This window comes from Saccharothrix espanaensis DSM 44229 (genome assembly GCF_000328705.1).
GTDB lineage: Bacteria > Actinomycetota > Actinomycetes > Mycobacteriales > Pseudonocardiaceae > Actinosynnema > Actinosynnema espanaense.
In genome coordinates, this window is sequence record NC_019673.1 from 1,761,917 (window position 1) to 1,874,170 (window position 112,254).

116 protein-coding genes and 1 rRNA gene (1 of these 117 running past the window's edge) are annotated in these 112,254 nt (G+C 72.1%); 67 read left to right on the forward strand and 50 right to left on the reverse strand.

The features are described 5' to 3' along the window. The first annotated feature begins 49 nt into the window (after window positions 1-49). On the forward strand, window positions 50-1,375 hold the full coding sequence (locus BN6_RS08355; protein WP_015099139.1) for a DUF349 domain-containing protein: 1,326 nt from the start codon (window positions 50-52) through the stop codon (window positions 1,373-1,375). Window positions 1,376-1,430: 55 nt separating this feature from the next. On the opposite strand, the gene BN6_RS08360 is transcribed toward BN6_RS08355, so the two are convergent. Together BN6_RS08360 and miaB are read right to left on the reverse strand one after the other, a co-directional pair. After that, on the reverse strand, window positions 1,431-1,907 hold the full coding sequence (locus tag BN6_RS08360; RefSeq protein ID WP_015099140.1) for an Rv2732c family membrane protein: 477 nt from the start codon (window positions 1,905-1,907) through the stop codon (window positions 1,431-1,433). Next, entirely contained in the window at window positions 1,904-3,388 is a 1,485-nt protein-coding gene (miaB, locus tag BN6_RS08365; protein ID WP_015099141.1) for a tRNA (N6-isopentenyl adenosine(37)-C2)-methylthiotransferase MiaB, read from the reverse strand. Before miaB ends, BN6_RS08360 begins: the two co-directional genes overlap by 4 nt. Before the next feature lie 262 nt (window positions 3,389-3,650). On the opposite strand from miaB, the gene BN6_RS08370 reads away from it, so the two are divergent. Next, window positions 3,651-4,610 (forward strand): TAXI family TRAP transporter solute-binding subunit, encoded by a 960-nt coding sequence (locus BN6_RS08370; protein WP_231905144.1) that lies wholly within the window; start codon window positions 3,651-3,653, stop codon window positions 4,608-4,610. Here BN6_RS08370 and BN6_RS08375 read toward each other — a convergent pair. Both BN6_RS08375 and BN6_RS08380 read right to left on the reverse strand, forming a co-directional pair. Beyond that, window positions 4,607-5,989: a sensor histidine kinase gene (locus BN6_RS08375; RefSeq protein ID WP_015099143.1), complete on the reverse strand. Its 1,383-nt coding sequence runs from the start codon at window positions 5,987-5,989 to the stop codon at window positions 4,607-4,609. The two genes, BN6_RS08370 and BN6_RS08375, sit on opposite strands and share 4 nt — an antisense overlap. Beyond that, complete coding sequence (locus tag BN6_RS08380; RefSeq protein ID WP_015099144.1) at window positions 5,990-6,667, reverse strand: response regulator transcription factor; 678 nt, start codon at window positions 6,665-6,667, stop codon at window positions 5,990-5,992. Between the two features lie 160 nt (window positions 6,668-6,827). On the opposite strand from BN6_RS08380, the gene BN6_RS08385 reads away from it, so the two are divergent. From BN6_RS08385 to BN6_RS08420, 8 genes are all read left to right on the forward strand, one after another. Next, the gene (locus tag BN6_RS08385; protein WP_173430517.1) at window positions 6,828-7,556 is read left to right on the forward strand and encodes an amino acid ABC transporter ATP-binding protein; all 729 of its coding nucleotides are present in this window, start codon (window positions 6,828-6,830) and stop codon (window positions 7,554-7,556) included. A 64-nt stretch (window positions 7,557-7,620) separates the two neighbouring features. After that, window positions 7,621-8,508 carry a glutamate ABC transporter substrate-binding protein gene (locus tag BN6_RS08390; protein WP_015099146.1) on the forward strand — a complete coding sequence of 296 codons (888 nt, stop codon included), beginning with the start codon at window positions 7,621-7,623 and terminating at the stop codon, window positions 8,506-8,508. A gap of 93 nt (window positions 8,509-8,601) precedes the next feature. Beyond that, on the forward strand, window positions 8,602-9,249 hold the full coding sequence (locus BN6_RS08395; protein ID WP_015099147.1) for an amino acid ABC transporter permease: 648 nt from the start codon (window positions 8,602-8,604) through the stop codon (window positions 9,247-9,249). Beyond that, window positions 9,246-10,103, forward strand: coding sequence for an amino acid ABC transporter permease (locus BN6_RS08400; protein ID WP_015099148.1), 858 nt, complete (start codon window positions 9,246-9,248; stop codon window positions 10,101-10,103). Before BN6_RS08395 ends, BN6_RS08400 begins: the two co-directional genes overlap by 4 nt. Window positions 10,104-10,184: 81 nt before the next feature. After that, a complete protein-coding gene (locus BN6_RS08405; RefSeq protein WP_015099149.1) occupies window positions 10,185-10,913 on the forward strand; it encodes an EcsC family protein in 729 nt (242 codons plus the stop codon). Between the two features lie 67 nt (window positions 10,914-10,980). After that, window positions 10,981-12,165 (forward strand): MFS transporter, encoded by a 1,185-nt coding sequence (locus BN6_RS08410; protein ID WP_015099150.1) that lies wholly within the window; start codon window positions 10,981-10,983, stop codon window positions 12,163-12,165. 451 nt (window positions 12,166-12,616) lie between these two features. Continuing rightward, on the forward strand, window positions 12,617-12,874 hold the full coding sequence (locus BN6_RS08415) for a hypothetical protein (protein ID WP_041312295.1): 258 nt from the start codon (window positions 12,617-12,619) through the stop codon (window positions 12,872-12,874). Window positions 12,875-13,213: 339 nt separating this feature from the next. After that, a complete protein-coding gene (locus tag BN6_RS08420; RefSeq protein ID WP_015099152.1) occupies window positions 13,214-13,642 on the forward strand; it encodes a CBS domain-containing protein in 429 nt (142 codons plus the stop codon). A gap of 34 nt (window positions 13,643-13,676) precedes the next feature. Here the strand turns inward: BN6_RS08420 and BN6_RS08425 are convergent, their stop codons facing one another. After that, window positions 13,677-14,204 (reverse strand): CGNR zinc finger domain-containing protein, encoded by a 528-nt coding sequence (locus BN6_RS08425; RefSeq protein ID WP_015099153.1) that lies wholly within the window; start codon window positions 14,202-14,204, stop codon window positions 13,677-13,679. Window positions 14,205-14,302: 98 nt separating this feature from the next. Here BN6_RS08425 and BN6_RS08430 point away from each other — a divergent pair, with 98 nt between their 5' ends. Continuing rightward, complete coding sequence (locus tag BN6_RS08430) at window positions 14,303-14,965, forward strand: maleylpyruvate isomerase family mycothiol-dependent enzyme (protein ID WP_063641888.1); 663 nt, start codon at window positions 14,303-14,305, stop codon at window positions 14,963-14,965. Here BN6_RS08430 and BN6_RS08435 read toward each other — a convergent pair. The 4 genes from BN6_RS08435 to BN6_RS08450 form a co-directional block, all read right to left on the reverse strand. After that, window positions 14,949-15,743, reverse strand: a complete 795-nt coding sequence (locus BN6_RS08435; RefSeq protein ID WP_015099155.1) for an arylamine N-acetyltransferase family protein — start codon at window positions 15,741-15,743, stop codon at window positions 14,949-14,951. The genes BN6_RS08430 and BN6_RS08435 overlap by 17 nt on opposite strands. Before the next feature lie 92 nt (window positions 15,744-15,835). Continuing rightward, complete coding sequence (locus BN6_RS43355; RefSeq protein WP_158509352.1) at window positions 15,836-16,231, reverse strand: SRPBCC domain-containing protein; 396 nt, start codon at window positions 16,229-16,231, stop codon at window positions 15,836-15,838. Window positions 16,232-16,292: 61 nt separating this feature from the next. Beyond that, a complete protein-coding gene (locus BN6_RS42910) occupies window positions 16,293-16,505 on the reverse strand; it encodes an ArsR/SmtB family transcription factor (RefSeq protein WP_158509353.1) in 213 nt (70 codons plus the stop codon). Between the two features lie 208 nt (window positions 16,506-16,713). Next, window positions 16,714-17,907 carry an MFS transporter gene (locus tag BN6_RS08450; protein WP_041316331.1) on the reverse strand — a complete coding sequence of 398 codons (1,194 nt, stop codon included), beginning with the start codon at window positions 17,905-17,907 and terminating at the stop codon, window positions 16,714-16,716. Window positions 17,908-18,168: 261 nt separating this feature from the next. Between BN6_RS08450 and BN6_RS08455 the strand changes: the two genes are divergently transcribed. The 3 genes from BN6_RS08455 to BN6_RS08465 are packed head-to-tail and all read left to right on the forward strand — an operon-like array spanning window position 18,169 to window position 20,434. After that, window positions 18,169-18,870: a heparin lyase I family protein gene (locus BN6_RS08455; protein WP_148302776.1), complete on the forward strand. Its 702-nt coding sequence runs from the start codon at window positions 18,169-18,171 to the stop codon at window positions 18,868-18,870. Continuing rightward, window positions 18,870-19,805, forward strand: a complete 936-nt coding sequence (locus BN6_RS08460; RefSeq protein WP_015099159.1) for a DUF3500 domain-containing protein — start codon at window positions 18,870-18,872, stop codon at window positions 19,803-19,805. The genes BN6_RS08455 and BN6_RS08460 overlap by 1 nt, the downstream gene beginning before the upstream one ends. Continuing rightward, the gene (locus BN6_RS08465; RefSeq protein ID WP_015099160.1) at window positions 19,802-20,434 is read left to right on the forward strand and encodes an endonuclease V; all 633 of its coding nucleotides are present in this window, start codon (window positions 19,802-19,804) and stop codon (window positions 20,432-20,434) included. Before BN6_RS08460 ends, BN6_RS08465 begins: the two co-directional genes overlap by 4 nt. Here the strand turns inward: BN6_RS08465 and BN6_RS08470 are convergent. Next, window positions 20,422-21,693, reverse strand: a complete 1,272-nt coding sequence (locus BN6_RS08470) for a family 4 glycosyl hydrolase (protein WP_015099161.1) — start codon at window positions 21,691-21,693, stop codon at window positions 20,422-20,424. The genes BN6_RS08465 and BN6_RS08470 overlap by 13 nt on opposite strands. Then, entirely contained in the window at window positions 21,690-22,556 is an 867-nt protein-coding gene (locus tag BN6_RS08475; RefSeq protein ID WP_015099162.1) for a LysR family transcriptional regulator, read from the reverse strand. Before BN6_RS08475 ends, BN6_RS08470 begins: the two co-directional genes overlap by 4 nt. A 71-nt stretch (window positions 22,557-22,627) precedes the next feature. On the opposite strand from BN6_RS08475, the gene BN6_RS08480 reads away from it, so the two are divergent. The 5 genes from BN6_RS08480 (at window position 22,628) to BN6_RS08500 (ending at window position 28,811) form a co-directional block, all read left to right on the forward strand. After that, window positions 22,628-23,560 carry an alpha/beta hydrolase gene (locus BN6_RS08480; protein ID WP_041312301.1) on the forward strand — a complete coding sequence of 311 codons (933 nt, stop codon included), beginning with the start codon at window positions 22,628-22,630 and terminating at the stop codon, window positions 23,558-23,560. Next, entirely contained in the window at window positions 23,560-24,771 is a 1,212-nt protein-coding gene (locus BN6_RS08485; protein WP_015099164.1) for an MFS transporter, read from the forward strand. The genes BN6_RS08480 and BN6_RS08485 overlap by 1 nt, the downstream gene beginning before the upstream one ends. A 98-nt stretch (window positions 24,772-24,869) precedes the next feature. Then, on the forward strand, window positions 24,870-26,717 hold the full coding sequence (locus BN6_RS08490; RefSeq protein WP_015099165.1) for a Xaa-Pro dipeptidyl-peptidase: 1,848 nt from the start codon (window positions 24,870-24,872) through the stop codon (window positions 26,715-26,717). Between the two features lie 94 nt (window positions 26,718-26,811). Continuing rightward, window positions 26,812-27,567: a M23 family metallopeptidase gene (locus BN6_RS08495; protein WP_015099166.1), complete on the forward strand. Its 756-nt coding sequence runs from the start codon at window positions 26,812-26,814 to the stop codon at window positions 27,565-27,567. A 164-nt stretch (window positions 27,568-27,731) separates the two neighbouring features. Next, window positions 27,732-28,811: a DUF4192 domain-containing protein gene (locus tag BN6_RS08500; RefSeq protein WP_041312305.1), complete on the forward strand. Its 1,080-nt coding sequence runs from the start codon at window positions 27,732-27,734 to the stop codon at window positions 28,809-28,811. Window positions 28,812-29,170: 359 nt separating this feature from the next. On the opposite strand, the gene BN6_RS08505 is transcribed toward BN6_RS08500, so the two are convergent. The 5 genes from BN6_RS08505 to BN6_RS08525 all read right to left on the reverse strand — a co-directional run bounded on the left by BN6_RS08505 (window position 29,171) and on the right by BN6_RS08525 (window position 34,643). Beyond that, a complete protein-coding gene (locus tag BN6_RS08505; protein WP_015099168.1) occupies window positions 29,171-29,638 on the reverse strand; it encodes a hypothetical protein in 468 nt (155 codons plus the stop codon). Between the two features lie 139 nt (window positions 29,639-29,777). Then, entirely contained in the window at window positions 29,778-31,805 is a 2,028-nt protein-coding gene (locus BN6_RS08510; protein ID WP_015099169.1) for a S9 family peptidase, read from the reverse strand. Then, the gene (gene galE / locus BN6_RS08515; protein ID WP_015099170.1) at window positions 31,805-32,770 is read right to left on the reverse strand and encodes a UDP-glucose 4-epimerase GalE; all 966 of its coding nucleotides are present in this window, start codon (window positions 32,768-32,770) and stop codon (window positions 31,805-31,807) included. The genes BN6_RS08510 and galE overlap by 1 nt, the downstream gene beginning before the upstream one ends. A 26-nt stretch (window positions 32,771-32,796) precedes the next feature. Beyond that, on the reverse strand, window positions 32,797-33,954 hold the full coding sequence (gene galK, locus BN6_RS08520; RefSeq protein WP_015099171.1) for a galactokinase: 1,158 nt from the start codon (window positions 33,952-33,954) through the stop codon (window positions 32,797-32,799). Then, complete coding sequence (locus BN6_RS08525; protein WP_041312308.1) at window positions 33,951-34,643, reverse strand: metal-dependent transcriptional regulator; 693 nt, start codon at window positions 34,641-34,643, stop codon at window positions 33,951-33,953. The genes galK and BN6_RS08525 overlap by 4 nt, the downstream gene beginning before the upstream one ends. Before the next feature lie 61 nt (window positions 34,644-34,704). Between BN6_RS08525 and BN6_RS08530 the strand changes: the two genes are divergently transcribed. Then, window positions 34,705-35,553, forward strand: a complete 849-nt coding sequence (locus BN6_RS08530; protein WP_015099173.1) for a sulfurtransferase — start codon at window positions 34,705-34,707, stop codon at window positions 35,551-35,553. A gap of 90 nt (window positions 35,554-35,643) precedes the next feature. Here BN6_RS08530 and BN6_RS46530 read toward each other — a convergent pair whose 3' ends face one another. Further along, complete coding sequence (locus tag BN6_RS46530; protein ID WP_015099174.1) at window positions 35,644-36,261, reverse strand: DUF3558 domain-containing protein; 618 nt, start codon at window positions 36,259-36,261, stop codon at window positions 35,644-35,646. Between the two features lie 492 nt (window positions 36,262-36,753). On the opposite strand from BN6_RS46530, the gene BN6_RS08540 reads away from it, so the two are divergent. The 11 genes from BN6_RS08540 to BN6_RS08590 all read left to right on the forward strand — a co-directional run bounded on the left by BN6_RS08540 (window position 36,754) and on the right by BN6_RS08590 (window position 48,488). Then, entirely contained in the window at window positions 36,754-37,941 is a 1,188-nt protein-coding gene (locus tag BN6_RS08540; RefSeq protein ID WP_041312311.1) for an acetoin utilization protein AcuC, read from the forward strand. A 2-nt stretch (window positions 37,942-37,943) separates the two neighbouring features. Continuing rightward, window positions 37,944-40,601: a bifunctional acetate--CoA ligase family protein/GNAT family N-acetyltransferase gene (locus tag BN6_RS08545; RefSeq protein ID WP_015099176.1), complete on the forward strand. Its 2,658-nt coding sequence runs from the start codon at window positions 37,944-37,946 to the stop codon at window positions 40,599-40,601. Window positions 40,602-40,748: 147 nt separating this feature from the next. Next, complete coding sequence (locus BN6_RS08550; protein WP_015099177.1) at window positions 40,749-41,570, forward strand: glutamate ABC transporter substrate-binding protein; 822 nt, start codon at window positions 40,749-40,751, stop codon at window positions 41,568-41,570. A 58-nt stretch (window positions 41,571-41,628) separates the two neighbouring features. Further along, window positions 41,629-42,405, forward strand: a complete 777-nt coding sequence (locus BN6_RS08555; RefSeq protein ID WP_015099178.1) for a GntR family transcriptional regulator — start codon at window positions 41,629-41,631, stop codon at window positions 42,403-42,405. Window positions 42,406-42,548: 143 nt separating this feature from the next. Next, a complete protein-coding gene (locus BN6_RS08560) occupies window positions 42,549-43,667 on the forward strand; it encodes a TIGR03364 family FAD-dependent oxidoreductase (RefSeq protein ID WP_015099179.1) in 1,119 nt (372 codons plus the stop codon). Further along, on the forward strand, window positions 43,664-44,311 hold the full coding sequence (locus BN6_RS08565) for a phosphonatase-like hydrolase (protein WP_015099180.1): 648 nt from the start codon (window positions 43,664-43,666) through the stop codon (window positions 44,309-44,311). The genes BN6_RS08560 and BN6_RS08565 overlap by 4 nt, the downstream gene beginning before the upstream one ends. Before the next feature lie 5 nt (window positions 44,312-44,316). Further along, complete coding sequence (locus tag BN6_RS08570; RefSeq protein WP_015099181.1) at window positions 44,317-45,321, forward strand: 2-aminoethylphosphonate ABC transporter substrate-binding protein; 1,005 nt, start codon at window positions 44,317-44,319, stop codon at window positions 45,319-45,321. Continuing rightward, a complete protein-coding gene (locus tag BN6_RS08575; protein ID WP_015099182.1) occupies window positions 45,318-46,421 on the forward strand; it encodes an ABC transporter ATP-binding protein in 1,104 nt (367 codons plus the stop codon). Before BN6_RS08570 ends, BN6_RS08575 begins: the two co-directional genes overlap by 4 nt. Beyond that, entirely contained in the window at window positions 46,421-47,239 is an 819-nt protein-coding gene (locus BN6_RS08580; RefSeq protein WP_015099183.1) for a 2-aminoethylphosphonate ABC transporter permease subunit, read from the forward strand. The genes BN6_RS08575 and BN6_RS08580 overlap by 1 nt, the downstream gene beginning before the upstream one ends. Then, window positions 47,217-48,014 carry an ABC transporter permease gene (locus BN6_RS08585; protein WP_015099184.1) on the forward strand — a complete coding sequence of 266 codons (798 nt, stop codon included), beginning with the start codon at window positions 47,217-47,219 and terminating at the stop codon, window positions 48,012-48,014. Before BN6_RS08580 ends, BN6_RS08585 begins: the two co-directional genes overlap by 23 nt. A gap of 147 nt (window positions 48,015-48,161) precedes the next feature. Then, window positions 48,162-48,488: a hypothetical protein gene (locus BN6_RS08590; protein ID WP_015099185.1), complete on the forward strand. Its 327-nt coding sequence runs from the start codon at window positions 48,162-48,164 to the stop codon at window positions 48,486-48,488. 100 nt (window positions 48,489-48,588) lie between these two features. On the opposite strand, the gene BN6_RS46535 is transcribed toward BN6_RS08590, so the two are convergent. The 5 genes from BN6_RS46535 to BN6_RS08615 form a co-directional block, all read right to left on the reverse strand. Continuing rightward, window positions 48,589-49,203, reverse strand: a complete 615-nt coding sequence (locus BN6_RS46535) for a hypothetical protein (protein ID WP_015099186.1) — start codon at window positions 49,201-49,203, stop codon at window positions 48,589-48,591. After that, window positions 49,203-49,778, reverse strand: a complete 576-nt coding sequence (locus BN6_RS08600) for a hypothetical protein (RefSeq protein ID WP_015099187.1) — start codon at window positions 49,776-49,778, stop codon at window positions 49,203-49,205. The genes BN6_RS46535 and BN6_RS08600 overlap by 1 nt, the downstream gene beginning before the upstream one ends. Window positions 49,779-49,895: 117 nt before the next feature. Continuing rightward, window positions 49,896-51,050 carry an RtcB family protein gene (locus BN6_RS08605; RefSeq protein WP_015099188.1) on the reverse strand — a complete coding sequence of 385 codons (1,155 nt, stop codon included), beginning with the start codon at window positions 51,048-51,050 and terminating at the stop codon, window positions 49,896-49,898. A 126-nt stretch (window positions 51,051-51,176) separates the two neighbouring features. Next, complete coding sequence (locus tag BN6_RS08610; protein WP_015099189.1) at window positions 51,177-51,980, reverse strand: ABC transporter permease; 804 nt, start codon at window positions 51,978-51,980, stop codon at window positions 51,177-51,179. Further along, window positions 51,977-52,942, reverse strand: a complete 966-nt coding sequence (locus BN6_RS08615) for a daunorubicin resistance protein DrrA family ABC transporter ATP-binding protein (protein ID WP_041312315.1) — start codon at window positions 52,940-52,942, stop codon at window positions 51,977-51,979. The genes BN6_RS08610 and BN6_RS08615 overlap by 4 nt, the downstream gene beginning before the upstream one ends. A gap of 176 nt (window positions 52,943-53,118) precedes the next feature. Between BN6_RS08615 and BN6_RS08620 the strand changes: the two genes are divergently transcribed. Together BN6_RS08620 and BN6_RS08625 are read left to right on the forward strand one after the other, a co-directional pair. Next, the gene (locus BN6_RS08620) at window positions 53,119-53,538 is read left to right on the forward strand and encodes a GNAT family N-acetyltransferase (protein ID WP_041312318.1); all 420 of its coding nucleotides are present in this window, start codon (window positions 53,119-53,121) and stop codon (window positions 53,536-53,538) included. Window positions 53,539-53,678: 140 nt separating this feature from the next. Further along, window positions 53,679-54,239: a hypothetical protein gene (locus BN6_RS08625; RefSeq protein WP_041312320.1), complete on the forward strand. Its 561-nt coding sequence runs from the start codon at window positions 53,679-53,681 to the stop codon at window positions 54,237-54,239. Here BN6_RS08625 and BN6_RS47645 read toward each other — a convergent pair. The 3 genes from BN6_RS47645 to BN6_RS47655 all read right to left on the reverse strand — a co-directional run bounded on the left by BN6_RS47645 (window position 54,214) and on the right by BN6_RS47655 (window position 55,143). Continuing rightward, window positions 54,214-54,360: a hypothetical protein gene (locus tag BN6_RS47645; protein WP_197540246.1), complete on the reverse strand. Its 147-nt coding sequence runs from the start codon at window positions 54,358-54,360 to the stop codon at window positions 54,214-54,216. The two genes, BN6_RS08625 and BN6_RS47645, sit on opposite strands and share 26 nt — an antisense overlap. A gap of 38 nt (window positions 54,361-54,398) precedes the next feature. Beyond that, window positions 54,399-54,818, reverse strand: coding sequence for a hypothetical protein (locus BN6_RS47650; protein ID WP_197540247.1), 420 nt, complete (start codon window positions 54,816-54,818; stop codon window positions 54,399-54,401). A gap of 103 nt (window positions 54,819-54,921) precedes the next feature. Further along, window positions 54,922-55,143 carry an AAA family ATPase gene (locus tag BN6_RS47655; RefSeq protein ID WP_015099195.1) on the reverse strand — a complete coding sequence of 74 codons (222 nt, stop codon included), beginning with the start codon at window positions 55,141-55,143 and terminating at the stop codon, window positions 54,922-54,924. Window positions 55,144-55,373: 230 nt separating this feature from the next. Between BN6_RS47655 and BN6_RS08640 the strand changes: the two genes are divergently transcribed. Together BN6_RS08640 and BN6_RS43370 are read left to right on the forward strand one after the other, a co-directional pair. Then, complete coding sequence (locus tag BN6_RS08640; protein WP_015099196.1) at window positions 55,374-56,228, forward strand: helix-turn-helix domain-containing protein; 855 nt, start codon at window positions 55,374-55,376, stop codon at window positions 56,226-56,228. Continuing rightward, on the forward strand, window positions 56,225-56,401 hold the full coding sequence (locus tag BN6_RS43370; protein WP_015099197.1) for a DUF397 domain-containing protein: 177 nt from the start codon (window positions 56,225-56,227) through the stop codon (window positions 56,399-56,401). The genes BN6_RS08640 and BN6_RS43370 overlap by 4 nt, the downstream gene beginning before the upstream one ends. Here the strand turns inward: BN6_RS43370 and BN6_RS08645 are convergent. Continuing rightward, window positions 56,379-57,509 carry an ATP-binding protein gene (locus BN6_RS08645; RefSeq protein WP_015099198.1) on the reverse strand — a complete coding sequence of 377 codons (1,131 nt, stop codon included), beginning with the start codon at window positions 57,507-57,509 and terminating at the stop codon, window positions 56,379-56,381. The two genes, BN6_RS43370 and BN6_RS08645, sit on opposite strands and share 23 nt — an antisense overlap. Further along, the gene (locus BN6_RS08650) at window positions 57,506-58,159 is read right to left on the reverse strand and encodes a response regulator transcription factor (RefSeq protein ID WP_173430485.1); all 654 of its coding nucleotides are present in this window, start codon (window positions 58,157-58,159) and stop codon (window positions 57,506-57,508) included. The genes BN6_RS08645 and BN6_RS08650 overlap by 4 nt, the downstream gene beginning before the upstream one ends. Window positions 58,160-58,268: 109 nt before the next feature. Between BN6_RS08650 and BN6_RS08655 the strand changes: the two genes are divergently transcribed. From BN6_RS08655 to BN6_RS08675, 6 genes are all read left to right on the forward strand, one after another. Continuing rightward, window positions 58,269-58,727, forward strand: coding sequence for a hypothetical protein (locus BN6_RS08655; protein WP_015099200.1), 459 nt, complete (start codon window positions 58,269-58,271; stop codon window positions 58,725-58,727). Further along, window positions 58,724-59,785 carry a peptidoglycan-binding domain-containing protein gene (locus tag BN6_RS08660; RefSeq protein WP_015099201.1) on the forward strand — a complete coding sequence of 354 codons (1,062 nt, stop codon included), beginning with the start codon at window positions 58,724-58,726 and terminating at the stop codon, window positions 59,783-59,785. Before BN6_RS08655 ends, BN6_RS08660 begins: the two co-directional genes overlap by 4 nt. Continuing rightward, window positions 59,782-60,444 (forward strand): ABC transporter ATP-binding protein, encoded by a 663-nt coding sequence (locus tag BN6_RS08665; protein ID WP_015099202.1) that lies wholly within the window; start codon window positions 59,782-59,784, stop codon window positions 60,442-60,444. Before BN6_RS08660 ends, BN6_RS08665 begins: the two co-directional genes overlap by 4 nt. Then, complete coding sequence (locus tag BN6_RS08670) at window positions 60,437-61,627, forward strand: ABC transporter permease (protein WP_015099203.1); 1,191 nt, start codon at window positions 60,437-60,439, stop codon at window positions 61,625-61,627. Before BN6_RS08665 ends, BN6_RS08670 begins: the two co-directional genes overlap by 8 nt. A 97-nt stretch (window positions 61,628-61,724) precedes the next feature. Beyond that, a complete protein-coding gene (locus BN6_RS49490; protein WP_269454327.1) occupies window positions 61,725-61,853 on the forward strand; it encodes a hypothetical protein in 129 nt (42 codons plus the stop codon). 13 nt (window positions 61,854-61,866) lie between these two features. Further along, a complete protein-coding gene (locus BN6_RS08675) occupies window positions 61,867-62,835 on the forward strand; it encodes a TerC family protein (protein WP_041316346.1) in 969 nt (322 codons plus the stop codon). A 7-nt stretch (window positions 62,836-62,842) separates the two neighbouring features. Here BN6_RS08675 and BN6_RS08680 read toward each other — a convergent pair whose 3' ends face one another. Continuing rightward, window positions 62,843-63,937 (reverse strand): GntR family transcriptional regulator, encoded by a 1,095-nt coding sequence (locus BN6_RS08680; protein ID WP_015099205.1) that lies wholly within the window; start codon window positions 63,935-63,937, stop codon window positions 62,843-62,845. 116 nt (window positions 63,938-64,053) lie between these two features. Continuing rightward, entirely contained in the window at window positions 64,054-64,836 is a 783-nt protein-coding gene (locus BN6_RS08685; protein ID WP_015099206.1) for an IclR family transcriptional regulator, read from the reverse strand. A gap of 276 nt (window positions 64,837-65,112) precedes the next feature. Between BN6_RS08685 and BN6_RS08690 the strand changes: the two genes are divergently transcribed. From BN6_RS08690 to BN6_RS08700, 3 genes are all read left to right on the forward strand, one after another. Continuing rightward, the gene (locus tag BN6_RS08690) at window positions 65,113-65,598 is read left to right on the forward strand and encodes a hypothetical protein (protein WP_015099207.1); all 486 of its coding nucleotides are present in this window, start codon (window positions 65,113-65,115) and stop codon (window positions 65,596-65,598) included. 86 nt (window positions 65,599-65,684) lie between these two features. Beyond that, window positions 65,685-66,203: a hypothetical protein gene (locus BN6_RS41685; RefSeq protein WP_015099208.1), complete on the forward strand. Its 519-nt coding sequence runs from the start codon at window positions 65,685-65,687 to the stop codon at window positions 66,201-66,203. A gap of 42 nt (window positions 66,204-66,245) precedes the next feature. Continuing rightward, complete coding sequence (locus tag BN6_RS08700) at window positions 66,246-67,133, forward strand: hypothetical protein (RefSeq protein ID WP_015099209.1); 888 nt, start codon at window positions 66,246-66,248, stop codon at window positions 67,131-67,133. 50 nt (window positions 67,134-67,183) lie between these two features. Here BN6_RS08700 and BN6_RS08705 read toward each other — a convergent pair whose 3' ends face one another. The 5 genes from BN6_RS08705 to BN6_RS08725 form a co-directional block, all read right to left on the reverse strand. Continuing rightward, window positions 67,184-68,851 carry a fumarate hydratase gene (locus BN6_RS08705; RefSeq protein ID WP_015099210.1) on the reverse strand — a complete coding sequence of 556 codons (1,668 nt, stop codon included), beginning with the start codon at window positions 68,849-68,851 and terminating at the stop codon, window positions 67,184-67,186. 512 nt (window positions 68,852-69,363) lie between these two features. After that, window positions 69,364-70,356, reverse strand: coding sequence for a sigma-70 family RNA polymerase sigma factor (locus BN6_RS08710; RefSeq protein ID WP_015099211.1), 993 nt, complete (start codon window positions 70,354-70,356; stop codon window positions 69,364-69,366). Between the two features lie 195 nt (window positions 70,357-70,551). Next, window positions 70,552-70,977, reverse strand: coding sequence for a D-aminoacyl-tRNA deacylase (dtd, locus tag BN6_RS08715; protein ID WP_015099212.1), 426 nt, complete (start codon window positions 70,975-70,977; stop codon window positions 70,552-70,554). 34 nt (window positions 70,978-71,011) lie between these two features. Next, a complete protein-coding gene (locus tag BN6_RS08720) occupies window positions 71,012-72,496 on the reverse strand; it encodes a DUF7782 domain-containing protein (protein ID WP_015099213.1) in 1,485 nt (494 codons plus the stop codon). A 102-nt stretch (window positions 72,497-72,598) separates the two neighbouring features. Beyond that, on the reverse strand, window positions 72,599-74,107 hold the full coding sequence (locus BN6_RS08725; RefSeq protein WP_041312324.1) for a PucR family transcriptional regulator: 1,509 nt from the start codon (window positions 74,105-74,107) through the stop codon (window positions 72,599-72,601). 157 nt (window positions 74,108-74,264) lie between these two features. Here BN6_RS08725 and BN6_RS08730 point away from each other — a divergent pair, with 157 nt between their 5' ends. Then, the gene (locus BN6_RS08730; protein WP_015099215.1) at window positions 74,265-74,579 is read left to right on the forward strand and encodes a DUF3099 domain-containing protein; all 315 of its coding nucleotides are present in this window, start codon (window positions 74,265-74,267) and stop codon (window positions 74,577-74,579) included. On the opposite strand, the gene BN6_RS08735 is transcribed toward BN6_RS08730, so the two are convergent. Both BN6_RS08735 and BN6_RS08740 read right to left on the reverse strand, forming a co-directional pair. Next, entirely contained in the window at window positions 74,576-75,538 is a 963-nt protein-coding gene (locus BN6_RS08735) for a carbohydrate kinase family protein (protein ID WP_015099216.1), read from the reverse strand. The two genes, BN6_RS08730 and BN6_RS08735, sit on opposite strands and share 4 nt — an antisense overlap. Continuing rightward, the gene (locus tag BN6_RS08740; RefSeq protein WP_015099217.1) at window positions 75,535-76,440 is read right to left on the reverse strand and encodes a pseudouridine-5'-phosphate glycosidase; all 906 of its coding nucleotides are present in this window, start codon (window positions 76,438-76,440) and stop codon (window positions 75,535-75,537) included. The genes BN6_RS08735 and BN6_RS08740 overlap by 4 nt, the downstream gene beginning before the upstream one ends. A gap of 31 nt (window positions 76,441-76,471) precedes the next feature. Between BN6_RS08740 and BN6_RS08745 the strand changes: the two genes are divergently transcribed. Further along, window positions 76,472-76,723 carry a DUF3039 domain-containing protein gene (locus BN6_RS08745; protein WP_015099218.1) on the forward strand — a complete coding sequence of 84 codons (252 nt, stop codon included), beginning with the start codon at window positions 76,472-76,474 and terminating at the stop codon, window positions 76,721-76,723. 66 nt (window positions 76,724-76,789) lie between these two features. On the opposite strand, the gene BN6_RS08750 is transcribed toward BN6_RS08745, so the two are convergent. Continuing rightward, window positions 76,790-77,980: an erythromycin esterase family protein gene (locus tag BN6_RS08750; RefSeq protein ID WP_015099219.1), complete on the reverse strand. Its 1,191-nt coding sequence runs from the start codon at window positions 77,978-77,980 to the stop codon at window positions 76,790-76,792. Between the two features lie 123 nt (window positions 77,981-78,103). Here BN6_RS08750 and BN6_RS08755 point away from each other — a divergent pair, with 123 nt between their 5' ends. Beyond that, entirely contained in the window at window positions 78,104-78,790 is a 687-nt protein-coding gene (locus BN6_RS08755; protein ID WP_015099220.1) for a MerR family transcriptional regulator, read from the forward strand. 4 nt (window positions 78,791-78,794) lie between these two features. Here the strand turns inward: BN6_RS08755 and BN6_RS08760 are convergent, their stop codons facing one another. Then, the gene (locus BN6_RS08760) at window positions 78,795-79,850 is read right to left on the reverse strand and encodes a YihY/virulence factor BrkB family protein (RefSeq protein WP_148302778.1); all 1,056 of its coding nucleotides are present in this window, start codon (window positions 79,848-79,850) and stop codon (window positions 78,795-78,797) included. Window positions 79,851-80,135: 285 nt separating this feature from the next. Between BN6_RS08760 and BN6_RS08765 the strand changes: the two genes are divergently transcribed. From BN6_RS08765 to BN6_RS08785, 5 genes are all read left to right on the forward strand, one after another. Continuing rightward, entirely contained in the window at window positions 80,136-81,923 is a 1,788-nt protein-coding gene (locus BN6_RS08765; RefSeq protein ID WP_015099222.1) for a DEAD/DEAH box helicase, read from the forward strand. 250 nt (window positions 81,924-82,173) lie between these two features. Beyond that, window positions 82,174-83,310 (forward strand): sugar ABC transporter substrate-binding protein, encoded by a 1,137-nt coding sequence (locus BN6_RS08770; RefSeq protein ID WP_015099223.1) that lies wholly within the window; start codon window positions 82,174-82,176, stop codon window positions 83,308-83,310. A gap of 106 nt (window positions 83,311-83,416) precedes the next feature. After that, window positions 83,417-84,187 carry an ATP-binding cassette domain-containing protein gene (locus tag BN6_RS08775; protein ID WP_015099224.1) on the forward strand — a complete coding sequence of 257 codons (771 nt, stop codon included), beginning with the start codon at window positions 83,417-83,419 and terminating at the stop codon, window positions 84,185-84,187. A gap of 11 nt (window positions 84,188-84,198) precedes the next feature. Further along, window positions 84,199-85,632: a sugar ABC transporter permease gene (locus BN6_RS08780; protein ID WP_015099225.1), complete on the forward strand. Its 1,434-nt coding sequence runs from the start codon at window positions 84,199-84,201 to the stop codon at window positions 85,630-85,632. Between the two features lies 1 nt (window position 85,633). Then, window positions 85,634-86,806 carry an ROK family transcriptional regulator gene (locus BN6_RS08785; protein ID WP_015099226.1) on the forward strand — a complete coding sequence of 391 codons (1,173 nt, stop codon included), beginning with the start codon at window positions 85,634-85,636 and terminating at the stop codon, window positions 86,804-86,806. Between the two features lie 187 nt (window positions 86,807-86,993). On the opposite strand, the gene BN6_RS08790 is transcribed toward BN6_RS08785, so the two are convergent. From BN6_RS08790 to ppgK, 3 genes are all read right to left on the reverse strand, one after another. Beyond that, entirely contained in the window at window positions 86,994-87,173 is a 180-nt protein-coding gene (locus BN6_RS08790) for a DUF7455 domain-containing protein (protein ID WP_041316358.1), read from the reverse strand. A gap of 762 nt (window positions 87,174-87,935) precedes the next feature. Further along, window positions 87,936-89,243: an RNA polymerase sigma factor gene (locus tag BN6_RS08795; protein WP_015099227.1), complete on the reverse strand. Its 1,308-nt coding sequence runs from the start codon at window positions 89,241-89,243 to the stop codon at window positions 87,936-87,938. A 240-nt stretch (window positions 89,244-89,483) separates the two neighbouring features. Then, window positions 89,484-90,245, reverse strand: coding sequence for a polyphosphate--glucose phosphotransferase (gene ppgK, locus BN6_RS08800; RefSeq protein ID WP_015099228.1), 762 nt, complete (start codon window positions 90,243-90,245; stop codon window positions 89,484-89,486). A gap of 94 nt (window positions 90,246-90,339) precedes the next feature. Between ppgK and BN6_RS08805 the strand changes: the two genes are divergently transcribed. Continuing rightward, window positions 90,340-91,137, forward strand: coding sequence for an inositol monophosphatase family protein (locus tag BN6_RS08805; protein ID WP_015099229.1), 798 nt, complete (start codon window positions 90,340-90,342; stop codon window positions 91,135-91,137). Window positions 91,138-91,313: 176 nt separating this feature from the next. Here the strand turns inward: BN6_RS08805 and cei are convergent, their stop codons facing one another. After that, the gene (gene cei / locus BN6_RS08810; RefSeq protein WP_015099230.1) at window positions 91,314-92,033 is read right to left on the reverse strand and encodes an envelope integrity protein Cei; all 720 of its coding nucleotides are present in this window, start codon (window positions 92,031-92,033) and stop codon (window positions 91,314-91,316) included. Window positions 92,034-92,461: 428 nt separating this feature from the next. Here cei and BN6_RS08815 point away from each other — a divergent pair, with 428 nt between their 5' ends. After that, entirely contained in the window at window positions 92,462-92,761 is a 300-nt protein-coding gene (locus BN6_RS08815; protein ID WP_015099231.1) for a DUF4193 domain-containing protein, read from the forward strand. A 276-nt stretch (window positions 92,762-93,037) separates the two neighbouring features. Here BN6_RS08815 and BN6_RS08820 read toward each other — a convergent pair whose 3' ends face one another. Beyond that, a complete protein-coding gene (locus BN6_RS08820) occupies window positions 93,038-93,604 on the reverse strand; it encodes a DUF3093 domain-containing protein (protein WP_331712634.1) in 567 nt (188 codons plus the stop codon). A 24-nt stretch (window positions 93,605-93,628) separates the two neighbouring features. Between BN6_RS08820 and dut the strand changes: the two genes are divergently transcribed. Further along, window positions 93,629-94,096 carry a dUTP diphosphatase gene (gene dut / locus BN6_RS08825; RefSeq protein WP_015099233.1) on the forward strand — a complete coding sequence of 156 codons (468 nt, stop codon included), beginning with the start codon at window positions 93,629-93,631 and terminating at the stop codon, window positions 94,094-94,096. Window positions 94,097-94,101: 5 nt separating this feature from the next. Next, window positions 94,102-94,731 (forward strand): DUF3710 domain-containing protein, encoded by a 630-nt coding sequence (locus BN6_RS08830; protein WP_015099234.1) that lies wholly within the window; start codon window positions 94,102-94,104, stop codon window positions 94,729-94,731. 105 nt (window positions 94,732-94,836) lie between these two features. Here BN6_RS08830 and BN6_RS08835 read toward each other — a convergent pair whose 3' ends face one another. Then, on the reverse strand, window positions 94,837-95,550 hold the full coding sequence (locus BN6_RS08835) for an alpha/beta fold hydrolase (protein WP_015099235.1): 714 nt from the start codon (window positions 95,548-95,550) through the stop codon (window positions 94,837-94,839). Window positions 95,551-95,657: 107 nt separating this feature from the next. Here BN6_RS08835 and BN6_RS08840 point away from each other — a divergent pair, with 107 nt between their 5' ends. Both BN6_RS08840 and BN6_RS08845 read left to right on the forward strand, forming a co-directional pair. After that, entirely contained in the window at window positions 95,658-96,035 is a 378-nt protein-coding gene (locus BN6_RS08840) for an OB-fold nucleic acid binding domain-containing protein (protein ID WP_015099236.1), read from the forward strand. After that, on the forward strand, window positions 96,032-96,727 hold the full coding sequence (locus tag BN6_RS08845) for a DUF3159 domain-containing protein (RefSeq protein ID WP_015099237.1): 696 nt from the start codon (window positions 96,032-96,034) through the stop codon (window positions 96,725-96,727). Before BN6_RS08840 ends, BN6_RS08845 begins: the two co-directional genes overlap by 4 nt. Before the next feature lie 55 nt (window positions 96,728-96,782). Here BN6_RS08845 and BN6_RS08850 read toward each other — a convergent pair whose 3' ends face one another. Then, window positions 96,783-97,367, reverse strand: a complete 585-nt coding sequence (locus tag BN6_RS08850; RefSeq protein ID WP_015099238.1) for a TetR/AcrR family transcriptional regulator — start codon at window positions 97,365-97,367, stop codon at window positions 96,783-96,785. Next, window positions 97,357-98,550 (reverse strand): MFS transporter, encoded by a 1,194-nt coding sequence (locus BN6_RS08855; RefSeq protein ID WP_015099239.1) that lies wholly within the window; start codon window positions 98,548-98,550, stop codon window positions 97,357-97,359. The genes BN6_RS08850 and BN6_RS08855 overlap by 11 nt, the downstream gene beginning before the upstream one ends. Before the next feature lie 244 nt (window positions 98,551-98,794). On the opposite strand from BN6_RS08855, the gene BN6_RS08860 reads away from it, so the two are divergent. Next, window positions 98,795-99,163: a hypothetical protein gene (locus tag BN6_RS08860; protein WP_015099240.1), complete on the forward strand. Its 369-nt coding sequence runs from the start codon at window positions 98,795-98,797 to the stop codon at window positions 99,161-99,163. Here BN6_RS08860 and BN6_RS08865 read toward each other — a convergent pair. Then, on the reverse strand, window positions 99,144-99,332 hold the full coding sequence (locus BN6_RS08865) for a DUF397 domain-containing protein (RefSeq protein WP_015099241.1): 189 nt from the start codon (window positions 99,330-99,332) through the stop codon (window positions 99,144-99,146). The two genes, BN6_RS08860 and BN6_RS08865, sit on opposite strands and share 20 nt — an antisense overlap. After that, on the reverse strand, window positions 99,329-100,168 hold the full coding sequence (locus BN6_RS08870; RefSeq protein ID WP_231905149.1) for a helix-turn-helix domain-containing protein: 840 nt from the start codon (window positions 100,166-100,168) through the stop codon (window positions 99,329-99,331). Before BN6_RS08870 ends, BN6_RS08865 begins: the two co-directional genes overlap by 4 nt. Before the next feature lie 129 nt (window positions 100,169-100,297). Between BN6_RS08870 and BN6_RS08875 the strand changes: the two genes are divergently transcribed. After that, window positions 100,298-100,504 (forward strand): hypothetical protein, encoded by a 207-nt coding sequence (locus BN6_RS08875; RefSeq protein WP_015099243.1) that lies wholly within the window; start codon window positions 100,298-100,300, stop codon window positions 100,502-100,504. On the opposite strand, the gene BN6_RS08880 is transcribed toward BN6_RS08875, so the two are convergent. Continuing rightward, entirely contained in the window at window positions 100,501-101,157 is a 657-nt protein-coding gene (locus BN6_RS08880; protein WP_015099244.1) for a potassium channel family protein, read from the reverse strand. The genes BN6_RS08875 and BN6_RS08880 overlap by 4 nt on opposite strands. A 1-nt stretch (window position 101,158) precedes the next feature. Then, window positions 101,159-101,977, reverse strand: coding sequence for a potassium channel family protein (locus tag BN6_RS08885; RefSeq protein ID WP_408005290.1), 819 nt, complete (start codon window positions 101,975-101,977; stop codon window positions 101,159-101,161). On the opposite strand from BN6_RS08885, the gene BN6_RS08890 reads away from it, so the two are divergent. The 7 genes from BN6_RS08890 to BN6_RS08920 form a co-directional block, all read left to right on the forward strand. After that, entirely contained in the window at window positions 101,904-103,991 is a 2,088-nt protein-coding gene (locus BN6_RS08890) for an APC family permease (RefSeq protein ID WP_015099246.1), read from the forward strand. The genes BN6_RS08885 and BN6_RS08890 overlap by 74 nt on opposite strands. Further along, window positions 103,988-105,217 (forward strand): class I SAM-dependent RNA methyltransferase, encoded by a 1,230-nt coding sequence (locus tag BN6_RS08895; protein WP_015099247.1) that lies wholly within the window; start codon window positions 103,988-103,990, stop codon window positions 105,215-105,217. Before BN6_RS08890 ends, BN6_RS08895 begins: the two co-directional genes overlap by 4 nt. 72 nt (window positions 105,218-105,289) lie before the next feature. Continuing rightward, window positions 105,290-107,191, forward strand: coding sequence for a 1-deoxy-D-xylulose-5-phosphate synthase (gene dxs, locus BN6_RS08900; RefSeq protein ID WP_015099248.1), 1,902 nt, complete (start codon window positions 105,290-105,292; stop codon window positions 107,189-107,191). Between the two features lie 226 nt (window positions 107,192-107,417). Then, window positions 107,418-108,050, forward strand: coding sequence for an SPFH domain-containing protein (locus BN6_RS08905; RefSeq protein ID WP_148302779.1), 633 nt, complete (start codon window positions 107,418-107,420; stop codon window positions 108,048-108,050). Window positions 108,051-108,921: 871 nt separating this feature from the next. Beyond that, window positions 108,922-109,623 carry a response regulator transcription factor gene (locus BN6_RS08910; RefSeq protein ID WP_041316364.1) on the forward strand — a complete coding sequence of 234 codons (702 nt, stop codon included), beginning with the start codon at window positions 108,922-108,924 and terminating at the stop codon, window positions 109,621-109,623. A gap of 8 nt (window positions 109,624-109,631) precedes the next feature. After that, entirely contained in the window at window positions 109,632-110,759 is a 1,128-nt protein-coding gene (locus BN6_RS08915; protein WP_015099251.1) for a sensor histidine kinase, read from the forward strand. Window positions 110,760-111,134: 375 nt separating this feature from the next. Further along, window positions 111,135-112,254 (forward strand): 16S ribosomal RNA (locus BN6_RS08920) (it continues 397 nt past the right edge of the window).

A 112,254-nucleotide genomic window follows, 5' to 3' on the forward strand; every position in this document is an offset into this window, starting at 1 on the left:
GTGGTCGGCACGGGCACCACGAAGTGGGCAGGCGAGGAGGAAGCCGGCGATGACGGAGCACGAGACGACACCGGAAGCCACTGGCGACAGTGGTACAGGGGCGGTGGTCGAGGAGACCCGGGCGGAGAGCAGCACGGCTCCGCCGGTCCCCGTGGCGTCGGACCACCCTGACCGCTGGGGGCGCGTGGACGCGGACGGCACCGTCTACGTCAAGACGGCCGACGGGGAGCGGGTCGTCGGTTCCTGGCAGGCGGGCGAGCCCGCCGAGGGACTGGCGCACTTCGCGCGCCGGTTCGACGACCTGCGCACCGAGGTCGAGCTGCTGGTCACCCGGCTCTCGTCCGGGGCCGGCGACCCGAAGCACGCGCTGACCAGCGCGAAGCACGTCCAGGAGAGCCTGGCCGAGGCCGCCGTGGTCGGTGACCTGGCGGCGCTGGCCGCCCGGGTCGAGCACGTGCTGGCCAAGGCCGAGGAGGGCCTGGAGGCGGCGAAGGCGGCCAAGGACGAGGCGCGGGCGCAGGCCGGGGCGCGCAAGCTGCAGCTGGTGGAGGAGGCCGAGGTCCTGGCCAACGAGTCCACCCAGTGGAAGGCGGCGGGCGACCGGCTGCGGACGATCCTGGACGAGTGGAAGACCATCCGGGGCGTCGACCGCAAGACCGACGAGCAGCTCTGGCGCCGGTTCTCCAAGGCGCGCGACGCGTTCAACCGGCGGCGGGGCTCGCACTTCGCCGACCTCGACCGCCAGCGCGGCGTCGCCAAGAGCCGCAAGCAGGAGCTGGTGGAAGAGGCCGAGAAGCTCGTCGAGTCCGACGACTGGGGCCCCACGGCCGGCCGCTACAAGGACCTGATGGTCGAGTGGAAGGCCGCCGGGCGGGCGCCCAAGGAGGCCGACGACGCCCTGTGGCAGCGCTTCCGGGCCGCGCAGGACGCGTTCTTCGCCAAGCGCTCGGAGGCGTTCTCGGAGCGCGACGCGGAGTTCTCCTCGAACGCGAAGCTCAAGGAGGAACTGCTCGCCGAGGCCGAGCACATCGACCCGTCGCACGACCTGGAAACCGCCCGCCAGCAGCTCTACAAGATCCAGGAGCGCTGGGACGCGATCGGCAAGGTCCCGCGCGAGCGCGTCCGCGAGCTGGAGGGCAAGCTGCGCTCCATCGAGGAGCGGGTGCGCGGCGCGGTCGACGCCCAGTGGCGTCGCTCCGACCCCGAGGCGGAGGCCCGGGTGGCCCAGTTCCGCGAGCGCGTGGAGCAGTTCGAGGCCCAGGCGGAGAAGGCCCGCTCGGCCGGCGACAAGCGCCGCGCGGAACAGGCCGAAGCCCAGGCCAAGCAGTGGCGTGAGTGGCTCGCGGCGGCCGAACAGGCCGTGGCCTCCCGCTAGACCGGAACAGCCCGGCCCCTGGAGCGGTGCGGGGCCGGGCTGTTCGCTGTGCTCTTCAGTTGATCGGCGGCCGTGACGCGGCGATCTGGAGCCACTTGACCAAGAGCAGGACGGTGGCGATCACGGCCACGACCAGGCCCACTCCAGGGCCCTCGCCCGGCTTGTGGCCGGTGGTGGTCTGGGTCATCCAGATCGACAGGACGCCGCTGATCGAGGCCGCGAACAGGGCCAGCGAGGTGATCCACGCCAGCGTCCACCGGCGCACGGCCAGGGTCGTCGCCGACAGCAGCACGCCCGCGAACAGCGCCCCGCAGGAGAAGATCTTCGGGATCGCCCGCCCCTCGCCCAGCAGGACGTCCAGGCCGGTGTGGCCGCCGGTCCACGGCAGGACCATCGACACCAGGATCGCCGGCACCGCGACCGCGATGGTCAGCGCACCCCGGCCCGGGTCGAAGCGCTTGGCGGCCGTGCGGCCCACCTGGTCGATCTCGTCGCGCAGCCCGGCCATGTCGTCGCGCTCGTCGCTCATCATCCGACCGAGCACCCGCCGACCGCGGCCGGCAGGGGGTCCGGGGTGCCGAACTTCGGGAGCCCGAGGGTGACCCCGGGCGTCTTGGGTTTGATACCTGCCTCCGAGCGGTCGCCCGCCTTGGTGCGGCGGTGGGACAGGACGTCCCCGTCTGCGATCAGGTTGTGCGGCGCGGCGTAGGTCACCACGGTCTCCACGACGTCACCCGGGCGGATCCGCGCCCCGCCGGGCGTGAAGTGGACCAGCCTGCCGTCCCGGGCCCGGCCGGACATCCGGTGCGTCTCGGCGTCCTTGCGGCCCTCGCCGTGCGCGACCAGCAGTTCGACCTTCCGGCCGACCTGGAGCTTGTTCTGCTCCCACGCGAGTTCGTTGACCAGCGTGACCAGCCGGTCGTAGCGCTCCTGCACGACCTGCTTGGGCAGCTGGTCGGGCAGCTCCGCGGCCGGCGTGCCGGGGCGCTTGGAGTACTGGAAGGTGAACGCGCTGGAGAACCTCGACTCCCGCACCACGTCGAGCGTGGCCTGGAAGTCCTCCTCGGTCTCGCCGGGGAAGCCGACGATGATGTCGGTGGTGATGGCCGCGTCGGGCATCGCGCGCCGCACGTTGTCGAGGATCGACAGGTACTTCGCCGACCGGTAGGACCGGCGCATCTGCTTGAGCAGCCGGTCCGAGCCGGACTGCAGCGGCATGTGCAGCTGGTGGCACACGCTCGGCGTCTCGGCCATCGCGGCGATCACGTCGTCGGTGAAGTCCTTCGGGTGCGGCGAGGTGAACCGGATCCGCTCCAGGCCGTCGATCGCGCCGGCCGCGCGCAGCAGCTTGCCGAACGCGAAGCGGTCGCCGAACTCGACGCCGTAGGAGTTGACGTTCTGCCCGAGCAGCGTCACCTCCAGCACGCCCTCGTCCACCAGCGCCTGGACCTCGGCGAGCACCTCGCCCGGCCGCCGGTCCTTCTCCTTGCCGCGCAGCGACGGCACGATGCAGAACGTGCAGGTGTTGTTGCAGCCGACCGACACCGACACCCACCCGGAGTAGGCGGAGTCGCGGCGCGCGGGCAGCGTGGACGGGAACGTCTCCAGCGCGTCGAGGATCTCGACCTGGGCTTCCCGGTTGTGCCGGGCGCGCTCCAGCAGCACCGGCAGCGACCCGATGTTGTGCGTGCCGAACACGACGTCGACCCACGGCGCGCGCTTGACGATCTCGCCCTGGTCCTTCTGGGCGAGGCAGCCGCCCACCGCGATCTGTATGTCCGGGTTCGCGGTCTTGGCCGGCGCGAGGTGCCCGAGCGTGCCGTACAGCTTGTTGTCCGCGTTCTCCCGCACCGCGCAGGTGTTGAACACCACCACGTCGGGAGCCGCGTCGCCTTCCACGGGCGTGTAGCCCGCGTCTTCGAGCATCCCGGCGAGGCGCTCGGAGTCGTGCACGTTCATCTGACACCCGAACGTGCGGATCTGGAAGGTCCTCGGAACCTGCAACGTGCTCACGTAGTCACCATATCCCCTGGTCAGTGGCCGGTTGAGACCACGGTCGCCATGAGGTCATCGCTGCTGCCCACTGGGTAGGTCACTCCGTGGTGCGCGGTGGTCCGACGGCCGCACGCCGTGCGTGGATGACGCTCTGGTGTCCACCGAGCATGGTAGGCGCTGCGTTCACACCGCCTCGCCCACCGCCGCGGGCACCACGCCTGACCGGGCCCGATCCTTCGGTCGGGTCCGCCGTGCCGGGTGGACGTGCGACGATGCGACGGTGTCGGGAACGCTGTTCAGGGTGCACGCCGCCGGGGCCGTGCTGGCTTTGGCCGCACTGTCGGTGACGGCGTGCGGTGACGACTTCGACCAGGTCAAGCTCACGATGGTGGCGGGCAGCGACACGGGCGTCTACTACAAGCTGAGCACCGCCCTGGCGGACGCCTGGACGCGCAACCCGGGCATCCCGCGCCCCCAGGTCGTGGCGACGGCGGGTTCGGTGGACAACCTCGAACGGCTGCGCACCGGCCAGGCCCAGGTGGGGTTCTCGGCCGCCGACGCGGCGGAGGAGGCGCAGGCCGACACGTCCGGCCACCGCCTGTACGCGCTGGCCCGGATGCACGACGACTACCTCCAGCTGGCGGTGCGCGACGACGTCCCGGCGACCAAGCTCGCCGACCTCAAGGGCAAGCGGGTCTCGCTGGGCGCGCGCGACTCCGGCGTGAAGCTGATCGCCGAACGCCTGCTGCGCTCGGCCGACATCTCGCCGACCGAGGACCTGCAACCGCGCTACCTCGACCTGAACGCGACCACGGACGCGATGCGCGACGGCGCGCTGGACGCGTTCTTCTGGTCCGGCGGCGTGCCCACGACCGGCGTCACGACCCTCGCGACCACCGTGAAGCTGCGGATGCTCGACCTGGACGACGTGCTGCCCAACCTGCGCCGGCTCTACCCGGTGTACGGCTCGGCGACGCTGCCCGCCTCGGCCTACGAGCTGCCCGGCGGCCCGGTGACCAAGCCGATCACCACCCTGGTCGTGCGCAACTTCCTGCTGGTCACCGACGCGATGCCGGAGGACGTGGCGGCGGCGCTGCTGCGCGGGCTGTTCCAGGCGCAACCGGAACTCGTCGCGGTCAGCCCGGTGGCCCGCTCGATAGAGGTCAGATCGGCGATCGAGACCACACCGCTGCCGCTGCACCCCGGCGCGAAGAGCTACTACCGGGACGTGAAGGTCTAGCCCGCCGCGGGGAAGGTCACCGCGACCCGCAGCCCGCCGCCCTCGGGCAGCGACAGCCGCACCTCGCCGGCCACCCGCTCCACGATCTGCCGCACGATCGCCAGCCCCAGCCCGGAGCCCTGGATGTTCTGGTGGGCGGGGGAGCGCCAGAACCGGTCGGTGGCCCGGTCCAGCTCGTCGGGCGACAACCCGGGCCCCTCGTCGCCGACCGTCAGCAGCACCACGCCGTCGCGCCGCCGCACGTCGACCCGCACCAGCGTGTCCTCCGGGGCGAACTTCAGCGCGTTGTCCAGCAGCGCGTCCAGCACGGCCTCCACCCCGCGCGGCGGGGTCAGCACCCGGCCGCCGGGCTCGCCGTCGAGCACCAGGTGCACCGAGCGCGCCGCGGCGGCCGGCTGCCACGCCGACAGCCGCCCGGCGACCGCCCGGTCCACGTCCACCTCGACCGGGTCCACCGACGGCGAGCCGGCCCGCGCCATGGCCAGCAGCTCGTCGAGGATGCGGTTGAGCCGGTCGGCCTCGTCCAGCGCCGCGGTCTGGTGCACCTCGCCGTCCCCGGTCACGTGACCGTCCAGGTTGGACAGTCGCAGCTTGAGCGCGGTCAGCGGGTTGCGCAGCTGGTGCGACGCGTCCGCGACGAACGCCCGCTGCGCGGCCAGCACGTCACCGACGTTGGCCGCCATCTGGTCGAACGAGCGGGACAGCTGCCGCAGCTCCGGCGGCCCGGAGGACGACCCGACCGGCTGCACCGGCTTGCCGGACACCACCGCGCCCAGCAGCGCGCCGGTCGCGTCGTCCAGCCGGCGCACCGGCCGCAGCGTCCACCGCACCAGCGGCAGCGCGGCCAGCACCGCGAGCGCGAGCACCAGCAGGCTCGCCACGAGCAGCAGCACCCACCACCACATCACCTCGGTCCGGGTCTTGACCGTCGGGGAGAACGTGACGACCGCGCCGCGCACCTCACCGTCGACCAGCACCGGCTCGGCCAGCACCAGGTCCTCCCGGTCCCACGGCATGAGCAGTGCGGGCGCGACCGGCTGCCGCCCGGCGAGCGCGCCCCGGACCTGGTCCGACACCGGCTCCGACGTCACGTCGATGCCCGACCCGGACGCCGCCACGACCTTCCCGGACCGGTCCAGCAGCGCCACCCGGATGCCGTAGAGGTCCTGGTAGCGGGCCAGCTCGCGGTCCAGCACGGCCGGCTGGTCGTCGGTCAGCGGCCGCTGCGCCACCGACGCGAACCGCGCGGTGTCGGTCAGCCGGTCGAGGAACATCTCCTGCTGCTCGGTGGCCGCGACCCCGCGCCCGAGCGGCACGCCCATGCCGACCAGCACCACGACCACGAGGGTCAGCACGATGCCCAGCAGCCGTGACCGCACCTAGCCCCCGATCGAACTCAGCCGGTAGCCGACCCCGCGCACCGTCTCCAGCAGCGCGGGCCGGCCCAGTTTGGTGCGCAGGGTGGCCACGTGCACGTCCAGCGTCCGGTTCGCGCCGGCCCACGTGCGACCCCACACCTCCGCCAGGATCCGCTCCCGGGTGCACACCGCGCCACCGGCGGCCATCACCAGGGCGAGGACCTGGAACTCCTTGCGCGACAGCGCCACCGGTTCACCCGCGACGGTGACCTCGTGCCGGGCCAGGTCGACCCGCACGTCCGCCGCCTCGAACACCTCGGTGCCGGTGACCCCGACCCCGACCGGGTCGCCGCGCCGCCGCCGCACCGCGTGCACCCGCGCCACCAGCTCGCCGACGTCGTACGGCTTGACCAGGTAGTCGTCCGCGCCGGCGTGCAGGCCGAGGATCCGGTCGTCGATCTCGCCGCGCGCCGACACGACGATGATCGCGACGTCGCTGGCGGCCCGGATGTTGCGGCAGAGGGTGACGCCGTCCATGTCCGGCAGACCGAGGTCCAGCAACACCACGTCGACCCCCGCCAACCGGTCGAGCGTCCCCCGACCGGTGGCTTGGCGGTCTACTGTGAAACCACGTCGCGTCAGCGCCGGGACCAGCGCTTCCGCGACGCGGTCGTCGTCTTCGACCAACAGCACGCGCACCGGCGTCCTCCCGAGTTATTGTCGCCTGCCTGTGACAGAGTTGAGACCCTAAGTCTTGCTCAACCGCCTGGACTGGTGTGGTGACGCACACCTAGGTTTCCGCCATCGCTGGAGAACCCTGTTGGAGGATCTGATGACCGCCCCCACACCTGCCCCGCCGATGATCCGGATGGCGGGCGTGGACAAGTTCTTCGGGCCTCTGCACGTCCTCAAGGACGTCGCGCTGGAGGTGCCGAAGGGCCAGGTCGTCGTCGTGCTCGGGCCGTCGGGCTCGGGCAAGTCCACCCTCTGCCGCACGATCAACCGCCTGGAGCCCGTCGACAAGGGCACCATCGAGGTCGACGGCCAGCCGCTGCCCGCCGAGGGCAAGGACCTGGCCCGGCTGCGCGCGGACGTGGGGATGGTCTTCCAGTCGTTCAACCTGTTCGCCCACAAGAGCATCGTCGACAACGTGATGCTCGCTCCGCTGAAGGTCCGCAAGACCCCGGCGGCCGACGCCCGCAAGACGGCCATGGAGCTGCTGGAGCGGGTCGGCATCGCCAACCAGGCGGAGAAGTACCCGGCCCAGCTGTCGGGCGGGCAGCAGCAGCGGGCGGCGATCGCCCGCGCCCTGGCGATGCGCCCCAAGGTGATGCTGTTCGACGAGCCGACCTCCGCACTGGACCCGGAGATGGTCCAGGAGGTGCTGGACGTGATGACCACGCTGGCCAAGGAGGGCATGACCATGCTCGTGGTGACCCACGAGATGGGCTTCGCCCGCAAGGCCGCCGACCGCGTGGTGTTCATGGCCGACGGCGAGATCGTCGAGGACTCGACGCCGGAGGACTTCTTCTCCGCGCCGAAGTCGAACCGCGCGAAGGACTTCCTTGGCAAGATCCTGACCCACTGAAGTCCCGTGACCGCGGCGCTGAGCCTGGCGCCGCCAGACCCCGAAGAAGAGCAGGAGATAGACGATGAGGGTTCGCACCCTTGCGGTGGTGCTGCTGGCAGGCGGCCTCGCCCTGACCGCTTGCGGCAAGGAGGGGAGCCCCGGCGCGTCGACCCCGGCCCCCTCGCAGAAGGTCGCCACCGACGTCAAGGTCGAGGGCTCGAAGACGTTCGACAACATCACCAAGCGCGGCAAGGTGGTCATCGGCGTCAAGGAGGACCAGCCCGGCCTGGGCCTCAAGGACGCCACGACGAACAAGTACAGCGGTTTCGACATCGAGATCGCGAAGCTGATCGCCTCCAAGCTGGGCTACGGCGAGGACAAGATCGACTACAAGGCGATCGCGTCCGCCGGGCGTGAGCAGGCGCTGATCAACGGCGACGTGGACTACTACGTCGGCACGTACACGATCAACGCCGGCCGCAAGGAGAAGGTCGGCTTCGCCGGCCCGTACTTCACCGCGGGCCAGGACCTGCTCGTCCGCAAGGACGACAACTCGATCACCGGTCCGGAGACGCTCAAGGGCAAGAAGGTCTGCTCGGTCACCGGCTCCACCCCGATCAAGAACGTCAAGGAGAAGGGGTACACGGAGCCGGAGAACATCTCCGAGTACCAGAACTACTCCCAGTGCGTGGCCAAGCTCGCCGAGGGCTCGATCGACGCGGTGACCACCGACGACGCGATCCTCAAGGGCTACGCGGCCGAGGAGACCGACAAGTTCAAGGTCGTCGGCAAGCCGTTCTCCACCGAGCCCTACGGCGTCGGCCTGGCCAAGGACGACAAGCCGCTGCGCGACAAGGTGAACGACATCCTCGAAGAGGCGCTCACCGGCGGCGACTGGGACAAGATCTACGCCGCGACGCTGGGCAAGTCGGGTTCCCCGGCGACCAAGCCGGTGATCGAGCGCTACTGATCCGCAGCAGGCGCCACTGATCAGCACTGACGGTGGCCGGCGACCGCGCGGGTCGCCGGCCACCCCCGTTTCGTCCTCCGGCGAGGAAGTCCGATGAACATCCTGTCCACCTACTCCGACCTGTTCCTCCGGGCGTTCGGCACGACCATCCAGCTCTTCCTGTACGCGGCGGTCGGGTCGCTGGTGCTGGGCACGGTCCTGGCGATGCTGCGGGTCAGCCCCGTCCCGGTGTTCCGCTGGACCGGCACCACCTACGTGACCCTGGTCCGCAACACCCCGCTGACCCTGGTGTTCTTCTTCTTCGTGTTCGCCTTCCCGCTGCTCAAGATCGTGAAGCTGGACCCGTTCCAGGGCGCGGTCGTGGCACTGACCCTGTACACCTCGGCGTTCATCTGCGAGGTGATCCGCTCGGGCATCAACACGGTGCCGGTCGGGCAGGCGGAGGCCTCGCGCGCGCTGGGGCTGACGTTCGGCCAGATGCTGTTCAGCGTGGTGCTGCCGCAGGCCATGCGCTCGGTGGTGCCGCCGCTGGTGAGCACCCTGATCGCGTTGCTGAAGAACACCACCATCGCCGCGGGCTTCTCGGTGGGCGACGCGGGCTCGATCAGCTACGTGCTGGCCGAGAACGGCGAGGACATGCTGCTCGGGCTGTCCTGGGTGGCGTTCTTCTTCGTCCTGCTGGTGATCCCGTTGACCCTGGTGCAGCGCGCACTGGAGAAGCGTTGGAGCGTGGCCCGATGAGCTCCGTCCTGTTCGACGTCCCCGGCCCCCGGGCCCGGGTGCGGCACCGGCTCCTCGCCGTGGTGGGCGTGCTCGGCGTGGCCGCCCTGATCGCCTTCATCGCGTACCGCTTCTACGACAGCGGCCAGTTCGAGCCGCGGCTGTGGGAGTGGCTCCAGTACGAGAACGTCCAGCTGGAGCTGCTCAAGCGGCTGGGCAACACGCTCTCGGCGTTCGGCGCGGGCGCGGTGCTGGCCCTGCTGCTCGGCGCGGTCCTGGCGGCCGGGCGGCTGTCGGACCACGCGGTCTGGCGGGTGCCGGCCACGTTCCTGGTCGAGATCTTCCGCGCCATCCCGCTGCTGATCCTGATCTTCATGTTCTACTACGGCGCGGCGTCGTTCGGCTTCAAGCCCACGCCGTTCATGGCCGTGGTGGCGGGCCTGACGCTGTACAACGGCTCGGTGCTGGCCGAGATCTTCCGCGCCGGCGTGCGGTCGCTGCCGAAGGGGCAGGCCGAAGCCGCGTACGCGCTGGGGATGCGCAAGACCCAGGTGATGGTGTTCGTGCTGCTGCCGCAGGCGCTGCGGGTCATGCTGCCGACCATCGTCAGCCAGCTCGTCGTGCTGCTCAAGGACACCGCGCTCGGCTTCATCATCACCTACCAGGAGCTGCTGGACTACGTGAAGTACCTCGGCGCGCAGGGCCAGTTCGGCCGGCCGCTGGTGCCGATGACGCTGTTCGTCGGCGCCATGTACATCACGATGTGCCTGCTGCTCACGTGGTTGGCGTCGTGGCTGGAGAAGCGCAACCGGCGCAACAAGAAGGCCGTGAAGCCGGCCCAGGACGCCGAACCGCTCGTCCGGGCCGACGCGTAGCACCCGAACGGGGAGAGGGGGAGCCGATCCGGCTCCCCCCTTTTCGCGCCCCGACGCCGCGCGGCACGTAATCTCGCGGGTATGGCGGAGGAACCCGGCGCGCTGGTGAAGGCGCAGCAAGGCGCGGTCGACCACCTGCTGCGGGTCGGCATCGACGGCTTCGGCCCGTTCAAGGGCGCCCAGCAGATGGCGTCCGACCTGCTCGAACAGGGCCTGACGCGGGACGAGGCGATCCGCGGCCTGATCCGCACGCACGTCACCGCGGCGGGCATCCAGGGCTTCGCGACCAACCTCGGCGGCCTGATCACCCTGCCGGTGACGCTGCCCGCGAACGTCGCCGCCGCGTACCTGGTGCAGACCCACCTGATCGCGTCCATCGCCGCCGTCCAGGGGCACGACCTGGAGAGCGACGAGGTGCGCACCGCGATCCTGGTGTGCCTGCTCGGCAACGCCGGCACCGAGGTGCTCAAGAAGATGGGCATCCAGGCGGGCTCGAAGCTCACCATGAACCTGATCGAGCGCATCCCGGCGCAGCTCATCCGGGAGATCAACAAGCGGGTCGGCTTCACCCTGGTCGCCAAGTACGGCACCGCCAAGGCCGGCATCACGCTGGCCAAGAGCGTGCCGCTGGTCGGCGGCGTGATCGGCGGCTCGTTCGACGCGGTGACGACCCGGGCCGTCGGCGGCTTCGCCCGCCGCTTCTTCGCCACCCCGCCCGGCCGGCCACAGGTCGTGGACGGGCGCGTGGTCGAGCCCGACGTGCTGGAGGGCGAGATCGTGGGCGAGGTCCGGTACGACGCCGAAGGCTGATTGGCCCGAACTTCCGGCCCGCTCTTGGACCTTCTGGTGGGCCAATCGCGCTCGTAGCGTCCTCGCCGTGGCAACGACGACACGGCTCGCGGTCGCCCAGGCCGCCAACTCGGTGGGCGACGGCGCGTTCTACGTCGCGTCCGCGCTGTACTTCACCCGGGTCGTCGGACTGTCGCCCACCCAGGTCGGGCTCGCGCTGACCCTCGCGTGGGCGGTCGGCGCGGTGGCCGGGGTGCCGCTGGGACACCTGGCGGACCGGTTCGGGCCGCGCCGGCTCGCGGTGGCGCTGGCCGTGGTCACCGCGAGCGCGCTGGCGTCTTTCCTGGTGGTGCGGTCGCTGCCGGCGTTCCTGGCGGCGGCCGCCGTGTACGCGTGCGGGCAGAGCGGGTTGCAGGCGGCGCGGCAGGCGCTGCTCGCCGGGCTGGTCGAGCCCGCGCGGCGGACGAAGGTGCGCGCGGTCCTCCAGTCGGTGCTCAACGCCGGTCTTGCCGTCGGCGCGGGGTTGGGCGGCGTGGCCCTGCACCTCGACACCCCCGTGGCGTACCTCGTGGTGTTCACCGTCGACGCGATCGGGTACCTGGTGGCGGCGGTCGTGTTGCGAGGGCTGCCGGAGCCCGCGGCGGTCGTCGGCGGGCCGAAGCGCTCCGGCGTGCTGCGGGACCGGCCGTACGCGCTCGTCGCACTGCTGAACGCGGTGCTGCTGCTGTACATGCCGATGCTGAGCCTGGTCGTTCCACTGTGGATAGTCGAGCGCACCGGAGCGCCCACCTGGGTCGTCGGGCTGCTGTTCGTGGTCAACACCGGGGCCGTGGTGCTCGGCCAGGTCCGGCTGGCGCGCGGGGTGATCGACCTGCCCACGGCGGTCCGCTCGGTCCGGCGCGGCGGCGTGCTGCTGCTGGCGAGCTGCGGGGTGTTCGCGCTGTCGGCGGACGCCGGGCCGTGGCCCGCCGTTGCCGTGCTGCTCGCCGGGGCGGCGGTGCAGGTGGTGGGCGAGATGCTGCACGGCGCGGGCTCGTGGGAGATCGGCTTCGGGCTCGCCCCGGCCGACCGGCAAGGGCAGTACCAGGGCTTCTACGGCACGGGCACGGCCGTCGCGCGGACCGTCGGACCGCTGCTGCTCACCACGCTGGTGCTCGGCGGGGGAGTGGCGGGGTGGCTGGTGCTCGGGGCGCTGTTCCTCGCCGCCGCGCTGGCGATGGGGCCCGCCGTCCGCTGGGCGCAGCGCACCGCCGCGCACCTCGTGCCCGCCTGAGGTCGGCTGTCCACAGAGGACACTTCACTCGACTGTGTCCTTGATCGCCGGAGAAAAACCTTGGCAGTTCCGGGTCGGACCCGCTAACGTCTGCGTCATGTTCTTCCAGATCTACTCCTGAGGACCTTTCCTCCTTCGCGCCGCACCAGGCCGTTGAGCCGGTGCCGAGCGCTCTTCTCCTGGTGGCCCTAGCGGCTCTTTGACGACCCCTTTTCGTTCGTGGAGCGGGGTCGTATGCCTTTGCACGCCTCGAATGCACCAAGGAGGCGGTCGTATGCCCACCATGCGCACTGGACAACCCGACGACGGTCAGCCCACCAACCGGCGGGCTCGCCGTGGCCACGGCGCCACGCAGCCCCGCCACGGCGGCGGACGCGTCGTCGTCACCCCGCGCCACTACGCCCAGCGACGTCGCTGACCAGCGGTTTCGCCACACTCAGGAGGCTTTGCGATGAGCGACCAGAAGAACACCCCCGGTGCCGACGAGCAGCTCCAGGCCGAGCAGTCCCAGTCGGAGCAGTCCCAGTCCGGGCAGTCCCAGTCGGAACTGCCCGAGCCGGAGCAGTCCGAGTCGGAGCAGCCCGTCGCCCAGAACCGCGCGGCACGTCGCGGTCGCGCCGACAAGAACGGCGGCGTGAACAAGGTGCCCGGCCGGCCGCACCAGGCGAGTTTCGTCGGGCGCAGGGTGTTCCGCCGCACCGGCGGCTGAACCCCGTCGCGAATCCGCTGCCGTGACATCACGCGGCACCGGTGTGCGCGAATTCCCCGCGCTCGCGGCCGGCTTTCCCCTGTGCCGCCGGCGTCCCGTTCCCCGGGACGCCGGCGGCCATTCGTCGTTCCCGGGTTCCGCCCCGGACGTGGCAGGCGTTGCGCCATTCGGGTCCGCCCGCTCCCTCCCCGTGCGTGGTCGCGGCCGCAGGGCTCCGGACGTGGGGGCGTCAACTGCGCAAATGTGGTCGATTCGGACCGGTGGCCTGCCGCTGTGGGCTTCCGCGAACTAGCCTGACCTGGGTAGCACCGGATCTGGTCGAGATCAGGGAGGCGCCACATGAGGATCGCTGACGTGTTGCGGAACAAGGGCTCGGCCGTCGCCACGGTCAGAGCGGACGCCTCGGTGGCGGAGCTGGTAGCCGCGCTGGCGGAGCACAACGTGGGTGCGATGGTCGTCGTGGCCGACTCCGGCATCGCCGGGATCGTGTCCGAGCGCGACGTCGTCCGCCGCCTGCACGACCGGGGCGCGGACCTGCTGGCCGCGGCGGTGGCCGACATCATGACCGCCGAGGTGTTCACCTGTTCGCCGAAGGACTCGGTGGACAGCCTCACCGTGCTGATGACCGAGCACCGGATCCGGCACGTGCCGGTCGTCGCGGACGGCGACCTGGTCGGCATCGTCAGCATCGGAGACGTGGTCAAGAGCCGGATCAGCCAGCTCGAAGAGGGTCAGGACCAGCTGACCGCCTACATCGCCCAGGGCTGAGCCGAACTGACGGGGTGCCCCGCCGGGTGCCCCGTCAGTCCCGCGCCTTGTGGTAGTGCCGGCTGACCCTGGCCCGGTTGCCGCACGAAGGTTTGCACCACTGCTGCTGCGGGTGCGCCTTCACGAAGTACCGGATGCACCGGGGCGCGGGGCAGGCGCGCAGGTCCGTGCGCTCGCCGCCGGCGAGGAACTCGATCGCCGCCGTCGCCAGCTCGGCCAGCAGCCGCTCACCGTCGGTCGCGCGGTCGACGTAGCGCAGTCGCGGCGGCTCCCACTCCAGCCACGCCGCCCGGGGCACCTGCGCCGACGCGCTGTTGACCAGGTGCAACGCGTCGTCGAGCGGCATCAGGTGCGGGGTGTCCAGCCGCTCGCCGGCGGTCGCGGCGTGCGCGAACAGCGAGCGCACCGCCCAGCGCAGCTCGACCACCCGCAGCCGCAGCTCCTCGGTGGCCGTCTCCAAGCCGGCCCACGCCGCGAGGTCGGCGACGGTCGCGAGTTCGTCGGTGAGTCCGCCGTGGCCGTTGTGGCGGATCGTGCTCGCGAACTCCAACGCCCGGCTCATGGCCTCATTCTAATGGACTTCTGGCCCCCTTCCCGCTAAGTTCCTAACGGCTCAAGTCCCGCAGCCCATTAGGGGGAGATGTGGCGAACAGCAACACCGTGCCCGCCGCCGTGGTCGACGCCGCACTGGACGCGCACCGCCGCCTCGGCGCACTCGTAGAGGGGGTGACCGACGCGCAGGTCGCCGAGCCGTCCGTGCTGCCCGGCTGGACGCGCGGGCACGTCCTGGCGCACCTCGCGCACGTCACCGAGGCCATGGCCCGCCAAGCCGAGAACGAGGGCACGAAGATCGAGCCGTACGTCGGAGGTCGACCAGGGCGTGACGCCGCCATCGAAGCCGCAGCGAAGAATTCCGCCGCCGAGCACCGTGCGGCGATCAAGGCCGCCGAGGCACGCCTGGCCGACGCGTGGGCCGGCGTCCGCGACTGGAACACGCCCGTCGCCTACCGCGACGGCGTTCTCCTCGACACGGCCTTCGCGCTCTGGCGGGAAGTCGAGATCCACACCGCCGACCTCGACCTGGCACCGATCGCATGGTCACCGGCCTTCCACGACCACGCCGTGGACTTCCTGTCCGCACGCGTGCCCGACGGCGTGCAGCTGACACTCGTATCCACAGTAGACAGTCGCAAATGGACCATTAGGTCAGGTGAAACCTCGACTCTGCAAGGAAACCCCGACGACCTGATCACCTGGCTCGCCGGCCGCGAACCGAAGAACGCGCTCACCGGCGAACCGCCCGAACTCAACCCGTGGCCGTAGGCCGCTCGACCTCGGCAGGCAACTCCAGCCCGAAATCATCCCGCAACACGGTGGCCCGCTCCTCCGGCGTCAGGACGCGCTTGCGCGACCCCTCCGCCGGAGTGGCCACCGTCAGCCGGTGGTCGGCGATCGCGTAACGGGCGTGCTCGTCGGTGCGTTGCACCAGCAGCCGGCCGACGAACGCGCTCGACGGGTGCGTCGACAGGTAGTAGCTGAGGATCTCGAAATCCGCACGCGTGCGTGGGTCCTCGGTGAAGTCGTACAACGCGAGCCACTCGCCGCCCTGGTACGAGCTCAACGTCCAGAGCGCGTCATCCAGGTCGAGCCGGAACGCCCAGTCGCCCTGCTGCTCGAACGCGTCCTGCAACAGCGGCAGCGGCGTCAACAGACCGCCGTTGCCGAAACCCACGTCCACCAACCACTTGCGGTCCACCCGCAGCAACGCGTGCGTGCGCGGAAGGTCGCCCTCACGGCCCAGCAGCACACGCGCGGCCAGCGCCGTGACCTCGAACCCGAACCGTTCCAGCACCGCCGCGAACAGCAGGTTCTGCTCGTAGCAGTAGCCGCCGCGGCGGTGGCGCACCATCTTTTCCTGGAGCGACGGCACGTCCAGCGTGATCGGCACCCCCAGGACGATGTCCGCGTTCTCGAAGGAGATCGACCGGAGGTGCGCGCGGTGCAGGCCGCGCAGGGTGGTGATCGCGTCGGCGTCCGGGTCGGGCCGGAAGCCGACGCGCGTCAGGTAGGCGTCGAGGTCGAGGAGTTCACCGTTCCACACCGCTCCAGCATGTCACCCGGTCGCGACCGCGGGCGGCTCCGGGACGTTCTCGGCCTTGGTGCCGGCGGGCATCGCCCACCTGAACGCGCGCATCAGCGCGTACTGGACCTTGAGCGCGGTGCCGACGTCACCGGTTTCCAGGACCTGCTTGAGCGCGGCCAGGACCGCCTTCTACGTGCCGTCACCCGCGTGCCGCCGGCGACCTCGCTGAGCTCCCACGTGACCAGCGTCCACGGGTCGTCGCGCATGGTGCGGCGCTGGGTGTGCGACAACGGCCGAGGTGGGTCGACCTCCACCACCCGCCCGACGACGAACACCCGCGTCCCGTCCGCGGGCCGGTAGTAGAGCGGCGCGCCGGCCCGGAGGTCGGAGTCGAGCACGGCATCCATCATGGCGCGCTGCTTGCCGTCGAGCTTGGTCAACTCGGCCCAGACCGCGCCGATGGGCGCGGCGATCACGACGCTGTGCAGGAGCTCCCGTCCAGCCAACGTCCTCCTTCTTCTCGTGAGCACGTTCGACGGTGTCCTTGAGCCCCACGAGAGCGGCCGCTCAGGGCTGCTCGAACTCCGCGACCCACCGCCGGTGGATCTGCTGGATGGGCACGCGGTTGAGGTGGTTGACCCGCTGCCGGCCGCGCGGTTCGACCAGCACCAGCTCGGCATCACGCAGGACGCGGAGGTGCTGCACCACCACGTGCCGATCCACCGTCAACGCCTTGACCACCTCACCCGTAGTCCGCGGCCCGGTCCGCAACACATCCACCGCTCCTCCACCCACACGCCCGGTGCCACTCAAATCCCATGCGACCACCACGGCCACCGGTTGTCACAAGTTCGCCGTCCCGTTCAAACGTCACTCCTGGTAGTGAAACGCCTGCTGAACGGGCACATACCGGCCAGTAATTTCGTTGCCGAGGAATGAGGAAGGAGGCACGGCGGCGAGTGTCGCGGGGTGCGCGGCGAGCGCGGAGCTACTGGGGTATGCGTGCCCGGCGGACCGGTGAGCAGGTCACGGCCACCGCTTGGACCACCAGGCCCGTGACGCCGACCCAGACGGCCGTGCGCGGGCCCGCGTGGTGGGCGATGAGGCCGCCCACGGGGGCCCCGATCACGATCATGCCGCGGTTCAGGGAGCGGATCGTGGAGTTCATCCGGCCTTGCAGGTGGTCCGGGGTGATGGCTTGGCGGTAGCCCATCTCGGGTGGGCTGTCGATGCCCACGCCGAAGCCCCACGTGAACTGGGCGGCGGCCAGGATCGCCAGGCCGGTGGGGGTCGCGTCGGCGAACGGGATCAGGGCGAACGCGGCCGGGGTCAGCCAGCGGCCGAGGACGATGACCGGGCCGGCGCCCAGGCGGGTGGTGCCGGTGGTGGAGAGCGACGCGCCGAGGACCGTGCCCACGCCGGCGGCGGCGAAGGTGAGGCTGAGTTCGAACTCGTCGAAGCCGAGTTCCTTGTGCACGAAGAACGCGAACACCGGGGTGACCATGCTGTTGAACAGGAACCACACGTGTGACGTGAGCGCGAGCGGCGCCAGGACGGGGTGGCGGTAGACCCACGTCAGGCCGTCGCGGATTTCGCGCTTGAGGTTGCGGGTTTCGGGGGTGGGCACGGTTTCCGGGACTCGGATGGTCGCCAGGACCAGCGCCGACACCACGTACGACACCGCGTCCAGGACGATCGCGAAGGGCGCGCCGACCGCCTTGACCAGCCAGCCCGCGACCAGCGGACCGGCGGTCTGGGTGACCGCGCGGGTCTGCTCCATCCGGGCGTTCGCGGTGATCAGGCGTTCGGGCGGGACGAGTCGGGGCAGGAACGACTGGTGCGCGGCGTCGTACAGCAGTGACAGCGTCCCGAACACCGCGACCAGCCCGGTCAGGACGGGCAGCGTGAGCGCGCCCAGCGCGTGCAACGTCGGGATCAGCGCCAGCACCGCGGCCCGCGCCACGTCCGCGCCGATCAGGATCGGCCGCCGCCGCCGGCGGTCCGCGAGCACCCCGGCCAGCAGGCCGAACAGCAGGTACGGCAGCCACTGCGCGGCGCTGAGCACGCCGAGGTCGGCGGCGCCGGCCCCGAGCTGGTCCATGGCCAGGATGCCGAGCGCCAGGGTCGTCACGTGCGTGCCGAGCATCGACACGGCGTCGGCCGTCCAGAACCGAGCGAACATCACATGGGTGATGATCCCCCGGCGTTGACAGCCCACGGGCGGGAATGGTGTCATTCGATTGGTAAAGCTCTTGCCGAATCCGCCGCCGTGCCCCGGACGCGAGACCTCTCGCGACACGTTAGGAGCGCGAACGTGGAACTGGCCCGTACCAACCCAGCACCTGCCAACCGCCCACCGGAGTCGACGCGTGGCAGGGATCTGTCCCGTCGCACGGTCTTGGCGGGCGCGGCCGCCGTGCCGCTGATAGTGGCCGGAGGTGGCGTGTCCGCTGCCGCCGCGTGGCGTCTGCGCTGGAGTCCGCAGGCGTCCGACCAGGGCCTCGACGCGTTCGAGAACGTCGAGGACGACCGCGCCGGCTCACACCCCGGCGTCGAGCACATCACCGTGCGCGGATCGGACTACCGGTTCGACATGCACACCCGCGACCGCGACACGTCGACCGACCGGCAGCGCAACGAGGTCGCCGGCATGCGGTCCGACGGCGGCAACGTCGTCCTGCGCGAGGGCGAGACGTGGCGGTTCACCTACTCGATGTTCATCCCGTCCAGCCTCAAGGCGACCACCACGTTCACCCACGTCATGCAGACCAAGATGCCCGGTCTGGGCTCGCTGCCGGTCACGGTCATGTCGTTGCGCCGCACGGGTGGCACCCAGCGCATCGAGTTCAAGGTGGTCGAGGGCAACGTCCTGGTCGGCGCGACCGACCTGGCCCCGCTGCACAACCGGTGGCTCGACACCGAGGTCGAGATCAAGATCGGCGACGGCACCGCCGGTCGCGTCCGCTGGATCCTCCGCAACGACGGCAAGACCGTCCTCGACCAGGCGAAATCGGGCGTCGACACGTGGCTGGGCGACCGCCTGCGCCCGAAGTGGGGCATCTACCGGTCACTCGGCGACACCTCCGGCGCGCTCCAGAACTGCTACCTGCTGCTGCGCAACCTGAAGGCATATAAGTTCGAGTGATGCTGCACGAGATCATCGAGGCCACGCGCGGCGTGATCGACCTGCTGGACGAACGCCAGCGCGTGGCCGCGTTCCGTGCCGCCACCGACGACGAGCTCCGCCGGAGTTGGGCGTACACGCCCGGTCCACGTCCCGGTGTCGTGCTCGGCGACCTCCGCCGCGACCAGCGCAAGGCCGTGCACCGCCTGCTGTCGTGCGTGCTCAGCCCGCACACGTACGCGCAGGTGGCGTCCGTGATGGCGTTGGAAGACGTGCTGGACGACCGGGAGGGCGGCCGGCGCGACCGCCACCAGGGCGACTACTGCACCGTCCTGCTCGGCGAGCCCGGCGACGACCCGTGGGGCTGGCGGTTCGAGGGCCACCACCTGTCGATCAGCGTGGTGGTGGTCGACGGCCGCATCGCGGCGACCCCGTTCTTCCTCGGCGCGAACCCCGCGCGCGTCACCTACCGGTGCCGGACGGTCGTGCAGCCGTTGCGCCTGGAGGAGGAGCTGGCACGGGAGCTGCTGGACCGGATGGGGCGCACGGCGCGCGGTCTGGCCGTGGTCGGTGACCGACCGCCGCCGGACCTGCTGACCGGCAACCAGCCGGCGGTCGGCGACATCGAGCCGCAGGGCGTGACGCCCGCGCAGCTCGACCGCGCGTCCCGGGGCCTGCTGGTCGGCCTGGTCCGCTGCTACCTGGACCGCCTGCACAGCGACCTCGCCGACGACGAGTTCGACCAGCTCGACCTCGACCGGCTGCACTTCTCGTGGCAGGGTTCGGCGCGCCGGGGCGAGGGCCACTACTACCGCATCCAGGGGCCGGAGTTGCTGATCGAGTACGACAACACCGCGAACGACGCCAACCACGCGCATTCCGTGTGGCGCAGGCGATCGGGTGATTTCGGCGAGGACCTGATCGCCGCGCACCGCAGCGCGGTGAGACACCGGTGACCCCCGAGGAGGCGATCGCCGAGCAGGAGCGGTTGCGCCCGCTGGTGCGGCCGTGGGCCGATCCGGACCTGAACGTCAGGTACGTCGCCGGGCTCGACGTGTCCTACGCCGACGACGACCGGCTGGCCGGCGCGGTGGTCGTGCTGGACGTCGAGACGCTGTACACGGTCGACACGGCCGTCGTCCTGGGCACCGCCGACTTCCCCTACCTGCCGGGGCTGTTCGCGTTCCGCGAGCTGCCGCCGCTGGTCCGCGCGCTGGAGAAGCTGTCCGTCACACCGGACCTGCTGGTGTGCGACGGGCAGGGACTGGCGCACCCCCGGCGGTTCGGTCTGGCGTGCCACCTGGGCGTGGTGACCGACCTGCCGAGCGTCGGGGTGGCGAAGACGCCGATGGGCCGGTTCGAGCAGCCGTCCGAGGAACGTGGCTCGGTCACCGACCTGGTGGAGGACGGCGAGGTCGTCGGGCGCGCGCTGCGCACCCGTGAGGGGGTCAAGCCGGTGTTCGTGTCGGTGGGGCACAAGATCGACCTGGACCGCGCGTGTGCGGAGGTGCTGCGCCTGTGCGTCGTGCGACTGCCGGAGACGACTCGCCGTTCGGACGCGCTGGGGCGTGCTCAGCTCAGGTAGGCCAACCCCGGGTGCCGCTGGATGTAGGTGTCCAGCAGGCTTTTCGCGGTGCCGACCGAGTCGACCAGGGGGTGCAGGGCGAACGCCTTCAGCGCGGCCGCCCTGGTGCCCTCCAGCACCAGCCGGTCGACGGCTTTCACCGACGTGACCAGCCCGGCGGCGTGGTCGGGCAGCGGGCTGACCGGCAGCGGGCGCGCGCCGCCGGCGTCGACCTCGCACGGCACCTCCACCACCGCATCGGAATCCACAGTGGACAGGGTGGAACCGTTGCGGACGTTGAGGATCAGCCGGGCGGTCTCCTTCGACGCGATGGCTTGCATGAGGTCCAGCGCCACGTGCTCGTACCCGCCGCCCTCCAGCGAGTCGCGCTCCTGCTTCATGTAGGTCGCCTCGCGCTCCAGCCGGGTGGTCTCCCAGTCGACTTCGCCCTGGTAGAACCGCTTCTGCTGGCGCAGCAGGAACCCGCCGCGGTCGTCGCCCAAGGCGTCCCGCGTGTCGTAGTAGTAGTGCAGGTACTCGTTGGGCACGACACCCAACGCCTGCAGAAACTCCACGCCGAACAACCGGCCTTCTTCGAACGACAGCAACGCCTCGGAGTCGGCCAACAACCCCGGCAGCAGGTCCTCGCCGCCCCGCCGAACCCCTTGCAGCCAGCCGAGGTGGTTCAACCCGGCGTAGTCGAACGTCACGCCCTCACCCGTCACGCCGTCACCCGTCACGCCGTCACCCGTGACACCGTCGCCCGTGACGCCGAGTGCGTGGGCGACCCGCCGGCACAGCCCGACCGGTGAGTCGCAGATGCCGATCACCCTCGGCCCGAGGTGCTCCGCCATCGCCTCGGTGATCAGACCGGCGGGGTTGGTGAAGTTGATCACCCACGCCTCGGGGGCCAGCCGGGCGATCCGGCGCGCGATGTCGCGCGCCACCGGGACCGTGCGCAGCCCGTACGCGACGCCGCCCGCGCCGACGGTCTCCTGGCCCAGCACGCCGTGCGCGTGCGCCACCTCCTCGTCGGTGGCCCGTCCGGCGAGCCCGCCGACGCGGATCGCGGAGAACACGAAGTCCGCGCCGCGCAACGCCTCGTCCAGGTCGGTGGTGGCGGTGGTGCGCGGCCCGCCGTCCAGCACGGCCCGGATGCGCGCCAGGCGGGTCGCGTCGACGTCGTGCAGGACGAGTTCGTCGACCCACCCGGCGGCGACCAGCGCCCGGTGCACCAGCGGCACGCGGAACCCGCCGCCGCCCAGGATGACCAGCCTCATGCGTCCCATCCTGCCTGTTCCAGCAGCCCGATGAAGGCCGACGTCAGCGGATCGGGCTCTTTGGGGCCGAACGCGGCCAGTTCGCGCCGCACCGGCGGGTCCGGCCGCACCACGACCCCGTCGAACGTCTCCGGCAGCACGTTGCGCGGCACCAGCGCGGGCCCCAGCCCCGCCGCCGCCAGCACCGGCACGGACGCGGTCTGCTCGGTCCGCACCGCCGCCCACGGCTGGAACCCGCGCTCCCGGCACGCCGCGTCCACGAAGTCCGCCAGCCCGTTGCCCGGCGCGGGCAGCACCCAGCCCTGGTCGGCGAACGACCGCAGGTCCACCGGCCCGTCGTGGGCCGTTCCCGGCGGCAGGACCAGCACGAACTCCTCCCCGCCCAGGTAGTGGCAGTACCCGGACCACTCCACCGGCCTCGGCCCGACCGCCACGTCCGCCTGGCCTCGCGTCATGGCCTCGCGCAGCTCGTCGGCGTGCCGGTGCTCGAACAGCCGGATGCGCACGTCCGGGTGCAGCGCGCGCCACTTGCGCAGCACGGGCGGCAGCGCGCCGAGCGTCAACGAGTACACCGTCGCCACGGCGAGTTCGCCGCACTCCAGGCCGCCTACGCGCCGGGCGGCGGTCGCAGCGCGTTCCGCGTCGGCGAGGGCCGAGCGTGCGAACGGCAGCCACGCACGTCCTGCCGGGGTGAGCCGCACGGCACGCGGCAGCCGGTCGAGCAGGGGAGTGCCCACGGATCGCTCCAGCGCCCGGATCTGGTGCGAGAGCGCGGGTTGCGTGACGTGCAACAGTTCAGCGGCGCGGGTGAAGGACCCTTCGTCCACGACGGTGACCAGGTACTCGAACTGCCGCAGCGTCATGACATGAGTTTATGGCAAAGGTAGAGAACATGCCTTGGACTTATGGGTGTCACCCGTCGGATGATCGGTCCATGGCATTGAACGACCAAGCCCGCGTCGCTCTGGAGAAGACCGCCGGAGCGCCGTCCGCGGAGGAGCCGACCGTCCACGACGCGCGGCGAACCTTCCTGGGTATGAAGGCTTTCCAAAGCGAGCCGACGCCGGCCCTGGTCGAGCACCTGTACGTGCCCGGCCCCACCGCCGACCTGCCCGGCCGCGTCTACCGGCCCCTCGGCGACAGCCCGTCCGACCAAGGTCCGTTCGGCGATGGCCCGTTCCCCGCGATCGTGTTCCTGCACGGCAGCGGGTTCGTGGTCGGCAACCTCGACGTGTACGACGTGTTCCTGCGCGCGCTGGCCACCACGACCGGGCACGTGGTGCTCGCGGTGAACTACCAGAAAGCGCCTGAACACCCGTTCCCGATCCCGTTGGACGACTGCTACGCGGCCACGTCCTGGCTGTTCGACCACGCCCGCGAACTCGGCGTGGACCCCGCGCGGATCGGCGTCGCCGGTGACAGCGCGGGCGGCACCCTCGCCGCCGCCGTGACGCTCAAGGCCCGTGAGAACGGCCTGCGCCTCGCGTTCCAAGTGTTGGTCTACCCGCCGTTGGACACCGACTTCGACACGCCGTCTTACGTCGACAACGCGACCGGGTACGGCCTGGAGCGCGACGGCATGAGGTGGTTCTGGACGCAGTACCTGGGCGACAGGGAGCCGTGTGCGCTCGCCGCGCCGCTGCGGGCTGAGCTGCACGACCTGCCGCCCGCGTTCGTGGCGCTCGCCGAACACGACCCCGTGCGGTCGGACGGCGAGCGTTACGCCGACAAGCTCGCCGCAGCGGGCGTCCCGGTGCACGTAAGGCACTTCGACGGCGCTGTCCACGCGTTCGTGCTGATGGACGCGCTGGTGGACGAGCCGCGCATCTTGCTCGGCGAGCTCACGACCTGGTTGGGAGAGCTCTGATGCCGCTCGCACTCGTCGCGCTGGCGATCGGCGCGTTCGGCATCGGCACCACGGAGTTCGTGATCGTCGGCCTGTTGCCGCAGGTCGCCGCCGATCTTGGCGTGTCGATCCCGTCCGCCGGGCTGCTGGTGTCCGGCTACGCGCTCAGCGTCGTGGTCGGCGCGCCGCTGATCACCGCCGGCGGCTCCCGGTTGCCGCGCAAGAAGCTGCTCGTCGGGCTGATGGCCCTGTTCATCCTCGGCAACCTCCTGTGCGCGGTGGCCGACAACTACACCCTGCTGATGATCGGCCGCGTGGTGGCCGCGCTGTGCCACGGCGCGTTCTTCGGCGTCGGCGCGGTGGTGGCGTCCGGCCTGGTCGCGCCGGACCGGCGGGCGCGCGCTATCGCGCTGATGTTCACCGGTCTTACCGTGGCGAACGTGCTCGGCGTGCCGATGGGCACCGCGCTCGGGCAGTCGTTCGGCTGGCGTTCGACGTTCTGGGCCGTGACGGCGCTGGGGGTCCTCGGCCTGATCGGGATCATCGCGCTGGTGCCGCCGCAGCCCGCGTCGGACGGCTTGCGCGGCGAACTGGAGGTGTTCCGCCGACCGGGCCTGTGGCTCGCGCTGGGCACTACGGCGCTGGGCTTCGGCGCGGTGTTCGCGTCGTTCACCTACATCGCGCCGATGATGACCGAGGTGGCCGGGTTCTCACCGGGTGCGGTGACGTGGTTGCTCGTGCTGTTCGGGGCGGGCCTGTGTGTCGGGAACGTGCTGGGCGGACGTGCCGCGGACCGCAGTCTGATGCCGAGCCTCTACGCGATCCTGGCGCTGCTGGTCGTCGTCCTAGTGGCGTTCGTGTTCACCGCGCAGTCCCAACTGTTGGGCGCCGTGACGATCGCGCTGCTCGGCGTGGTCGGTTTCGCGACCGTGGCACCGCTGCAAACCCGGGTGCTGCAACAGGCCGAAGGCGCTCCCGCGCTCGCTTCGGCGGCCAACATCGCCGCGTTCAACCTCGGCAACGCGGCGGGCGCGTGGCTCGGCGGCGTCGCGATCGACGCCGGATTCGGCTACACGGCGCCGAACTGGGTGGCCGCGCTGATGGCCCTGGGCGCGCTCGGCGTCGCGTTGGCGGCCGGCCGGGTCGGTCCGCGCGCCGGTGCCCGCATCAGCCCGGCGGACGAGTCTGCACACGGAGTCCGTGCTGGTCAAGGGCCGATCGGCGGGTCTTGATCTATCGTCCACAGTGGACTCAGGTGGCCCTTGACACGTCTCGCGGGGTGGGGGGAAGGTCTGCACCGACCTGTCCTGCGCATGATGGGGGAACAGCTGTGAAGGGTGTTCGGAGAGCCGCGGTGCTCGCGGCTCTGGCAACGCTGCCGCTGGGCCTGCTGCCCGCGGTGGCCTCGGCCGCGCCGGAAGGCCCGGTGTTCAAGGACGGCGAGGCACAGCCCGTCTTCAGCGCCACCGACGTGGTGAAGGAGAGCGTCTGGGTCCGCGCGCCGGTCGACAGCGACCGCGACGGCCGGGACGACGAGGTCTACGCCGAAGTGGTGCGCCAAGGGGCCACGAACCGCGGCCTCAAGGTGCCCGTGGTGTTCTTCAACAGCCCGTACTTCTCCGACGGCAACGACGTGGCCAACCACAACGTCGACGTGGAGCTGTACGTGCCCAACCGGCACGGTGGCTACGACAGGCGCGACGGGTCGCAGCTCAAGGCGCAGGCCGACGAGCGGATCAACGCGGCCGTGGGTCCCAACGCCGGCCCCATCACCTCCGCGCGCTACGAGTCGTACTTCATCACGCGCGGGTTCGCCATGGTGTACGCCGAGTCGTTGGGCACCGGCAAGTCCAGCGGCTGCCCCACCTCCGGCGGGCGCAACGAGACCATCGGGTCCAAGTCCGTCATCGACTGGCTCAACGGCCGCACGACCGCGCGTGACGCGGCGGGCAAGAAGGTCAAGGCCACGTGGACCACGGGCAAGGTCGGCATGATGGGCGTGTCGTACAACGGCACGCTGCCCAACGCCGTGGCGTCCACGGGCGTGCGCGGCCTGGAGGCCATCGTGCCGATCGCGGCCATCTCCAGCTGGTACGACTACTACCGCGCCGACGGTGCCGTGGTCGCGCCGGGCACGTACCAGGGCGAGGACCTGGACGTGCTCGCGGAGTACGTCTACACGCGTGAAGACCGCGAGATCTGCAAGCCGATCATCGCCGAGGTCGCGAAGAAGCAGGACCGGGTCACCGGCGACTACAGCGCGTTCTGGGACGAGCGGAACTACGTCAAGGACGCCCACAAGGTCCGTGCGGCGGTGCTCGCCGTGCACGGCCTGAGCGACTGGAACGTCAAGACCAAGCACGTCGCGCAGTGGTACGAGGCGCTGCGGCGCAACGGCGTCGACCACAAGATCTGGCTGCACCAGTCCGGTCACACCGACCCCGACACGCTGCGGTCGGTGGAGTGGCGGCGGACGATCAACAAGTGGTTCAGCCACTACCTGTACGGGCTCGACAACGGCATCGAGAAGGAGCCGAAGTCGACCATCCAGCGCGAGGACCGCAAGACGTGGACCGACGAGGCCGACTGGCCCGCCCCGGGCACGTCCAAGGCAAAGCTGTACCCGTGGGCCGGAGGTTCCGCCAAGGGTGCGCTGAAGTCGTCGTCGGTGCCCGGCAGGCCCGTCGTGGAGTCGCTGCGGGACGACTCGTCCAAGCTCGCCGAGGACTTGGTCGACCTGCCCAGCTCCGGTAACCGGCTCTCTTACGCGACCCGTGCGTCGGCCACGCCGCTGCGGCTGTCCGGCACGCCTCGCGTGGAGCTGTCCGTGTCGTTCGACCAGCCCGCGGCCAACGTGACCGCGCTGTTGATCGACCGCGCGCCGGACGGGACCAGCCACGTGATCACGCGTGGGTGGACCGACCCGCAGAACCGCAACGGGCAGTCCAAGTCGAAGCCCATCACGCCGGGGCGCACGTACCGGATCGACGTGGAGTTGCAGCCGCAGGACTACATCGTGCCCGCCGGGCACACGGTGGAGTTCGTGCTGGTCTCCAGCGACTACGACTACACGTTGCGGCCCAAGCCGGGCGCGGGGTTGTCCATCGATCTCACGTCCACGACCGTGGAACTCCCCGTGGTCGGCGGGCCTGCGGCACTGCGTCGTTCAGTCGGTTAGCAAGTAATTCACCAGGGGGCTACCTGGTGAGTCTTCCACTTTGGCGGCTGGGCGTGGTCGGATCGCCACACCCAGTCGTCAAGGAGGTTGGCTGATGCGCCGTGTGCTCGCAACGGTTCTCGTCGCGCCGCTGATCGGTCTCGCCCTCACGCCGGGCCAGGCCGCGGCGGCCCCGAACTTCCAGCTCCCGTTTCCGTGCAACCAGGTGTGGGAGGGTCAGACCCGCACCAACCACAGTCCCGCGAACTCGGTCGACTTCAACCGTGCGAACGACGACGGTGACCCGGTCGTCGCGTCCGCCGCGGGCACCGTGACCAGGGTCGCGAACGAGGGCAGCACCAGCTACGGCCGGTGGGTCGAGATCGACCACGGCGGCGGCTGGCGGACCCGGTACGCGCACCTGTCCGCCCAGCGGGTGACCGTGGGGCAGTCGGTCCGGCTCGGGCAGTCGATCGGCAACGTCGGGACCACCGGGGGATCGACCGGGCCGCACCTGCACTACGAGCAGAGGCTCAACGGTGTGGACCAGAAGGCGAAGTTCAACGGGACCCTGGCGTACTACTGGGGCTCGCGCAGCTACACGAGCCGCAACTCGTGCAGCGGCGTCGACGGGACCGTCGGGACCACCAGCGGTGCCGCGGTGACCATCCGCTCCGGTCCGGGGACGGGTTATGCGGCGGTCGGCTCGGTGGCGAGCGGTGCCTCGGTGACGATCCGGTGCCAGGCCAAGGGCGAGTCGATCACCGGCAAGTACGGCACCACGGTGTGGTGGGACCAGATCGGTTCCGGGTACATCTCGGACGCTTACGTGTACACGGGCTCCGATGGTCAGGTCGCGCCCAGCTGCTGACGCTCTTTATCCATCATTCTTCGCTTCCCCTTACGCACTCCGTGGCGTGAGGGGGAGTTTTTTATGCTTTAGGGCACCGCGCCGAATTGGCCAATTGCGCCAAGCGTCATTCGATCGGGTTGCAATGGTGGCCAACCCCCGATTCCTCCGACAAAATCAATGCCATGACAACCCCCACCAAGCCCAGTCACCTCCGCACCCCGGGCGACGTGATCGCCGCCCTGCCCTACCTGCTCGGCTTCCACCCGGCCGATTCCCTGGTCCTGCTGGTCCTGGAGGGCGGCTCGATCGCGCAGACCCTGCGCCTCGACCTGCCCGCCACCCGGAACGACCGCAGGGTCGCCGACGAGCTGGCCCTGTCCTTACGAGGTCGCCCACACACGCACGCCGTGGCCGTGGTCGTCGGCGGTGGCCGCGGCGACCCACCCGAGCTGCTGCCGCGTGAGCACCTCGTGGAGGAGCTGACGGCGTCCCTGGGCTACGTGGGCGTCCGCGTCACGTGCGCCGCATGGTCGCCGGCCACCGCGAAGGGCTCGCCCTGGCTCAGCTACCACGACCTGGGCGACCAAGGCGTGGTCCCGGACCCGGCGACGACCACCATCGCCGCCAGGGCGGTGGCGCAGGGCCTGGTCACCCACCGGGACCGGGAAACCCTGGCCGCCACCCTCACCCCGGACCCGCCGGAAGCCCTGTCCCGCCGCTCCGCGCTGCTGGACAAGGCGGCGGCGGAGGCCGAGATCGGCGAGACCGAGGACTCCGCGACCATGGTCCGGCACCGGACCTTGGTGAAGGCCGAGGTGGCACGGGCCCGGTCCCGGACGAATCCGCTGACCGACCAGGAGGTCGCCGACCTGGCCTACGCGCTGTCCGACCCGTGGGTGCGCGACGCCAGCCTCGCCGACGCGATCAGCGACCATGCCGAGGCGGCCGAACGCCTGTGGATAGAACTGACCAGGGCCAGCCCCACGCCGGAACGAGCCGAGCCCGCCGCACTGCTGGCGTTCTCGGCCTACATCCGGGGCGACGGAGCCCTGGCCCTGATGGCGATGGACCGCGCCGAAGAAGCGATGCCCGGCCACCGCCTGACGGTCCTGCTCCGCACCGCCCTGGAAAACGGAATGCCACCCTCCACCGTCAAAGGCCTGGCCGAACGAGCCGCAGCCGCCGACTGGATCCCCAAACCCGACCCAGACCCACCCCTGGCAACCCCTCACCCCGACACCCCAGACCCGCCAACCCCCTAAATTTGCCCACCCGCTCACCAGCCGCCCGCGCACCCACGTCATTTCGCTCCGCGATTCCTCGTCCACCCACGGCGGGCCCACATCGCAATTCCCGTCGACGCACCGTTCAGACCCAACCACCGGAATTCGACCGTCGTTCCGCGTCCCGGGGCGGAGTCGCTCGGTCCCGGACAATCCTGGGCGCTGTCTCGGTCCGGACGGAAAGGTGACCGACCGCGCCGGTTCGCCGCCGGCAATCGGCATTCCGGCGGGCGACTCCGCACGACAGCCAGGCCAGGACCTTGATCAATCAGTCGATAGGTGTGGTACCGGGTGCAGAACGCATTCCACCGTGGCCGGGGTCGTGGGCGCGGCGGTGGTCAGTGGCCGATGGTGACGCCGGACCAGTAGATCGTGGTGCCGGTGCGCAGTCCTCGGTGGTCGCGCAGGACGTCGAAGTCGGCGGTGAACCCGCTGCCGTCGGCTCGGGTGCCGCGCAGGTGGAGCACGGTGGTGCTGTTCCCCGCCTGACGGGTTCCGATGACCTCGGGGCGGTCTTGGCCGGGGAACTGGCCGGCTTGGGTGGCTCCTAGGAGGAGGTTCCGGCAGATGCCCGGCATTGCGGCGGCGGACTCGCACAGGGCGGCGTGGCTGCCGGTCCGGACTTGGTGCACCACGTCGTCCAGCACGGCTTCGGCTTCGGCACGGCTTGGGGGATCGGGGTGGTCGGCGCGGGTGAGTGCCGCGTAGCCGCCGATCAGCAGGGCCACGCCGAGGGCCGTTGCGACGGTGGCGACGGTCGCGGTGGCGACGGGCGGTCGTCGTCGGGGGTGCCATACGGGTGCCACGGGGGTGCCGCCTTCGTCGCAATCGTTTGCGGGGCGCGGGGCGCGGGGCGCGGGCGCCGGGTCCGGGCGGCCTCGCGTGCGGGCGGCGGCGGTGTCGGCCCCGCTGTGGGCGGGGCCGACACCGGTCGGGTGATGGGTGTTACAGGAGCTCCGGGCGTCGCCAGGGCTCGTCCAGGACGTGTTCGGCCAGGAAGGAGTAGATGGTCTCGTACCAGACCTTGGCGTTGCCGGGGGTCAGGACCCAGTGGTTCTCGGTCGGGTAGTACAGGAACTTCGCCTGCACGCCGTGGCGCACCAGGTCGAAGTACAGGCGCTGCCCCTCGCCGATCGGGACCCGGTAGTCCTTGTCGCCGTGGATCACCAGTACCGGGGTCTTGATGTCCGCGGCCCGCAGGTGCGGCGAGTTCGCCCGCACCCGCTCCTGCTGGCGCAGCGGGTCGCCCATCTCGCGGATCCAGTAGTACGAGTCGTCCGTGGTCCCGGTGAACGCGTCCAGGTGCCACAGCGACGCGTGCGTCACGATCGCCCGGAACCGGTCGGTCTGGGTGGCGATCCAGTTCGCCATGTACCCGCCGAACGACCCGCCCATGGCGGCCGTGCGGCTGTCGTCGATGTCGTCGCGGTGGACGGCCACGTCGGTGATCGCCATCAGGTCCGTGTACGGCTTCGCGCCCCAGCTGCCCCAGCCGGCGGCGATGAACTCCGGGCCGTAGCCGGTCGACAGGGCCGGGTCGGGGAGCAGGACCGCGTAGCCCTTGGCGGCCATCAGCCACGGGTTCCAGCGCCAGCTCCAGCCGTTCCAGCTCATCACCGGGCCGCCGTGCACCCACAGCAGCAGCGGCGCGGGCTGGTCGGCGGAGCAGCCGGTGGGCAGGACCAGCCACGCGCGGACCGTGCGGCCGTCCTCGACGACCGTCTCGATCTCGGTCAGCGTCCCGGGCAGTGACTCGACCCGGCCGGGAGCGGGCAGGACGACGGGCTCCTGCTCCGGGGTGGCCAGGTCCAGGCGCACCGGCTGGGCGGGCTGGTCGACGGCGTTGCGCAGCGCGTACACGTGCTGCGCGCCGACCCGCACGTCCGCGTACGACCCGGTCGCGGTGAGCCGGATCAGCTCGCCACTGGCCAGGTCGAGCCGCCAGATGGGTTGGTGGCCGCGCAGCGCGCTGGTGAAGTACACCGCCGTGCCGTCCGGGGCGACCACCGGGTGCTCGGCCTCCTCGGCGAAGTCCGGTGCCAGCTCGGTGATCGTGCCGTCCAGGTCGATCCGGACCAGGGCGTTGCGCCACGGCTGGTCCGGCGTCGAGTCGAACACCCGCACCGCGATCACGCCCGACGAGTCCGGCAGGAACGTGGCCTGGGCGAACGAGTGGTCCGCCAGGTCCGCCAGCACGCGGCCCGGTGAGCCGTCCGCCGGGCTCAGCCGCAGGCGCACCCGCGGGCCGTAGGCGGCGCTGACGTCGACCCGCTCGGTGTGCACGACCCACCGGCCGTCCGGGCTGATCACCGCCACGTCGTCCAGGCGCGCGTCGGCGTCGGGCGTGAGGTCGGTCAGGTCGGCGGCGGTGAGCCGGTCGCCGGTCAGCCGGCCGGTGAGCAGCCTCGGGTAGGCGGGGCCGAGGTCGGAGTCCCAGTACCGCACCGGGTACGACTCGTACAGGACCGCGGTCACGCCCGCGTCCTCGCGGGCCTTGCGGTGCGCCTCGTCCGAGTCGCCGAAGTCCGCGGCGGGGTGCGCGCCCGCGGTCAGCAGCAGCGTGCCCGCTTCGGCCGCCACCTCGACCCGGTCGACGCCGCCGACCGGGCGCAGCAGCTCGCGGGCCTCGCCGACCTCGGGCAGCAGCCACAGGGCGGTCTTGTCCTTCGCCTTGCCCTCGGCGGGCCTGCCCTGCTGGTCCGGCCGCGAGGACAGGAACAGCAGCGCGCCGTCCGGCGTGAACACCGGGTTCGACTCGCCCTTCGCGCCCCTGGTCAGCCGGCGCGCCGGGCGCTCGCCCACCGGGTCGACCTCCCACAGCGCGCCCTGCCACGTCTTGCCGTCCGGCGACAGCTCCGCGACGACCGTGACCAGGCGTGTGCCGTCCGGGGACAGCGCCAGCGACGCGAGCCGGGGCAGCGCCGCGAACGCCGACACGTCCGCGAAGTCGCCCGCCTGGATTGTGCCGCTCATCAGGCCTCCTGAGACCGGGACTGGGTGAACTCCCACGCGTCGCGCACGATGCCGGCCAGGTCGACCCGCTCCGGCTTCCAGCCGAGCTCGGTCCGGGCCCGCTCCGCGGACGCCACCAGCACCGCCGGGTCGCCCGAGCGGCGCGGTGACACCTCGGCCGGGACCGGGTGGCCGGTGACCTCGCGGCACGCCTCGATCACCTGCTTCACCGAGAAGCCGAAACCGTTGCCCAGGTTGTAGATCCGGTGCTCGCCGCCGGTGGCGTTCGCCAGTGCCTTCAGGTGCGCGTCGGCCAGGTCCACCACGTGGATGTAGTCGCGCACGCAGGTGCCGTCGTCGGTCGGGTAGTCGTCGCCGTACATGGCGACCTTCTCCCGCGTGCCGGACGCCACCTGGAGCACGATGGGGATCAAGTGGGTCTCCACGGCGTGCCGCTCGCCGTAGCGCCCGTACGCGCCCGCCACGTTGAAGTACCGCAGCGACACCGCGGCCAGCCCGTGGGCGGTCGCGTAGCCGGTGATCGCGTGGTCGATGGCGAGCTTCGTCGCGCCGTAGGTGTTGGTCGGCCGGGTCGGCGCGGTCTCCACGATCGGGACCTGGTCCGGCTCTCCGTACGTGGCCGCCGTGGACGAGAACACCAGGCGCGGCGTGCCGTGCTCGCGCATCGCGTCCAGCAGCCGCAGCGACGTGACCACGTTGCCCTGCCAGTACTTCGCGGGCGCCTGCTGGGACTCGCCGACCAGCGACTTGGCGGCGAAGTGCAGCACGCCGTCGAAGCCCTCGGCGAGCACCGGGCCGATCACGTCGTCGATGTCCTCCGCGATCAGCCGGGCGCCCTCGGGGACCGCGTCCGCGTGCCCGGTGGACAGGTCGTCGAGCACGACCACCTCGTGTCCGGTCTCGACCAGTCGAGCCGCGCACACGCTGCCGACGTACCCCGCACCGCCCGTGACGAGCAGCTTCACCGTGATCCCCGCTTCCTGTAGTGCCGTCAATGCTCCCGGCCCGCGCCCGCCGAGGGCACCGCCGGGAAGGTCCTTGGTGTCGCCCAATCGCGTTCCGCGTAGGCGGCGAGCACCCGCCGCACCACCGCGTCGTGCCGTTCGACGGGCACCAGCGCGATCGCCGACCCGCCGAACCCGCCGCCGACCATCCGGGCGCCCAGTGCGCCCTCGGCCAGCGCCGAGCCGACCGCCACGTCCAGTTCCGGCACCGACACCCGGTAGTCGTCGCGCAGGCTCTCGTGCGACGCGGTCAGCAGCGGCCCGAGGTCGGCGAGCGCGCCGGCACGCAGCGCGTCGACCGCGCGCAGCACCCGCTCGTCCTCCGTCACCACGTGCCGCACCAGCGGCCGCAGGTCCTCGGGCAGCCGGGCCAGCGCCTGGTCGAGCCGGTCGAACTCCACGTCGCGCAGCGCGGGCACGCCCAGCAGCGCCGCGGCGCGCTCGCAGCCGGCCCGGCGCGAGGCGTAGCCGCCGTCGGTGTTCGAGTGGTGTGCCCTGGTGTCGACCACCAGGACTTCCAGGCCGGACGCGGCGGCGTCGAACGGGACCTGCTCGGCCTCGCCCGAGCGCACGTCCAGGAACAGCACGTGCGCCTCGGTGCACAGCAGCGACGCGGTCTGGTCGAGCAGGCCGGTCGGCGCGCCCACGAAGTCGTTCTCGGCCCGCTGCACGCGGCGGGCGATCTCCGGCCGGTCCTCGGGCACGCCCGCGAGGCCCAGCAGGGCCAGGGCGACCGCGCACTCCAGGGCGTGCGACGAGGACAGCCCGGCGCCCGCCGGCACGTCGCCGGCGATCACCAGGTCCGCGCCGCCGGTCACGCCCAGGTCGCGCAGCGCCCAGGCCACGCCGGCCGGGTAGGCCGCCCAGCCGGTGACCCGGCCGGGTTCGAGGTCGGCGACGGCGACCGGCGCGGCGTGCCGGAGCACGCCGTCGTCGCCCAGCGTCGACACGGCCAGCTTGCCGTCGCCGCGCGGCGACGCGGCCACCGCGGTGCGGTGGGGGAGTGCGAAGGGCAGCACGAAACCGTCGTTGTAGTCGGTGTGCTCCCCGATCAGGTTCACCCGACCGGGGGCGGACCACACGCCCTGGGGCGCGGTTCCGTGCAACTCACCGAACGCGAGGGCGGCGCGCTGCCCTTGGGTCACCTCGCCTGCACCAGCACGGCGTGCGCGACCGACGGGTCGAGCTCCGCGGTGGTGCCGTTGCCGCGCACCTGCACGACCTTGGCCCCGCCCATCGAGTCGACGTCGACGGTGCCGCCCGGCACCACGCCCGCCGCCTTGAGCTCGGCCATCAGCGCGGGGTCGAGCTGGACGTGCTCGGCGATCCGCCGCACCTCCACCCGGCCACCGCCCCGGCGGGCCACCTCGTCCACCCGGACCAGGTCGGCTTCGGCGGGCGGCGCGGGCTCCCCGTCGCCCAGCTTGTCCAGGCCGGGGATGGGGTTGCCGTAGGGGGAGGTGGTGGGGTTGCCGAGCAGCTTGACGAGCTTGCGCTCGACGGCCTCGCTCATGACGTGCTCCCAGCGGCACGCCTCGCTGTGCACCTGCTCCCACTCCAGGCCGATGATGTCGACCAGGAGCCGTTCGGCGAGCCGGTGCTTGCGCATGACCGCGATCGCCAGACCGCGGCCCTCCTCGGTGAGCTCCAGGTGCCGGTCGTCGGCGACGACCACCAGGCCGTCGCGCTCCATCCGGCCCACGGTCTGGCTCACCGTGGGGCCGCTCTGGCCGAGTCGCTCGGCGATGCGGGCGCGCAAAGGCACGACGCCCTCTTCTTCGAGCTCGTAGATAGTGCGGAGGTACATCTCCGTGGTGTCGATGAGGTCGTTCACACCCGCTCCCCTTCGTATGGTGCCAATGCTAGTCGCCCGCTGACGGGTGCAGGATGGTGCCGTGCATCCATTGATCAGCACCGAAGACCTGGCTGCCGCGCTCGCCGGCGCCTCTCCCCCGGTCGTGGTGGACGTCCGCTGGCGCCTGGGCGGACCCCCAGGACGTCAAGACTACGAGGTCGGGCACGTTCCAGGTGCTTTCTACCTCGACTTGGACGGCGATCTTTCCGCGGCCCCGGGCGCGGGCGGGCGGCACCCGCTGCCCGAACCAGGCGATCTCCAGCGCGTGCTGCGCTCCGCCGGGGTCCGCGAAGGTCACCCGGTCGTGGCGTACGACGGGGGTGACGGGTCGGTCGCCGCCCGGCTGTGGTGGCTGTTGCGGTGGGCCGGCCACGAGGAGGTCGCGGTGCTCGACGGCGGCTTCGCCGCGTGGGTGGCCGGCGGGCGCCCGGTCAGCGCCGAGCAGCACCGGCCCGAGCCCGGTGACGTGGTGGTCCGACCTGGTGGGATGCCCGTCCTCGACGCCGACGAGGCGGCCGCGCTGGCCCGTGACGGGGTGTTGCTGGACGCGCGCGCCGCGCAGCGGTACCGGGGCGAGACCGAGCCGGTGGACCCCCGCGCCGGGCACATCCCGGGTGCGCTCAACGCGCCGTCGGCGGAGCACGTGGACGGGGCCGGCCGCTGGCTGGGCGCGGACGCGCTGGCCGAGCGGTTCCGGGCGATCGGGGTGCGGCCGGACGCCGCCGTGGGCGCGTACTGCGGGTCGGGGGTGACGGCGTCGTCGGTGGTCCTGGCCCTGGAGGTGGCCGGTGTCACCAGCGCCGAGCGGCCCGCCGGGCTCTACGCCGGGTCGTGGTCGCACTGGTGCGTCGACCCGGCGCGTGAAGTCACCACTGGACCTCACCCCTAGTGCCGTGGGGGTGACCCGAAGGTAGGGGTCTGGTTCTAGCGCGAAAGGGGGACGTCGAAATGTCGACGCCCCCCTTTTCCACGGAAATGATCAGGCGTTGGGGATCTTCTCGAACGCCTTCGTGGCGAGCTTGAGCGCCACCTGGCACGGGTCGAACGAGTCGATCGGCGTCACGCTGGCCAGGAACGCGGGCGTGATCTCCTTCGGGTCGTCGGTGAGCATGACGAGCACCGAGCAGTCGCCGCCGCCCTCCTTGACCTCGTAGGCGGTGTTGCCGCCGACCTCGATCTCCTTGGCCTCGCCCTCGTACTCGGCGAAGGTCACCATGAACAGCACCACCGCGAAGGGCTCCTCGGTGCTCTGCACGCAGCCCTTCTCACCGGCCTTCTTCGCGCCGATGGCGGTGGCCACGTCCTCCGGGGTGAGGATGTCGCAGTCCTCGTAGCCCTCGGTCTTCTTCTTGGTGCCGATCTTGGCCTTGCCCGCGGGCTTGGTGCCGGAGGTGGGCGAGCCGGTGCCGGTGGTCTCCTTCTTGCCGCTGGTCGACGTCCTGGTCGAGGACGGCTTGCCCGACGTCGTCTTCTCGCTGTTCGCGGCGCCGGCGGCCGGCTTCGCGGAGCCGATGACCGTGGTCGCGCACCCGGTGAGACCGAGTGTCAGCGCCAGGACCAGCACGGCCGTCAGGGAGGAGCCTCGTCGCAGGTGCATGTCTGTCTGACCCCGTTCCGACGAGCGGGGTTCCATCCTCGATGGCCGCAATCCTGGCCCGTCTCGTCCCGCCAGACTCTAAGTCCTGCCGGGAGGGACTCACCCGCGTATCCACCAAGCTGTGATCACACCGCAGGTCAGACCCCTGTGAAGGCGCGCACAGCCCTCCGCTGCCCGGGGCTCCGACGATCGCCCGGTCCCCGCAGGCACGGTCGCCGGCAGCCCGCCCCGAAGCCGCCACGGCCCGATCCAGCCGCCGCGCGACGTCGCCACGGCCCGATCCAGCCCGCCGCACGACGCCGCCACGGCCCGATCCCGCATGACGCCGCCGTTGGCTGGTCGCGCCCGGTGAGGGGGCCGTGCCTGCGTCCCCGACCGATCTTGTCCGGCGTGCTCCGGCGGCGGGTGGGTGCAGGTCAGGGCGGGTGTCGGGAGCGTGACGCGGAGCGCGTGGGCGTACCGGCGGGCGGGGTGTGGGTTAGGTTGCCGGGCATGGGTGCCGACGTGGGTGATCGAGCCGCTGTCGTGTGGGACGAGTCCTTCCTCGCCTACGACCTGGGCGGGGACCACCCGCTCAACCCGGTCCGGCTGGACCTCGCCGTCCGGTTGGCGACCGCGTTGGGCGTGCTGGACGGGGTCGACCTGGTCAAGCCCGACCCGGCCACCGACGCCGAGATCGAGCGGGTGCACGAACCCGCCTACCTCTCCGCCGTGCAGGCCGCGCCGATGGCCGGCTGGGACGTCGGGCACGGGCTGGGCACCGCCGACAACCCCGTGTTCGCCCGAATGCACGAGGCCTCCGCGCTGGCCGTCGGCGGGTCGCTGGCGGCCGCGCGGAAGATCGCCTCGGGCGAGGCCAGGCGGGCGGTGAACATCGCCGGCGGGCTGCACCACGCGATGCGCGACCACGCCGCCGGCTTCTGCGTCTACAACGACTGCTCGGTGGCCATCTCCTGGCTGCTGGACAACGGTTTCGACCGGATCGCCTACATCGACTCCGACGTGCACCACGGCGACGGCGTGCAGGACGCGTTCTACGACGACCCGAGGGTGCTCACCGTCTCGCTGCACCAGAACCCGTTGAGCCTGTGGCCGGGCACCGGGCGTCCGTCCGAACTGGGCGGTCGGGGTGCGGAGGGCACGGCGGTGAACGTCGCGCTGCCGCCGGGCACGTCCGATCCGGGCTGGCTGCGCGCCTTCCACGCGGTGGTGCCTTCGCTGCTGCGCTCGTTCCGGCCGCAGGTCCTGGTCACCCAGTGCGGTGTGGACACCCACCGGGAGGACCCGCTCGCGGACCTCGCGCTGACCGTGGACGGCCACCGCGAGATCTACCGGACGTTGCGCTCGCTGGCCGAGGAGGTGTCCGGCGGGCGGTGGCTGGCGCTGGGCGGCGGCGGGTACGAGCTGGTGCGCGTGGTGCCGCGGTCGTGGACGCACCTGCTGGCGACCGTGCTGGACCGCGACGTCGACCCCGCCACCCGGCTGCCCGCCGACTGGGTGGCCCACGCCGCCGGCCGTGCGCCGGACTGGCCGCTGCCCGCCACCATGTCCGACGACGCGGACGTGGCGTTCGAACCGTGGGGCGGCGACGCGCAGACGCCGCTGGACGCCGCCGTGCGCGAGACCCGCCGCGCGGTGTTCCCGCTGCACGGCCTGGACCCCGACGACCCGAGGGACTAGCGGTGGACCCCTACGACTACCCCCGGCACTGGGAGGCCGACGTCGTGCTCAGCGACGGCGGCACGGTCCACCTGCGGCCGATCACGCCCGACGACGCGGAGAAGCTGCTGGCCTTCCACGGCCGGCTGTCCGAGCGCACCCGCTACTTCCGCTACTTCGGCCCCTACCCGCGGATGCCGAAGCGGGACGTGGAGCGGTTCAGCACCGTCGACCACTCCGACCGGGTGGCGTTCACCGCGCTGCTCGGCGACGACATCGTCGCGGTGGGCCGCTACGACCGGCTGGGCGGCGGCGGGAGCGCCGAGGTGGCGTTCGTGGTGGAGGACGGGCACCAGGGGCGCGGGCTGGGCTCGATCCTGCTGGAGCACCTGGCGGCGGCGGCCCGGGAGCGCGGGCTGAGCCGGTTCACCGCCGAGGTGCTGGCCGAGAACGGCCAGATGGTGCGGGTGTTCCGGGACGCCGGGTACAGCGTGAGCCGGGCGTTCGAGGAGGGCGTGCTGCACCTGGAGTTCGACATCGACCCGACCGAGGAGTCGGTGGCGGTGGCGCGCGCCCGTGAGCAGGCGGCTGAGGCGCGCAGCGTGCACAACCTGCTCAACCCGAAGTCCGTGGCGGTGATCGGCGCGTCGACCGACCGCACCAAGATCGGCCACGCGGTGCTGACGAACCTGCTGGAGGGCGACTTCCACGGCCCGGTGTACCCGGTCAACGCCGAGCACCGGTCGGTGCGCGGGGTGCGCGCCTACCCGTCGGTCCTGGAGATCCCGGACGACGTGGACCTGGCGGTGGTCGCGGTGCCGGCGGCGAGCGTCGACGAGGTGATGGACGCCTGCCTGGCCAAGGGGGTCAAGGCGCTGGTCGTGGTGACCTCCGGGTTCGGCGAGACCGGGCCGGACGGGTCGCTGGCCGAGCGCCGGCTGGCCGCCGAGGCGCGGGCGCACGGGATGCGGGTGGTCGGGCCGAACGCGCTGGGCGTGCTGAACACCGACCCGGCGGTGCGGTTGAACGCGACGCTCGCGCCGAGGCTGCCGGTGCGCGGCCGGACCGGGTTCTTCTGCCAGTCCGGCGCGCTGGGCACGGCGATCCTGGCCACGGCGGCGTCGCGCGGGCTGGGCCTGTCGACGTTCGTCTCGGCGGGCAACCGGGCGGACGTGTCGGGCAACGACCTGTTGCAGTACTGGGAGACCGACCCGGCGACCGACGTCGTGCTGCTGTACCTGGAGTCGTTCGGCAACCCGCGCAAGTTCGCCCGGCTGGCCCGGCGGCTGGGGCGCACCAAGCCGATCGTGGCGGTCAAGTCGGGCCGGCACGCGGTGACGCCCGCGCTGGCGGCCACGTCGGTGTCGGTGGACGAGTCGAGCGTGCAGGCGCTGTTCGAGCAGGCGGGCGTCATCCGGGTGGAGTCGCTGGCGCAGCTGTTCGACACCGCGCTGCTGCTGGCGCACCAACCGCTGCCGGCCGGGCCGAGGGTCGCGGTGGTAGGCAACTCGACGGCGATCGGGCTGCTGGCCGCCGACACCGCGCTGGCGCAGGGCCTGGAACTGGCGGGTGACCCGGTGGACATCGGCGCGCAGGCCGACCCCGAGGTGTTCGCCAAGGCGGTGCAGGACGCGCTGCGCAACCCGGACACCGACGCACTGGTGGTGGTGTTCGTGCCGCCGCTGGCGGTGCCGGGCACGGCGTTCGCGCGGGCGTTGCGGGAGGTCGCGGGCACCAAGCCGATCGTGTCGACGTTCCTGGCCGTGGAGGGCGTGCCGGACGAGCTGGCGGTGGCCGGGCCGGACGGCGCGCCGGGCCGGGGTTCGGTGCCGTCCTACCCGAGCCCGGAACGGGCCGTGCTCGCGCTGGCCCGCGCGACCCGCTACGCCCGCTGGAGGTCCGCGCCGCAGGGCCGCTTCACCCGACCGGACGGGATCGACCCGGCCACCGCGCACGAGCTGGTCGACTCGCTGCGGCTGGACGAGACCGGCGAGTGCCGGCTGGACGACGACACCGCCGTGCGGCTGCTGGCCTGCTACGGCGTGGAGATCGTGCCGTTCCGGGTGGTCTCCTCCGCCGACGACGCGGTGGCGGCGGCCGCCGAACTGGGCTACCCGGTGGCGGTGAAGGCGACCGACGAGCGGTTGCGGCACCGCACGGACCTGGTGGGCGTGCGGCTGGACCTGGTCGGCGAGGACGCCGTGCGGGCCGCGTACGAGATGCTCGCCGAGGTGTCCGAGCAGCCCGACGTGTACGTGCAGCGCATGGCCCCCAAGGGAATTTCGTGCGTGGTGGGACTTCAGGATGATCCGTCGTTCGGCACGCTGGTGTCGTTCGGCTTGTCCGGTGTGGTCAGTGATCTGCTCGGTGACCGTGCGTACCGCGCTGTCCCGCTGACCGAGACGGACGCGAAGGCGTTGGTGCGCGCGCCGAAAGCCGCGCCGCTGCTGGCGGGTTATCGGGGTGGCGAGTCGGCCGACCTGCCCGCGCTGGAGGACCTGGTGCTGCGGCTGGCCGCGCTCGCCGAGGACCTGCCGGAGGTGCGCGAACTCGCGCTGGAGCCGGTGCTGGCGAGCGCCGCGGGCGCGTACGTCAGCAACGCCCGGGTGACGCTGGGCCCGCCGCCGTCCAAGCACGACAGCGGTCCGCGCCGGTTGCGATCACCGGGCGCACCGCGCTAGGCGCAGTGCGTTAGCCCCGGCCGCCGGTCGTTGCGCAACCGTCATTCTTTATCGATTCCGTCGACCCTATTCTGCCGTTGGCTATGGACGCAAACCTGGGTGCCGCTTACGTTTCCGGCATCTCAAGAGGACCCGAAAAGGGGAAGAATGGCATTGGCATCGCTGCGCGCCCTCGTGTCGGCGTGCGCCGCCGCGCTGGTCCTTGCCTCGTGCTCCTCCGCCGACGACTCGACCGTCCAGGGGCGGGCGGGGGCGGGCAAGCTGGTGATCGCCGTCGGCTACGACCAGCCGGGGCTCGGGGTGCGCCGGCTCGACGGCGTGTACAAGGGCTTCGACATCGACGTGGCGCGCTACGTGGCGCGGGAGCTGGGCGACGACAACCCGGACTTCATCGAGGCGACCCCGTCGCAGCGGGAGAAGCTGCTTACCGAGGGCAAGGCCGACCTGGTGGTCTCCACCTACTCGATCACCGCCAAGCGCAAGGAGGTCATCGGCTTCGTCGGGCCGTACTTCGTGGCGGGCCAGGACCTGCTGGTCCGGCTGTCCGACACGCGGATCAGCGGCCCCGAGTCGCTCGGCCCGGGGAGCAAGCTGTGCTCGGTGGAGAACACCACCTCGGCGCAGTACGTCAAGGACCAGTTCGCCCAAGCCGTGGAACTGGTGAATTACCCGAACTTCAGCGACTGCGTCACTGCTCTGCTCGCCGAGCAGGTGGACGCGATGACCACCGACGACGTGATCCTCGCCGGCTACGCGGCGCAGAACCCGGAGCTGCTGCGGGTCGTCGGCAAGCCGTTCAGCAAGGAGGAGTACGGGATCGGGATCCGGCGCGACGACGCCGCCGGACAGGCGAAGGTGACCGCCGCCGTCCAGAAGATGATGGACTCCGGCGAGTGGCGCAAGTCACTGGAGCAGAACGTGGGCCAGTCGGGCTACCGGATCCCCGAGCCGCCCAAGATCGTCCCGTGACGTGCGACCCACCCCGATAGCGGTCTGACCGGCGGGTTCGAGGTCGTAGGCTCGGTCGGTGCCCGCCTCTCACTTCGCTCCCCAGTACCGCGCGGACGGACCGGTCCGCGCCGGTATCCCCGAGCACGGTCGGATCCCGCGCTACTACGCGGTCAAGACCGAGCTGCTCTGGCTCGTCGAGTCGCTGGGGGAGGGGACGGCGCTGCCGTCGGAGCGCGAACTCGCCGAGCGGTTCTCGGTGTCGCGGGTGACGCTGCGGCAGGCGGTGGGCGAGCTGGTGCTGGAGGGCAAGCTCCAGCGCCGGCAGGGCAGCGGCACCTACGTCGCGCCGCCGAAGCTCGTGCAGCCGCTGTCCCTGGTGTCCTACACCGAGGGGATGCGGCGGCAGGGTGTGGACCCGGCGCGCAGCGTGATCACCGTCGAGCACCTGCCGGCCGACGAGGTGCTCTCGCGCGACCTGCGCATCGAGCGCGGCGCGACGGTGATCCACCTGGAGCGGGTGCTGCTCGCCGACGACGAGCGGGTGGGGCTGGAGTCGACCTACCTGCCCTCGGCCCGGTTCCCGACGCTGCTGGAGGTGTTCGACCCGACCACCTCGCTGTACGCGTGCCTGACCGACCGGCTGGGCGTGGTCTTCGCCGAGGCGGAGGAGCGGGTGGAGACCGTGCTGGCCACGCCGCGCGAGGCGCTGCTGATCGGCACGAACCCGGCGCTGCCGATGCTGCTGCTGCACCGGATCTCCTACGACGACGACGGCGTGCCGATCGAGCGCGTGCGCTCGCTGTACCGGGGTGACCGGTTCAGCTTCGTGGCACGGCTCCGGGCGGACGTCTAGCCTGCGCCGTTCGGCTCAGCGCGGTGTCGCGATAGGCGGCATCGGGTAACAGGACGGTAACCCATCTAGTCCACATCTCGAGTTCACCCGGACGACGCCGAGGGGACACGACCGGTTCGTCCCGGCCACGCACCGTTCCCGCCGTGCGAGTGCTCATCGTTGGTGGTGGCGTGCTGGGGACCATGCACGCCTGGCAGGCCGTGGAACGCGGCCACGAAGTGGTCCAACTGGAACGGGAACCCGAGGCGCGAGGGGCCTCGGTGCGCAACTTCGGCCTGGTGTGGGTCGGCGGCCGGGCGGCCGGTGCGGAACTCGGCACCGCGCTGCGCGCCCGCGAACTGTGGGAGCGGATCGGGCAGCGGGTGCCGGGGCTCGGGTTCCGGGCGAACGGGTCGCTGACCGTGCTGCGCACCCCGCTGGAACTGGCCGTCGGCGAGGAGACCGCCGCCCGCTCCGACGCGGCCGAACGCGGCCTGGCGCTGCTCGACCCGGCCGAGGCGCGCGCGCTGAACCCGGCGTTGCGCGGCGACCTGCTCGGTGCGCTGTGGTGCGCGCGGGACGCCGCCGTCGAGCCGCGCGTCGCCCAACCGGCACTGCGGGCCGCGCTGGAGGCGACCGGCCGGTACACCTTCCTGCCCGGACGCGAGGTGCGCACGGTCGGTCAGGGCGTCGTGCGCGACGACCAGGGCGTGGAACACCGTGGCGACGTTGTGGTGCTGTGCACCGGGGCGGCGCTGGGCGGGCTGGTGCGCGAGATCGCCGGCGTCGTGCCGGTGCGGCGGGTCCGGTTGCAGATGATGCAGACCGAGCCGCTGGACGAGCCGTTGACCACGTCCGTCGCGGACGGCGACAGCCTGCGCTACTACCCGGCCTACCGGGGCGCGGCGCTGGACGCGCTCAACCGCGAGCAGCCCCAGCCCGAGGTGGCCCGTGCGCACGCGATGCAGTTGCTCGTGGTGCGGCGCCTCGACGGCGGCCTGACCATCGGCGACACCCACGGCTACGACGAGCCGTTCCCGTTCGACACCCAGGACGCGCCTTACGACCACCTCGTGGAGGTCGCGGAGAGCGTGCTCGGAGGGCCGCTGCCGCGCATCGCCCGCCGTTGGGCCGGTGTGTACGCGCAGTGCGCCGACACGTCCCGAGTCGTGCACCGCGACCAGGTCGAGCCTGGCGTGTGGCTGGTGACCGGCCCCGGCGGGCGCGGCATGACGTGCTCGCCCGCGATCGGCTTCGACACCGCAGAGGAGATCGGCCTGTGACCGCGTTGGTGGTGTTCGACATGGCCGGCACGACCGTGCTGGACGACGGGTTGGTGGAGCGCGCCTTCTTGCGCGCGCTGCCGGACGCGACGCCCGCGATGGTGCAGCACGTCCGCGACACCATGGGCCAGTCCAAGATCGTGGTGTTCCGGGAGATGCTGCGCGACGAGACCGCCGCGCAGCGCGCCAACACCGCGTTCGAGGAGTCTTACGCCGCGCTGGTCGCGGAAGGCCACTGCGCGCCCGTGCCCGGTGCGTACGAGGTGATCACCGGGCTGCGCGCGAACGGCGTCAAGGTCGCGTTCAGCACCGGCTTCTCGCGCGTCACCCAGCACCTCATCCTGTCCGCCCTCGGCTGGACCGACCTGGCGGACTTCACGACAACCCCGGCCGAAGCCGGCCGGGGCCGGCCCTACCCGGACATGGTGCTGGCCGCCGTGCTCGGGCTCGGGCTGGCCGACGTCCGCGACGTCGCGGTCGTCGGCGACACCCCGTCCGACGTCCGGTCCGGCCTGCGCTCGGGCGCCCGCGTGGTCGCGGGCGTGCTGACCGGGGCCGGCTCCCGCACGGCGCTGGCCGACGCCGGCGCGACGCACGTCCTCGACTCGATCCGCGACCTCCCCGCCGTACTCGAAGGGCTGTAGAGACCATGCTGCGCAAGGTTCTGGCTGTCGGACTGCTGATGCTCACCGCCGCCTGCGGCGGCACCGCTGGCGGCAGCGCCGAGGGCGACCAGACGGTGACCGTGTACACCGTCGACGGACTGGCGAACTGGTACGCCAAGCGCGCCGAGGAGTTCAAGGCCAAGACCGGGATCACCGTCCAGCTTGTGGAGAGCGGCTCCGGCGAGGTGGTCACCCGCGCCGAGCGGGAGAAGGCCAACCCGCGGGCCGACGTCCTGGTGACGCTGCCGCCGTTCATCCAGCGCGCCGACAAGGCCGGGCTGCTCGCCGACTACGCGCCCGCCGGCGCCGACAAGGTCGCCGACCACACCGCCAAGTACACCCCGGTGGTCAACAACTACCTGAACTTCATCTACAACCCGAAGCTCGCCCAGCCCGCGCCGGCCTCCTGGCAGGACCTGCTCGACCCGCGCTTCGAGGGCAAGCTCCAGTACTCCACGCCCGGCCAGGCCGGTGACGGCACCGCCGTGCTGTTGCAGCTCAAGCACGTCATGGGGGACCAGGGCGCGCTGGACTACCTGGCCCGCCTGGAGGCCAACAACGTCGGCCCGTCCTCGTCCACCGGCAAGCTCCAGCCGAAGGTGTCCAAGGGCGAGATCCTGGTGGCCAACGGCGACCTGCAGATGAACCTGGCGTCGATCCGCGACGACAAGTCCGAGTTCGAGGTGTTCTTCCCCGCCGACGACCAGGGCGTGCGCTCCACGTTCGCCATCCCGTACTACGCCGGGCTCGCCACCGGTGCGCCGCACGCCGACAACGGCAGGAAGTTCCTCGACTTCCTGCTCTCCGCCGACGTGCAGAAGACCATCGCGACCGACGCGCTGGGCCAGGCCACCCGCTCCGACGTGCCCGCCGAGGGCGCGATCTCCGAGCTGCTCGAGGGTGTGCGGGTCTGGCAGCCGGACTGGACCGCCGTGGTCGCCACGCTGGACGCCGACGTCGCCGCGTACACCAAGGCGGTCGGGCGTTGACACCCGCCGTCGAGCTGCGCGACGTGTCCGTCCACTTCGGACGGACCGTCGCGCTGCGCGGGCTGGACCTGTCGGTGGCGCCGGGGGAGACCCTGGCGCTGCTCGGCCCGTCCGGCTCGGGCAAGTCCACCGCGCTCAAGGCGGTGGCCGGGTTCCTGCGGCCCACCTCCGGGCGGGTGCTGCTGGGCGGTCGGGACGTGACCGACGAGCCGCCGAACCGGCGCGGGCTCGGCGTCGTGGTGCAGAGCTACGCGCTGTTCCCGCACATGAAGGTGGTCGACAACGTGGCGTTCGGGCTGCGCGCCCGGCGGGTGCCGCGCCGCGCGGTCGCCGAGCGGGTGGCCGAGGTGCTGGCGCTGGTCGGCATGACCGGGTTCGGCGACCGCTACCCGCGCCAGCTCTCCGGCGGCCAGCAGCAGCGGGTCGCCATCGCGCGGGCGCTGGCCATCCGGCCACCGGTGCTGCTGCTCGACGAGCCGCTCTCGGCGCTGGACGCCGCGCTGCGCGAGGAGATGGTGGCCGAACTGCTGCGGCTGCGCGCCGAACTGCCCGACACGGCCGTGGTCTACGTGACCCACGACCAGGGCGAGGCGCTCGCGCTGGCCGACCGGATCGCGGTGATGCGCGACGCCCGGCTGGTCGAGGTCGGCGCGACACCGGAGCTCTACCACCGGCCGGCCGAGTCGTTCACCGCCTCGTTCCTGGGCGCGTCGAACCTGCTGCCGGTGGAGGTCGTGGACGCCGACACCGTGCGGCTGGGCCACCTGCGGCTGGCGGCGTCGTCGGCCGGGCTGCCGGCGGGCGGGGCCGTGGCGCTGGGCGTGCGCCCGCACCGGGTGGGCGTGCGCGCGGTTCCCGGCCCGATGACCGCTGGTTCCGGGCAGACTGGTTCTGCGCCAACTGATTCTGGGCCGACCGATTCGGGGCTGGCGGCCCGGCTGCTGGCCGTGCAGTGGCGCGGCACCGGGTACCGGCTGGACCTCGAACTGGACCTGGGGCACCGGCTGCGCGCGGAGGTCCCCGACGTCGACGGGCTCACCGTCGGGACACGGGTCGAGGTGTCCATTCCGGACGGTTGTCCGCTGGTGCGGGTGGCGTGATGCGGCGGTTGCTCTGGCTGTTGCCGCCGGTCGCCGTGCTGGTGGTGTTCTTCGGGTACCCGCTGGCGCTGGTGCTGCACCAGTCGTTCGTCGCCGACGACGGCTCGGTGGGGTTGGCGAACTGGCACGACGTGCTGGTGTCGGCGGAGTTCCAGCGCGCCTTGGGGCGCACGGCGCTGCTCGCCGTCGCCGCCACCGCCGGCTGCCTGGTCCTGGGCGTCTTCCTGGCGCTGGTGATCGCGTTCGCGCCGTTCCCCGGCGCACGGGCGGTGTCCCGGCTGGTCGACGTGGTGCTGGCGTTCCCGTCGTTCCTGATCGCGCTGGCGTTCACGTTCCTCTACGGCAGCGCGGGCGTGCTCAACGCCGTGCTGGGCAGCGGGTCCGTCGACTTCCTGTATTCCCCGTGGGGGGTGCTGCTCGCCGAGATCGCGTTCTACACGCCGTTCGTGATGCGGCCCGCGCTCGCGGCGTTCAGCCAGCTCCCGGGGGCCCAGCTCGACGTGGCGGCGAGCCTGGGCGCGTCGCCGTGGCGGGTGCTGCGGCAGGTCGTGCTGCCGGACGCGCTGCCCGCGTTGGCGTCCGGGGCCTGCCTGACCTTGTTGCTGTGCATGAACGAGTTCGGGATCGTGCTGTTCGTCGGGGCGAAGGACGTCATCACGTTGCCGATGTTGGTCTACACCAAGGCGATCGTGACGTTCGACTACCCGGCGGCGTGCGTGGTGGCCGTGGTCAACGTGGTGTTCTCCGGTGCGCTGTACGCACTGCACCGCTGGGTGTTCGCGAAGGGAGCGGGCCGTGCTGCTGTGGACGCGGCGTAGTCGGGCGATCGTCATCGCGCTGTTCGCGGTGCTGTTCACGGTCGTCGTGGTCGCGCCGCTGGCGATGATCGTGCTGGCGTCCGTGGCGGGGTCGTGGAACGGGGTGCTGCCCGCCGACCTCACCACCGACCACCTGGCCGACGCCGTCGCCGGGGACTCCGTCGCCAGTGCGGTCGTCAGCGCGCAGACGGCCGTCATCGCCGCGTTGACGGCCGTGGTGCTCGGGACGTGGCTCGCGCTGGGCGCGGAACGTGCTCCCCGCCCGGTCCGCCGGGTCCTCGACGCCGCCGCGCACCTGCCGCTGGCGGTGCCGTCCGTGGTGGTCGGGCTCGGGCTGCTGGTGGCGTTCAGCCGGCCGCCGCTGCTGCTCAACGGCACCCGGTGGATCGTGCTGGCGGCCCACCTGGTGATCCTGCTGCCGTTCACGTTCAGCGTGGTGTCCGCGGCGCAGCGCCGGGTGGACCCGCAGCTCGCGGCGGTCGCGGCGAGCCTGGGCGGGTCGGCGTGGCGGGTGCTGTGGCGGGTCCGGGTGCCGGTGCTGCTGCCCGCGATGTCGGCGTCCGCGTCGCTGGGGCTCGCCCTGTCGATGGGCGAGGTGGGCGCGACGATCATGCTCTACCCGCCGGACTGGCGCACGTTGCCGGTCAGCGTGTTCGCGCTGACCGACCGGGGCCAGGTCTTCGCCGCGTCCGCGTCCACCGTGCTGCTGCTGGCGGTGACCCTGGCCGGTCTCGTCGCGTTGGGCGCGGTTCGCCCGCGCGCCGCCGAACGTTAGCCCGCGATACCGCCGAACGTTAGCGAGTCGTGCCCTTTTACCGCCCATTGGCAGGCGTTTCCGGGTGCCTTCGCGGAGGTACCGTTGGTGCCAGGGAAGTGAGTCCTCCTCACCCGCAACGGCGCGGGGGAAGCGGGGGGTTGTGCGGTGACGTTCAAAGAGGAGTTCCTGGCGGAACTGGAGGACTGCCTGCGCGGCTACGGCGCGGTGCCGGTGTGCGATCCCGGCGCGCTGGCGCGGTTCGTGGACTACGTGCGGCAGTTGCCGGCGGACGACCAGCGGTTGCGGTGCCTGGAGGGGGTGGACCAGGGATCGGGGTCGTTCTGGAACAACCCGGCGGTGTGGTGGGAGCAGGTGCCCCGGTTCGGGGTCGCGATCAAGGACTGCTCGACGCTGCTGGACCGGATGCTGGACGAGGCCATCAGCGACGAGATCGACGTGCTGGAGATGGAGATCCGGGAGTTGCCGGGCTGAACCCCCGCGCACCGGACCGGAGAACCGAAACACCCGTTGTGCGTCCGGGTCGCCGGGCGCACAACGGGGAGTGCTGTTCCGGTGCTGCTCAGGATCGGACTCAGACCGACAGCAGCCGGTCGAAGAACGTGCGGTAGCGCCGCAGCGCGACCCGCAGCTCCTCGGTGTCCGCGTGGCCTTCCTGCTTCCACTGCTCCTCCAGCGAGCGGCGGTGCTCGGCGAACGTGTTCGCCAGGCTTCCGATCACCTGCGCCACCAGCTCGTCCGCGCGCTGCACGGCGTCCTGGGGGTCGTCCACGAAGTCGGCCTGCAGGCCCCGCCACTCGGTGCGCAGCTCCTCGGCCTCGGTGTCGCCGAACAGCGGCTCGTCGTCGCTGCGCGCGCCCTGCTCCGCCGTGGCGGGCTCGGCGGCCGGAGCGGTGACCGGGACGATGTCGGGGTTGTGGCCGAGGGCGGTGTCCGCCGCGGGTTCTCTGTCGAAGTCGGCCGGTTCGTCGTAGACCGCGTCGCTGTCGTTTTCAACGACCCGGTCGTCGGTGTGGGTGTTCTCCCCGTGGACGCCGGTGTGGGCGTCGGTGTGGGCATTGGGGTGGGCATCGGGGTGGACGTCGTCGGTGCGGGTGTCGGGGTGTCCGTCCCGCAGCACGTCGTCGTCGTGGTGGGTGCCCCGCTTCTCCGGCGGGACGAAGTCGTCGGTGGTCAGGCGGTCGGTCATCAGCGCGCCCCTTCCGCGCGGTCACGGCGGTCGCCGTCACGGTCCGCGCCGTTGGCCAACAGGTCCTCGAACAGCGTGCGGTAGTGCACCATCGCGGTGCGCAGGTCCTCGGTCGACGCCTCGCCGCGGTCGTGCCGCTCGGAGATCGTGTGCGCCTCGCGGTAGTTGTCCAGCGTGCGGGCGTGCTCGACCGACAGCAGCGACGCCTGGCTCTCGTACCCCTCGGTGGGGTAACCGCGTTCGGCCATCAGGTCGGTGACCAGACGGTCCGCCTGGGCGACAGCGCCGTCCGGCGCGTCGACGAACTGCTCCTGGATCCGCGTCCAGTTGCGGGCGTAGGTGTCGCGGGTCCCGGGGGCCAGGGGGCGCAGCTCGAGCCGGGAGTGCTCGCGCTCGCGCTCCACGAGGGCGCGCTCCGCGGCCATCCGGTTGTCGCTCTGCGCCACGGTCCGCTCGTACTCCGGACCGAACTTCTCCTGCAACCTCTTGCGTTGCAGGAAGTACCGCAGCAGCACGGCGGCCGCCGCGACAACCAGCACGACGACGATCACGCCGATGATGGTGCCGGTGGACATCTGTGCCTCCTAGGGGGCTTGGATGTCCACCGGGTTGCCGTTGCGAGGGCGCGACAAACCTGTCACGCCCCGTGTGCGGCCGTCACCACTCCTTGCCGTCACCACCTCTTGCCGGCACTAGCCCTTGACGCACACCACCTGCTTGAGCCGGGTGACGACCTCCACGAGGTCGCTCTGCCGCGCGATGACCGCGTCGAGATCCTTGTAGGCGCCCGGGATCTCGTCCACCACGCCCGCGTCCTTGCGGCACTCGACACCCGCCGTCTGCGCCGCCAGGTCGGCCTCGGTGAACGTCTTGCGCGCCTTGGTCCGCGACATCCGGCGCCCCGCGCCGTGCGACGCGGACTCGAACGAGTCCGGGTTGCCCAGCCCGCGCACGATGTACGAACCGGTGCCCATGGAACCCGGGATGATCCCCAGCTCGCCCTTGCGGGCCCGGATCGCGCCCTTGCGGGTCACCAGGACGTCCTCGCCGAAGTGGTGCTCCTCGGACACGTAGTTGTGGTGCGCGCTGATCGGCTCGTCGAACGACACCGCCGGGAACGAGCGCCGCAGCACGTCGCACACCAGCCCGAGCATGGTCGCCCGGTTGCGCCGCGCGTACTCCTGCGCCCAGTACAGGTCGTGCCGGTAGGCGGCCATCTCCGGCGTGCCGGCGAGGAACACCGCCAGGTCCGGGTCGGGCAGCACCTCGTTGTGCGCCAACGTCCGCGCGACCGCGATGTGGTGCTGTGCCAGCTGGTTGCCGACGCCCCGGGACCCGGAGTGCAGCATCACCCACACCCGGTCGTCGGTGTCCAGGCAGACCTCGAGGAAGTGGTTGCCGCCGCCCAGCGTGCCGACCTGGCGCACCGCGCGGTCCAGGTCGAGGGCCGGGGTCAGCCGGTCGAACGCGTCCCAGAAACCGTCCCGCCCGACCACCGGCTCCCGGTGCATCGCGAACCCGACCGGCACCGCGGCCTCCAACGCCGAGCGCAGCGGCCCGAGGCTGGCCGGCAGATCGTTCGCCGACAACGATGTCCTCACCGCCGTCATGCCGCACCCGATGTCGACGCCGACGGCCGCCGGGGACACCGCGTCCTTGAGCGCGATGACCGAGCCGACCGTGGCGCCGAGCCCGTAGTGCACGTCCGGCATGACGGCCACGTGCTTGACCGCCCACGGCAGCGAGGCGATGTTGCGCAACTGGCGCAGCGCCTGCTCCTCGACCTCGGCCGGGTCGGCCCAGAGCCGGATGTCGACGCGTGCGCCGGAGAGGGTGGTGGCGGTCATGCGGCCCAGCCTAAGCGGGGGTTCCGCCGGCGGCGATCGGATTTCCGCCGCGACCGGTCGGATTTCCCCGGGAGAAAAGGAAAACCGGGCCGGCGGTGCGCCGACCCGGTTTCGGTGCCGGAAGTGCTACCGGCTGACCGCCTTGCGGTACTGGCGGGTGGCCAGCGGGACGAACACCGCGAGGAAGACCACCACCCAGATCAGCGTCGTCAGCACCGGGTGCCGCAACGACCACACGTCCGCCGGCGGGAAGGCGGGGTTCGTGTTCCCGAACAGCTCGCGGGCCGCCGCCGTGACCGCCGAGACGGGGTTCCACTCGGCGAACGTCTTGAGCACGCCGGGCAGCTTGCTCTCCTGCACGAAGGTGTTCGCGATGAACGTCAGCGGGAAGATCACGATGAAGCTCGCGTTGTTGAACACCTCCGGGCTGCGCACCATGAGCCCGACGATCGCCATCCCCCACGACAGCGAGTAGGCGAACAGCAGCAGGATCGCGAACCCGGCCAGCGCCTCGAAGAACGACGAGTTGATCCGCCAGCCGACCACCAGGCCGGTCAGCGACATCACCACCACGACGATGACGTTGTTGAGCAGGTCCGACGTGGTCCGCCCGATCAGCACCGCCGACCGCGCCATGGGCAGCGACCGGAACCGGTCGATCACGCCTTTCTGCATGTCGTCGGCCAGGCCCGAGCCGGTGATGGTCGCGCCGAACACCACGGTCTGGGTGAAGATGCCCGCCATCAGGAACTCGCGGTAGTCCATGCCCGGGATGTCGATCGACCCGCCGAACACGTACGCGAACAGCAGCACGAACATGATCGGCTGCAAGGTGGAGAACACCAGCAGGTCCGGTACCCGCTTGATCTTGATGAGATTGCGCTTGGCGACGACCGCGCCGTCCGCCAGCGCCTGCGTGACTGCGCTCATGCCCCCTGCTCCCCCTGCTTGTCCTCGGCCGCGTGTCCGGTCAGCGTGAGGAACACGTCGTCCAGCGTCGGCCTGCGCAGGCCGACGTCGAGCACCTTCACCGATTCGGCGTCCAGCCGGCGGATGCCGTCGACCAGCACCTCGGACCCGCCGGACACCGGCACGGTCAGCCGGTGCGCCCGCTCGTCCACCACGACCTCGCCGATGGCCAGCGGCCCCAGCACCTCCCGGGCGGTGGCCACGTCCTGCGCGGTGCCCACGGTCAGCTCCAGCCGCTCGCCGCCGACCTGCGCCTTGAGCTCGTCGGCGGTGCCCAGCGCGATCACCTTGCCGTGGTCGATGACCGCGATCTTGTCGGCCAGCCGGTCGGCCTCCTCCAGGTACTGCGTGGTCAGCAGCAGCGTGGTGCCGCCCGCCACGAGTTCGCCGATGACGTCCCACATGCCCAGCCGGCTGCGCGGGTCCAGGCCCGTGGTCGGCTCGTCGAGGAACAGCACGTCGGGCTTGGCGACCAGCGCGCCGGCCAGGTCGAGCCGGCGGCGCATCCCCCCGGAGTAGCCCTTCACCGGCCGGTCGCCCGCCTCGACCAGGTCGAACCGGTCGAGCAGCTCCCGGGCCCGCTCCCGGCTGGGTTTCTTGCCCAGGTGGTAGAGCCGGCCCACCATGTCCAGGTTCTCGAACCCGGTCAGGTTCTCGTCCACCGCCGCGTACTGCCCGGACAGGCCGATCCTGCGGCGCAGCTCCTTGGCCTGGGACACGACGTCGAGCCCGAGCACGGTCGCCCGCCCCGCGTCCTGCTCCAGCAGCGTGGTGAGCACCCGCACGGTCGTCGTCTTGCCCGCGCCGTTGGGGCCCAGCAGGCCCATGACGGTGCCTTCCGGCACCACGAGGTCCAACCCGTCCAGGGCGACGACCGACCCGTAGCGTTTGACCAGCCCCTCGGCCACGATTGCGTCTGCCATGGGGGCCATGATGGACCCGCGCACCGACAATTTCGCCGCGAATTTCACCCTGTTAGTCGAATGGTCACCCCGACCTGCGGCTTTTCGTGACGATCCGGGGCCCGGCGAGTCCCTCGGGCGGCCCAAGCCCGCCGGCGAAGTTGCGGCCGGCGCGGAAGCGGTGTGCGCTGCGTGGCGTGTTGATCCGCCGAGCCTCCACATCGGACCTCCCGACCGTCCTGCCTCTGCTGCGCGAGTTCTACGAGGTGGACGGGCACGACTACGACGAAGCGGTGCTGACCGCCGCGCTCGGGCCGTTGCTGGCCGACGACGCTTTCGGCCAGGTCTGGCTGTTCGACACCGGCTACGCGGTGCTCACCTGGGGCTACTCGCTGGAGTCGGGCGGGCGGGACGCGCTGCTGGACGAGTTCTTCGTCCGCAACCGGGGCGGCGGCGTCGGCGGGAAGGTCATCGAGGACCTGGCCCAGGCCTGCCGGGAGGCCGGCGCGCGCCGGATGATCCTGGAGACCGAGGCGCCCAACGACGCGGCGCGGCGGTTCTACGGGCGGCACGGGTTCGTGCCCGAGGCGTCCACCTGGATGATGCGCGACCTCTGAACCAGGCCGGCAGCCGGGCGCGCAGTTCGGGATCCCGCAGTACCGCGAGGACCGGTCCGTCCAGCACCCGCGCCGCGCCCGGCGTCGAGGACAGCCGCGGCATCGCCTGGCAGACGTCGGCGAACGGCTGCCCCTGGACGGTGAGCACCGCCTCGCGCACCTCGTGCCCGGCCCCGCGCGCCCGCCCGGCGGACCACCGCGGCAGGCTCATCACCACCACCCGGTCCACCAGCAGCGGCCGGCCCGCGTCGTCCAGCGGGTACCGGTCCCGCTTGAGGTTGCTGTCGCAGGTCGAGCAGGCCGGCAGGTGGTTGAGCCAGTCGAAGGTCCGCAACGGGTTGCGGGACAACGGCTCGAAGTGGTCGCTGTCGGTGCCCTGGCTGTCGCCGCGGTACCTGCACCGCTGGTGGCCCGGTGCCATCTCCTCCAGCAGCCGGCGCAGCGGCGCGTGCACGGACCGCCGCACGGCCGACCGCTTGCAGGCCGCCCGCGCGGTGCGCACCCGGTCCGGCGCGGCGGAGATCTCCGCGGCCCCGCGGCCAGCGCCGGCAGCCGGCGAGCTCGACGGGCAGCGCGGCGCGCGCGATCCGGATCATCCCCGTTCCGACTCCGCGCGGTCCGATTCCAGCTCCATGCGGGCCGGCACCTCGCGCGCCCGCACCACCGGTGAGCTGGTCAGCATCCGCTTGAGCTGCTCGTAGCGGCGCCCCGCTCGCCGTCCGTGCCGGCGATCACCGCGACCTCCAGCCCGAACAGCTCGGAGAGCACCGCGTCGTCGCCGCTGCCGTACACGATCCGCTCGTACAGGCGCTGGTCCACCACCCGCGGCGGCTCCGCCTGGTCGGGGCCCGGCAGCCGGATCAGGCCGCCCGGGTCTGCCGCCTGGCACAGGTACGGGCTGTGAGGCCGCCCGGGTCGATTCCCTCGATCCGGTAGTCGTCGGGCAGCAGGCCGTCGGACAGGATCGCCGGCGCGACCGCCTTCGACTCCTCCGCTCCGGGCCGCCGCTCCAGCGACCGCAGGTGCTGCTCGATCAGCCGGCCGACGCCCTCGGCCGGCGAGGCGTCCTCGTGGAACAGGTGGCGAGCCGGGACACCGGGCCGGAGTTCGACATCAGCCGCTGGGCGTCGTCGGTCGCGCCGACCATCCGCCGGAACGGCCCGTACGCTGCGCAGAACCACCCGGTAGTTTGTCCTGCCAGGGCCTCGGGTCGCCGCGGTCTTGCTGCCCTCCAGCTTCTCCCTCAGCGACGGCTGCACGCCCCGGTCGCCGTCGGGCATCGTCCACACCAGGCCGGCCCACAGCGCGCCGGAGGGCCGGCGGTCCTTGCCGGACCACCGCTCGGCGTGCTCGTCCAGGGTGAACCGGACCTGGGCGACGGCCTCACCGCCGGCCGGCGGTGGCCCAGTTCTCGAAGTCCGAGACCAGGTTGCGGGCCACCGCGGGGCCGCTGGGGGCGAGCGCGACGGCGTGCGGCAGGGAGGTCTTGCCGGAACCGTCGCGCCCGGCGATGACCGTCCAGCCCGGTGCGGTGAGATGCAGGTCGACCTCGCGGGCGCCGTGAAACCCCTTGATGTTCCGCAGCCGGACCGGCGAGATGTACATGCGGCCGACTGCAGTGGGGAAGGGGTGGTGATCATGGGCTTCGCCGGGCCGGTGGGGCCGCGCTGCGTGGCGTGCGCCGCGGGCCGCCCGACCCGCGACCGCGCGACCCCACCGACGGGGTTCATGTTAATGGGTGCGTATGCACCTTAAAACGCTCGAACGAGTGAACTGAAATCGGCGTGCGCGCCGACTAGGGTGTTCGCAGTTCTTTTCAGCGAGGAGCGATCCGAATGGCAGCCGTCCAAACCCGACGCAAGCGCAAGCTCGGGCAGTTCCTGAACGCCCTGCGCAAGCGCGCCGGCAAGACCGAGGTCGACTACCACGCGTTGACCCGCAAGACCCAGTCGACGCTGTCGCGGATGGAGAACGGCTACATCAGTCCCAGTTGGACCGAGTTGGGCGCACTGCTCGGGTTGTACGGCGCGACCGACGCCGAGCGGCGCGAAGCGGAAGCCCTGTGGGAGGACGCCAAACAGGACAGCACCCGGTTGGCCAACGCCGCCGCGTACACCCCCGAGGCGCGGACGTACGCGCGGCAGGAGGCGGACGCGACGGAAGTGCGCACCATCGAGATGATCGTGATCCCCGGCCTGCTCCAGACCGCCGCGTACGCCTCCGCGGTGCGCTTGGCGGGACAGCGTTTCCTGGACCCGTCAGTGCCGGTGGACCAGGCGGTGGCGGCGTTGGCGAGCCGCCAGCGCCGGCTGCCCGGACTCCGCCTGCACGCGGTGATCGACGAAGCCGCGCTGCACCGGGTCGTGGGTGGACCCGACGTCATGCACGCGCAGCTGTCGCAGCTGCTGGAGATGGCCCGGCAGCCGGACATCACCATCCAGGTGATCCCGTTCGGCGCGGGGGCCTACGGGACCATGTCGGGCGGCGGCGCCACCGCGCTCCGGTTCGACGCCGGCGATCCCTCCTCCGTGTACCTGGAGTACGCGGGTGGAGGCAAGTGGGTGGACAATCCGGCCGATGTCGAGAAGTACCTGCTTCACTTCGAGGACATGGCAGCGCAGGTCGCCCTGTCGCCCAAGGAGTCGGCTGCGCTGATCAGGAAACTGGCAACCGCACTGAAGGAAACATGAACACGAAGAAGACGTGGCGTAGAAGCTCGCATTCAGGCGCGGGGAACAACTGCGTGGAGCTGGCCGTCGGCCGCGCGGCCACCGTTGTTCGTGACAGCAAGCGTCCAGGCCCAGAACTGACCTTCGCGGACCGTCCATTCCGGGCGTTCCTCACCCTCCTCCGCCAAACCTGACCGTCACCTCCAACCCGCCGTCCGCCCTCGGTGCCGCGGTCACCGTGCCGCCGTGGGCGGCGGCTATGGCGCGCACTATGGACAGTCCGAGGCCCAGCCCGCGTTCCCCGGTGGTCGTCCGAGCCCGGTCCAGCCGGCGGAACGGGCGGAACAACCCCTCCACCTCGTAGGGCTGGATCTCCGGACCGGTGTTGGCGACCACCAGCACCCCGTCCCGCGACACGACCTCGAGCCGGCCGCCCGCGTGGTTGTGCTTGACAGCGTTGTCGACGAGGTTGCGCACCAGCCGTTCCAGCAGCACCGGGTCGCCGTCGACCGAGGCGGGCCCGAGGTCCCGCAGGACCTCCACGCCCACGTCGGCGGCCCCGGACTGGCGGAGCACGTGCTCGGCGATCCCGGCCAGGTCGGTCGGCGTCCGCTCGGCGGGCTCGGTCTCCGCGTCGGCCAGCGCCAGCAGCCCGTCGATGAGCCGCTCGTGCCGGGCGTTGACCTCCAGCAGCTCCGCGCCCAGCCGGCGCGCGTCCGCCGAGGCACCCGGTCGGGTGATCGCCACCTCGATCAGGGCGCGCTTGACCGCGAGCGGCGTGCGCATCTCGTGCGAGGCGTCCGCGACGAACCGGCGCTGCCCGTCGAACGCCCGGTCCAGCCGGTCCAGCATCGCGTTGAACGTCCCGGCGAGCTCGGCCACCTCGTCGCGCGCCCCCTGGGCCGGGATCCGCTCGTGCAGGCCCTGCCCGGCGGTGATCCGGCGGGCCGTCTCGGTGATCCGGTGCACCGGGTCCAGCGCGCGGCGCGCCACCAGCCAGCCGACCCCCACCGCGACCAGCCCGACGCACAGCAGCGCGAGCGCCCCCCAGGCGACCAGCGAGTCCAGCACGCCGTCGCGGTAGCGCTCCTCGGCCGCCCGGAACGACTCGACCACCTCGTCCAGCGGGGCGCCGCCGAGCTTGCGCAGCGCGAGCAGGTCCGGCACCGCCGTCGTGCCGCCGCCGTCGAGGCTCTGCCGCACCAGCAGGTAGGTCACGGCCAGCAGCACCGCGCCGGCCAGCGCGAACAGGCCCCCGTACAGCGCGGTGAGCCGGGCCCGGACACCCCAGCGGCCGGTCACGGGATCCGGTACCCGACGCCGGGCACGGTCTCGACCACCGGCGGCTCGCCCAGCTTGCGGCGCAGCTTCATCACCGTCACCCGCAGCACGTTGGTGAACGGGTCGATGTGCTCGTCCCAGACCTTCTCCAGCAGCACCTCGGCCGGCACCACCGCGCCCTGCGCCCGGAGCAGCTCGGCCAGCACCGCGAACTCCCTGTTGGCCAACGGGAGCGGCGCGCCGTCCCGGGACGCCAGCCGGCGCGCCGGGTCGAGGTCCAAACCCGCGCGGCGCAGCACCGGCGGCACCGCCGGCCGGGACCGCCGCAGCAGCGCGTGCACCCGCGCGGAGAGCTCCACGAACGCGAACGGCTTGGGCAGGTAGTCGTCCGCGCCCAGCGCCAGCCCGGCCACCCGGTCCCGCACGCCGGCCGCCGCGGTCAGCATGAGCACCCGCGTGTCGCCGCGCTCCACGACGGTCCGGCACACCTCGTCACCGTGCACGTACGGGATGTCGCGGTCGAGCACCAGCACGTCGTAGTCGTTGGTCGCCAGGCGTTCCAGCGCGGCTTCGCCGTCGTGCACGACGTCCACCGCGAACGGCTCACGCCGAAGCCACTCGGCGATCGCGCCCGCCAGCGCCTCCTCGTCCTCCACCACCAGGATCCGCATGGCCACCATGATCCGCCGGGCACCCATAACGCCGGCATAAGCCGGCACGGCCACGCCCCGGTTATCCCCCCGCTGCTGGACTGCTCCCATCCGATCCCAGGAGGGGAACATGAGAAGGGTGATGGCGGTGGTGGCGTGCGCGCTGCTGCTGGGGGCGTGCGCGCCGGACACCGCCGAACAGGCCGCGCCGAGCAGCACGGCGGCCGACCAGGGCGTGCGGTTCGCGCAGTGCATGAGGGACAACGGGGTCGACGTGCCCGATCCGGGGCCGGACGCGGGCAAGCTCGGCGGGTTGGCCGGCGTCGACCGCGACGACCCGGCGTTCACGCCGGCCATGGCCGCGTGCAAGCAACACCTGCCGGGCGGCGGGGATCTGTCCAGTCTGGACCCCGCACAGCTCGACAAGCTGCGCGCGTTCGCCGGGTGCATGAGGGAGCACGGGGTCGAGATGCCCGACCCCGACCCGAACGGCGGCAAGCCCGATCTCAGCGGCGTCGACCGGACGGGGCCCGCGTTCCAAGCCGCGTTCGAAGCCTGCCAGGACAAGCTGCCGGAGCTGGTGCGGTGAACCCGACCAGCGGAAGTCCGCGCCGACGGGTCCTGCTCGGGGCCGGTGCGGTGGTGGCGCTGGCCGCCGGCGGCGTGGCGGCGGTCGGGTTCGGCGGGGGCGAACCGCCGCCCGCCACCGCCGCGAACCTGCCGCCGGCGACCGCGAAGGTCGTCGTCACGACGCTGACCGGCACCGAGCGGGTGACCGGCGCGCTGGGACGCGGGCCGGCGACGGCGGTGCCGCCCGGACCGCCGGGCACCGTCACGTGGCTGCCCGCGCCGGGCGCGGTGATCGGCCGGGGGCAGCCGGTCTACCGGGTGGACGACCGCCCGGTGCCGCTGCTGTTCGGCGCGACGCCCGCGTGGCGGACGCTGTCCTCCGGGGTGGCGGGCGAGGACGTGCGGCAGTTCGAGGAGAACTTGGAAGCGTTGGGGTACACCGGTTTCACCGTCGACACCACGTTCACCGCAGGCACCGCCGACGCGGTCCGGGCGTGGCAGCGCGACACCGGGCGCCTGGAAACCGGGACCGTGCCGGCGGCGGAGGTGGTGTTCGCGCCGGGCGAGGTCCGGGTCGCCGAGCTGAAGGTCCCGCTGGGCGGCGAGGCCGGCGGCCCGGTGCTGACCCACACCGGCACGACCAGGGTGGTGACCGTGCCGCTGGAGGTCGCCAAGCAGCACCTGGTCGCGCCCGGGGTGACGGCGACGGTGACCCTGCCGGACGGCCGGACCGTGCCGGGCGTGGTCGAGTCGGTCGGCACGGTCGCGTCCGCGCAGCCCGGCACGGACACCGAGACCACGGTCGACGTGGTCGTCGCGGTCGCCGACCAGGCGGCGCTCGGCTCGTTGGACGCCGCCCCGGTGGAGGTCCGGCTGGTCTCCACCCGCAAGGAGGACGTCCTGGCGGTCCCGGTCGGCGCGCTGGTGTTCCTCGGCGAGGGCCGGTACGGCGTGCAGGTCGTCGACGGCGGCACGACCCGGTACGTGCCGGTGGACACCGGGCTGTTCGCCGACGGGAAGGTCGAGGTGAGCGGCGGGGGCGTCACCGCCGGGCTGGACGTGGGGGTGCCGCGGTGAGCCTGGTCGAGTTGCACGGCGCTTCCCGCGAGTACCACGGGGTCCGCGCGCTGCGGGACGTGACGCTGAGCATCGGCCGCGGCGAGTTGCTGGCGGTGGTCGGGCCGTCCGGGTCGGGCAAGTCGACGCTGCTCAACCTCGTCGGCACGCTGGACCGGCCCACCGCCGGCACGGTCCGCGTCGCCGGGCACGACGTCGGCGCGCTGTCCGACCGGCGGCTGTCGGCGTTGCGGGCGGGCGTGGTCGGGTTCGTGTTCCAGCAGTTCCACCTCGCCGGCGGCGTGTCCACAGTGGACAACGTGGCCGCCGGCCTGCTCTACCGGGGCGTCCCGGTCCGGGAACGCCGCCGGCGCGCGGCGGCGGCGCTGGAGTCGGTCGGGCTCGGCCACCGGCTGGCGCACCGCCCGCACGAGCTCTCCGGCGGCGAGCGCCAGCGGGTCGCCGTCGCGCGGGCCGTCGTCGGGCGGCCCGCGCTGCTGCTGGCCGACGAGCCCACCGGCAACCTGGACTCCGCGTCGGGCGCGGGCGTGCTGGCGCTGCTCCGGTCGTTGCACGAGGCCGGCACGACCGTCGTGGTCGTCACCCACGACCGCGAACTGGCGGCGGGCCTGCCGCGCCGGGTCGACGTGCGCGACGGGCGGGTGGTCGGCGATGGCTGAGCCGCGCCCCGCCCGGCTGCGGTTCGCCGACGTGCTGCGGGTCGGCGGGTTCGGGCTGCGCGCCCGGCCGGGCCGGGTCGCGCTGTCCGCGCTGGGCATCGCCATCGGCATCGCGGCGATGGTGGCCGTGGTGGGCGTGTCCGCGTCCAGCCGGGCGGACCTGGACCGGCGGCTGGCCGCGCTGGGCACCAACCTGCTCTCGGTCGGCCCCGGCCAGACCCTGTTCGGCGAACCGGCCCGGCTGCCGGTCGAGTCGGTCGGCATGGTCGGCCGGCTCGACCCGGTCACCTCGACCACCGCGACCGGCAAGGTCGACGCGAAGGTCTACCGCAACGACCACGTCCCGGCTGCCCAGTCCGGCGGCATCGGGGTGCTCGCCACCCGCACCGACCTGCTCGCCACGGTCGGCGTGCCGGTGGCGCGCGGCGAGTTCCTGAACGAGGCCACCGCGCGGTACCCGGCCGTGGTGCTCGGCGGGAAGGCCGCCGAACGGCTCGGCGTGGCCGCCCCGGGCGAGGCCGTGCACCTGGGCGGCGACTGGTTCACCGTGGTCGGCGTCCTGGGTCCCGCGCCGCTCACCCCCGAACTGGACACCGCCGCCCTGGTCGGGTGGCCGGTGGCGGAACGGGAACTGGGCTTCGACGGCCACCCGACCACCGTGTACGCGCGGGCCCGGGAGGACGCCGTGCGGGCCGTGCAGGGCGCTCTCGCGGCGACCGCGAACCCGGAGCAGCCGGACGCGGTGCGGGTGTCGCGGCCGTCGGACGCGTTGGCCGCCAAGCAGGTCGCCGACGCCACGCTCAACGCCCTGCTGCTCGGCCTGGGCGCGGTGGCGCTGCTGGTCGGCGGGGTCGGCGTGGCCAACACGATGGTGATCTCGGTGCTGGAACGGCGTGCGGAGATCGGGTTGCGCCGGTCGCTGGGCGCGACCGGCGGCCAGGTGCGGGTCCAGTTCCTGACCGAGTCGCTGCTGCTGTCGGGCCTGGGCGGGGTGGGCGGCGCGGTGCTCGGCGTCCTGGTGACCGCCGGCTACGCGACCGCCCAGGGCTGGCCGGTGGTGGTGCCGCTGTGGGCGACCGCCGGCGGCGTGCCCGCGACCGCGCTGATCGGCGTGCTGGCCGGGCTGCTCCCGGCGATCCGGGCGAGCCGACTGCCCCCAGCGGAGGCACTGGCGACTCCGTAGGTCCCCGCGCCGCAGATCCGCGGGGGTCCCGGTCCGGGCGTCGGGCCGGGCCCCCGTCGATCAAGAAGCCGTGAGTCCGGCGTGGTCCGGTGGGGGCGTGTGGTTGCATGAGGGCATCGCCCCGCACTGGCTGGGGCGGATGCGTGCGCGCAACCCGTTGGCACAGCGCTGGTTCGTGCGGTACGCCGAGCACGCGCGGGGCCGCGGTCGGCGCGCCGGTGACTAGCGGAGGGGCCGTGATGCAGCTACCCACCTGGGTGTGGTTGGCGACCTTGGGGGCGATCGCGCTGGTGATCGCGCTCGACTTCTACCTGGTCGCGCGCGACCCGCGGGACCCGTCGTTCCGCGAATCCCTGGTGGCGGTCTCGGTGTACGTCGGCCTCGCGGTGCTGTTCGGGCTCGGCGTGACGGTGTTCGCCGGGCCGGACTACGGCGGGCAGTTCTTCGCCGGGTGGATCACCGAGTACTCGCTCAGCGTCGACAACCTGTTCGTGTTCCTGCTGATCATGAGCAGGTTCGCGGTGCCGAAGGAGTACCGGCAGAAGGTGCTGCTGGTCGGCGTGGTGATCGCGCTGGTGCTGCGGGCGGCGTTCATCGCGGCCGGCGCGCAGGCGATCTCCCGGTTCGACTGGCTGTTCTACGTCTTCGGCGCGTTCCTGGTGTTCACCGCGTGGAAGCTGCTGCGGCAGGACGACTCGGACGAGCCGGAGTTCCAGGAGAACCGGGTGCTGCGCGCGTTCAAGCGGGTGGTGCCGACCGCGCCGGGCTACGACGGCGCGCGGCTGACCACGGTGTCGAACGGCCGCCGGGTGGTGACGCCGATGCTCATCGTGATGGTCGCGGTCGGCACCACGGACCTGCTGTTCGCGGTCGACTCGATCCCGGCGATCTTCGGCCTGACCCGCGAGACCTACCTGGTGCTGACCGCCAACGCGTTCGCCCTGATGGGGTTGCGCCAGCTGTTCTTCCTGATCGGCGGGCTGCTGGACCGGCTAATCCACCTGGCCAAGGGCCTCGCGGTGATCCTGGCCTTCATCGGGGTCAAGCTCATCCTGGAGGCGTTGCACCACCACGGCGTCGACTGGGCGCCGGAGATCCCGATCCTGCTCTCGCTCGGCGTCATCCTGGGCGTCCTGCTGGTCACGACCGTGGCGAGCCTGATGACGTCGGCCCGGACCAAGACGGAGGTCGCCGACCCGGACGCGTGACCGGCGGCTAGTCGGTCCGGGTCGCCCGGTAGGCCTGGCGGGTGCGTTCGGTGTGCAGGGCCATGATGCGGCCGGCGGTGTCCGGGTCGTGGGCGCCGATCGCCTCGATCAGGTCGGCGTGCTCGGTCCACGCGTCCTGGCGGAAGGTCAGCGCCAGCGGCGCGTAGTACCAGCGGACGCGGCGGTCGACGGTGGCGATCAGGTCGGCCAGCACGGTGTTGCCGGACAGGCCGCTGATGGCCGCGTGCAGCGCCGCGTTGGCCGCCACCACGCCCGCCACGTCCTCGGCGGCCAGCGCCCGCAGGCCCGCCTGCTGGATCTCGGCCAGCCCGGCGACGTCCTGGGCGGTGGCGCGTTCGGCGGCGAGCTTGGCCGAGTGCGTCTCCAGCACGCCCCGGACGCTGAGCAGCTGGTCGGCTTCCTCGTCGGTCGGCGTGTGGACGAACGCGCCCTGCGCCGGGCGCAGGTCGACCCAGCCCTCGGTCTGGAGGCGTTGCAGCGCCTCGCGGACCGGCTGCCGGCTCACCCCGAGGTGCTCGGCCAGGTCGATCTCCACCAGGTGTTGCCCCGGCTGGAGGGTGCGGTTCACGATGAGGTCCAGCAGGGCGTCGTAGACGGCCTCCCGCAGCGGTGCGGGCCGCGCCACCCGGCGGGCCGCGGCACCGCTGAGGGCATCACGGGCGGTTCGCCGCGCGGCGGCTCCCGCGCCGAGCGACGGTGACCTGGGCTGGCTCACGAGCCCTCCTTCGACGGCAGGTGCGGCGGGCCCGGCTTTCAACATACGGACTTCGGTATGCAAAAAGCAGTCGCCCGTCCGGGGCGTAACCCCCAGGGTGTCCCAGGTCGCCGCCACCCGCATCAGGGGGCACGACCCCACCCAGCGGGTCCGGCTCCGCCGAGCGGTCGAGTGCCGGCCGGCCCCGCCAAGCGGGTCAGTGCACGCCCAGCACGCCGGCCACTGCCCGGCCGCCTCGTGCTCGTCGGCCTCGTGCTCGTCGGCCTCGGCGTGCACGGTGCCGGGCAGGCGCGGCACCGGGCGCGGCGGCACGGTGCCCGGGTCGGCGGTGTCCAGCACCGCCTCGCCGTAGCTGCCCTCCAGCACCGCGTCGGGTCGGTCCCCGAGGCGCGCGACGGCTCCACCCTCGGCGGCCGGCGGCTGCTCGGCGACGTCCAGCAGCCGCCGGACACGGTCGGGCTCGGCCAGGCGGAGCGGGGGTGTCAGCGGCCGAACTGGCGGAGCAGTTCGGTGATGGTGTGCGCGCCGTGCAGCAGGGCCGTCACGACCTGGCGCTCGTGCTCCGGGTCGAGGCGGCCCAGCGGGACCGAGCAGCTCATCGCGTCCAGCACGGGCGTGCGGTAGGGCAGGGCGACCGCGAAGCAGCCCAGCCCCGGGGTGTTCTCCTCGCGTTCCTGCGCGTAGCCGGCCGCGCGGAACCCGGCCAGTTGGGCGTGCAGCGCGGCGCGGTCCACCACGGTGTTCGGGGTGAGCGGCGCGAGCCGGGTGGGCAGGATCGCGTCCACCTCCTGCGGGCCGCGCGCCGCGAGCAGCGCCTTGCCCGGCGACGTGGCGTGCGCGGGCAGCCGGCGGCCGACCCGCGACACCACTCGCAGGTGGTGCTCGGACTCGCGGCCGGCCAGGTAGACCACGTCCGAGCCGTCCAGCCGGGCCAGGTGCACCGTCTCGTCGATCTCCCGGCGGACCTGCTCCATGACCCGGATCGCGACCCGCACGACCGGGTCGTGGTCGAGGTAGGAGGTGCCGACGAGCAGGGCGCGCACACCGATGCCGTAGGTGCCGCGGGTCGGGTCGAGCTCGACCCAGCCCCGGGCCACGAGCGTCTGCAACAGCATGTAGAGGCTCGACTTCGGGTAGCTCAGCTCGCGGTGCAGCTCGGTCAGCGTCAGCGGGCGCTCCGACGCCGACAGCACTTCGAGCAGTTCCACCGTCCGGTCCGCCGACTTAACCGCGTTCGGCCGAGCGGGTGACCCGGGTCCAGTCATCCGTCCTCCACAGAAGCGGTCCGGCAACACGCTCTCGACACGTCGCTATGGCGATTCTTCCAGTCCGCACACGACGTTCACGACGACGACTCCGATTCACAGACATGAATGAGCGGCCACGTACGAGGGTGAGCGCGAAGGGCGCGGAGGGCCCGTGCACTGACGTGCGGTTGGAGGCCCTGCGTCGGGACGTGCGCGGGGCTCCGGGATCACCTGAACGGGTAACTGTCAAAAGGCGCGGGCAACCCGGTGTCCGAGTTGTTCCGTCCTCTGCACATGAGAAGCCTGGGAACCGCGATCGGTGCCGGCGCGCTGCTGCTCGTGCTCGTCGGCTGCGCATCGAACCAGCCCGCGCTCGACGCGGGCAACGGCGGCGGTCCGACGCTGACCACGTCGCCGTCCAACCCGCCCTCGTCGTCGGAGGACCCGGAGTTCCAGAGCCCGGTGCCACCCGGCGGCAAGGAGGTGCCGAAGGCGAAGCTCGACGCCTCGGCCGTGCCCGAGGGGACGCCGCAGACGGTGTGGACCGAGGGCGACGGCAGCACCCTGGGCCTGATCGGGCAGGAAGGCGGCTGCGGCAAGGCGAGCGTGGAGATCGCCGAGCAGACCGCGCAGGCGGTGAAGGTCGTCCTGGTGGAGACCACGCCGAAGGACGCGGAGGTCTGCACGATGGACATCCGCCACCCGCCGCTCACCGCGAAGCTGGAAGCCCCGTTGGGCGAGCGCTCGGTGGTGCTCAGCACGCGGCAGGACCAGAAGTAGCCCTCCCGGAGAAAAGGCGCCCGGCCGTGCCCCGGCCGGGCGCCGCCGCGTGCAACCCACCGGCCCTCCGACACCGTCCTACCGCCATGAGGAACGTCAAGATCGCCGTGGCCCTCGCGGCGCTCGCCCTGACCGGCTGCACCGGCGGCGGCCCGGCGGGCGGCCCGTCCTCCACCACGTCCACCCCGCCGCCGACCTCGCTGCCGACGACGTCGTCACCCGCCACCACGCCGGGCACGACGTCCGCCGGCGGCACCCCACCGCCCCAGTCCAGCGCGCCGCCGCTGCCCGGCGCGGCGAGCCAGGTCCCCGTCGAGCGGGTGGACGCGAGCACCCTGTCCGACGCCTACCGGCGCGAGGCGTGGGTGTCCGCCGACGGCCGCACGCTTCAGGTGTTCAGCCTCGCCGGCGGCTGCAAGCGGGCCTCCGCCGAGGTGGTCGCCCAGGGCGCGGACCAGGTGCAGGTCGCGCTGGTCACCACCTACTACCCGCCCAACGACGGGGTGTGCACGGAGGAGCTCTACAGCGTGCCGGTGGACGTGGTGCTGACCGCACCGCTGGGCGAGCGCCGGGTGGTGCTGGAAGCGCGCGAGCAGACCGGGTAGTCCACCCCGGGTGGCCCGCCCGGATGATCTAGCCTCAGGCGCATGTCGTTGCCGCCAGAGCTGCGCCAGAGCCTCGTGGACCCGGACTTCTGGGCCATGTACTGCTTCGAGTCCGACGACGAGTACTTCGACCAGGACGAGCACGTCGCCCGGTTCGAGGTCGGCGGCGGGCACGCGCTGGACCTGTCGGTCAGCGACGGCTACTTCGACCTCGGGATCCGCCCGGCCGACCGGGACGAGGCGATCAGCGTGGCGTGGGACGACCAGGCCCACCCGCACCCGCACGTGCTGCGCTGGGACGAGCTGGACCTGGTGTGCCGGGCCGCCGCGCTGACCGAGCCGGAGCTGCGCCACCCCGGTCCGGGCGTCGCGCTGCTGACCCGGTTCCTGGCGATCACCGACCCCGACGACGTGGACGTGGTCCGCGCCGCCGTGCACGGGGCGTTCACCGGCCTGCGCGGCCCGGACACCGAGGGTTTCTGGCCGGACGCGGAGGAACACGGCGTCGGCCCGGTCGACTTCCGCGACGACGGCGTGGTTTGGAGCCGTGACGAGGCCGGTGACCAGCGCGTCGACCAGGACGAGGACCACGACGGGCCCGACCTCTACAGCACCCGCACGTCCGCCGCCGAGTCGGCGTTCCCCTGGGAGTTGTGGCGCTCACTGCTCGACCACGCCGAACGCACCCTGGCCGCGGCGGTCGACCCGGCCTGGGCCGCCGCGCTCCCAGCGGACACCACCCCGGGCAACGCGGCCGAGGTCGCGCGGGCGTTGAAGGCCGCCGGGTGCGCCAACCGGATCGTGCTGCGCGCGCTCACCGACCCGGTGCACCCCGCCGAAACGGCCTGGGTGCTGGAACTGGTGACCGGGGCGCCGCGCGGCTCGCTGCTGCCCGAGGCCACGACCGACGCCCGCCACTGGTGGGCGTGAGGTGAACACCACCGAGGCCCCGCGCGACGACGGCGGGGCCTCGGTGGGAGCTACTTGCGGAAGCTGATCTGGAGCGTCGGCGTGGAGGTCTCGGCGAAGAAGTCGTTGCCCTTGTCGTCGACCACGACGAACGCCGGGAAGTCCTCCACCTCGATCCGCCACACCGCTTCCATGCCCAGTTCCGGGTACTCCAGCACCTCGACCTTGCGGATGCAGTCCTGCGCCAGCCGGGCCGCCGGGCCGCCGATCGAACCCAGGTAGAACCCGCCGTGCGTCCGGCAGGCGTTGGTGACCTGCGCCGACCGGTTGCCCTTGGCCAGCATCACCATCGAGCCGCCGGCGGCCTGGAACTGCTCCACGTAGGAGTCCATCCGGCCGGCCGTGGTCGGGCCGAACGAGCCCGACGCGTAGCCCTCGGGCGTCTTGGCCGGGCCGGCGTAGTACACCGGGTGGTCCTTGAGGTACTGCGGCATCTCGCCGCCCGCGTCCAGCAGGTCCTTGATCTTGGCGTGCGCGATGTCGCGGGCCACCACCAGCGGGCCGGTCAGCGAGACCCGGGTCTTGACCGGCAGCGCCGACAGCGTCGCGCGGATCTCGGCCATCGGCCGGGTCAGGTCGATCCGGACCACCTCGTCGGAGAGGTCCTCGTCCCGCACCTCGGGCAGGAACCGCGCCGGGTCGCGCTCCAACTGCTCCAGGAACACGCCCTCGGGCGTGATCTTCGCCTTGGCCTGGCGGTCCGCCGAGCACGACACGGCGATGCCGACCGGGCAGGACGCGCCGTGCCGGGGCAGCCGGACCACCCGCACGTCGTGGCAGAAGTACTTGCCGCCGAACTGCGCGCCGATGCCGAAGTTCCGGGTCAGCTCCAGGACCTGCTGCTCCAGGTCGACGTCCCGGAACGCGTGGCCCAGCGCCGACCCCTCGGTGGGCAGGCCGTCGAGGTAGCGGGCCGACGCGAGCTTGGCGACCTTGAGGTTCTGCTCCGCGGACAGCCCGCCGACGACCACGGCCAGGTGGTACGGCGGGCACGCGGCGGTGCCCAGCGAGCGCAGCTTCTCGTCCAGGAACCGGGCCAGCCGCGCCGGGTTCAGCAGCGCCTTGGTCTCCTGGTAGAGGAACGTCTTGTTGGCCGAGCCGCCGCCCTTGGCCATGAACAGGAACTCGTACTGGGGCTCGGTGCCGGGGGCGTTGAACAGCTCGATCTGCGCGGGCAGGTTGCTGCCGGTGTTCTTCTCGTCCCAGAACGTCACCGGTGCCATCTGCGAGTACCGGAGGTTGAGCTCCTGGTAGGCCTCGAAGATGCCGCGCGACAAGGCTTCCTCGTCGGTGCCGCCGGTCAGCACGGACTCGGTGCGCTTGCCCATCACGATCGCCGTGCCGGTGTCCTGGCACATCGGCAGGATGCCGCCGGCCGAGATGCAGGCGTTGCGCAGCAGGTCCATCGCGACGAACCGGTCGTTGCCGCTGGCCTCGGGGTCGTCGACGATCGCGCGCAGCTGGGTCAGGTGCGACGGGCGGAGCAGGTGCTGGATGTCCCGGATGGCCTCCTTGGCCAGCCGGGTGAGCACCGCGGGCTCGATCTGGAGGAACCGGCGTCCGGCGGCCTCCACCACGGTCACGCCGTCCTGGGTGACCAGGCGGTAGTCCGTGTGGTTGTCCTTGGCCAGCGGCAGGACGTCGGTGTGCTGGAACGTGGTGGTGGGCACTGCGGGCACGTCGCGGGCTCCCTTGCGCGCTTCGGGTTCCGCCGAACCTATACCGCGCGCCGCACCGCGGTACCGCCGCGTCGGTGTGATTCGCGTCGTGCCGCCCGGAGAACCCGCAGGCCCGCCGGCGACCGTCGTGCCGCGGGCCGGTGTGCCACCGCCCGGAGTCGTGCGGCCCGGAGTGGGGCCCGGAGTGGGGCCCGGAGTGGGGCCCGGAGTGGGGCCCGGAGTGGGGCCCGGAGTGGGGCCCGGAGTGGGGCCCGGAAGTGCGGCCCGGAGTCGTGTGGGCGTGAGTCGTGTGGCGCGGAGTGCGGGCCGGAGAGGAGCGGGCCGGAGTCGCGCGCTGGGAGACCGGGGGCGGAAACGCGGAAGGCCGGGCCGGCCCCCGACCGCCCCGACCTTCCTCAGCGTGCGACAGCCTCCACGAAATGGGGTGGAGGCGTCGCAAGGCTCGTTGTAACTCGCGACCGTGCCGTGACTGGCGTCACAAGTCAACCCGGCTGAACGGGTGATGCGTCCGCTCAGCTCGCGTAGGCCCGCAGTTTCGCCGCCCGCTCGCCCTGCCGCAGCTTCGACATGACCTCGCGCTCGATCTGGCGGACCCGCTCGCGGGACAGGCCGAACAGCTTGCCGATCTGGTCCAGGGTGCGCGGCTGGCCGTCCTCCAGGCCGTAGCGCAGCCGGATCACCGACTGCTCCCGCTGGTCCAGCGTGGCCAGCACGCGGCGCAGGTCGTCCTGGAGCAGGCCGGAGATGACCGCGCTCTCCGCGTCGGTGGCGTCCGAGTCCTCGATGAAGTCGCCCAGCGGGGCGTCCTCCTCGGCGCCGACCGGCATGTCCAGGCTCACCGGGTCGCGCGCGTGGTCGAGCAGGTCGGAGACCTTCGCCGGGGTCAGCCCGGACTCCTTGGCCAGCTCGTCCGTGGTCGCCTCGCGGCCCAGCTGCTGGTGCAGGTCGCGCTTGATCCGCGCCAGCTTGTTGACCTGCTCCACCAGGTGGACCGGGAGCCGGATGGTGCGGCCCTGGTCGGCCATTCCCCGGGTGATCGCCTGCCGGATCCACCACGTCGCATAGGTGGAGAACTTGAAACCCTTGGTGTAGTCGAACTTCTCGACCGCGCGGATCAGACCCAGGTTCCCTTCCTGGATGAGGTCCAACAGCGGCATTCCACGGCCGGTGTATCGCTTCGCCAGCGAAACGACCAACCGCAGATTCGCTTCGAGGAGGTGGTTCTTTGCCACGTGGCCGTCACGCACCAGTGCGCGCAGTTCCTCGCGGCGCGTGGAGGCCGGGCCGGAACCCGTCTCCAGCATGTGCTGAGCGAAGACCCCCGCTTCGATCCGCTTGGCGAGTTCCACTTCCTCGGCCGCGGTCAGCAGCGCTGTCTTGCCGATGCCGTTCAGGTAGACCCGAACCAGGTCGGCGGCCGGTCCCTGGGCGTCGAGGTCCAACTCGGCGCTCGTGGTGATCGTGTCGTTCCCGACCTCGCGGTCGAGGACCCTCGGGACGGTCATGGAAGCTCCCTCCCCCTTCGCGGGCTGGCAGTGCGGTCACGTGACCCGCGCTGCGCTGCGCGGTGTTGCCTTTCGGCCCCTGTCACTGGGGGAAACGTCGACCGGAGCGGAATGGTTCCCGTGTCCCCGATCAGGAAGACGTCACTGCCGTCACAGCGGTTGCGCGGCCAATCCTGAGGATTGGCTGAGAAGGATCTAGAGTTCCACCAACACGGTGAACGGACCGTCGTTGGCACTGCGCACCGACATCATCGCGCCGAACCGCCCGGTTTCCACGCGAGCGCCCTTCTGGCGCAGTTCCCGCACCACCGCGTCGACCAACGGTTCGGCGTGCTCCGGGCGGGCCGCGGCCGTCCACGATGGACGCCTGCCCTTCCTCGTCTCGCCGTAGAGCGTGAACTGGCTCACCACCAGCAGGGGCGCTCCGGTCGTGGCGCACGACTCCTCGTCCCGCAGCACGCGCAGCTCGTGCAGCTTGCGGGCCATCAGCGGGGCCTTCTCCGCCGTGTCGTCGACGTGGATGCCCAGCAGTACCAGCAGACCGGGCTCCTCGATCACGCCGACGCGCTGTCCGTCCACAGTCACCTCGGCCTCGGTGACGCGCGCCACGACCGCCCTCACGCGCGGCGCCCAGTGACGTAAAACACACCGGAGTTCATACCGGGACCACCATGCCGTGCCGGACCAGTTCGCGGACCACCGGCAGCGCCGCCTCGGCGAGCGCGTCGGCGTCGACGTCCTGCGCGTAGGCCAGCAGCGTGACGAGGTCCTCCAGCGCCAGCGCGCCCCGGAACCCGGCCAGCAGCCGCGCCGCGACCTCGTCCAGCTCGTGCTGCCAGCCGGGGCCGTCGGTGCGGTGCAGCCGGCGCACCACCGTGTCCCAGCCGTCCTCGGCCGGCGCGGACACCTCCTCCAGGACCACCGTCTCGGGCACGGTGAACCGGGTCCGCAGCAGCTCGTCGTTCGAGTGCCGCCGCAGCCACGCGACGCGGTCCAGCCACGCCGCCGACTCCGGACCCAGCGGGTCGTCGTAGGCGTGGCGCAGGTCTTCGCACACCACCTCGGGGTGCGCGGCGTCGGTGCGCCGCAACGTGACGAACCCGAACCCGACGCCCTCCACCTCGTTCTCGGCGAACCAGTCCAGCCACGCGTTCGCCTTGGCCCGGCCCTCGTCGGACCGGGGGTCCACGCCCGCGTCGCGCAGCCACGTGCCGACGTAGAGCGCCGGGTCGGCGACGTCGCGCTGCACGAACCAGGCGTCGACGTGCTTGGGCAGCCACCCGGCGACCCGGTCGGCCCAGTCCTCGCCCCGCCGGTGCACCCAGGACGCCAACAGCTGGCCCACGCCGCCGTCGTTGAGGAACGCCGGGAGCTGCCGGACGACGAGCGCGCTCGCGTCGTCGCCGGCCAGCCCGGAGTCGCGGTACACGTAGTCGACCCGGGGCGGCCCCACCACGAACGGCGGGTTGCACACGACCTGGTCGAACGTGCGGTTGCGCAGCGGCGCGAACCACTCGCCCTGCCGGAGTTCCACGTCCAGCCCGTTGAGCCGGAACGTGCCCTGCGCGAGCCGCAGCGCGCGCTCGGACAGGTCGGTCGCGGTGATCCGCTTCGCGTGCCGTGAGGCGTGCAGCGCCTGCACACCGCACCCGGTGCCGAGGTCGAGCAAGGTGTTTACCGGCCGCCGCGAGGTGGCCCGCGCCAGGCTGATCGACGCGTGGCCGACCCCCAGCACGTGGTCGGCGGGCACCGGGCCGCCGCGCTGGTCGGAGTCGAGGTCGGCGACGACCCACCACGAGCCGGTGTCGTCGCCGTAGGGCCGCACGTCCAGCCCGGCCCGCACCCGGTCGTGCGACGAGGTCAGCAGCCCGGCCCCGACCGCGTCCGCGACGTCGAGGCCGCCCAGGGCCTTGGCGACGGCGGCGGGCTCCTCGGCGTCACCGAGCAGGAACAGCCGGATCAGCGTGCCGAGTTCGCCCGCGTCCCGGCTCACCCGCCGCGCGGCCTCCGGCTCGCCGCGACCCAGTGCGGCGTGCGCCTGCGGGCCGAGGACGTCCAGGACCCCGTCGGCGTCGTACCCGGCCTTCAGGAATGCCCCGCGCAACCGCGCGGTCAGCTCAGTGGAGAGATCAGGAAGCACCGCCGAATCCTCCCGCACCGGTCCGCCGCCGTCGCGCCGGCCGTGGTCACCGCTCTCGGCCCGCAGCGCACCCCCGGCACGGCGTCGGCGGCGGGGTGCGGGCTAGTCGCGGTAGCGGCCGACGGCTAGGGCGATGGCCATCGCCAGCCGTTGGTCCGGGTCGTCCAGCGGGAGCGCGGTCACCTCGGCCATCTTCTGCATCCGGTACCGCAACGTGTTCGGGTGCACCGAGAGAGCGCGCGCCGCCTCGCGGGCGTCGCCCTGGGCCGCCAGCCACGCCTGCAACGTCGTCGCGTACTGGGTGCCGAAGTCCTGGTCGTGGCGCACCAGGTCGGCCACCGGTCCGCGCGCGGGCAGCCGTCCGGTCTCGGCGACCGTCGCCAACCGCCGCAGCAGGACCTTCGCCCACGCCGCGTCGTAGACCACCGGCTCGCCCGAGGACAGCGCCAGGCACTCGTCGGCCTCGTTGCGCGACGCGGGGAGCTGCCCGGCGTCCGCGCGACCGCCGATCCCGGCCTCCACCACCGCTTCGGCGGGCATCTCCCGGGTCAGCGCGCGGACCCACTCCACGGCGTTGGCGGGGTCGTCCCCGCACGGCAGCACCGTGTACAGGACGTTGCCGAACAACGCGCTGCGGCCCGGCCGCGACCAGCCGAAACCCGCCGTGGCCCGTTCGAACGCGAGCAGCGCGGCCCCGTGCTCGCCCTCGCCGGCGTGCGCCTGCACGGCGATCACCCGCAGGTCGGCGGCGGGCAGCCCGAGCCGGGCCAGGTGCGCGGGCACCCCGTCGTCCAGCACGGTGATCACCAGGTCGGCCTCGGCCTGCCGCTCCAGGTCGGCGCTGGCCCGCGCCCGCAGCATGTGCAGCGCCGCCGTGCGGGCCCCGTCCTGCAACGCGGCGTGCCGGTCGGTGTCGACGTCGGTGTCCACCTCCACCCACACCGAGCCGAGCAGCTCGCGCCCGGCCCGCACGGCGACCACGAGCCGCCCGCCGAGCTGGTCGGTCAGCTTGGGCACGAACATCGGCTCGTCGGAGCGGGCCAGGTGGGTGAACACGCCGTACTCGTCGAGCGCCTGGCGCGCCGAGTCGGGCACCCGGCGGCCCAGGATCGTCTGCACCCGGACCGGGTCCACGCCCTGCTGCCGGTAGGAGTAGGCCAGCACCCGGGACTGCTGGTCCTCGATGGTCACCGGCCCGCCGACCACCGCCGCGATGGCGTCGGCCACCGCGAACAGGTCGCCGGACCCCTTGCGCTGACCGCCCAGCACGACGGTCTGCGCCACGTTCGCCAGCTGCCCCCACGGCACGGACGGGTCGACCAGCAGCACCGCCGCCCCGGACCGCCGGGCCGCCGCCACCACGCGTTCGTCCAGCGGCGGAGCGCCGTGCAGGACGACGGCGGCGGCGTTGGTGGCCGAGACCAGCCGGGCCGCGGCGGCGGGGGAGGGCACGCCGAGCCCCAGCAGCACGTCGTCCGGTGCCGCGGCGGTGTGCTCGGTCGGGTCGTGCAGCGCGACCCCGCGCAGCTCGACGTCCCGCCCTCGCGGCGCGCAGCTCAGGTGCGTGCCCAGGCTGCCGAGCACGTCCACGAGGCGATCAAGGGCCACCACGAACGGATAGTACGGTCCGCCGGCCGTCGACGCGGCCGACTCGGCCCGACACCTCCGGCGGATCCGCAAGCCCGCTCGCCCGTGTCACCCATCACTCCGACCGGAATACAACGCCCGGCAGGTGTCGCGGAAAACCCGGTAGTGGGACGATGGAGGCATGGTGGACCACGAGCGCGACGGCACACCGGTGCTCATCACCGATGCGGCTCTGTCCTACGAAGAGCAGCACGCCGCGCGCAAGCGCAAGTACGCGATCATGATGGGCGCGCGGATCCCGTGCCTCGTCCTGGCGATGGTCTTCTACCAGACGTGGTGGCTGGCGCTGGCTTTCATCGCGCTGTCGGTGCCGCTGCCGTGGATGGCGGTGCTCATCGCGAATGACCGCCCGCCCCGCAAGGCGGAGGAGGCGAACCGCTACGTCAAGGAGCACCGCGCCCTCGAAGCGAAGACCCACCAGGTCATCGACGGCTAGACCGCCGCGGACCCGGCCCCCGAAGACCGGACCCCCGAAGGCGGAGCCGGCGAAGGCCGGGTACCTGAGGGCTGGGTACCTGAAGGCTGGGCACCCGAGGGCTGGGCCCCGACGACCGAGACCGCCCGCGCGGCCGCCGCGACCCCGCCGGCCAGGGCGGCCGGTCGCGAGCCCCCGGCCAGCCAGGTGGCCAGCAGACCGGCGTCGAACGCGTCCCCGGCCCCCGTCGAGTCCACGCACGGCACCGGCAGGGCGTCGACCGACAGGACCCCGTCCCGGTCGACCCAGCTGGCCCCGGCCGCGCCCGACGTCAACGCGACCGCGCCCACCACGTCCAGCAGCGCCGACGCCGACGCGGGCTCGGCCGAGCCGGTGAGCGCCACCAGCTCCTCGGTGTTGGGCAGCAGCAGGTCCACGCCCCGCACGTCGTCCAGGAACCCGTCGTAGATCAACGCCGCCGACTGCGGGTCGACCGACGTGGTGAGCCCGGCCTCCCGGGCCGCCCGCAACACCGCCAACCCGGCGGGCCGCGACGTGGCGTCCAGCAGCACGTAGCCGGACAGGTGCAGGTGGCGCGCGCCGTCGAGGATCCCCGGGTCGAGGTCGGCCGGCGAGAACCGGGCGTTCGCGCCCCGGTCGGGCAGCATGCTCCGCTGCCCGCTGTCGTCCACCAGCACGACCACGCAGCAGGTCGCCTTCTCCGGGTCGACGGCGAACGCGCACCGCACGCCCGCCGCCGTGAGCTCGGCGTGCACCTGGCGGCCGGCGGAGTCCGCGCCGACCCGTGCCACCAGCGTCGGTGCGGCACCGACGGCGGCCAGCCAGACCGCCGTGTTGGCCCCCGCGCCGCCGGGCTCGATGGTCACCGCGGCCCGCGAGTCGCCGCCGTGCACGATCGGACCGGAGTGCCGGGCGACCACGTCCAGCCCGGCGTCCCCGACCACGATGATCCCGGTCACCCGCACAGCTCCACGGCGACCTGGGACGCCAGCAGCGCGTTGGACAGCACCAGCGCCTCGTTGGCGTCGATGCTCACCCCGCCGCTCGCGGTGTGGAAGTGCTCCAGCAGGGCCGGCGTCACGTCCTTGCCGTGCACGTCCCGGGTCGCCGCCAGCCCCTCGGCCAGCAGCCGGTCGTGCAGGTCGAGGTCCATCTCGAACTCGACCGGGATCGGGTTGGCCAGCAGCACGCCGGACGTGCCCGGCACGGACCCGCGGTGCGCGGCGACCACGGCCGCCGCCTGCGCGGCCGTCTCGACCCGCCACGGCACGTCGAACCCGGACGAGCGCCGGTAGAACGCCGGGAACGACGACGTGCCGAACCCCAGCACCGGCACCGACCGGGTCTCCAGCAGCTCCAGCGTGGCACCGATGTCGAGGATCGACTTCACCCCGGAGCACACCACCAGCACCGGCGTGGTGGCCAGCACGTCGAGGTCGGCGGACACGTCCCAGGTCTCCCGCGCGCCCCGGTGCACCCCGCCCAGGCCGCCGGTGGCGAACACCCCGACCCCGGCGGCGTGCGCCAGCGCGGAGGTGGAGGCCACGGTCGTCGCGCCGTCCAGGCCCAGGGCGAACGCCGCGCCCAGGTCCCGCCGGGAGAGCTTCACCAGCGCGTTGGCCGGGTCGCACACGTGGTCCAGTTCGGCGTCGGTCAGCCCGACCTTGGCCACCCCGCCCAGCACGGCGACCGTCGCGGGCACGGCGCCCGCATCCCGCACGACCCGCTCCAGGCGCGCGGCGACCTCGCGGTTGCGGCCGGGCGGCAGCCCGTGGGACAGGATCGTGGACTCCAGCGCGACCACCGGCCGGTTCTCGGCCAGTGCGGTGCGGACCTCTTCGGTGATGCTCGGCGTACTCACGAGGGGCCATCATCCCAGGTAAGCTGAGGCCGTGAGCACGCAGACTCTCCCTGACGTCGAGACCCGGCCCGAAGGCACGGACCACACCGGGGACGACACCCCGAAGATGTTCCACTACGTGCGCAAGGCCAAGATCGCCGAGAGCGCGGTCATGGGCACGCACGTGGTGGCCCTCTGCGGCGAGGTCTTCCCGGTGACGAAGTCGCCGAAGCCCGGCTCGCCGGTGTGCCCGGAGTGCAAGAAGATCTTCGAGGGCCTGCCCAAGGGCAACAGCGGTCAGTGAGCACGGCCCCCGTGCCCCGGCTCCACGTCCCAGGCAGCCGGGGCACAGCCGCGCGCGCAAGACCGGTCAGCCGGTCTCGTCGGGCGTGACGGTGTGCAGGTACAGCACCTGGTCGACCTGCCCGAGCAGGGCGTCGTCCAGCGGGAAGTAGTTGAACGCCGGCGTCCTCGGCGCACACCCCAGGGCCCGTAGCGCCGCCGCGTCGACCAGGTGGTTCCCGGCCGGCAGCCGGTGCAGGACGCCCTCGGCGGTGTCCGGGGCGGGTGCGCCGATGTCCCGGTGCGCCGCCTGCCCCACCGCGCACGCGATGACCCGGTAGTCGTCGCCGAACCGGTCGGCGAGGTGGGCCCCGGCGGGCTGCCAGCGCAACGTCGTGGGCCCGAACGCCACCTCGGCCGTCCCCCGGCGCAGGTGCTCGTTGTGCGCGAACACCAGGGTCGGGCCGTGCTCGGCGATCGCCTTGAGGTTCTCGGCCATCATCGCGTCGCGGATCGCGGCCAGGCGCTGCCAGCGGTCGTCGCTGTCCCGGGCCATGCGCGCGTGGTAGGCCAGCAACCCCGCCGCGGTGCGCCCGGCGAGCAGCGCGTCCTGCGGTCCGGCGTCGCGCAGAGCGGGCAGTTCACAGGTCAGCACCCAGCGCAGGTCGTCGGTGATCGCGTGCAGCTCGGCCACCCGGGGCTCGGTCCCGACCGACCGCGCGGGCTCCATCGCCGCCGCCGGTTCCTCCCAGCGCGCGTCGTCGCCGAGCAGCCGGTCGACCGCGTCCCACGGCACCAGGCCGGACTCGCCGACGTGGGCGCGCAGGAAGTCGTGCAGCAGGCGCAGCGCCGCGCGCGGGCTCGGTGCCCCGCTCATCTCGACGGGCGCGTCGAAGCCCGCGAACCGGACCCGCTCGGCGGCCGGCCGCTCGCGGTTCCACTCGCGCATCCACCGGACCAGCAGCCGGTTGGCGGGCCACTCGCCGGACCCGTGGGTGAAGCCGGCGGCCATCACCTCGTCCTCGTCGCCGGCACCGCCCCGGACGTACTCGTCGACCAGGCGGCCGTGCCACGCGCTGGTCTCCAGCGCGATCGAGGTGAAACCCGCCCGCTCGGCCAGGGCCGCGAACACGGCGTTGCGGACCAGCGGGAACTCGCCCTCGCCGTGCATGGGCTCGCCGAACCCGAGCAGCCGCGGCGGCCCGTCGAGCCGGTCGGCGAGGGCGGCACCGAGCGCCTGCCGGTCGCCGGCGCTGATCAGGGGAACGGGGGTGGTCATGCGGAGTCCTTCCGAGCGGGGTGGGAGCGCGTCGACCAGGTCAACCGTATCGTTGATGAAACGTGTTAAACCTGGACGCGAAAACCGCTGGAGACCGCACCCCGACCTTCAACAGGGGATCAGATGCGACCGATCGACCTGGCACGCCGGCACGGGTTGTCGACCCAGGCGGTGCGCAACTACGAGGACGCGGGCGTGCTGCCGCTGGCCGCGCGCACCGCCTCGGGGTACCGGGTGTACTCGGAGCGCCACGCGCTGGCGCTGGCCGCCTTCGTGGCGCTGGTCCCCGGCCACGGTCACGCGCACGCGACGGCGATCATGGTCGCGGCCACCACCGGCCGCGTGGACGACGCGCTGGACCTGGTCGACCGCGGCCACGCCGGGCTGGTCGCCGCCCGCGCCATCGTCGACTCGGTCGAGACGACCCTGCGCGACATCACCGTCCAGCCGTGGACCGGGCCCCCGGTCCCGATCGGCCCGCTGGCCCACCAGCTGGGCCTGCGCCCGGCGACCCTGCGCCGCTGGGAGGCCGACGGCCTGCTCGGACCGCGGCGCGACCGCCAGGGCCACCGGCTCTATGCCGCCGAGGACGTGCGCGACGCCCACCTGGTCGGCCAACTGCGCCGCGCCGGCCACCTGATCGCCGACATCCGCCTGCTGCTGGACGAGCTCCGCGACACCAGCGACCCGGCCCAGGTCACCCGGGCCCTGGCCGACCGCCGCCGGGCCCTGAACGCCCGTTCCCGCGCGATGCTGGCGGGCTCGGCCGCACTGGACCGCTACCTGGACGCGCCCGCGCCGGCCCGGTGACCGCTCAGGGCGCCCGGTCGATCGGCAGGGGAGTCGTGCGGTCGGTGGCCGCGGGTGCCGGCGCGGTGTCGACCTCGTCGGCCGCCCACGCCTCGCGCCCCTGGTCGGTGCGGATCCGCTCGGCGGCGCGCTCCAGCTCCAGCCGCCGCCACCGCCGGCGCTGCCGCCGGGTCATCCGGGCCGGCCACATGTCCTGGATCGACGCGTTGAAGTAGGCCCCGATCGTGATGGCCAGGCCGATGAAGAACGCGAACAGCAGGAACGCGATCGGCGTCGCCAGCGCCCCGTAGGTGTACCCGGTCGTCGTGATCCACTGGATGTAGAGCCGCAGCCCGATGGACGACAGCAGGAACACCGCCATCGCCAGCACCGCGCCCGGCAGCAACCGGTGCCAGGGCAGCTTGTTGGGCAGCGACAGCTTGTAGAGGGTCGCCAGCGCCACCACCAGCAGGACGCCGATGCCCGGGTAGTAGAACGCGCCCAGCCAGAACTCGACGGTCGGCCGCCAGCCGGTGGGGAAGACCAGCAGCAGCAGGTCGGGGCCCAGCGCCAGCACCGGCAGCCCGACGATCAGCAGCACCAGGCTGACCACGTACAGCAGCAGGGCGAAGATCCGCTGCCACACCTCGTTGCGCACGCCGTACTGGTCGTGCGCCGCGGTGATCGCGTCCACGAACGACGACATGGCCGACGACCCGGCCCACAGCGAGATCAGGAAGCCCACCGAGACGATCTCGCCCTTGCCGGTGGTCAGGATCTGGTCGACGGTCGGCGCGATCACGCCGTTGACCACGTCCTGGCTGAAGATCGTCCGGCAGAACGAGATGATCCGGTCCTTGACCGCGGAGACCACCTCGGGCCCCAGCCAGTCGCCGAGGTAGCCCATCGACCCGAGCAGCCCCAACAACAACGGCGGGAACGACAGGGTCTGCCAGAACGCGGCCTCCGCCGCCTCGGAGAAGATGCTGCGCTCCCACGCCTTCTCCAGCGTGCGCGCCAAGAGGCGCAGTGGCCCCTTCTTGGGCGTGCTGCGTGCTGTCTCGTCGTCGGGCGAAGCCATCGCGCCTCCCAGCATGGTGCATCTCCGCGGAATTCGCGGCATCGACCCGGCGGGTGTCGCGGTCCGCCACCACCCGCATACCTCCGGGCAACGCGCCGCACACCTGCCCGCCACCGCCGCCGCCGCCCCGCCGCCGACACGACCGGTGAGCCCGATCCCACACCGCCCCGCGACCAGCGGGAACCGCGTCACCCGACCTACGACCTCGGCCACGAGCCCGGCCGCCGCCTCCGCAACGGGTAGGCTGTCCCTGCCCTCGACGGTCGTCACCACGAGGGCATTCGCATGTCGCCCAGCGACACGCGCCCACGCCGGGGATCACGGGCCCGGGGATCACGAGCAGCGCCGAAGGGGTCGAGGTTGTCGCAACCGCAAGTCGTCACGACCCGCCCCCTGCGCGCCTGGCAGCGCCGAGCGCTGACCAAGTACCTCGCGGCCAAGCCGAAGGACTTCCTGGCGGTCGCGACCCCGGGAGCCGGCAAGACGACGTTCGGCCTGCGGGTCGCCGCCGAACTGCTCGCCGACCGCACGATCGAGGCCGTCACGATCGTGACGCCCACCGAGCACCTCAAGCACCAGTGGGCGAAGGCGGCGGCCGAGGCCGGCATCGCGATCGACTCGAACTTCCGCAACACCAACGCGGTGACCTCGCGCGACTTCCACGGCGTCGCCCTGACCTACGCGCAGGTGGCCGCGCACCCGATGCTGCACCGGGTGCGCACCGAGCAGCGCAAGACGCTCGTGCTGCTCGACGAGATCCACCACGGCGGCGACGCGAAGTCGTGGGGCGACGCGATCCGCGAGGCGTTCACGCCCGCCGTGCGCCGGCTGAGCCTGACCGGCACCCCGTTCCGCAGCGACGACTCGCAGATCCCGTTCATCAGCTACGAGCCCGGCCCGGACGGCCTGCAGCGCAGCAAGGCCGACCACTCCTACGGCTACTCCGACGCGCTCAAGGACGGCGTCGTCCGGCCGGTGATCTTCCTGGCCTACTCGGGCGAGGCGAGCTGGCGGACCAGCGCGGGCGAGGAGTTCTCCGCCCGGCTCGGCGAGCCGCTGACCCAGGAGCAGACCGCGCGGGCGTGGCGGGTGGCGCTGGACCCGACCGGCGAGTGGGTGCCGTCCGTGCTCAAGGCCGCCGACCTGCGGCTGACCCAGCTGCGCAACGGCGGCATCCCGGACGCCGGCGGCCTGGTGATCGCGACCGACCAGACCGTGGCCAAGGCCTACGCCGAGATCCTGCTGCGCACCACCGGCCACACCGCGACCCTCGTGCTGTCCGACGACCCGAAGGCGTCCGGTCGGATCGCCGAGTTCGCGCAGACCTCCGAGCGCTGGATGATCGCGGTCCGGATGGTGTCCGAGGGCGTGGACGTGCCGCGCCTCGCGGTCGGCGTCTACGCGACCAGCTCGTCCACGCCGCTGTTCTTCGCCCAGGCGATCGGTCGGTTCGTGCGCGCCCGCGCCAAGGGCGAGACGGCCAGCGTGTTCCTGCCCAGCGTGCCGGTGCTGCTGGGGCTGGCCAGCGAGCTGGAGCAGCAGCGCGACCACGTGCTGGGCAAGCCGCACCGGGAGAAGGACGGCTGGGACGACGAGCTGCTGGCGCAGGCCAACCAGGTCCAGGACGAGCCGGGCGAGGAGGAGCGGGCGTTCACCGCCCTGGGCGCGTCGGCCGAGCTGGACCAGGTGATCTACGACGGCTCGTCGTTCGGCACCGCCGCGTTCGCGGGCAGCGACGAGGAGCAGGAGTACCTCGGGCTGCCCGGTCTGCTGGAGCCCGACCAGGTCCGCGCGCTGCTGCGGCAGCGGCAGGAGAAGCAGCTGGTCGACGCGGGCAAGAAGACCGCCGCGATTACGCCGGCCCCGCAACAAACCCGCACGGCGAGTGTGCAGGAGCGGTTGGCGACGCTGCGCAAGGAGTTGAACACGCTCGTCGCCATGCACCACCACCGCACCAAGAAGCCGCACGGCAAGATCCACAACCAGCTGCGCGAGTACTGCGGCGGCCCGCCCACGGCGATGGCCAGCATCGAGCAGCTCGAAGAGCGCATCGCGACCCTGCGCTCCTGGTAGCCCGACGCCGCCCGGCCGCCGTACCCGATCGTCCCTGATCCGAGCCACTTTCACGTTCAGTCGCGCGTCCGCCCGGCGTCGACCCGCTGCCACCGGCTAGCCCGTTCGGGGTAGTCACCTGTCCGCAGGGTTACCCGCTCGTTAGCTCATCGTGTCGACTTGATCGGTCAAGTGTGCTTCCGGTCACCGCATCGCGGGGCATACGTTGTGCGCCACAACATTTCCCGCGTAGCTCGGAAAGGGATGGCGGATGCGCAGCAGGAGCCTCGCCCTCATCGCCGTCGGCACCGGCCTGGCCGTTGCCGTGACCGCGTGCGGCGCCAACACGTCCGGCGGTGGCAGCACCTCGGGCACCAACACCAGCAGCGGCTCGGGCGGCGGCGCGAAGGTCGGCGTCATCCTGCCCGAGACGGCCACCTCCGCCCGCTGGGAGGGCTTCGACAAGCCCCTGCTGGAGAAGGCCCTCAAGGCCGAGGGGCTCGACCCCGACATCCAGAACGCCCAGGGCGACGTGCAGAAGTTCTCCACCCTGGCCGACGGCATGATCAACTCGGGGGTGCGGGTGCTGATCATCGCCACCCCGAACAGCGAGGTCGGCGCGTCGGTCGCCAAGAAGGCCGAGAACCAGGGCATCCAGGTCATCGACTACGACCGGCTCAACCTCGGCGGCAGCTCCAAGTACTACGTCTCGTTCGACAACGTGAAGGTCGGCGAGCTCCAGGGCCAGGGCCTGGTCGAGGGCCTGGCCAAGCTCGCGCCGGGCAAGAAGCCCGCCGAGGTCGTCGAGATCGAGGGCGCGCCCACCGACAACAACGCCACCCTGTTCACCCAGGGCCAGAAGAAGGTGCTCCAGCCCAAGTACGACTCGGGCGAGTTCAAGCTGGTCCAGTCGCAGCCGATCGAGGGCTGGGACAACCAGAAGGGCGGCAACACCTTCGAGCAGATCCTGACCGGCAACAGCCAGAAGGTGGACGGCGTGGTCGCCGCCAACGACGGCCTGGCCGGCGCCGTGATCACCGTGCTCAAGAAGTTCGGCCTCAACGGCAAGGTCCCGGTCACCGGCCAGGACGCCACCCCGGAGGGTCTGCAAGCCGTCCTGCGCGGCGACCAGTACATGACCGTGTTCAAGCCGATCGCCGAAGAGGCCCAGGCCGCCGCCAAGCTCGCCGCCGCCCTCGCCAAGAACGACACCGCCGCCGCCGACGCCCTGGCCACCGGCACCACCGAGGACGCCAAGGGCAACCGCCAGGTCAAGTCCGTGCTGCTGACCGCCCAGCTGATCACCAAGGACAAGGTCAAGGTCGTCGTGGACGCCGGCTTCGTCAAGGCGTCGGAGATCTGCGTCGCCGACACCCAGGCCGCCTGCGCCGAACTCGGCATCAAGTAGCCGCCGATCCGCTGTGGGGGTGCGGGACACGCACCCCCACCGCGGCACGCCCTCCCCGCACTGCCGCCACGCCCCACCGTCCAGGGGTCGACCGGAGGAACCAGAAGTGACCGAGATCTTGCAACTTCGGGGTGTCAACAAGAGTTTCGGGCCCGTGCACGTGCTGCACGACATCGACTTCACCGTCCAGGCCGGCGAGGTGACCGCGCTCGTCGGTGACAACGGCGCGGGCAAGTCGACGCTCGTCAAGTGCATCGCGGGCATCCACCCGATGGACTCCGGCGAGGTCCGGTTCGACGGCCGGCCGGTGCACGTCCACGGTCCGCGCGACGCCGCCGACCTGGGCATCGAGGTCGTCTACCAGGACCTCGCGCTGTGCGACAACCTCGACATCGTCCAGAACATGTTCCTCGGCCGGGAGCGCGGCCGGTACGGCCTGCTGGACGAGGCGGACATGGAGCAGGCCGCCCGCCGGACCCTGACCTCCCTGTCCGTCCGCACGGTCAAGTCGGTCCGGACCCAGGTCGCGTCGCTGTCCGGCGGTCAGCGGCAGACCGTGGCGATCGCCAAGGCCGTGCTGTGGAACAGCCGCGTCGTGCTGCTCGACGAGCCGACCGCCGCGCTGGGCGTGGCGCAGACCCGCCAGGTGCTCGACCTGGTGCGCAGGCTCGCCGAGCAGGGCCTCGGCGTGGTGCTGATCAGCCACAACATGAACGACGTGTTCGAGGTCGCGGACCGCATCGCGTGCCTGTACCTCGGGCGGATGGCCGCCGAGGTGCACACCAGGGACGTCACCCACGGCCAGGTGGTCGAGCTGATCACCGCGGGCCGCTCCGGCGAGCTCGGCATCGCCCGCCCCGAATCCGCCACCACCTGAGGACCACGCCCATGACCAACACCACCAGCGAGACGTCCCCGCAGGACTCCCCGCCGCCGGCGGCGATCTCGGACTTCGGCATCGACACCACCTCCCGGTCCACCGACGAGGCGCTGCGCGACTACTGGGCCCGCCTGCGCGGCGGCGAGCTCGGCCCGCTGCCCGCCCTGCTCGGCCTGGTCGCGCTGCTGATCGTGTTCAGCTCGCTGTCCGACACGTTCCTCACGCTGGGCAACATCGCGAACCTGCTCGCCCAGGGCGCGAGCATCACGATCATCGCCATGGGCCTGGTGTTCGTGCTGCTGCTCGGCGAGATCGACCTGTCGGCCGGCACCGCCTCCGGCGTCACCGCCGCGGTGATGGCGTTGCACCTGGTCAAGGGCGGCAACCTGCTCGGCGGCATGGGCGAGGGGGTGTTCTACGCGTTCTGCGGCCTGCTGCTGGTCGCGATCGTGCTGGCCGGCGTGATGCGGATCTGGGCCGGCGCGGCGCTCTCCGCCGTCGCGCTGGTGATCTCGCTGGTCGGCGTGCCGCCGAACCCGTGGGTGGAGATGCTGCTCGCGGTCTGCGTCGGCACCGCGATCGGCTGCATCACCGGCTTCCTGGTCGCCACGGTCGGCATCCCGTCGTTCGTGGTGACGCTCGCGCTGTTCCTCGCGTGGGGCGGCGTCGTGCTCCAGTTCATCGGCCAGGGCGGCACGCTGGGGCTCAACGACGACACCCTGTTCCAGGTCGCCAACGGCAACCTCACCACAGCGGGCTCCTGGCTGCTCTTCGCGCTGGCAGCGGGCGGTTATGCTGCCGTCGTGCTCGGCAGGCATTTCTCCAGGCTGCGCAAGGGTCTGGTCGCTTCCCCCACCCCGATGGTGCTGACCAAGGTCGGTGTGGTCGTCGTGCTGGCCGCCGTCGGAACCTACCTGCTGACCCTCAACCGCTCGGTGTCCGACGTCGTGGTGATCAGCGGCGTGCCGTACGTGGTGCCGATCGTGCTCGTCCTGCTGGTGATCGGCACGTTCGTGCTGGAGCGCACCCGCTACGGCCGGCACGTCTACGCCGTGGGCGGCAACAAGGAGGCGGCCCGCCGGGCCGGCATCGACGTCGCCCGGATCCGGATGAGCGTGTTCGTGATCTGCTCGTCGGCCGCCGCGATCGGCGCGATCGTCTACTCGTCCAAGGTCGGCTCGGTCGACCCCAACGCCGGTGGCGGCAACACGCTGCTGCTGTCGGTCGGCGCGGCGGTCATCGGCGGCACGTCGCTGTTCGGCGGCAAGGGCCGGCTGCGCGACGCGGTGATCGGCGCGGCGGTGCTGTCCACCATCAGCAACGGCATGGGCCTGCTCAAGCAGCCCGCCGCCGTGGTCTTCATCGTCACCGGCCTGGTGCTGCTGCTGGCCGCGGGCGTCGACGCGCTGTCCCGTCGCCGGGCGGCGGTGGCACCGCGCTGACGTGACGACACCCATCGCCGGCGCCCGGCCGGACGAGGTCCGCAGGCACAACCGGACGGCCCTGCTGCGCCGGCTGCACGTGGACGGCCCGTCCACCCGGGCGTCGCTCGCGGCCGAGCTCGGCCTCAACCGCAGCACGATCAAAGCCCTGGTGGACGGCCTGGCCGAGACCGGCGTGGTGGCCGAGCGGGTGCCCGCGCAACGCTCCGGCGCGGGCCGCCCGTCGCTGCTGGTGCTGCCGCAGCCGCACGCCGCCGTGGTGATGGCCATCGACATCCGCGTGGAGCAGGTGGCGATGGCCTTCGTCGGCCTGGGCGGCGACATCCTGGGCCGCGACTCGTGGAACCTGCACCACCGGACCCGCGACCCCGGCGAGGTGATCACCCACATCGCCGACTCGGCGAAGCTGCTGGCCGACGAGCTGGACGTGACGGCGGTGGGCGTCGGCGTGTCGGTGCCGGGCGTGGTGCGCCGGTCCGACGGCCTGGTGCACGAGGCCCCGAACCTGCACTGGACCGACGTCGAGCTGGGCCGGCGGCTGTCGGCGGTGCTGAAGGTGCCCGTCCAGGTCGGCAACGACGCCGAGCTGGGCGCGCTGGCCGAGCACGTGCGCGGTGCCGCGCGCGGCTCGTCGGACATGGTCTACATCTCCGCGGACGTCGGGGTCGGCGGCGGCGTGATCTCCTCCGGGATGCCGTTGCGCGGCACCGGCGGGTACGTCGGCGAGCTGGGGCACATGGTCGTGCGCCCCGGCGGGCGGCGCTGCTACTGCGGCTGCCAGGGGTGCTGGGAGACCGAGGTGGGGGAGGCCGCGCTGTGCCGCGCGCTGGCCCTGCCCGAGGACGCGCCGCGCGGTGCCGTGGTGGCCGAGCTGCGGTCGCTGGCGGCCTCGCCGGAGGCCGTGGCGCACCGGCTGGGCGAGTTCACCGAGTGGCTGGCGATGGGCCTGGTGACCGTGGTCAACATGCTCGGGCCGGAGCAGGTGGTGCTCGGCGACCTGTTCACCGCGCTGCCCGAGCCGGTGGTCGAGCGGGTGCGCGACGTCGTGCAGAAGCGCAGCCTGGTCAGCCGCGCGGTGGGCGGGACCAGGATCGTCAGCTCGCCGCTGGGGCGCGACGCGAAGCTCATCGGAGCCGCCGAGCTGGCCTTCGAACCCGTGCTGGGCGAGGTCTGACCGACCCGCCGCCGGGTGGTGATCGCTTCGGGTGGCCGGCCGATCGCGCAGCGCAACCCCTTGGCACGTCCGGAAAAGCCCGCAGAGGACGTGATCTGGGACACCCTCGGACATGCAGGGGGGCGGAGACCTCACGGCCTCCGCCCCGGACGGCTAGGGTGCTACAGGCCTCGCGGCCTGCCTGTGTTCAGCCCTGCTGCAGTTCAGCAGCGAGTTCGCGCAGCTTGGTGCTGTGCTCGCGGGCGTGGTGCCCGCAGAACAGCAACTCGCCCCCGGAGGGGAGCAAAGCGCGTACCTGGGCAGCAGCCCCGCAGCGGTCGCAGCGGTCGGCAGCGGTCAACTCGGGGCGGGTGAGCGTGGTAGTCATGGAAATCTCCCTCCGTCCCGGCACCGGGGATTCGGTGCCCTCACACCTAGCTGCGACCACCCCGCATCTGGCTGGTGCGTCGTGTTCGCTGGCTCCACTCTTGCAGACGCACGGGCGTAAGTCAGTGTTCCCGAGCCCGTGGCGACCCGCGTCACTTCAGATTTACCCGACCACTCGGGTGCCCGAACCTGGAACTTCCACCGGTTCGCCTGTCTCAAGCTCACGTTCCGCTGTCATGCCAACGCTTTGAGACCTGCGGATACGATGCCGAGACGCCCTCCGCTGCTCCAAAAGGTGGGTCCCCGCTAGGCCGATCTGTGATCGGTAACACTTTGGTCAGCCCAGAGCGAACACGCCCCGGGATTCCACCATCCGGACGCATCACGTCCAGTTCACCGGCGCTTCAGCTCACACCGTCCTCACGCGACGGACGCGCCCGACCACCCGCCGCGACCACCACGACGACCCGACCCGACACCGCGTCGATTCGCACCCGCCCGCCGGACGACAACCACGCCCCCACGCCGGAACCACGCACCCGCCGGCACGCCAGGGACTCCGCCACCGCTCTCTCCGCCGTCGCCTTCGAGCGGGGCAAGCACGACGAGCGGATGGGCGGCGGGCGGTGGGGGTGAGCGGGCGGGTACTGGTGTGCACGCCGTCAGGGATGCTCGCCCGCGAACCCGCCACCGCGCCCGAACGCCCCCGCGACGCCGAACGCCGGCGACCCCGAGGGATCGCCGGCGTTCGAGAAGCGGGGGCTCAGTCCAGGTAGTCGCGCAACACCTGGGACCGCGACGGGTGCCGCAGCTTCGACATCGTCTTCGACTCGATCTGCCGGATGCGCTCGCGCGTCACGCCGTAGACCTGGCCGATCTCGTCCAACGTCCGGGGCTGGCCGTCGGTCAGGCCGAACCGCAGCCGGACCACGCCCGCCTCGCGCTCGGACAGCGTCGCCAGCACCGACTGCAACTGGTCCTGCAGGAGCGTGAACGACACCGCGTCCACAGCCACCACGGCCTCGGAGTCCTCGATGAAGTCACCGAGCTGGCTGTCGCCCTCGTCGCCGATCGTCTGGTCCAGCGAGATGGGCTCACGCGCGTACTGCTGGATCTCCAGCACCTTCTCGGGCGTGATGTCCATTTCCTTGGCCAGCTCCTCCGGCGTGGGCTCGCGGCCCAGGTCCTGGAGCAGCTCGCGCTGGATGCGGCCGAGCTTGTTGATGACCTCGACCATGTGCACCGGGATGCGGATGGTGCGGGCCTGGTCGGCCATGGCGCGGGTGATGGCCTGGCGGATCCACCACGTCGCGTACGTGGAGAACTTGTAGCCCTTGGTGTAGTCGAACTTCTCCACCGCGCGGATCAGACCCAGGTTGCCCTCCTGGATCAGGTCCAGGAACGCCATGCCGCGGCCGGTGTAGCGCTTGGCCAGCGACACGACCAGGCGGAGGTTCGCCTCCAGCAGGTGGTTCTTGGCGCGCTCGCCGTCGCGCACGATCCAGCGCAGGTCGCGGCGCAGCTGCGGGGTGAGCTTCTCGCTCTCCTCCTCGGCACGGCGCACCCGCTCGGCGGCGTAGAGGCCGGCCTCGATGCGCTTGGCGAGCTCGACCTCCTCCTCCGCGTTGAGCAGGGCGACCTTGCCGATCTGCTTGAGGTACGCGCGGACCGAGTCGGCGGAGGCGGTGAGCTCGGCGTCCTTGCGGGCCTGCCGCAGCGCCTCGGACTCCTCCTCGTCCCAGACGAAGTCGCCCTCGCCGGGCTTGGCGGTCTCCTCCTCGGCGGGCTCCTCCTCGACCGGCTCGTCGATCAGCTCGACCTCGTCGACCAGGTCCTCGTCACCGGGGGCGCCCTCGATCTCGTCGGGCTCCTCGCCGTCCTTCTTCGCCTTCGCCGGTGCCCCGGCGGTGGCGGCCTTGGCGGCCGGCTTGCGCGGCGCCCGCGTGGCCGTCTTGCCCGCCGCGGCGGTCTTCGCCACCGGCTTCTTGGCCGGGGCCTTCCTCGCCGAGGTGGCCTTGGGCGTCTCCTCGGCGTCAGCCTGAGCTGCCTGAGTAGTCTTCGCGGCTGCCACGTACGCCCTTTCGCGACTGTCGATCAAGGCAAACCGAAGGGCGCGAACCTCGGTCGCCTGAGTACGGGGGAGAGCCCGCCGGATCGTTCGTCAGCGGGGCACCGTTCCATTGTAACGACGTGGATCGCGTGCCGATGCGCATCACCCGCATCAGATGCGCTCCGGCACGCATTCCCGCAGCTAGAAGCCTCGCGAAAGTCGCGGCCCGAGTCAGTGCCCCCCCGCGCCGCGCCGCGTCGCTCAGGGCCGCGGACCGCGCGCCGCCGCGACGGCCGCGCCGACGATGCCCGCGTCGTTCTTCAGCGCCGCCGCGACCACCTCGGTGCGCACGTCGAGCAGCGGCAGCCACTTCTCCGCCTTCTTGCTGACCCCGCCGCCCGCGATGACCAGGTCCGGCCAGATCAGGTTCTCCAGCACGCCCAGGTACCGCGACACCCGCGGCGTCCACTCCGCCCAGGTCAGGCCCTTGTCCTCCTTCACCGAGGCCGCCGCGCGGGTCTCCGCGTCGTGGCCGTCCACCTCCAGGTGGCCGAACTCGGTGTTGGGCACCAGCCTGCCGTCCAGGAACAGCGCGCTGCCGATCCCGGTGCCGAAGGTCAGCAGGACCACCAGCCCGTCGCGGCCCTTGCCGGCGCCGAACCGCATTTCGGCGATCCCGGCGGCGTCGGCGTCGTTGAGCACCACGACGTCCTCGACCGGGCGGCCGAGCCGGTGGGCGAACAGCGCCGCGGCGTCCGTGCCGATCCACCCCTTGTCCACGTTCGCCGCGGTGCTCGCGACGCCGTGCTTGACCACGCAGGGCAGGGTGACGCCGAGCGGCCCCTCCCAGCCGAACTTCTCGACGATCTCGGCGACCACCTCGGCGACCGCGTCCGGCGTCGAAGGCTGTGGCGTGGGGATGCGCAGGCGCTCGCCGTCCAGCGCTCCCGCCTCCAGGTCCACCAGTCCGCCCTTGATGCCCGAGCCGCCGATGTCCACGCCGAACCCGCGGGTATTGCCCATCCCGGTGGCCTTCCTGCTCGATTCAGTAACCGTGGCCGAAGACACTAGCCTGCGAGTCTCCGATAGTCCCGGGTGAGTGACCGAGGAGGAACAGGTGCAGTTCGATCCACGCGCGCTGGTCGACGTCGCGGTGCAGGTGGGCCGCGAAGCGGGCGACCTCGTGCAGACCATGCGGTCCTCGGCCGTCTCGGAGGTCGACACCAAGAGCACCGTCACCGACGTGGTGACCGCCGCCGACCGCGCGTCCGAACAGCTGGTGCGCCGGCGGCTGGCGGAGCTGCGGCCCGGTGAGCCGGTGATCGGCGAGGAGGAGGGCGGCGACGCGGTCGACGGCCTGACCTGGGTGGTGGACCCGATCGACGGCACGGTCAACTACCTGTACGGCATCCCGCACTACGCCGTGTCGATCGCCGCGCAGGTCGACGGCGTCTCGGTGGCGGCGGCCGTGGTGGAGCCGGACAGCGGCCGGGTCTGGACGGCGGCGACCGGCGCGGGCGCGTGGCTGGACGGCCGCCGGCTCACCGTGTCCCGGGCGACCCGCCTGGACGTCTCGCTGCTCGGCTACGGGTTCGCCTACCGGGCCGACCGCCGCAAGCGCCAGGCGGAGACCTGGGCGGGTCTGGCGGATCTCCTGCGCGACATCCGCCGGGCGGGCGCGGCGTCGCTGGACCTGTGCGCGGTGGCGGCGGGCCGGCTGGACGCCTACGCCGAGCACGCCCTGGGCCGCTGGGACTGGGCGGCGGGCGGGCTGCTGGCCCGGGAGGCGGGCGCGGTCGTCCACCTGCCCGGTGCAGCCCCGGAACTCGGCGCGGACGCCACGTTCGCCGCCGCCCCCGGCATCGCCGACGCCCTCTTCGACGCGCTCGTCACGCACGGCTTCGGCAAGGTCTGAGCCACCGCCGCCGAGCCACCGCCGAGCCGCCAACGGCCCTCCGCCGCCCGAACATCACCCGAAACCACTAACCCGGACGGGTGATTCGGGTGGGCGGTCGGCACTTCCCGTCGACCGCGGGCGTCACACACCTCACACAAAGCGACGCCGGCGGACCCGGCGTCGCGCGGCGGAGGTCAGCAGTGCACGTCCCGCGCGGCCAGGAGGTTGTCGGCGTTGACCGACGGCGTGCTGGGCTCGGAGACCTGCCCGCCCTGCCGGTCGGGCTGCTGCTCGGCCCAGGTGGCGAGCTGGTCGAGCACCTTGCGCGCGTCGTGGTTCGGCTTGACCTCGCTGAACTTCTTGCCGACCGCGATGTCCACGGTGGCGTCCTGGCGCTCGTCGCGGACCAGCTCCAGGCACGGCTCGATCAGGCTCAGCGTCCGGGCCGCGCCCGCGCCGGGCGCGCCGAAGCGGAGCTGGCCGCGGCAGGTCATGTCCTGCGCCGGGTAGACCGGGTCGTTGCCCGGCTCGCCGGCCTGCTTGAAGCCGAGCTCGGTCAGCGTCGTGGCCACGAACTTCGCCTGGTTGCGCTGCGTGCTGGCGTTGAACACGCGGAACTGGACGCTGCCGGCGGGCACCGGCTCGGTGCGGTCCAGCGCGTCGTGCCCGAGCACCGAGCCCATCGCCGCCGGCGTACCGGCGGGCGCCGCGCCGCCCTCCGGCGGCGCCGCTGTCGAAGGGGCGCTGCCAGGGGTGTTGCACCTGATGGCGGCATCCACGTCGCCCGCGTCGGCCAGCACGCGGTTCCACACCACGACGGCCGTCACCGCGAGTACGACGAACAGCACCAGCGCCGGCACCGGCCGCCGCTTCCGGTACCGCGACGACCCGCCACTCCCCGAACCGGGTCCCACGTCCGCCGACCTCCCCTGGCGTAGTGCTGTTGTGATCAGGCTAGGCCGCGCCCCGCGATTCCGCGTCCCGGGGCCGGCTGTTGCGGGCCGCAATCACCCGGTAGCGGACGGTCAGTGCGGCACCGGCGCGGCGCTACTCGGTCGCTGACGGGCGGGTGGCCCTACCCAAAGCCTATCGGGCCTGCGTGGGAAGGTCCTGTCACCCGTCTGCTCAATTAGGGGGAACCCGGTGCACGCCACCCCGTGCGATGAGCTACCCTCTCGGCGCTCCGCGCGCTCCCGGACACCTGATGCGTCGACGTACAGGGGGTTGGCGCCCGGCCGCGCGGGCGAGACCTCCGTCACTGGGGACGGAGGGCACAAACAGGGGCGCTGGTGCGTTAACCAGCGACACGAACAGTCTCCGTTGACCGCAGGGGTGAAAGAAGATGGCGACCGACTACGACGCACCGCGTCGCAGCGAGGCAGACGAGCTCGCTGAGGACTCCCTCGAGGAGCTCAAGGCGCGGCGCAATGAAACACAGTCCGGGGTCGTCGACGTCGACGAGGACGCGTCTGCCGAGAACTTCGAGCTGCCGGGCGCCGACCTGTCCGGTGAGGAACTGACGTTCAAGGTCCTGCCCAAGCAGGCGGACGAGTTCACGTGCTCGAAGTGCTTCCTCGTGCACCACCGCAGCCGCCTCGCCGAAGAAGTCAACGGCCAGTACATCTGCCGCGACTGTGCCTGACCAGCGCGGACAGACCGACTGACCGATCGGCGACGACCCGTTCCTGGGCGCTCACCCCACCGCCGGGGTAGCGCCCGGACGTATTGGCCACCACGACCGCAGACCACCCCGCTCCAGTGCGGGGTGTGACGCAACGAACACCTTCCGTCGGCTGTGCCCTCGGGCGTGATGCTCACGCAGCGTCCTCGGGCCGCCGCCGGACCCCTCGACCCCCGCTGCCGAGCCGGGTCCGGGGCACCACCTCCGAACACCACTTCCGGGTTCACCCGTTCAGGTTCACCCCTTCAGGTCCGACTCGGTCCGGTCCACGTCCTTCCGGCCGACGTCTCCCAGATCGTCGCCCTTCAGGTCCTCGTCCTTCAGACGCTCGTCTTTCAGTCCCTTGTCCTTCAGGGCAGCCGCCAACTTCTCCGGCGAGCGCACGCTGAACAGCCAGTACGGCGTCGGGTCGGCCGGGTCCTCCAGGGTGATCTTCACCATCGGCCCGATCCAGCCGCGGTGCGCGACGAACGCCGCCGGGTCCAGGTACGGCCCCATCGCCTTGCGCTTGGTCTTGGCGTCGAACACCTCGACCTCGCCCAGCAGGCCGAGCGGGATGTGCGCCTGGCCGACCTTGAGCTCGCCGCCGGACACCTCGACCTTGAGCGACCCCATCCGCCACACCAGCAGCCCGGCCAGCGGCACGGTCACCACGTACGGCAGCCACGACCGGACGCCCGGGAAGCCCATGTGGATCTCCGCGGCCAGCAGCACCGCGGCGGCCAGCGGCAGCAGCCAACCCCACCAGGGGACGAACAGCCGCTCGCGGAACGTGGTCGGGGCGGTCACAGCACTCTCGCTCACGCCACCAGGGTAGTCTCGCGCGCCGTGCCCAGCGTCGAGGTCCTGCTGTCCCGGCTCGATCCGTCCGTCCCGCTCCCGTCCTACGCCAGAGCGGGTGACGCGGGCGCGGACCTGGTGACGACCACCGACGTGGTGATCGGGCCGGGCGAGCGCGAGGTGGTGGGCACCGGCATCGCGATCGCGCTGCCCGAGGGGTACGCGGCGTTCGTGCACCCGCGCAGCGGCCTGGCCGCCAGGGTGGGGCTCAGCGTGGTGAACACCCCGGGCACGATCGACGCCGGCTATCGGGGCGAGATCAAGGTATGTCTGGTCAACCACGACCTGCGCGCGCCGATCGTGCTCACCCGCGGCGACCGGATCGCCCAGCTCGTGGTGCAGAAGGTCGAGCACGCGGTGTTCCGCGAGGTCGACGACCTGCCCGACTCGGACCGGGGCGCGGGCGGCTACGGCTCTACAGGCGGGCACGAGGTGCTCGCCCGGACGGAGGGGTAAAGGCGATGTTCGGAAAGCGCCGCAAGCGCGGTAGGCACTCCGCGAACCGGGGGACGGCGCAACCCGAGGCCGAGTTCCCGGAGGACGGCCCGCAGGAGGGGCCGTTCGACGACGGGGAGGCCCCCGACGACGGCCTGACCCGCCTCGACCTCGGCTCGATCCGGCTGCCGGTGCCCGACGGCGCCCAGCTGCAGGTCGAGATGGACCCGGCGGGCGAGGTGCGCGCGGTGCACCTGCTCACCCCGGTGGGCCAGCTGACCGTCAGCGCGTTCGCCGCGCCGAAGTCGGACAAGCTCTGGCCCGAGGTCGGCGCCGAGCTGATCGCGCAGCTCAAGGGCGACGGCTTCCGGATCAACCGGGAGAACGGCGTCTGGGGCGAGGAGATCTCGGCCCGCAACGACGAGGTGCACCTGCGCTTCGTCGGCGTGGACGGCCACCGCTGGATGCTGCGGGGCGTCGCCGCCGCGCCGTCCGAGGAGCAGTCGGAGCGCGCCGTCGAGGCGCTCTACGACCTGGTCCGGGACACCGTGGTGGTGCGCGGCGACCGGCCGATGCCGGTTCGCACCCCGCTGCCGATCGAGCTGCCGGAGGCGATCGCCCGGCACATCGCCGCCCAGCAGCAACAGCAGGGCTAGGCGGGACTCGGGTGCGGCGCGGCCGGAGGTTCCCGGTCCGCGCCGGACCCGCGAGGCGTCCCGACCTCACCCGCCCGGGGTACATCGGCAGCGTGGTCCCCGTTCTCACCCGATCGGGTCTGGCGGTGACCGGCGGCCGGAGGCGGCGGCGAGGTAGGCGTCGAGCGCGGCCCGGCCCAGCGCCGACCGGTCCGTGCCGAGCGCGTCGAGCGACGTCGTCTTCAGCGCCGCCCGGGGCAGGGCGTCCAGCCAGGTCTCGGCCACCGCGAGCGGGTGCACGGGGTCGTCGGCGCACGCGGCGATCCCGACCGGCACGGCCAGCCCGCGCAGCTCGTCGAGCGTCGGCGCGGCCGACCCGGCGGCCTCGCGCAGCACGTCCGCCAGGCGGTCGCCGTACCGGGGCCACGCGCGGCGCAGTTCCGCGCCCACCCAGCCGTCGACGCCCGCCACCGCGGCGGCCAATCCTTCACTGTCAACCAGGGCCGCGCTCGCCGCCGCCGCCAGCGCCGCCGGGGCGTCCCCGGCGGGCCCCACCCACGCGGGCAGCGCCACCAGCACCCCGGCACACCGTCGCGGGTGCCGCGCGGCCCACCGTGCCGCGATGTGCGCGCCCAGCGACACACCGCCCACGACCAGCGGTTCTCCCCGCCACGCGGCGTCCAGCGCGGCGAAGTGCTCGGCCACCGAACGCGACCGGGGCGCGACCAGCCCGAACCCCGAGGACGCCAGCGGAGCGGCGAACGCGGACCGGACGAACACCTCGTCGGACGCCGTCCCCGGCAGCACGACGAAAGTGGGTGCGACGTCGGTCGAAGTCATGGTTTGACATCCTCCCCCAGCCGGATACCCGATCGGGTGTACCCGGTTACGCTGGCCCGTGGACGGGCTTCGCTGTCGAGGCCCCCGGATGCACCCAGGAGTCGGGGATGACCACAACTGGGGGCGGCTACTGGCGCCGCCTCGTGCGTCGGCTGACCACCGACGTCAGCGAGCTGGACGCCGACGACCTCTCGCGAAAAGCCGAGGAGGTCGGAGCCGTCCGCGCGTGTGACTGCAAGTCCGGCGAGGAGGTGACGGTGCTCGGCAGGCTGCGCAGCGTGGAGTTGTGCCCCCGGGACGCCGCCGCGACCCTGGAGGCCGAGCTGTACGACGGCACCGAGGGCGTCACCCTGGTCTGGCTGGGCCGCAGGCGCATCGCGGGCATCGAACCGGGCAGGACGATCAAGGCGCGCGGCCGCATCGCCGTGCGGGACGGGCGCAAAGTGCTCTACAACCCCTACTACGAGCTGCAGAACGCTTCATGACGACGACTCCGACCGAGAAGCAGCCGACCCTGCTGGAGCAGATGGGCGGCGTCAGCGGCCTGCTGTACTCCTCGCTGCCCGTGGTGGTCTTCGTCCTGGTGAACGCGTTCGCCGGGCTGATGCCCGCGATCTGGGCGTCCCTGGCGTCGGCCGTGGTGATCGGCATCGTCCTGGCCATGCGCAAGGGCTCGGTGCAACCGGCCGTCTCGGCGGTCTTCGGCGTGGGCATCGCGGCCTTCATCGCCTACCGGACCGGGGACGCCAAGGGCTTCTTCCTGTTCGGCATCTGGCAGAGCCTCGTCTACGGCGGCGTGTTCCTCGGGTCGATCCTGATCCGCTGGCCGCTCGCGGGCGTCATCTGGAGCTTCCTCAACGGCCAGGGCACGGCGTGGCGCAAGGACCGCGCGTCGGTCCGCGACTACGACATCGCGACCCTGGTGTGGGCGCTGGTGTTCGGCTCCCGGTTCGTGGTGCAGCGCTGGCTCTACGACGAGGCGTCGGTGGGCTGGCTGGCCGCCGCGAAGCTGGCCATGGGCTACCCGCTGATGGCGATCGCGCTGATCGCCACGGTGTGGGCGGTCCGCCGGTCGGACCGCCGCCTCAAGGCCGCGCAGGCCCGTGAGGACGAGGAGAACCGCGAGGCCGAGGAGCGCCTGCGGGCGCAGCGGCCGAGCACCGCCGACGAGCACTAGCGGCTCCGGCCGGGCCACCAGGGCTTCGGCAGGCCAATAAGGCTTGGGCAGGCCACTAGGGCTTGGGCAGCACGACCCGCAGCGCGGCCTCGAACCGGTCGGCGGTGGGCACGACGTCGGTGAGCAGGGCCTGGAGCAGCAGGCCGTCCACGGCCGCCACGGCCACGTCCACCCGGGCGGGGTCGTCGGTGTGCCGGCGGACGAACCCGGCCACCGCGTCCAGCCACCGCCCGGTGGGGCCGCGCAGCGCCTCGTCGCGGGCCGCCAGCAGGTACAGCTCGTACTCGGCGAGCAGCCGGCCCGGGTCGCGGACCACCCGGGCCATCAGCTCGGCCAGCGCCCGCACCCCGTCCGCCCCGGCGGCCGAGGCGTCGGCCAGCCGCCGCATCCGCTCGGCGTCCTCGTCCATGCACGCGGTCAGCGCGGCGGTCAGCAGGTCGGCGATGCCGGCGAAGTAGTACGCGGCGGCGGTGGCGGGCTGGCCCGCTTCCCGGGACACGGTCCGGTGGCTGACGCCCGCGACCCCGTCCCGGGCGACCACCCGCAGCGTGGCCTCGATGAGTTCCTTCTTGCGGCGCTCGCCCTTGAGCCTGCGCCCGTCGACCGGCTGCTCCAGCGCCCCGCTCCCGTCACGCGTCACCGGCCCGCGACGATACCCGGGCCAGGACCGGCCGCCCGACGGCGGCGATCACCACCGCGACCGCCCCGGCCCCGATGGCCACCGCGAACCCGCCGCCGGCCCCGAACGCGTCCACAACCCGCCCGGACAGCGCCGCGCCGACCGCGACCCCGCCGCTGAGACCGGTGACGGCCCACGTCATGCCCTCGGTCAGCCGCGCGGGCGGGACGATCCGCTCCACCAGCCCCAGCACCACGATCATCGTCGGGGCGAAGAACACCCCGGCCGCGAACACCGCCACCGACAGCCCGAGCACGTCGGAGACGACCAGGAACGGCACCGTGGTCAACGCCGTGCCGGCCGTGCCGAGCACCAGCAGGCGGGGCAGCGGCCACCGCGTCCGGACCGCCCCGAACACCAGCCCGGCCACCGCCGACCCGACCGCGTAGGCGGACAGCACGATCCCGGCCGCCGCGGGCTGGCCCTGGGCGTGGGCGAACGCCACGCTCACCACGTCGACCGTCCCCACGATGACCCCGCCGGCGAGCAGGACGAGCGCCGACAGCGCCACCCCGGGATCCCGGATCGCCGACCGCCCGCGCCTGTCGCCGTCGACCCGCACCGGCGGTTCGGTCCCGCGCAGGGCCGCGAACCACAGCACGCCGACGGCGAGCAGCACGACCGCGACCAGCGGGCCGGCCTCCGGGAACGCGGTGGTCGACAGGGCCACGGCCAGCGCGGGTCCCACGACGAAAGTCAGTTCGTCCACCACGGACTCGAACGACAACGCGGTGTGCAGCGCCGGTGTCCCCCGGTACAGGTGGGCCCAGCGGGCCCGGACCATCGCCGCCATGTTCGGCGCGCACCCGGCCGGCACCGCGCACGCGAACAACGCCCACGCCGGCGCGCCGTGGTGCGCGCCCAGGATCAGCGCACCCTGCGCGCCCACCCCGATCCCGGCGGCGGGCAGCAGGACCCGCCGCTGCCCGTGCCGGTCGACCAGCCGCGAGACCTGTGGTCCCAGCACGGCCATCGCCAGCGTGAGGCTCGCCGCGACCCCTCCGGCCAACGCGTACTCGCCGCGCTGCCGGGACAGCATGGTGATCACCCCGATGCCCGTCATGGCCAACGGCAACCGCGCGAAGAACCCCGCCGCCGTGAAGGCGACCGCGCCCCGTGCCGCGAACAACCCCAGGTACGCCACCGAACCCCCCGACGAGAAAATTGAACACTCGTTAGAGTTTCTAGCCGCCGCAGGCTCCCGACCGCACGCCGAAGAGAGCCACCCCACAGGCCACACGGCGGAACGGGACGCCGATCCTTCGAGGACGGCGGGCCGCTACCCCGAACGGGTGCGAAGGTCCGTGCGTCGGAGAGGAGTGCCGAGCGGGGTCGAATACCTACTCTGATCCGGTCGGCTGGTCCGCTCCACGAACCGGGGGTTCGTCATGTCGGTGTTCTTGTCCCGAGCCCTGGCCGGGGTCGTAGGTGTGGTGGCGGTCGCCGGTCTGACCGTGGTCGCCGCACCGGCGGCGACGGCGGCGACCTGTTCGCCGAAGGCCACCGTGAGCCAGTCCGGGAGCACGATCACCGGCCGTGGCCACACGATCTGCCGAGGAGTGCCCGGCGGGGAACCGGTGACCATCAGCGACGACGAGGTCGCGATCCAGCGAGTCGACCCGAACACCGGTGTTTGGTACACGCTCGCCAACGGCGTGGGCGTCACGACCTACGCGTGCCTGGGCACCGCCACCAACACGTTCCGCGCCGTCACGCCGTTCCGGACGTCGGTGACCATCACGGCGTCGTGCGGCTGACCTTCACCGAATCGCGGAAGGCGGCGAAGCTCGCGACCGGAAAGGCGAGAACCGCGCCGGAAGCGTTCTTGGAGTCCCGCACGCCGGACGTCTGTCGGGTGAGCAGAACCTCAACGCACGCGTTGACCTGGTTGCTCAGACTGCTCTTCCGCCATTTGGCCTGGGTCATTTCATCCCCTCGGACAGGCTTCTGATGAGTGCGAGCGAGTCCGCTGAATCGAGTGCCTGCTCAGTCGTCTCCGCCAATGCCACAGTGTACTCGCGCACATGGTGGCGCTGGTCGATGAAAGTGTTGTAGGTCAACGTCTCCTGGTACACGACCGCCGGTAGCGTGGGTGAGGCGAACGACATCACGTAGAAGGCCCCGCCGAGCGCCGGGTATGCGCCTGCCTCGAACGGCAGCACCCGCACGTCGACGTTGTCCCTGGTCCCGATGGCGGCGGCGAGGTGGTCGAGTTGCGCGCGCATCACCTCCGGGCCGCCGATCCGCTGGCGCAGCGCGGCCTCGCTCAGCAGGGCGAAGAGCGACAGCGGCTCGGCACCGTCCAATCGGGCGGCCCGGACCATGCGGGCTTCCAATCGTGGTTCGACTTCGGTCAGCCGGACGTAGGGCGATCCGCTGCGGAAGAGCGCGTGAGCGTAGTCGCGCGTTTGCAGAATGCCTGGGATGAAACAGCTCTCGAAGGCGTGGATGGCACTCGCACCATGCTCCAGTCCGAGGTGACGCAGGAAGTCGTCGTTGAACAGTCCGGCGTACTGGTGGTACCAGTCGCGGTGCTCGGCGCCGATCCGCAGGCGGTCGAACTCGGCGGCTTCGGGCTCGCTCATCTCGAACAGCTCGACCAGGCCGGCGAGGTTGCGCTGGGTGATCTTGCGCTTGCCGTTCTCGATCGCGGAGAGATTCGGCTGGGCGGTGCCGATGGCCTTCGCCGCAGCGCTCACCGTAAGGCCGAGCTGCTCGCGCCGTTCGCGGAGCCGGAGCCCGAGTTCCCACGCGTCGATCACTGCTGAAGTGGGCATGGCCCCAGTCTTCCGCTCTGAATCTCCGTACAGCAATCACTCGATCGTGCGACTGGTGCCCGCTATATATCTGGCTAGTCTGAATCTATGTTCATCGGAATGGGATCGGCCAGGGTGTCCGCCAGCATCGACGTGCACGGTGACACCGCCGTGAAGTGCACCGTCGCGCCAGACGGGCAGGTCGAGATCGGCCTGGGGGAGGACTCCTACCTGTTCCTCACCCCGGCCGGCGCGACGAAGCTGGTCGGCGTGCTCGCCGACGCAGGGCTGGCCGGCACCCCTGCCGACCACCGCCCCGCCGACCGGCACCCCGCCGGCTAGTAGCCCAGCGCGGACCTGATCTCCTGCTCCACGTCCGCCGCCGCGACGAACAGCAGCTCGTCGCCGCCCTCCAGCGTGTCGTCCGGCGTGGGCACGATGACCCGCCCGCCGCGCAGGATCGTCACCAGCGCCGCGTCGCGCGGCAGCCGCAGCGTGTTCACCGCGACCCCGCCCAACGGGGTGTCCGCCGGCAGGGTGATTTCGACCAGGTTCGCCTGGCCCTGCCGCAACGTCATCAGTCGCACCACGTCGCCGACCGTCACGGCCTCCTCCACCAGCGCCGACAAGATCCGCGGCGTCGACACCGCGACGTCCACGCCCCACGACTCGGTGAACAGCCACTCGTTGGTCGGGTTGTTCACCCGCGCCACGACCCGCTTGACCGCGAACTCGGTCTTGGCCAGCAGCGACACCACGAGGTTGACCTTGTCGTCCCCGGTCGCCGCGATGACCACGTCGCACAGCTGCATCCCGGCGTCTTCCAGCGAGGACAGCTCGCACGCGTCGGCCTGCACCCACTCGGCCTGCTCCACGGTGTGCGGCTCGAAGTGCGCCCGGTCCCGCTCGATCAGCATGACCTGGTGCCCGTCGGCCACCAGCTCCGCCGCGATCGACCGGCCCACCGCGCCGGCCCCGGCAATGGCGATCCGCACGTCAGCCCTCCTCGGGCGCCTGAGCCGCCGCGGCGGCCACGTCGGTCACTGTCCCGGACAACGCCGCCACGTACACCACGTCGTCTGCCTGCAACAACGTCTTCGCGTCCGGCAGCACGCCGGTGCCGAAGCGCATCACGAACGCCACCCGGCAGCCGGTGGCGTCCTCGAAGTCGCGCACCGAGTGCCCGACCCAGTCCTCGTGCAGGTCCAGCGGCAGCACGGCCACCGAGCCGGACGGGTCGCGCCACGCCGTGGACGCGCCCTCGGGCAGCAGCATCCGCAGGAACCGGTCGGTCGACCACGGCACGGTCGCCACGGTCGGGATGCCCAGCCGCTCGTAGACCGCCGCCCGCTTCTCGTCGTAGATGCGGGCCACCACGGCCTCGACCCCGTACGTCTCGCGCGCCACCCGCGCCGAGATGATGTTGGAGTTGTCGCCGCTGGACACCGCCGCGAACGCGCCCGCGCGCTCGATGCCGGCCTCGATCAGCACCTTCTGGTCGAACCCGTTCCCGACCACGTGCTGGCCGTGGAAGTCCGCGCCCAGCCTCCGGAAGGACTGGGCGTCCTTGTCGATCACCGCGACCTGGTGGTCCAGGCGTTCCAGGGCCTTGGCCAGGGACGAGCCCACCCGGCCGCACCCCATGATCACCACGTGCACGAATGCCTCCTGAACGACGCCTGGTGAGAACCTACCGAGGATTACTCCGACCAGGGGACCTGACCCCTTACGCTTTCGACCCGTGTCCAAGCTCGCAACAGCGGCCAAGCGCCTCCTGGTCGGCAGGCCCTTCCGGAGCGATCGACTAGCGCACACCCTGCTCCCCAAGAGAATCGCCTTGCCGGTGTTCGCGTCGGACGCCATGTCGTCCGTCGCCTACGCCCCCGAGGAGATCTTCCTGGTCCTGTCGGTGGCCGGGCTGAGCGCCTACGCGATGGCACCGTGGGTGGGGGTCGTGGTCGTCGTCGTCATGCTGACGGTCGTCGCGAGCTACCGCCAGAACGTGCACGCCTACCCGTCCGGCGGTGGCGACTACGAGGTCGCGACGGTGAACCTCGGGCCGCGGGCGGGGCTGACCGTGGCCAGCGCCCTGCTGGTCGACTACATCCTCACGGTGGCCGTGTCGATCTCGTCGGCGGCGGCGAACATCGGCTCCGCGATCCCGTTCGTGGCCACCCACAAGGTCGAGTTCGCGGTGGTCGCGATCGTCCTGCTCACCGCCGTCAACCTGCGCGGACTGCGCGAGTCGGGCTCCGCGTTCGCCATCCCGACCTACGCGTTCATGATCGGCGTCCTGCTGATGATCGGCTACGGGCTCTTCCGCGGCCTGTTCCTCGGCGACGACCTGCGCGCGGAGAGCGCCGGGCTGGAGCTGCGGGCCGAGGACGACCACCTCATGGGGCTGGCGTTCGTGTTCCTCGTCCTGCGCGCGTTCTCCTCCGGCTGCGCCGCGCTGACCGGCGTGGAGGCCATCTCCAACGGCGTGCCCGCGTTCCGCAAGCCGAAGGCCCGCAACGCCGCCACCACGCTGCTCGCCATGGGCCTGATCGCGGTCACCATGCTGATGGGCCTGATCGTGCTGGCCCAGATGACCGGCGTGAAGATGGCCGAGGACCCGGCCCACCAGCTCGTCAACGCCCCGGACGGCTACGAGCAGAAGACCATGGTCGCGCAGATCGCGGCGGCGGTGTTCGACGGCTTCCCGGTCGGGTTCTTCTTCATCACCGTGGTCACCGCGCTGATCCTGGTGCTGGCCGCGAACACCGCGTTCAACGGCTTCCCGGTGCTCGGCTCGATCCTCGCCCAGGACCGCTACCTGCCCCGCCAGCTGCACACCCGCGGCGACCGGCTGGCGTTCAGCAACGGCATCGTCTTCCTGGCCGGCGCCGCGGTGATCCTGGTCATCGCGTTCGACGCCGAGGTGACCAAGCTCATCCAGCTCTACATCGTGGGCGTGTTCGTGTCGTTCACGATGAGCCAGACCGGCATGGTCCTGCACTGGAACCGGCTGCTGGCGACCGAGACCGACGCCACCGCCCGCAACCGGATGCGCCGCTCCCAGGCGATCAACGCGTTCGGCCTGGTCATGACCGGTTCGGTGCTGATCGTCGTGCTGATCACCAAGTTCACCAAGGGCGCCTGGATCGCCATCGCCGCGATGGCCGCCATCTACGCCCTGATGACCGCGATCCGCCGGCACTACGACCGGGTCGCCGAGGAGCTGCGCCAGCAGGAGCGCCAGCGCCTGCTGCCCGCCCGCAACCACGCCATGGTGCTGGTCTCCAAGCTGCACATGCCGACCCTGCGCGCCCTCGCCTACGCCAAGGCCACCCGGCCGGACGTGCTGGAGGCCGTCACGGTCAACGTCGACGACGCCGACACCCGGCGGCTGGTGCAGGATTGGGAGAAGGAGGACTTCAAGGTGCCGCTGAAGGTGATCGAGTCCCCCTACCGGGAGATCACCAAACCGGTGCTCGACTACGTCAGGCGGGTCCGCACGGACAACCCGCGCGACGTGGTCACGGTGTTCATCCCCGAATACGTGGTCGGTCACTGGTGGGAGCAGGTGCTCCACAACCAGAGCGCGCTGCGGCTCAAGGGCAGACTGCTGTTCCAGCCCGGCGTGATGGTGACCAGCGTGCCGTGGCAGCTCACCTCGGCCACCAAGGTGACGCACAAGGAAGTGGTCGCGCCCGGAGCGATCCGGCGCGGCCTCGACAAGCGCGGCGGCGCCACCCGCGAGGGTTCCGCCCGGGACGGCTCCGCGCGGCCCGGACCGGCCAAACCCGGCCCCGAGCAGCGCGGCGCGGACGAGAAGGACGGCAAGTGACGGCCACCTGGAAGCAGCGGCTGATCGAGGTCGAGGTCGGCGCGGTAGCGCACGGCGGGCACTGCGTGGCCCGGCACGAGGGCCGCGTGGTCTTCGTCCGGCACGCGCTGCCCGGCGAGCGCGTCCGGGTCCGGATCACCGAGGACACCGGCGGCTCGTTCTGCCGGGGCGACGCCGTCGAGGTGCTCCAGGCCTCACCCGACCGGGTGGAACCGCCGTGCCCGTTCTCCGGGCCCGGCCGCTGCGGCGGCTGTGACTGGCAGCACGTCTCGTGGCAGGGCCAGCGCGAGCTGAAGGCCGCCGTGGTCAGCGAGCAGCTGCACCGGCTGGCCAAGCTCGACTGGGAGGTGATCGTCGAGGACCTGCCCGGCGGCCCCGAGGACTGGCGCACCCGGATGCGGCTCGCCGTCGGCCCGGACGGCCGCGCCGGGTTCCGCGCCCACCGCAGCCACACCGTCATCCCCGTCGACCACTGCGTCATCGCCGCGCCCGGCGCTCTCGACGACGTGGTCGACCGCACGTGGCCGCCCAAGGCCGAACTCGTCGTCACCCGCGACGCCGGCGGCCAGGTCCACCTCACCGAGATCGGCCCGCCGGTCGTGCGCCGGGGCCGCCCGGTGCCCGGCCCGGCCCGCCGCCGCCAGGGCAGCGGCACCGCCACCGAACTGGCCGCCCACCGGACCTGGAACCTGCGCGCCGACGGCTTCTGGCAGGTCCACCCGGCCGCCGCCGACACGCTCGCCGGCGTGGTCCGCGACTGGGCCGACTGCCAACCCGGCGAACGCGCCTGGGACCTCTACGGCGGGGTCGGCCTGTTCGCCTCCGTGCTGGCCGAGCAGGTCGGCGACCAGGGCGCGGTGGCCGTGGTCGAGTCGTCGGTCCGGGCGGTCGAGGACGGCCGGCTCACCCTGTCCGACCTGCCCCAGGTCTCCTGGCACCCGGGCCGCACCGAGGACGTGCTGGACACCCCGGAGTTCACCGACCTGCCGCCCGACGTCGTCGTGCTCGACCCGCCCCGCAAGGGCGCCGGCCGGACCGTCGTCACCGCCATCGCCCGCAGCCGTCCCGCACGTGTGGTCTACGTCGCGTGCGACCCCGCCGCCCTGGCCCGCGACATCGCCGCGTTCGCCCAGCACGGGTACGAATTGGCCCAGCTCAGGGCATTCGACGCGTTCCCGATGACGCACCACGTCGAATGCGTGGCGCTGCTGCGGCCCGTTCGCTGAGCGGCGTCTCAGCCAGTGGTCCGTAGACTGACCGGACGATCGGGGAAGCCAACCACAGGGCGAGGTGGAGCGGTGACGCTGCTGGAATCCGTGCACGGACCGGCGGAGCTGAAACGGCTGGAGCACGACGAGCTGGTGCGGCTCGCGGAGGAGATCCGGCGGTTCCTGGTCGACAAGGTCTCCCGGACCGGCGGCCACCTCGGGCCCAACCTGGGCGTCGTCGAGCTCACCATGGCCGTGCACCGGGTCTTCGACTCGCCGCGCGACCCGGTGGTCTTCGACACCGGCCACCAGAGCTACGTGCACAAGATCCTCACCGGCCGGCGGGCCGACTTCGACACCCTGCGCCAGCGCGGCGGCCTGTCCGGCTACCCGTCGCGCTCGGAGAGCGAGCACGACGTCGAGGAGAACAGCCACGCCTCCACCGCGCTGTCCTACGCCGACGGCCTGGCCAAGGCGTTCCAGCTCACCGGCAAGCGCGGCCACGTCGTCGCGGTCGTCGGCGACGGCGCGCTGACCGGCGGCATGTGCTGGGAGGCGCTGAACAACATCGCCGCCGGCCGCGACCGGTCCGTGGTGATCGTGGTCAACGACAACGGCCGGTCCTACTCGCCGACCATCGGCGGCCTGGCCGACCACCTGGCGTCGCTGCGCCTGCAACCCGCCTACGAGCGCGCGCTCGAACGCGGCAAGAACGCCCTGCAGAGCGCGCCGTTCGTCGGCAAGCCGGTGTACGCGGCGCTGCACGCGGCCAAGCGCGGCATCAAGGACGCGCTCAGCCCGCAGGCCATGTTCGAAGACCTCGGCATGAAGTACATCGGCCCGGTCGACGGCCACGACCTGCCCGTGCTGGAGTCCGCGCTGCGCCGCGCCAAGTCCTTCGGCGGGCCGGTCATCGTGCACACCGTCACCCGCAAGGGCAACGGCTACGCGCCGGCCGAGAACCACGAGGCCGACCAGATGCACGCCACCGGCGTCATCGACCCCATCACCGGCGAGGCGCTCACCCCCGCCAAGCGCACGTGGACCCACGTGTTCGCCGACGAGCTGGCGGTGCTCGGCACCGAGCGCCCGGACATCGTCGCCATCACCGCCGCCATGCGCGGACCGACGGGCCTGGACAAGTTCGCCGGCCTGCACCCCGACCGGTGCTTCGACGTCGGCATCGCCGAGCAGCACGCGATGACGTCGGCGGCGGGCCTGGCCATGGGCGGCCTGCACCCCGTGGTCGCGATCTACGCGACGTTCCTCAACCGCGCGTTCGACCAGCTGCTGATGGACGTCGCCATGCACAAGCAGGGCGTCACCGTCGTGCTCGACCGCTCCGGCATCACCGGCCCGGACGGCGCGTCCCACCACGGCATGTGGGACCTGTCCATCTGCGGCCTGGTCCCCGGCATCCACGTGGCCGCCCCGCGCGACGCGGCGACGTTGCGCGAGGAGCTGCGCGAGGCCGTCGCCATCGCCGACGCGCCCTCGGTCGTGCGCTACCCGAAGGCGTCGGTCGGCGACGACCTGCCGGCGCTGGAACGCCTCGGCACGGTCGACGTGCTGGCCCGCTCCGGCGAGACCGACGTCCTGCTGGTCGCGGTCGGCGCGTTCGGCGGGCTCGGCGTGTCCGCCGGGCAGCGGCTGGCCGACCAGGGCATCGGCGTGACGGTGGTCGACCCGCGCTGGGTGTTCCCGGTGCCCGCCGACCTGGTCGGGCTGGCGCGCGAGCACCGCCTGGTGGTGACCGTCGAGGACGGCGGCAGGCACGGCGGCTTCGGCTGGGCGCTGGCCGCCGCGCTGCGCGACGCGGGCGTCCCGACCCCGCTGCGCGACCTGGGCATCCCGCAGGACTTCCACGAGCACGGCGAGCGGGCCGAGGTGCTCTCCGACCTGGGCCTGACCGCGCAGGACGTGGCCCGGCGGATCACCGAGTGGGTGGTGGCGGGCGAGCCCGCCGAAATCGACGCCCGGGTCGAGAAGTAACCGGCTACCCTTCCTCCCGCACCGGCGAGCGGCCCGGACGGCGATGCCCGTCCCGGGTCCCGCGATCCCAGCCGGACCAGCGAAACGCGCGGTGGACGCGATGGGTTCACACCCCATTCGCCGCGACCCCGGTCGACCACCGGGCGGCGGGCCCTGCGGGCTTCAACGCCCCCGCCCGCCGCTCCACGTCCGGGGTCGCGGTCGCGCGCGGGCCGAGGAGGGGACGTTGAAGCACACGCTGATGCCGTGGGAACGCGCGGTGCACTTCCGACGCGGCGAGCTGATCGGCGAACTGGGCCCCGGCGAACACACCCTGGGCCGCCGCGACCAGCTGCACCGGGTGGACACCCGTCCCCGGTCGCAGACCCCGGCGTGGCAGGACGTCCCGACGTCGGACGGTGTCCTGATCAGGGTGACCCTGGCGGTGACGTGGGCGGTGGCGGACGCGACGGCGTTCGTCGTGGCGGCGCAGGACCCGACAGCGGAACTGCACCTGGCACTCCAACTGGCACTCCGCGCGGCCATCCTGACCCGCCCGCACGACCAGGTCGACCCGGCCCGGGGCGAGGTGTCCGTCGAGATCCAGGACATCATCCGCCCGCGCGTGGCGGAACTGGGGATAGAACTGCGCCAGGCAGCCGTCCGCGACGTGGTGATGCCGGCCGAACTGCGCAAAGCCGCGCTGGCGGAACTGGTGGCCCGCAGCGAATCCCGAGCCTGCCTGGAACGAGCCCGAGGCGAAACCGCAGCCCTCCGCTCCCTGCTCAACGCCGCGCGCCTGGCCGAAGAACACCCGGCCCTACTACAACTACGTTCCCTACAAGCAGCCCAAACCGTAGTAGTACACACCCCTCACTAACCCCTATCCCCCCTCCACCCCACGCCCAACCCCCACGCACCACACCCACTCGTCCCACAACCGGGTGATCAAAACATGAATGGGTACGGAAACACTGTTCCCGATACTCGGTGAAGAATGAGGTCACCCCGAACCACTCCGGTACACCACCCACCAGCCACGCCACCCCACACGACCAACAACCCCCACCCACCCCAGCCCCCCACGCCCGCCGCCAACGCCCAACCTCCCAGCAGCCCACCCCCCACGCCGCCCACCCGCGCCGCCCGCGAATGCCCACGCCGCGCGCCCACGCGCCCCGCCCCCGCGCCCGCCTCCGCCCGCGCGCCCGCGGATTTGATCGCGCCGCCGCGCCCCGCGCCCCACGACGGACCGCGCCGCTGCGCATCGTGCCGCCGCGCCACGTGACACATCCCGCCGCCGCCGCGAGGCGTGGTGCCGGGTCACATGGCGGATCGCGCCGCCCCGAGCCGCGCTGCTGCCCGATGGCCGGAACTGGCAGACGCGGTCGGCTGTCGGAGCCACCTGACCCCGCCCACCGGCACCCGAGCGCCGGCGTCGTTGACCGGCACCCGAGCGGTGGCGCGGCCGGGCGTTGGCTGGCGGGGCGCCGGCTGGCCGGGCGTTGGCTGGCCGGGCGCTGGTGTGGCCGGGCGTGGTGGCGCAGCCCGGTGCCTGGGCGTCGTGCAGACAGGTGTGGCGCAGACGGGCGTGGCGCAGACGGGCGTGGCGCCTGTGCGCCCTGCCGGTGGGCGCTGTCCGGGTGTGGTGTCTGGGAGTGGTGCTGCGGGAGGTCGGCGGGTGTGGGGGCTGGGGACGGCGTGGCTCGTCCGCTAAGCCGGTTCTCAGGGATGTGTGGCACCTTTGTGTGGTGCGGATCCTGGTAGTCGAGGACGAGGTGCCACTGGCCGACGCGATCGCGCGCGGGCTGCGGCGCGAGGGTATGGCTGTGGACGTCGCCTACGACGGCGAGACGGGCCACGAGAAATCCACCGTGACCCGGTATGACGTGGTCGTGCTGGACCGTGACCTGCCCGGCATGTCCGGGGACGAGCTGTGCAAGGAGATCCTCAGCTCCGGTGCCCTCACCAGGGTCATGATGCTCACCGCGAGCGCCGGCTTGGACGATCGCGTCGCCGGGCTGTCGCTCGGCGCGGACGACTACCTGGCCAAGCCCTTCGCGTTTCCCGAGCTGGTCGCCCGGGTTCGCGCGCTGGCGCGCCGCGCCACGCCGGCCACCCCGCCGCTGCTCACCGCGCGGGACGTCGAACTCGACCCGGCTCGTCGGACCGTGCGCCGCGCCGGGCGGCCGATCGAGCTCACCCGCAAGGAGTTCGGCGTGCTGGAGGTGCTGCTCGCCGCCAAGGGGTCGGTCGTCAGCAGCGAGGAGCTGCTCGAACGGGTCTGGGACGAGAACGCCGACCCGTTCACCACCACCGTCCGGGTCACCGTGATGACCCTGCGCAAGAAGCTCGGCGAGCCGGGGATCATCGACACCGTGGTCGGCTCCGGCTACCGGGTGCCGACGGCCGGCGTCGCCCTGGACGGCGCGCCCCAGGACGGCACGCCCTGAACACAGGGCTGCGCAGGCGGGGACCGGGGCTCCGGGTCCGCCTGACGCTGCTCGCCACCGGGCTGGTGGCGTTCGTCAGCGGCCTGCTGCTCCTGCTCGGCTGGATGCTCGTCGGTCGCGTCGTCGCGTCCACCCCACGCTTCCCGGACGGGCTCACGGTTCGCGTGGACGGGGTCGACGTGGACGCGGGCGTGCTCGCGGACGCCCTCGGCCAACAAGCGCGTGACGACGTGGTCCGGACCGGCTCCATCGCCTTTCTGTGCGTGGTCGCCGCCGCGGCGCTGCTCGCGTGGACCATCACCGGGCGCGTGCTGCGGCCCGTGCACGACGTGACGGACGCGGCGCGCAAGCTGTCCGCCGAGTCCCTGGGGGAGCGGCTTCGGCTGGCCGGGCCGCGGGACGAGGTCGCCGAACTCGCGGACACGTTCGACGAGATGCTCGACCGCCTCCAGGCGGCGTTCGACTCGCAGCGCCGGTTCGTCGCCAACGCCTCGCACGAGCTGCGCACCCCGTTGTCGGTGATCCGCACCGAGCTGGAGGTGACGCTCACCGATCCCGACGCCGATGAGGCCGAGCTGCGGCGGATGGCGTCCGTGGTGCGGGCCGCGACCGAACGCGCCGAGCAGTTGGTCAGCGCACTCCTGCTGCTGGCGCGTACGGACGGGCTGGGGTTGGCGGTGCGGGAGCCCGTGGACCTGAACGCGGTGGTCGAGTCCGCTTGGAAGGCCGTGAGGGCGGAAGCGGAACAGCGTCAGGTGCGGGCGTCGTTCGTGACCGCGCCCGCGCCGGCCGTGGGGGATCCGGCGTTGTTGGAACGCATCGCGGGGAACCTGCTGGAGAACGCCGTGCGCCACAACGTCCCCGGTGGGTGGATCGAGGTCCGGACCGAGGGCGGGCCGGACTGGACGTCCCTGCGGGTGTCGTCGTCGGGCCAGCTCATCGCGCCGGACCGGGTGGACGAGCTGTTCGAGCCGTTCCGGCGGGGTGGCGCGGACCGGACCGCGCGCACTGGCACGGGGTTGGGGCTGTCCATCGTGCGGGCCGCCGTCGCAGCTCACGAGGGGCGCGTGCACGCCTCGGCGATCCCCGGTGGGGGTCTGTCGGTGGCTGTTCTGCTGCCGTCCGCACCGCACTGAAGATTCTTTTCGTGGCCCCGGTCACACATGATCTGGTTTAGGGCCGGTGGCGCGTGCTCCCACCTGCGGAAACGATGGGTCGGACCCCCGATTTGTCTCCGCGTTGGGCGAGGTGTAACTTTCTCTCTGCCAGCGCGGAACGGGCCGGGAAACACCGGACCGGAGCGCCGGACACAAGCCCCGGAGCGAGTCACTCGGATAGAGTGCACTACGATGGTGAGCGCGTGTTCTTTGAGAACTCAACAGCGTGCCGAATAGCCAGTAAATTTATGAACCTCGTCAAGAGGTTTCCTTTGAGATTGACTGGACAACTGACATTAGTGGGCCGTTTTGCGGTCTGCGAGTCAGTGTTGTCCGAGCGATCAAACACAATCCTTATTGGAGAGTTTGATCCTGGCTCAGGACGAACGCTGGCGGCGTGCTTAACACATGCAAGTCGAGCGGTAAGGCCCTTCGGGGTACACGAGCGGCGAACGGGTGAGTAACACGTGGGTAACCTGCCCTGTACTCCGGGATAAGCCTGGGAAACTAGGTCTAATACCGGATACGACCCCATGGGGCATCTTGTGGGGTGGAAAGTTCCGGCGGTATGGGATGGACCCGCGGCCTATCAGCTTGTTGGTGGGGTGATGGCCTACCAAGGCGACGACGGGTAGCCGGCCTGAGAGGGTGACCGGCCACACTGGGACTGAGACACGGCCCAGACTCCTACGGGAGGCAGCAGTGGGGAATATTGCACAATGGGCGAAAGCCTGATGCAGCGACGCCGCGTGAGGGATGACGGCCTTCGGGTTGTAAACCTCTTTCAGCAGGGACGAAGCGTGAGTGACGGTACCTGCAGAAGAAGCACCGGCTAACTACGTGCCAGCAGCCGCGGTAATACGTAGGGTGCGAGCGTTGTCCGGAATTATTGGGCGTAAAGAGCTCGTAGGCGGTTTGTTGCGTCGGCCGTGAAAACTTCACGCTTAACGTGGAGCCTGCGGTCGATACGGGCAGACTTGAGTTCGGCAGGGGAGACTGGAATTCCTGGTGTAGCGGTGAAATGCGCAGATATCAGGAGGAACACCGGTGGCGAAGGCGGGTCTCTGGGCCGATACTGACGCTGAGGAGCGAAAGCGTGGGGAGCGAACAGGATTAGATACCCTGGTAGTCCACGCCGTAAACGGTGGGTGCTAGGTGTGGGGGGCTTCCACGTCCTCCGTGCCGCAGCTAACGCATTAAGCACCCCGCCTGGGGAGTACGGCCGCAAGGCTAAAACTCAAAGGAATTGACGGGGGCCCGCACAAGCGGCGGAGCATGTGGATTAATTCGATGCAACGCGAAGAACCTTACCTGGGCTTGACATGCACCGGAAACCTGCAGAGATGTAGGCCTCTTCGGACTGGGTGTACAGGTGGTGCATGGCTGTCGTCAGCTCGTGTCGTGAGATGTTGGGTTAAGTCCCGCAACGAGCGCAACCCTCGTTCCATGTTGCCAGCGCGTTATGGCGGGGACT

What these genes read in the sequence shown, in the direction of transcription:
- BN6_RS08480 (WP_041312301.1), top strand. Translation starts at nt 22,628, where the DNA reads ATGGCATTGAACGACCAAGCCCGCGTCGCTCTGGAGAAGACCGCCGGA.
- BN6_RS08830 (WP_015099234.1), top strand. Translation starts at nt 94,102, where the DNA reads ATGTTCGGAAAGCGCCGCAAGCGCGGTAGGCACTCCGCGAACCGGGGG.
- BN6_RS08770 (WP_015099223.1), top strand. Translation starts at nt 82,174, where the DNA reads ATGCGCAGCAGGAGCCTCGCCCTCATCGCCGTCGGCACCGGCCTGGCC.
- BN6_RS08450 (WP_041316331.1), bottom strand. Translation starts at nt 17,907, where the DNA reads ATGTTCGCTCGGTTCTGGACGGCCGACGCCGTGTCGATGCTCGGCACG.
- BN6_RS08840 (WP_015099236.1), top strand. Translation starts at nt 95,658, where the DNA reads ATGACCACAACTGGGGGCGGCTACTGGCGCCGCCTCGTGCGTCGGCTG.
- BN6_RS47655 (WP_015099195.1), bottom strand. Translation starts at nt 55,143, where the DNA reads ATGTACATCTCGCCGGTCCGGCTGCGGAACATCAAGGGGTTTCACGGC.
- BN6_RS08780 (WP_015099225.1), top strand. Translation starts at nt 84,199, where the DNA reads ATGACCAACACCACCAGCGAGACGTCCCCGCAGGACTCCCCGCCGCCG.
- BN6_RS08460 (WP_015099159.1), top strand. Translation starts at nt 18,870, where the DNA reads ATGCTGCACGAGATCATCGAGGCCACGCGCGGCGTGATCGACCTGCTG.
- BN6_RS08765 (WP_015099222.1), top strand. Translation starts at nt 80,136, where the DNA reads ATGTCGCCCAGCGACACGCGCCCACGCCGGGGATCACGGGCCCGGGGA.
- BN6_RS08690 (WP_015099207.1), top strand. Translation starts at nt 65,113, where the DNA reads ATGAGAAGCCTGGGAACCGCGATCGGTGCCGGCGCGCTGCTGCTCGTG.
- BN6_RS08500 (WP_041312305.1), top strand. Translation starts at nt 27,732, where the DNA reads ATGACAACCCCCACCAAGCCCAGTCACCTCCGCACCCCGGGCGACGTG.
- BN6_RS08860 (WP_015099240.1), top strand. Translation starts at nt 98,795, where the DNA reads ATGTCGGTGTTCTTGTCCCGAGCCCTGGCCGGGGTCGTAGGTGTGGTG.
- BN6_RS41685 (WP_015099208.1), top strand. Translation starts at nt 65,685, where the DNA reads ATGAGGAACGTCAAGATCGCCGTGGCCCTCGCGGCGCTCGCCCTGACC.
- BN6_RS08395 (WP_015099147.1), top strand. Translation starts at nt 8,602, where the DNA reads ATGAACATCCTGTCCACCTACTCCGACCTGTTCCTCCGGGCGTTCGGC.
- BN6_RS08760 (WP_148302778.1), bottom strand. Translation starts at nt 79,850, where the DNA reads ATGGCTTCGCCCGACGACGAGACAGCACGCAGCACGCCCAAGAAGGGG.
- BN6_RS08400 (WP_015099148.1), top strand. Translation starts at nt 9,246, where the DNA reads ATGAGCTCCGTCCTGTTCGACGTCCCCGGCCCCCGGGCCCGGGTGCGG.
- BN6_RS08655 (WP_015099200.1), top strand. Translation starts at nt 58,269, where the DNA reads ATGAGAAGGGTGATGGCGGTGGTGGCGTGCGCGCTGCTGCTGGGGGCG.
- BN6_RS08355 (WP_015099139.1), top strand. Translation starts at nt 50, where the DNA reads ATGACGGAGCACGAGACGACACCGGAAGCCACTGGCGACAGTGGTACA.
- BN6_RS08550 (WP_015099177.1), top strand. Translation starts at nt 40,749, where the DNA reads ATGGCATTGGCATCGCTGCGCGCCCTCGTGTCGGCGTGCGCCGCCGCG.
- BN6_RS08700 (WP_015099209.1), top strand. Translation starts at nt 66,246, where the DNA reads ATGTCGTTGCCGCCAGAGCTGCGCCAGAGCCTCGTGGACCCGGACTTC.
- BN6_RS08835 (WP_015099235.1), bottom strand. Translation starts at nt 95,550, where the DNA reads ATGACTTCGACCGACGTCGCACCCACTTTCGTCGTGCTGCCGGGGACG.
- BN6_RS08470 (WP_015099161.1), bottom strand. Translation starts at nt 21,693, where the DNA reads ATGAGGCTGGTCATCCTGGGCGGCGGCGGGTTCCGCGTGCCGCTGGTG.
- BN6_RS08485 (WP_015099164.1), top strand. Translation starts at nt 23,560, where the DNA reads ATGCCGCTCGCACTCGTCGCGCTGGCGATCGGCGCGTTCGGCATCGGC.
- BN6_RS08815 (WP_015099231.1), top strand. Translation starts at nt 92,462, where the DNA reads ATGGCGACCGACTACGACGCACCGCGTCGCAGCGAGGCAGACGAGCTC.
- BN6_RS08845 (WP_015099237.1), top strand. Translation starts at nt 96,032, where the DNA reads ATGACGACGACTCCGACCGAGAAGCAGCCGACCCTGCTGGAGCAGATG.
- BN6_RS08580 (WP_015099183.1), top strand. Translation starts at nt 46,421, where the DNA reads ATGCGGCGGTTGCTCTGGCTGTTGCCGCCGGTCGCCGTGCTGGTGGTG.
- BN6_RS46530 (WP_015099174.1), bottom strand. Translation starts at nt 36,261, where the DNA reads ATGCACCTGCGACGAGGCTCCTCCCTGACGGCCGTGCTGGTCCTGGCG.
- BN6_RS08540 (WP_041312311.1), top strand. Translation starts at nt 36,754, where the DNA reads ATGGGTGCCGACGTGGGTGATCGAGCCGCTGTCGTGTGGGACGAGTCC.
- BN6_RS46535 (WP_015099186.1), bottom strand. Translation starts at nt 49,203, where the DNA reads ATGACCGACCGCCTGACCACCGACGACTTCGTCCCGCCGGAGAAGCGG.
- BN6_RS08750 (WP_015099219.1), bottom strand. Translation starts at nt 77,980, where the DNA reads ATGACCACCCCCGTTCCCCTGATCAGCGCCGGCGACCGGCAGGCGCTC.
- BN6_RS47650 (WP_197540247.1), bottom strand. Translation starts at nt 54,818, where the DNA reads ATGCCCGACGGCGACCGGGGCGTGCAGCCGTCGCTGAGGGAGAAGCTG.
- ppgK (WP_015099228.1), bottom strand. Translation starts at nt 90,245, where the DNA reads ATGGGCAATACCCGCGGGTTCGGCGTGGACATCGGCGGCTCGGGCATC.
- BN6_RS08390 (WP_015099146.1), top strand. Translation starts at nt 7,621, where the DNA reads ATGAGGGTTCGCACCCTTGCGGTGGTGCTGCTGGCAGGCGGCCTCGCC.
- BN6_RS08405 (WP_015099149.1), top strand. Translation starts at nt 10,185, where the DNA reads ATGGCGGAGGAACCCGGCGCGCTGGTGAAGGCGCAGCAAGGCGCGGTC.
- BN6_RS08670 (WP_015099203.1), top strand. Translation starts at nt 60,437, where the DNA reads ATGGCTGAGCCGCGCCCCGCCCGGCTGCGGTTCGCCGACGTGCTGCGG.
- BN6_RS08675 (WP_041316346.1), top strand. Translation starts at nt 61,867, where the DNA reads ATGCAGCTACCCACCTGGGTGTGGTTGGCGACCTTGGGGGCGATCGCG.
- BN6_RS08790 (WP_041316358.1), bottom strand. Translation starts at nt 87,173, where the DNA reads ATGACTACCACGCTCACCCGCCCCGAGTTGACCGCTGCCGACCGCTGC.
- BN6_RS08610 (WP_015099189.1), bottom strand. Translation starts at nt 51,980, where the DNA reads ATGAGCGCAGTCACGCAGGCGCTGGCGGACGGCGCGGTCGTCGCCAAG.
- BN6_RS08710 (WP_015099211.1), bottom strand. Translation starts at nt 70,356, where the DNA reads ATGACCGTCCCGAGGGTCCTCGACCGCGAGGTCGGGAACGACACGATC.
- BN6_RS08420 (WP_015099152.1), top strand. Translation starts at nt 13,214, where the DNA reads ATGAGGATCGCTGACGTGTTGCGGAACAAGGGCTCGGCCGTCGCCACG.
- BN6_RS08385 (WP_173430517.1), top strand. Translation starts at nt 6,828, where the DNA reads ATGATCCGGATGGCGGGCGTGGACAAGTTCTTCGGGCCTCTGCACGTC.
- BN6_RS08605 (WP_015099188.1), bottom strand. Translation starts at nt 51,050, where the DNA reads ATGACCGCCACCACCCTCTCCGGCGCACGCGTCGACATCCGGCTCTGG.
- BN6_RS08685 (WP_015099206.1), bottom strand. Translation starts at nt 64,836, where the DNA reads ATGACTGGACCCGGGTCACCCGCTCGGCCGAACGCGGTTAAGTCGGCG.
- BN6_RS08730 (WP_015099215.1), top strand. Translation starts at nt 74,265, where the DNA reads ATGGTGGACCACGAGCGCGACGGCACACCGGTGCTCATCACCGATGCG.
- BN6_RS08360 (WP_015099140.1), bottom strand. Translation starts at nt 1,907, where the DNA reads ATGATGAGCGACGAGCGCGACGACATGGCCGGGCTGCGCGACGAGATC.
- BN6_RS08425 (WP_015099153.1), bottom strand. Translation starts at nt 14,204, where the DNA reads ATGAGCCGGGCGTTGGAGTTCGCGAGCACGATCCGCCACAACGGCCAC.
- BN6_RS08650 (WP_173430485.1), bottom strand. Translation starts at nt 58,159, where the DNA reads ATGCGGATCCTGGTGGTGGAGGACGAGGAGGCGCTGGCGGGCGCGATC.
- BN6_RS08865 (WP_015099241.1), bottom strand. Translation starts at nt 99,332, where the DNA reads ATGACCCAGGCCAAATGGCGGAAGAGCAGTCTGAGCAACCAGGTCAAC.
- BN6_RS08475 (WP_015099162.1), bottom strand. Translation starts at nt 22,556, where the DNA reads ATGACGCTGCGGCAGTTCGAGTACCTGGTCACCGTCGTGGACGAAGGG.
- BN6_RS08415 (WP_041312295.1), top strand. Translation starts at nt 12,617, where the DNA reads ATGAGCGACCAGAAGAACACCCCCGGTGCCGACGAGCAGCTCCAGGCC.
- BN6_RS08640 (WP_015099196.1), top strand. Translation starts at nt 55,374, where the DNA reads ATGGCAGCCGTCCAAACCCGACGCAAGCGCAAGCTCGGGCAGTTCCTG.
- BN6_RS08615 (WP_041312315.1), bottom strand. Translation starts at nt 52,942, where the DNA reads ATGGCAGACGCAATCGTGGCCGAGGGGCTGGTCAAACGCTACGGGTCG.
- BN6_RS08600 (WP_015099187.1), bottom strand. Translation starts at nt 49,778, where the DNA reads ATGTCCACCGGCACCATCATCGGCGTGATCGTCGTCGTGCTGGTTGTC.
- BN6_RS43370 (WP_015099197.1), top strand. Translation starts at nt 56,225, where the DNA reads ATGAACACGAAGAAGACGTGGCGTAGAAGCTCGCATTCAGGCGCGGGG.
- BN6_RS08510 (WP_015099169.1), bottom strand. Translation starts at nt 31,805, where the DNA reads ATGAGCGGCACAATCCAGGCGGGCGACTTCGCGGACGTGTCGGCGTTC.
- BN6_RS08495 (WP_015099166.1), top strand. Translation starts at nt 26,812, where the DNA reads ATGCGCCGTGTGCTCGCAACGGTTCTCGTCGCGCCGCTGATCGGTCTC.
- BN6_RS08755 (WP_015099220.1), top strand. Translation starts at nt 78,104, where the DNA reads ATGCGACCGATCGACCTGGCACGCCGGCACGGGTTGTCGACCCAGGCG.
- BN6_RS08570 (WP_015099181.1), top strand. Translation starts at nt 44,317, where the DNA reads ATGCTGCGCAAGGTTCTGGCTGTCGGACTGCTGATGCTCACCGCCGCC.